Source organism: Phycicoccus sp. CSK15P-2 (assembly GCF_016888005.1).
Classification (GTDB): Bacteria; Actinomycetota; Actinomycetes; order Actinomycetales; family Dermatophilaceae; genus Phycicoccus.
Window position 1 is genome coordinate 1 of sequence record NZ_JAFDVE010000013.1, and the last position, 112,752, is coordinate 112,752.

The 112,752-nt window shown below is 73.4% G+C and carries 110 protein-coding genes, 4 tRNA genes and 1 other RNA gene (1 of these 115 only partly in view); 46 read left to right on the forward strand and 69 right to left on the reverse strand.

Translation table 11 applies throughout. The features are described 5' to 3' along the window. Positions 1–69: 69 nt before the first annotated feature. The 4 genes from JQN72_RS08525 to JQN72_RS08540 form a co-directional block, all read right to left on the reverse strand. Positions 70–143, reverse strand: a tRNA-Arg gene (locus JQN72_RS08525). Beyond that, entirely contained in the window at positions 121–1,353 is a 1,233-nt protein-coding gene (locus JQN72_RS08530) for an NAD(P)/FAD-dependent oxidoreductase (RefSeq protein ID WP_204134757.1), read from the reverse strand. The genes JQN72_RS08525 and JQN72_RS08530 overlap by 23 nt, the downstream gene beginning before the upstream one ends. A 21-nt stretch (positions 1,354–1,374) precedes the next feature. After that, positions 1,375–2,586, reverse strand: a complete 1,212-nt coding sequence (locus tag JQN72_RS08535; RefSeq protein WP_204134758.1) for a M20 family metallopeptidase — start codon at positions 2,584–2,586, stop codon at positions 1,375–1,377. 1 nt (position 2,587) lies between these two features. Then, complete coding sequence (locus tag JQN72_RS08540) at positions 2,588–3,745, reverse strand: PrsW family intramembrane metalloprotease (protein WP_204134759.1); 1,158 nt, start codon at positions 3,743–3,745, stop codon at positions 2,588–2,590. Between the two features lie 71 nt (positions 3,746–3,816). Here JQN72_RS08540 and orn point away from each other — a divergent pair, with 71 nt between their 5' ends. Then, a complete protein-coding gene (gene orn / locus JQN72_RS08545; protein ID WP_374190882.1) occupies positions 3,817–4,464 on the forward strand; it encodes an oligoribonuclease in 648 nt (215 codons plus the stop codon). A 102-nt stretch (positions 4,465–4,566) separates the two neighbouring features. Then, positions 4,567–4,642, forward strand: a tRNA-His gene (locus tag JQN72_RS08550). Positions 4,643–4,703: 61 nt separating this feature from the next. Here JQN72_RS08550 and JQN72_RS08555 read toward each other — a convergent pair. Next, positions 4,704–5,411 (reverse strand): SDR family NAD(P)-dependent oxidoreductase, encoded by a 708-nt coding sequence (locus tag JQN72_RS08555; protein ID WP_204134761.1) that lies wholly within the window; start codon positions 5,409–5,411, stop codon positions 4,704–4,706. Between the two features lie 137 nt (positions 5,412–5,548). Between JQN72_RS08555 and JQN72_RS08560 the strand changes: the two genes are divergently transcribed. The 3 genes from JQN72_RS08560 (at position 5,549) to JQN72_RS08570 (ending at position 7,412) form a co-directional block, all read left to right on the forward strand. Beyond that, positions 5,549–6,205, forward strand: a complete 657-nt coding sequence (locus JQN72_RS08560; RefSeq protein ID WP_204134762.1) for a copper resistance CopC family protein — start codon at positions 5,549–5,551, stop codon at positions 6,203–6,205. Positions 6,206–6,250: 45 nt separating this feature from the next. Beyond that, positions 6,251–6,326 (forward strand) — tRNA-Lys (locus JQN72_RS08565). A 69-nt stretch (positions 6,327–6,395) separates the two neighbouring features. Further along, positions 6,396–7,412, forward strand: coding sequence for a glycosyltransferase family 2 protein (locus JQN72_RS08570; RefSeq protein WP_204134763.1), 1,017 nt, complete (start codon positions 6,396–6,398; stop codon positions 7,410–7,412). Here the strand turns inward: JQN72_RS08570 and JQN72_RS08575 are convergent. The 4 genes from JQN72_RS08575 to JQN72_RS08590 all read right to left on the reverse strand — a co-directional run bounded on the left by JQN72_RS08575 (position 7,403) and on the right by JQN72_RS08590 (position 8,634). After that, complete coding sequence (locus JQN72_RS08575; protein ID WP_204134858.1) at positions 7,403–7,696, reverse strand: co-chaperone GroES; 294 nt, start codon at positions 7,694–7,696, stop codon at positions 7,403–7,405. The two genes, JQN72_RS08570 and JQN72_RS08575, sit on opposite strands and share 10 nt — an antisense overlap. A gap of 37 nt (positions 7,697–7,733) precedes the next feature. After that, positions 7,734–7,997: a DUF3618 domain-containing protein gene (locus JQN72_RS08580; protein ID WP_204134764.1), complete on the reverse strand. Its 264-nt coding sequence runs from the start codon at positions 7,995–7,997 to the stop codon at positions 7,734–7,736. An 11-nt stretch (positions 7,998–8,008) separates the two neighbouring features. Continuing rightward, positions 8,009–8,479: a thioredoxin-dependent thiol peroxidase gene (bcp, locus tag JQN72_RS08585; RefSeq protein ID WP_204134765.1), complete on the reverse strand. Its 471-nt coding sequence runs from the start codon at positions 8,477–8,479 to the stop codon at positions 8,009–8,011. A 73-nt stretch (positions 8,480–8,552) separates the two neighbouring features. Then, a tRNA-Leu gene (locus JQN72_RS08590) sits at positions 8,553–8,634 on the reverse strand. Between the two features lie 23 nt (positions 8,635–8,657). Between JQN72_RS08590 and JQN72_RS08595 the strand changes: the two genes are divergently transcribed. Beyond that, positions 8,658–9,536: an alpha-1,2-fucosyltransferase gene (locus JQN72_RS08595; protein ID WP_204134766.1), complete on the forward strand. Its 879-nt coding sequence runs from the start codon at positions 8,658–8,660 to the stop codon at positions 9,534–9,536. Here JQN72_RS08595 and rdgB read toward each other — a convergent pair. The 4 genes from rdgB to murI are packed head-to-tail and all read right to left on the reverse strand — an operon-like array spanning position 9,533 to position 13,034. Further along, positions 9,533–10,168, reverse strand: a complete 636-nt coding sequence (gene rdgB / locus JQN72_RS08600; RefSeq protein WP_307812539.1) for an RdgB/HAM1 family non-canonical purine NTP pyrophosphatase — start codon at positions 10,166–10,168, stop codon at positions 9,533–9,535. The two genes, JQN72_RS08595 and rdgB, sit on opposite strands and share 4 nt — an antisense overlap. Continuing rightward, entirely contained in the window at positions 10,165–10,911 is a 747-nt protein-coding gene (gene rph, locus JQN72_RS08605) for a ribonuclease PH (RefSeq protein WP_204134768.1), read from the reverse strand. Before rph ends, rdgB begins: the two co-directional genes overlap by 4 nt. Before the next feature lie 36 nt (positions 10,912–10,947). Next, a complete protein-coding gene (locus JQN72_RS18880) occupies positions 10,948–12,210 on the reverse strand; it encodes an MBL fold metallo-hydrolase (RefSeq protein ID WP_204134769.1) in 1,263 nt (420 codons plus the stop codon). Next, a complete protein-coding gene (gene murI / locus JQN72_RS08615) occupies positions 12,207–13,034 on the reverse strand; it encodes a glutamate racemase (protein ID WP_204134770.1) in 828 nt (275 codons plus the stop codon). The genes JQN72_RS18880 and murI overlap by 4 nt, the downstream gene beginning before the upstream one ends. A gap of 100 nt (positions 13,035–13,134) precedes the next feature. On the opposite strand from murI, the gene JQN72_RS08620 reads away from it, so the two are divergent. Together JQN72_RS08620 and JQN72_RS08625 are read left to right on the forward strand one after the other, a co-directional pair. Then, a complete protein-coding gene (locus tag JQN72_RS08620) occupies positions 13,135–13,965 on the forward strand; it encodes an alpha-1,2-fucosyltransferase (protein WP_204134771.1) in 831 nt (276 codons plus the stop codon). Beyond that, the gene (locus tag JQN72_RS08625) at positions 13,962–14,915 is read left to right on the forward strand and encodes a glycosyltransferase family 2 protein (RefSeq protein ID WP_204134772.1); all 954 of its coding nucleotides are present in this window, start codon (positions 13,962–13,964) and stop codon (positions 14,913–14,915) included. The genes JQN72_RS08620 and JQN72_RS08625 overlap by 4 nt, the downstream gene beginning before the upstream one ends. Here JQN72_RS08625 and JQN72_RS08630 read toward each other — a convergent pair. From JQN72_RS08630 to JQN72_RS08650, 5 genes are read right to left on the reverse strand one after another with little or no spacing between them, the layout of a single operon-like run. Further along, positions 14,912–15,586 (reverse strand): bifunctional 2-polyprenyl-6-hydroxyphenol methylase/3-demethylubiquinol 3-O-methyltransferase UbiG, encoded by a 675-nt coding sequence (locus JQN72_RS08630; RefSeq protein ID WP_204134773.1) that lies wholly within the window; start codon positions 15,584–15,586, stop codon positions 14,912–14,914. The two genes, JQN72_RS08625 and JQN72_RS08630, sit on opposite strands and share 4 nt — an antisense overlap. A gap of 4 nt (positions 15,587–15,590) precedes the next feature. Beyond that, the gene (locus JQN72_RS08635) at positions 15,591–16,466 is read right to left on the reverse strand and encodes a rhamnan synthesis F family protein (RefSeq protein ID WP_204134774.1); all 876 of its coding nucleotides are present in this window, start codon (positions 16,464–16,466) and stop codon (positions 15,591–15,593) included. Beyond that, a complete protein-coding gene (locus JQN72_RS08640) occupies positions 16,463–18,253 on the reverse strand; it encodes an ABC transporter ATP-binding protein (RefSeq protein ID WP_204134775.1) in 1,791 nt (596 codons plus the stop codon). Before JQN72_RS08640 ends, JQN72_RS08635 begins: the two co-directional genes overlap by 4 nt. After that, a complete protein-coding gene (locus tag JQN72_RS08645; RefSeq protein ID WP_204134776.1) occupies positions 18,250–19,092 on the reverse strand; it encodes a hypothetical protein in 843 nt (280 codons plus the stop codon). Before JQN72_RS08645 ends, JQN72_RS08640 begins: the two co-directional genes overlap by 4 nt. Next, positions 19,089–20,039, reverse strand: coding sequence for a glycosyltransferase family 2 protein (locus tag JQN72_RS08650; RefSeq protein ID WP_239100387.1), 951 nt, complete (start codon positions 20,037–20,039; stop codon positions 19,089–19,091). The genes JQN72_RS08645 and JQN72_RS08650 overlap by 4 nt, the downstream gene beginning before the upstream one ends. Positions 20,040–20,069: 30 nt before the next feature. Between JQN72_RS08650 and JQN72_RS08655 the strand changes: the two genes are divergently transcribed. From JQN72_RS08655 to JQN72_RS08705, 11 genes are all read left to right on the forward strand, one after another. Further along, positions 20,070–20,999, forward strand: a complete 930-nt coding sequence (locus JQN72_RS08655) for a glycosyltransferase family 2 protein (RefSeq protein ID WP_307812541.1) — start codon at positions 20,070–20,072, stop codon at positions 20,997–20,999. Continuing rightward, a complete protein-coding gene (locus JQN72_RS08660) occupies positions 20,996–22,006 on the forward strand; it encodes a glycosyltransferase (RefSeq protein ID WP_204134778.1) in 1,011 nt (336 codons plus the stop codon). Before JQN72_RS08655 ends, JQN72_RS08660 begins: the two co-directional genes overlap by 4 nt. Beyond that, on the forward strand, positions 21,997–23,034 hold the full coding sequence (locus tag JQN72_RS08665) for an RNA-binding protein (RefSeq protein WP_204134779.1): 1,038 nt from the start codon (positions 21,997–21,999) through the stop codon (positions 23,032–23,034). The genes JQN72_RS08660 and JQN72_RS08665 overlap by 10 nt, the downstream gene beginning before the upstream one ends. Beyond that, complete coding sequence (locus tag JQN72_RS08670; RefSeq protein WP_204134780.1) at positions 23,031–23,732, forward strand: cytidylyltransferase domain-containing protein; 702 nt, start codon at positions 23,031–23,033, stop codon at positions 23,730–23,732. Before JQN72_RS08665 ends, JQN72_RS08670 begins: the two co-directional genes overlap by 4 nt. Then, positions 23,729–25,969, forward strand: a complete 2,241-nt coding sequence (locus JQN72_RS08675; RefSeq protein ID WP_204134781.1) for an N-acetylneuraminate synthase family protein — start codon at positions 23,729–23,731, stop codon at positions 25,967–25,969. Before JQN72_RS08670 ends, JQN72_RS08675 begins: the two co-directional genes overlap by 4 nt. Continuing rightward, entirely contained in the window at positions 25,960–27,039 is a 1,080-nt protein-coding gene (locus JQN72_RS08680; protein WP_204134782.1) for a glycosyltransferase family 4 protein, read from the forward strand. The genes JQN72_RS08675 and JQN72_RS08680 overlap by 10 nt, the downstream gene beginning before the upstream one ends. Further along, positions 27,036–28,079 carry a glycosyltransferase family 4 protein gene (locus JQN72_RS08685; RefSeq protein ID WP_204134783.1) on the forward strand — a complete coding sequence of 348 codons (1,044 nt, stop codon included), beginning with the start codon at positions 27,036–27,038 and terminating at the stop codon, positions 28,077–28,079. The genes JQN72_RS08680 and JQN72_RS08685 overlap by 4 nt, the downstream gene beginning before the upstream one ends. Before the next feature lie 64 nt (positions 28,080–28,143). After that, entirely contained in the window at positions 28,144–29,124 is a 981-nt protein-coding gene (locus tag JQN72_RS08690) for a GDP-mannose 4,6-dehydratase (protein ID WP_204134784.1), read from the forward strand. Next, the gene (locus JQN72_RS08695) at positions 29,121–30,074 is read left to right on the forward strand and encodes a GDP-mannose 4,6-dehydratase (protein WP_204134785.1); all 954 of its coding nucleotides are present in this window, start codon (positions 29,121–29,123) and stop codon (positions 30,072–30,074) included. The genes JQN72_RS08690 and JQN72_RS08695 overlap by 4 nt, the downstream gene beginning before the upstream one ends. Next, positions 30,071–31,189 (forward strand): glycosyltransferase, encoded by a 1,119-nt coding sequence (locus JQN72_RS08700; RefSeq protein WP_204134786.1) that lies wholly within the window; start codon positions 30,071–30,073, stop codon positions 31,187–31,189. The genes JQN72_RS08695 and JQN72_RS08700 overlap by 4 nt, the downstream gene beginning before the upstream one ends. 165 nt (positions 31,190–31,354) lie before the next feature. Further along, positions 31,355–32,818 (forward strand): sugar transferase, encoded by a 1,464-nt coding sequence (locus JQN72_RS08705; protein WP_204134787.1) that lies wholly within the window; start codon positions 31,355–31,357, stop codon positions 32,816–32,818. A gap of 81 nt (positions 32,819–32,899) precedes the next feature. Here JQN72_RS08705 and JQN72_RS08710 read toward each other — a convergent pair whose 3' ends face one another. Further along, positions 32,900–34,354, reverse strand: a complete 1,455-nt coding sequence (locus tag JQN72_RS08710) for a polysaccharide biosynthesis tyrosine autokinase (protein WP_204134788.1) — start codon at positions 34,352–34,354, stop codon at positions 32,900–32,902. A 150-nt stretch (positions 34,355–34,504) separates the two neighbouring features. On the opposite strand from JQN72_RS08710, the gene JQN72_RS08715 reads away from it, so the two are divergent. Both JQN72_RS08715 and JQN72_RS08720 read left to right on the forward strand, forming a co-directional pair. Beyond that, positions 34,505–35,371 carry a nucleotidyltransferase family protein gene (locus tag JQN72_RS08715; RefSeq protein WP_204134789.1) on the forward strand — a complete coding sequence of 289 codons (867 nt, stop codon included), beginning with the start codon at positions 34,505–34,507 and terminating at the stop codon, positions 35,369–35,371. Continuing rightward, complete coding sequence (locus JQN72_RS08720) at positions 35,368–35,646, forward strand: PqqD family protein (protein ID WP_204134790.1); 279 nt, start codon at positions 35,368–35,370, stop codon at positions 35,644–35,646. The genes JQN72_RS08715 and JQN72_RS08720 overlap by 4 nt, the downstream gene beginning before the upstream one ends. On the opposite strand, the gene JQN72_RS08725 is transcribed toward JQN72_RS08720, so the two are convergent. The 4 genes from JQN72_RS08725 to JQN72_RS08740 are packed head-to-tail and all read right to left on the reverse strand — an operon-like array spanning position 35,554 to position 38,177. Further along, positions 35,554–36,018, reverse strand: coding sequence for a VanZ family protein (locus JQN72_RS08725; RefSeq protein WP_204134791.1), 465 nt, complete (start codon positions 36,016–36,018; stop codon positions 35,554–35,556). The genes JQN72_RS08720 and JQN72_RS08725 overlap by 93 nt on opposite strands. A 2-nt stretch (positions 36,019–36,020) precedes the next feature. After that, positions 36,021–36,620, reverse strand: a complete 600-nt coding sequence (locus tag JQN72_RS08730; protein WP_204134792.1) for a DUF2017 family protein — start codon at positions 36,618–36,620, stop codon at positions 36,021–36,023. Then, positions 36,620–36,910, reverse strand: coding sequence for an ATP-dependent Clp protease adapter ClpS (gene clpS, locus JQN72_RS08735; protein ID WP_204134793.1), 291 nt, complete (start codon positions 36,908–36,910; stop codon positions 36,620–36,622). Before clpS ends, JQN72_RS08730 begins: the two co-directional genes overlap by 1 nt. Positions 36,911–36,938: 28 nt before the next feature. Then, positions 36,939–38,177 carry a homogentisate 1,2-dioxygenase gene (locus tag JQN72_RS08740; protein ID WP_204134794.1) on the reverse strand — a complete coding sequence of 413 codons (1,239 nt, stop codon included), beginning with the start codon at positions 38,175–38,177 and terminating at the stop codon, positions 36,939–36,941. Positions 38,178–38,421: 244 nt separating this feature from the next. Between JQN72_RS08740 and JQN72_RS08745 the strand changes: the two genes are divergently transcribed. From JQN72_RS08745 to JQN72_RS08755, 3 genes are read left to right on the forward strand one after another with little or no spacing between them, the layout of a single operon-like run. Continuing rightward, positions 38,422–38,781 (forward strand): hypothetical protein, encoded by a 360-nt coding sequence (locus JQN72_RS08745; protein ID WP_204134795.1) that lies wholly within the window; start codon positions 38,422–38,424, stop codon positions 38,779–38,781. Next, the gene (locus JQN72_RS08750) at positions 38,778–38,939 is read left to right on the forward strand and encodes a hypothetical protein (RefSeq protein ID WP_204134796.1); all 162 of its coding nucleotides are present in this window, start codon (positions 38,778–38,780) and stop codon (positions 38,937–38,939) included. The genes JQN72_RS08745 and JQN72_RS08750 overlap by 4 nt, the downstream gene beginning before the upstream one ends. Before the next feature lie 33 nt (positions 38,940–38,972). Further along, positions 38,973–40,058 carry a DNA polymerase IV gene (locus tag JQN72_RS08755; protein ID WP_204134797.1) on the forward strand — a complete coding sequence of 362 codons (1,086 nt, stop codon included), beginning with the start codon at positions 38,973–38,975 and terminating at the stop codon, positions 40,056–40,058. 28 nt (positions 40,059–40,086) lie between these two features. Here the strand turns inward: JQN72_RS08755 and JQN72_RS08760 are convergent, their stop codons facing one another. The 3 genes from JQN72_RS08760 to JQN72_RS08770 all read right to left on the reverse strand — a co-directional run bounded on the left by JQN72_RS08760 (position 40,087) and on the right by JQN72_RS08770 (position 42,795). Next, complete coding sequence (locus JQN72_RS08760; protein ID WP_204134798.1) at positions 40,087–41,445, reverse strand: HNH endonuclease; 1,359 nt, start codon at positions 41,443–41,445, stop codon at positions 40,087–40,089. 140 nt (positions 41,446–41,585) lie between these two features. Next, positions 41,586–42,029: a GNAT family N-acetyltransferase gene (locus JQN72_RS08765; RefSeq protein WP_204134799.1), complete on the reverse strand. Its 444-nt coding sequence runs from the start codon at positions 42,027–42,029 to the stop codon at positions 41,586–41,588. 205 nt (positions 42,030–42,234) lie between these two features. After that, positions 42,235–42,795, reverse strand: coding sequence for an NYN domain-containing protein (locus tag JQN72_RS08770; protein ID WP_204134800.1), 561 nt, complete (start codon positions 42,793–42,795; stop codon positions 42,235–42,237). Positions 42,796–42,881: 86 nt separating this feature from the next. Here JQN72_RS08770 and fahA point away from each other — a divergent pair, with 86 nt between their 5' ends. Continuing rightward, complete coding sequence (fahA, locus tag JQN72_RS08775) at positions 42,882–44,090, forward strand: fumarylacetoacetase (RefSeq protein WP_204134801.1); 1,209 nt, start codon at positions 42,882–42,884, stop codon at positions 44,088–44,090. 7 nt (positions 44,091–44,097) lie between these two features. Here the strand turns inward: fahA and JQN72_RS08780 are convergent, their stop codons facing one another. The 3 genes from JQN72_RS08780 to hppD all read right to left on the reverse strand — a co-directional run bounded on the left by JQN72_RS08780 (position 44,098) and on the right by hppD (position 46,589). Beyond that, on the reverse strand, positions 44,098–44,514 hold the full coding sequence (locus JQN72_RS08780; RefSeq protein WP_204134802.1) for an ankyrin repeat domain-containing protein: 417 nt from the start codon (positions 44,512–44,514) through the stop codon (positions 44,098–44,100). Then, positions 44,511–45,281: an RDD family protein gene (locus JQN72_RS08785; RefSeq protein ID WP_204134860.1), complete on the reverse strand. Its 771-nt coding sequence runs from the start codon at positions 45,279–45,281 to the stop codon at positions 44,511–44,513. Before JQN72_RS08785 ends, JQN72_RS08780 begins: the two co-directional genes overlap by 4 nt. Before the next feature lie 69 nt (positions 45,282–45,350). Beyond that, positions 45,351–46,589: a 4-hydroxyphenylpyruvate dioxygenase gene (gene hppD / locus JQN72_RS08790; protein ID WP_204134803.1), complete on the reverse strand. Its 1,239-nt coding sequence runs from the start codon at positions 46,587–46,589 to the stop codon at positions 45,351–45,353. Between the two features lie 107 nt (positions 46,590–46,696). Here hppD and JQN72_RS08795 point away from each other — a divergent pair, with 107 nt between their 5' ends. Next, positions 46,697–47,188: an Lrp/AsnC family transcriptional regulator gene (locus JQN72_RS08795; protein ID WP_204134804.1), complete on the forward strand. Its 492-nt coding sequence runs from the start codon at positions 46,697–46,699 to the stop codon at positions 47,186–47,188. Between the two features lie 41 nt (positions 47,189–47,229). On the opposite strand, the gene JQN72_RS08800 is transcribed toward JQN72_RS08795, so the two are convergent. The 7 genes from JQN72_RS08800 to JQN72_RS08830 form a co-directional block, all read right to left on the reverse strand. Then, positions 47,230–48,996 (reverse strand): DEAD/DEAH box helicase, encoded by a 1,767-nt coding sequence (locus tag JQN72_RS08800; protein ID WP_204134805.1) that lies wholly within the window; start codon positions 48,994–48,996, stop codon positions 47,230–47,232. 107 nt (positions 48,997–49,103) lie between these two features. Beyond that, entirely contained in the window at positions 49,104–50,069 is a 966-nt protein-coding gene (locus JQN72_RS08805) for a zinc metalloprotease (RefSeq protein WP_204134806.1), read from the reverse strand. A gap of 197 nt (positions 50,070–50,266) precedes the next feature. Beyond that, complete coding sequence (locus JQN72_RS08810) at positions 50,267–50,578, reverse strand: DUF3039 domain-containing protein (protein ID WP_204134807.1); 312 nt, start codon at positions 50,576–50,578, stop codon at positions 50,267–50,269. 22 nt (positions 50,579–50,600) lie between these two features. After that, on the reverse strand, positions 50,601–51,161 hold the full coding sequence (locus JQN72_RS08815; protein WP_204134808.1) for a YqgE/AlgH family protein: 561 nt from the start codon (positions 51,159–51,161) through the stop codon (positions 50,601–50,603). Next, on the reverse strand, positions 51,158–53,134 hold the full coding sequence (locus JQN72_RS08820; protein WP_204134809.1) for a DEAD/DEAH box helicase: 1,977 nt from the start codon (positions 53,132–53,134) through the stop codon (positions 51,158–51,160). The genes JQN72_RS08815 and JQN72_RS08820 overlap by 4 nt, the downstream gene beginning before the upstream one ends. A 225-nt stretch (positions 53,135–53,359) precedes the next feature. After that, positions 53,360–53,740 carry a VanZ family protein gene (locus tag JQN72_RS08825; protein ID WP_204134810.1) on the reverse strand — a complete coding sequence of 127 codons (381 nt, stop codon included), beginning with the start codon at positions 53,738–53,740 and terminating at the stop codon, positions 53,360–53,362. Further along, positions 53,737–55,185, reverse strand: coding sequence for an NAD-dependent malic enzyme (locus JQN72_RS08830; protein ID WP_204134811.1), 1,449 nt, complete (start codon positions 55,183–55,185; stop codon positions 53,737–53,739). Before JQN72_RS08830 ends, JQN72_RS08825 begins: the two co-directional genes overlap by 4 nt. A gap of 83 nt (positions 55,186–55,268) precedes the next feature. On the opposite strand from JQN72_RS08830, the gene JQN72_RS08835 reads away from it, so the two are divergent. The 4 genes from JQN72_RS08835 to JQN72_RS18370 all read left to right on the forward strand — a co-directional run bounded on the left by JQN72_RS08835 (position 55,269) and on the right by JQN72_RS18370 (position 57,215). After that, positions 55,269–55,889, forward strand: coding sequence for an SIMPL domain-containing protein (locus JQN72_RS08835; protein ID WP_204134812.1), 621 nt, complete (start codon positions 55,269–55,271; stop codon positions 55,887–55,889). Then, positions 55,886–56,494, forward strand: a complete 609-nt coding sequence (locus tag JQN72_RS08840) for a hypothetical protein (RefSeq protein ID WP_204134813.1) — start codon at positions 55,886–55,888, stop codon at positions 56,492–56,494. Before JQN72_RS08835 ends, JQN72_RS08840 begins: the two co-directional genes overlap by 4 nt. A gap of 212 nt (positions 56,495–56,706) precedes the next feature. Further along, on the forward strand, positions 56,707–56,970 hold the full coding sequence (locus JQN72_RS08845) for a type II toxin-antitoxin system Phd/YefM family antitoxin (protein ID WP_204134814.1): 264 nt from the start codon (positions 56,707–56,709) through the stop codon (positions 56,968–56,970). Next, the gene (locus JQN72_RS18370) at positions 56,967–57,215 is read left to right on the forward strand and encodes a type II toxin-antitoxin system RelE/ParE family toxin (protein WP_239100377.1); all 249 of its coding nucleotides are present in this window, start codon (positions 56,967–56,969) and stop codon (positions 57,213–57,215) included. The genes JQN72_RS08845 and JQN72_RS18370 overlap by 4 nt, the downstream gene beginning before the upstream one ends. 6 nt (positions 57,216–57,221) lie before the next feature. Here the strand turns inward: JQN72_RS18370 and JQN72_RS08855 are convergent, their stop codons facing one another. The 4 genes from JQN72_RS08855 to JQN72_RS08870 form a co-directional block, all read right to left on the reverse strand. Next, a complete protein-coding gene (locus tag JQN72_RS08855) occupies positions 57,222–57,605 on the reverse strand; it encodes a type II toxin-antitoxin system death-on-curing family toxin (protein WP_204134815.1) in 384 nt (127 codons plus the stop codon). Next, the gene (locus tag JQN72_RS08860) at positions 57,602–57,805 is read right to left on the reverse strand and encodes a DUF6290 family protein (RefSeq protein ID WP_204134816.1); all 204 of its coding nucleotides are present in this window, start codon (positions 57,803–57,805) and stop codon (positions 57,602–57,604) included. The genes JQN72_RS08855 and JQN72_RS08860 overlap by 4 nt, the downstream gene beginning before the upstream one ends. A 273-nt stretch (positions 57,806–58,078) precedes the next feature. Continuing rightward, positions 58,079–58,447: a transfer-messenger RNA gene (gene ssrA, locus JQN72_RS08865) on the reverse strand. Positions 58,448–58,471: 24 nt separating this feature from the next. Further along, positions 58,472–59,470 (reverse strand): hypothetical protein, encoded by a 999-nt coding sequence (locus JQN72_RS08870; protein ID WP_204134817.1) that lies wholly within the window; start codon positions 59,468–59,470, stop codon positions 58,472–58,474. A gap of 181 nt (positions 59,471–59,651) precedes the next feature. Here JQN72_RS08870 and JQN72_RS08875 point away from each other — a divergent pair, with 181 nt between their 5' ends. Then, entirely contained in the window at positions 59,652–63,032 is a 3,381-nt protein-coding gene (locus JQN72_RS08875; protein ID WP_204134818.1) for a pyruvate carboxylase, read from the forward strand. A 107-nt stretch (positions 63,033–63,139) separates the two neighbouring features. Then, positions 63,140–63,313: a CsbD family protein gene (locus JQN72_RS08880; RefSeq protein WP_204134819.1), complete on the forward strand. Its 174-nt coding sequence runs from the start codon at positions 63,140–63,142 to the stop codon at positions 63,311–63,313. A gap of 48 nt (positions 63,314–63,361) precedes the next feature. Here JQN72_RS08880 and JQN72_RS08885 read toward each other — a convergent pair whose 3' ends face one another. From JQN72_RS08885 to ftsE, 5 genes are all read right to left on the reverse strand, one after another. Continuing rightward, positions 63,362–65,338, reverse strand: coding sequence for a DUF2207 domain-containing protein (locus JQN72_RS08885; RefSeq protein WP_204134820.1), 1,977 nt, complete (start codon positions 65,336–65,338; stop codon positions 63,362–63,364). Positions 65,339–65,341: 3 nt separating this feature from the next. After that, complete coding sequence (smpB, locus tag JQN72_RS08890; protein ID WP_204134821.1) at positions 65,342–65,821, reverse strand: SsrA-binding protein SmpB; 480 nt, start codon at positions 65,819–65,821, stop codon at positions 65,342–65,344. A gap of 61 nt (positions 65,822–65,882) precedes the next feature. Further along, positions 65,883–67,289 (reverse strand): M23 family metallopeptidase, encoded by a 1,407-nt coding sequence (locus tag JQN72_RS08895; RefSeq protein ID WP_204134822.1) that lies wholly within the window; start codon positions 67,287–67,289, stop codon positions 65,883–65,885. Positions 67,290–67,404: 115 nt separating this feature from the next. Continuing rightward, on the reverse strand, positions 67,405–68,310 hold the full coding sequence (ftsX, locus tag JQN72_RS08900) for a permease-like cell division protein FtsX (protein ID WP_204134823.1): 906 nt from the start codon (positions 68,308–68,310) through the stop codon (positions 67,405–67,407). Between the two features lie 3 nt (positions 68,311–68,313). Further along, a complete protein-coding gene (ftsE, locus tag JQN72_RS08905) occupies positions 68,314–69,015 on the reverse strand; it encodes a cell division ATP-binding protein FtsE (RefSeq protein WP_204134824.1) in 702 nt (233 codons plus the stop codon). A 286-nt stretch (positions 69,016–69,301) separates the two neighbouring features. Between ftsE and JQN72_RS08910 the strand changes: the two genes are divergently transcribed. Continuing rightward, entirely contained in the window at positions 69,302–71,347 is a 2,046-nt protein-coding gene (locus tag JQN72_RS08910) for a cell wall-binding repeat-containing protein (protein WP_204134825.1), read from the forward strand. 276 nt (positions 71,348–71,623) lie between these two features. On the opposite strand, the gene prfB is transcribed toward JQN72_RS08910, so the two are convergent. Beyond that, positions 71,624–72,736, reverse strand: coding sequence for a peptide chain release factor 2 (prfB, locus tag JQN72_RS08915; protein WP_204134826.1), 1,113 nt, complete (start codon positions 72,734–72,736; stop codon positions 71,624–71,626). A gap of 169 nt (positions 72,737–72,905) precedes the next feature. Here prfB and JQN72_RS08920 point away from each other — a divergent pair, with 169 nt between their 5' ends. From JQN72_RS08920 to JQN72_RS08930, 3 genes are all read left to right on the forward strand, one after another. Beyond that, positions 72,906–74,255, forward strand: a complete 1,350-nt coding sequence (locus JQN72_RS08920; RefSeq protein WP_204134827.1) for a sugar ABC transporter substrate-binding protein — start codon at positions 72,906–72,908, stop codon at positions 74,253–74,255. Positions 74,256–74,301: 46 nt separating this feature from the next. Beyond that, the gene (locus tag JQN72_RS08925; protein WP_204134828.1) at positions 74,302–76,134 is read left to right on the forward strand and encodes a cytosine permease; all 1,833 of its coding nucleotides are present in this window, start codon (positions 74,302–74,304) and stop codon (positions 76,132–76,134) included. A gap of 279 nt (positions 76,135–76,413) precedes the next feature. Next, positions 76,414–76,737: a helix-turn-helix domain-containing protein gene (locus JQN72_RS08930; RefSeq protein ID WP_204134829.1), complete on the forward strand. Its 324-nt coding sequence runs from the start codon at positions 76,414–76,416 to the stop codon at positions 76,735–76,737. 9 nt (positions 76,738–76,746) lie between these two features. Here JQN72_RS08930 and JQN72_RS08935 read toward each other — a convergent pair whose 3' ends face one another. From JQN72_RS08935 to JQN72_RS08985, 11 genes are all read right to left on the reverse strand, one after another. Continuing rightward, on the reverse strand, positions 76,747–77,373 hold the full coding sequence (locus tag JQN72_RS08935; protein ID WP_204134830.1) for a ClpP family protease: 627 nt from the start codon (positions 77,371–77,373) through the stop codon (positions 76,747–76,749). Beyond that, complete coding sequence (locus JQN72_RS08940) at positions 77,370–77,990, reverse strand: ClpP family protease (RefSeq protein WP_204134831.1); 621 nt, start codon at positions 77,988–77,990, stop codon at positions 77,370–77,372. Before JQN72_RS08940 ends, JQN72_RS08935 begins: the two co-directional genes overlap by 4 nt. 231 nt (positions 77,991–78,221) lie before the next feature. Beyond that, on the reverse strand, positions 78,222–78,689 hold the full coding sequence (locus JQN72_RS08945; protein ID WP_307812547.1) for a pilus assembly protein TadG-related protein: 468 nt from the start codon (positions 78,687–78,689) through the stop codon (positions 78,222–78,224). Further along, positions 78,686–79,129, reverse strand: coding sequence for a pilus assembly protein (locus tag JQN72_RS08950; protein ID WP_204134832.1), 444 nt, complete (start codon positions 79,127–79,129; stop codon positions 78,686–78,688). The genes JQN72_RS08945 and JQN72_RS08950 overlap by 4 nt, the downstream gene beginning before the upstream one ends. Next, entirely contained in the window at positions 79,126–79,512 is a 387-nt protein-coding gene (locus JQN72_RS08955; RefSeq protein WP_307812548.1) for a pilus assembly protein, read from the reverse strand. The genes JQN72_RS08950 and JQN72_RS08955 overlap by 4 nt, the downstream gene beginning before the upstream one ends. Positions 79,513–79,520: 8 nt before the next feature. After that, positions 79,521–79,727 (reverse strand): hypothetical protein, encoded by a 207-nt coding sequence (locus tag JQN72_RS08960; protein ID WP_204134866.1) that lies wholly within the window; start codon positions 79,725–79,727, stop codon positions 79,521–79,523. 20 nt (positions 79,728–79,747) lie between these two features. Further along, positions 79,748–80,680, reverse strand: coding sequence for a type II secretion system F family protein (locus tag JQN72_RS08965; RefSeq protein WP_307812550.1), 933 nt, complete (start codon positions 80,678–80,680; stop codon positions 79,748–79,750). After that, a complete protein-coding gene (locus tag JQN72_RS08970) occupies positions 80,677–81,546 on the reverse strand; it encodes a type II secretion system F family protein (protein ID WP_204134833.1) in 870 nt (289 codons plus the stop codon). Before JQN72_RS08970 ends, JQN72_RS08965 begins: the two co-directional genes overlap by 4 nt. Next, positions 81,543–82,772: a CpaF family protein gene (locus tag JQN72_RS08975; RefSeq protein WP_204134834.1), complete on the reverse strand. Its 1,230-nt coding sequence runs from the start codon at positions 82,770–82,772 to the stop codon at positions 81,543–81,545. The genes JQN72_RS08970 and JQN72_RS08975 overlap by 4 nt, the downstream gene beginning before the upstream one ends. 212 nt (positions 82,773–82,984) lie before the next feature. Further along, the gene (locus JQN72_RS08980; protein ID WP_204134835.1) at positions 82,985–83,203 is read right to left on the reverse strand and encodes a hypothetical protein; all 219 of its coding nucleotides are present in this window, start codon (positions 83,201–83,203) and stop codon (positions 82,985–82,987) included. 368 nt (positions 83,204–83,571) lie between these two features. Continuing rightward, the gene (locus tag JQN72_RS08985) at positions 83,572–83,880 is read right to left on the reverse strand and encodes a DUF1778 domain-containing protein (RefSeq protein ID WP_204134836.1); all 309 of its coding nucleotides are present in this window, start codon (positions 83,878–83,880) and stop codon (positions 83,572–83,574) included. Positions 83,881–84,248: 368 nt separating this feature from the next. On the opposite strand from JQN72_RS08985, the gene JQN72_RS08990 reads away from it, so the two are divergent. Next, complete coding sequence (locus tag JQN72_RS08990) at positions 84,249–88,199, forward strand: FtsK/SpoIIIE domain-containing protein (RefSeq protein WP_204134837.1); 3,951 nt, start codon at positions 84,249–84,251, stop codon at positions 88,197–88,199. Between the two features lie 2 nt (positions 88,200–88,201). Here the strand turns inward: JQN72_RS08990 and JQN72_RS08995 are convergent, their stop codons facing one another. Further along, a complete protein-coding gene (locus JQN72_RS08995) occupies positions 88,202–88,600 on the reverse strand; it encodes a hypothetical protein (RefSeq protein ID WP_307812551.1) in 399 nt (132 codons plus the stop codon). Positions 88,601–88,874: 274 nt separating this feature from the next. On the opposite strand from JQN72_RS08995, the gene JQN72_RS09000 reads away from it, so the two are divergent. Then, complete coding sequence (locus JQN72_RS09000; protein ID WP_030527568.1) at positions 88,875–89,123, forward strand: WhiB family transcriptional regulator; 249 nt, start codon at positions 88,875–88,877, stop codon at positions 89,121–89,123. 24 nt (positions 89,124–89,147) lie between these two features. Here the strand turns inward: JQN72_RS09000 and JQN72_RS09005 are convergent, their stop codons facing one another. Then, positions 89,148–90,629 (reverse strand): sensor histidine kinase, encoded by a 1,482-nt coding sequence (locus JQN72_RS09005; protein WP_204134838.1) that lies wholly within the window; start codon positions 90,627–90,629, stop codon positions 89,148–89,150. Between the two features lie 115 nt (positions 90,630–90,744). On the opposite strand from JQN72_RS09005, the gene JQN72_RS09010 reads away from it, so the two are divergent. Further along, a complete protein-coding gene (locus JQN72_RS09010) occupies positions 90,745–91,329 on the forward strand; it encodes a hypothetical protein (RefSeq protein WP_204134839.1) in 585 nt (194 codons plus the stop codon). Positions 91,330–91,342: 13 nt separating this feature from the next. On the opposite strand, the gene JQN72_RS09015 is transcribed toward JQN72_RS09010, so the two are convergent. Continuing rightward, on the reverse strand, positions 91,343–96,271 hold the full coding sequence (locus JQN72_RS09015; RefSeq protein ID WP_204134865.1) for an NAD-glutamate dehydrogenase: 4,929 nt from the start codon (positions 96,269–96,271) through the stop codon (positions 91,343–91,345). A gap of 162 nt (positions 96,272–96,433) precedes the next feature. On the opposite strand from JQN72_RS09015, the gene JQN72_RS09020 reads away from it, so the two are divergent. Both JQN72_RS09020 and JQN72_RS09025 read left to right on the forward strand, forming a co-directional pair. After that, a complete protein-coding gene (locus JQN72_RS09020; protein ID WP_204134840.1) occupies positions 96,434–96,712 on the forward strand; it encodes a hypothetical protein in 279 nt (92 codons plus the stop codon). After that, positions 96,709–97,227, forward strand: coding sequence for a hypothetical protein (locus JQN72_RS09025; protein WP_204134841.1), 519 nt, complete (start codon positions 96,709–96,711; stop codon positions 97,225–97,227). The genes JQN72_RS09020 and JQN72_RS09025 overlap by 4 nt, the downstream gene beginning before the upstream one ends. 12 nt (positions 97,228–97,239) lie before the next feature. Here the strand turns inward: JQN72_RS09025 and JQN72_RS09030 are convergent, their stop codons facing one another. Further along, positions 97,240–99,573, reverse strand: coding sequence for an arylsulfatase (locus JQN72_RS09030; RefSeq protein WP_204134842.1), 2,334 nt, complete (start codon positions 99,571–99,573; stop codon positions 97,240–97,242). 171 nt (positions 99,574–99,744) lie between these two features. Here JQN72_RS09030 and JQN72_RS09035 point away from each other — a divergent pair, with 171 nt between their 5' ends. After that, a complete protein-coding gene (locus JQN72_RS09035; protein ID WP_204134843.1) occupies positions 99,745–100,239 on the forward strand; it encodes a DUF2505 domain-containing protein in 495 nt (164 codons plus the stop codon). 24 nt (positions 100,240–100,263) lie between these two features. Here the strand turns inward: JQN72_RS09035 and pruA are convergent, their stop codons facing one another. The 5 genes from pruA to JQN72_RS09060 form a co-directional block, all read right to left on the reverse strand. After that, complete coding sequence (pruA, locus tag JQN72_RS09040; RefSeq protein ID WP_204134844.1) at positions 100,264–101,892, reverse strand: L-glutamate gamma-semialdehyde dehydrogenase; 1,629 nt, start codon at positions 101,890–101,892, stop codon at positions 100,264–100,266. Between the two features lie 126 nt (positions 101,893–102,018). After that, a complete protein-coding gene (locus JQN72_RS09045) occupies positions 102,019–102,447 on the reverse strand; it encodes a hypothetical protein (protein ID WP_204134845.1) in 429 nt (142 codons plus the stop codon). A gap of 22 nt (positions 102,448–102,469) precedes the next feature. Next, the gene (locus tag JQN72_RS09050) at positions 102,470–103,915 is read right to left on the reverse strand and encodes a wax ester/triacylglycerol synthase family O-acyltransferase (protein WP_204134846.1); all 1,446 of its coding nucleotides are present in this window, start codon (positions 103,913–103,915) and stop codon (positions 102,470–102,472) included. Positions 103,916–103,927: 12 nt separating this feature from the next. After that, the gene (locus JQN72_RS09055) at positions 103,928–105,190 is read right to left on the reverse strand and encodes a P-loop NTPase (protein WP_204134847.1); all 1,263 of its coding nucleotides are present in this window, start codon (positions 105,188–105,190) and stop codon (positions 103,928–103,930) included. Continuing rightward, positions 105,187–105,867 (reverse strand): hypothetical protein, encoded by a 681-nt coding sequence (locus JQN72_RS09060; protein WP_204134848.1) that lies wholly within the window; start codon positions 105,865–105,867, stop codon positions 105,187–105,189. The genes JQN72_RS09055 and JQN72_RS09060 overlap by 4 nt, the downstream gene beginning before the upstream one ends. Before the next feature lie 101 nt (positions 105,868–105,968). Between JQN72_RS09060 and JQN72_RS09065 the strand changes: the two genes are divergently transcribed. Beyond that, positions 105,969–106,202, forward strand: a complete 234-nt coding sequence (locus tag JQN72_RS09065) for a helix-turn-helix domain-containing protein (protein WP_204134849.1) — start codon at positions 105,969–105,971, stop codon at positions 106,200–106,202. Positions 106,203–106,226: 24 nt separating this feature from the next. Here JQN72_RS09065 and JQN72_RS09070 read toward each other — a convergent pair whose 3' ends face one another. Next, positions 106,227–106,769: a hypothetical protein gene (locus tag JQN72_RS09070; RefSeq protein WP_204134850.1), complete on the reverse strand. Its 543-nt coding sequence runs from the start codon at positions 106,767–106,769 to the stop codon at positions 106,227–106,229. 96 nt (positions 106,770–106,865) lie between these two features. Between JQN72_RS09070 and JQN72_RS09075 the strand changes: the two genes are divergently transcribed. Both JQN72_RS09075 and JQN72_RS09080 read left to right on the forward strand, forming a co-directional pair. Further along, positions 106,866–107,585 (forward strand): LysM peptidoglycan-binding domain-containing protein, encoded by a 720-nt coding sequence (locus tag JQN72_RS09075; protein WP_204134851.1) that lies wholly within the window; start codon positions 106,866–106,868, stop codon positions 107,583–107,585. Next, on the forward strand, positions 107,582–108,115 hold the full coding sequence (locus JQN72_RS09080; protein ID WP_204134852.1) for an Rv3235 family protein: 534 nt from the start codon (positions 107,582–107,584) through the stop codon (positions 108,113–108,115). The genes JQN72_RS09075 and JQN72_RS09080 overlap by 4 nt, the downstream gene beginning before the upstream one ends. A gap of 12 nt (positions 108,116–108,127) precedes the next feature. On the opposite strand, the gene secA is transcribed toward JQN72_RS09080, so the two are convergent. Continuing rightward, positions 108,128–111,001 carry a preprotein translocase subunit SecA gene (secA, locus tag JQN72_RS09085; protein ID WP_204134853.1) on the reverse strand — a complete coding sequence of 958 codons (2,874 nt, stop codon included), beginning with the start codon at positions 110,999–111,001 and terminating at the stop codon, positions 108,128–108,130. A gap of 170 nt (positions 111,002–111,171) precedes the next feature. On the opposite strand from secA, the gene JQN72_RS09090 reads away from it, so the two are divergent. Further along, a complete protein-coding gene (locus JQN72_RS09090) occupies positions 111,172–112,311 on the forward strand; it encodes a GNAT family N-acetyltransferase (RefSeq protein ID WP_204134854.1) in 1,140 nt (379 codons plus the stop codon). A gap of 59 nt (positions 112,312–112,370) precedes the next feature. Here JQN72_RS09090 and JQN72_RS09095 read toward each other — a convergent pair whose 3' ends face one another. Then, positions 112,371–112,752, reverse strand: partial view of a winged helix-turn-helix domain-containing protein gene (locus JQN72_RS09095; protein ID WP_204134855.1) — the end only. Its footprint extends 815 nt past the window's final position; 382 of the gene's 1,197 nt are visible here — the last part of the coding sequence; its start codon lies beyond the right edge, outside the window; its stop codon occupies positions 112,371–112,373.

Consider the following 112,752-nt stretch of genomic DNA (forward strand, 5'->3'; position numbering starts at 1 on the left):
CCCTCGGTGGGACACCGGTTTCTGGCGGGGGGGGGGGCACCCGGGGGGCGGGGCGCGCATTCGCGCGAGCGCCCCCGGCAGGACTCGAACCTGCGACCTAGAGATTAGAAGGCTCTTGCTCTATCCAGCTGAGCTACGAGGGCTCGGCGCCGAGGCGCCCCGGCCAGTGTAGGGAGGTGTCCAGCGGCTCCACGGCGAGGTGCGGTCGCCACACAACGTCCCGACGAGCAGGCGCGGCACCCCCGGCAGCCCACAGACGACGGGCGCCGCGAGGTCGCGCACCCCCGCCAGGGGGACCAGGTCGCTCTGGAACACCGGCATCATCAGCCGGGTCCACCACTGGTACCAGCGCAGGTGTCGGCGGCGCGACGCCGCGTAGGTCTCGAGTGCCTCCCCCAGCCGGGCCCGGCCCCGCCCTGCCTCCCCGACGCACAACGCCAACGTCCACGCGTCGGCGAGGGCGAGCGAGGCCCCCGTCCCCAGCTGCGGGCTCATCGCGTGCGCCGCGTCCCCGACCAGCACGACCGCCGCACCGTCGCCGCTCATCCGGGACGGACGCCGGACCACGACGTCGCGGTACACCGCCGGGAGCAACCGGCCGACCCGCTCCAGCAGGGGCTCGAGGCCGCTCGCGAACGGCTCGGCCTCCGCCCGCCAGGCGTCGAGCCCGGCGGCGAGGGTCGCACCCATCCGGTCCTGGTGCACCGACCAGAACACCGACGCCCGCCCGGAACCGGTCGGGAGCACTCCCAGGTACTGCCGCGTCCCCCGAAGGCGCTGGTGCAGCGTCCCACCCGCGAGGCCGTGCGGGTCGTCGACGACCGCCCACAGCGCACCGTAGCCGTAGGGGTGGTCCCGGCGCGTCACCCCCAGCGCCTCCCGCACGACCGACCGGGACCCGTCGGCACCCACGACGAGGTCGAACGGTCCGCGGTGCCCCACCCCGGTGCCGACGACCAGCCCACCCGCCGCCGGAGCCACTCCGGTCACCCTGACGCCGGTCTCCACCGGGATGCCGCGCGCGCCGACGGCCCCCTGGAGCAGCCCGAACAGGTCCCCGCGGTGCACCCCGAGGGCCGGGACGGCACCGGGCAGGTCGTCGTAGCCGACCGCGACGAGCTGCCGGCCGGCGGCGGTCCGGACGTCGACCCGGTCCACCGGGGTCGAGACGGCCCGCAGCGCGTCGAGGAGGCCGAGCCGGTCGAGCACCGTCTGCCCCATCCCCTGGAGCCACAGCCCCGCCCCCACGGGCCCCGGGTCCGGCGCCTGCTCGAGCACCGTGACGTCGTGCCCGAGGTCGTGCAGCAGGGCGGCCACCGCCGCCCCGGCCGTGCCGAGACCCGTCACCGCCACCCGCATCTCGCGCCGCCCGGGTCAGCTGACCGCCGCGCGCGAGCGGCGCAGCGCCATCTCGGCGAGCGCCGCCGCGACGTCCGGCACGACCGAGTCGTCGAAGGCCGCACGCGGGGAGTGGTTGTCCTCGGCCTGCCGGTGGTCGTCCAACGCGCACGCCGAGACGTTGAGGTAGGCGCCCGGGACCTGCTCGAGGACGAACGACATGTCCTCCGACCCGGCCTCCGGGTTCGTCATGTCGGCCCAGCGCCCCTCGCCGAACAGGTCGACGACGACACCACGCGCGAACGCGAACTCCGCCTCGTCGTTCACGGTGACCGGGTACCCGAACCCCATCTCGATCGTGGCGGTCGTCCCGTGCGCCGCGGCCACGCCGTGGACCACCTCGGCGACGACCTCCTGGGCCCGTACCCGCTGCTCACGAGAGAAGGTCCGCAGGGTCGCGGCGAGCACGGCCTCGTCCGGGATGATGTTGTCCTTGGTCCCCGCGGCGACCTTCCCCACGGTGAGCACCACCGGGTCCCAGATGCTGAAGCGCCGGGTCACCGCGGTCTGGAGGGCCAGGACCATCTCGCAGGCCACCGGCACCGGGTCCAGCGCCCGCTCGGGCGCAGCCCCGTGCCCGCCCGCGCCGCGCACGACGACGTGGATCTCGTCGGCCGCCGCCATGAGGGGGCCGGGGCGTCCGAACCACACCCCGCGCGGATGGTCGGCCGAGAAGACGTGCACGGCGTAGGCGGCGTCCACCCGCCTCCCCGCCGCCTCGAGCAATCCCTCCTCGATCATCGGCTCGGCGCCCCCGGGACCCTCCTCCCCCGGCTGGAACATCAGGACGACGTCGCCGACGAGCTCGTCGCGCAGCTCGTGCAGCACCCGGGCGGCGCCGACGAGACCCGCGACGTGCAGGTCATGACCGCAGGCGTGCATCCGCCCCTGCCGTTCCGAGCGGTAGTCGACGTCGACCGCCTCGGTGACCGGCAGTCCGTCCATGTCCCCCCGGAGCAGCACGACCGGGCGCTCCCCCTCGTGCGGGGCGCGTCCACGCAGCACCCCGACGACGGACGACAGCCCCCGTCCGGTCGTCACCTCGAGGTCGAGGCCCTCGAGCTCCTCGAGGACGACGGCCTGGGTCTCCGGCAGGTCGAGGCCGAGCTCGGGGATGCGGTGCAGCCGCCGGCGCAGCGCGACGAGGTCGGGACCGATCGCCGCCGCGACCTCCAGGGACGTCGTCATCTCAGCCCTCCCGGGTGCCGACGAACTCGAGCCGGCGGGTGCTGAGCGCCATCAGCAGCTCCCGTTCCATGGCGAGGGCACGGGCGTCGGCGGCGTCGTGGTGCATCCGGCGGCGCAGCAGCGCCAGCTCGCTCGCGGTGTCCTGGAAGGCCCGCATCGACGACAGCCCGCGGGCCCCGGCGTTCGTGCGCGCCCACATCCGCGCCTCCCGCCGGCGCGGCATCGAGGCGAGCATCGCGACCTCCCCGGCCGAGACCCAGCCTGCGTCGGCGTACGGCCGCAGGAACTGGCCGATCAGCCGGCCCTCGCGACGCCGGGCCCACACCACGAAGGCCACGAAGGCGGCGAAGACCGGGACCTCCACGACGAGGTACACGACGACCAGCCCACTGCCGCCCGTGACCGCCGCGAGGTTCCACAGCGCGTGGAGCAGGACGGCGAGGACATAGCCGATGACCGGCGCGAGGAGCTTCGGGCCCCAGGTCCGGCTCGTCGCCGCGACCCCGACGCCGACCCCGGTGAGCACCGTGAACATCGGGTGCGCGAACGGCGACAGGACGCACCGGGCGACGAACGTCGCCGTCAGTGCCTCGCCCCCGCCCTCGGTGTAGGCCTCGGCGAGGTACTGGATGTTCTCGGTGAAGGCGAACCCGGCCGCGCACACGCCGGCGTAGACCATGCCGTCGGTCATGCCGTCGAACTCGCGCCGCAGCCCCCACCACACGACGAGCACGAGCGCCCCCTTGAGAGCCTCCTCGACCACGGGGGCGACCACCACCGCGGTCACGGCGAGCGCGTCGTCCGGGGTGCTCGCGCTCTCGAGGACCGCCATGGCACTGGTGTTGAACACCGCCGCGAGCAGCGTGGCGACGAGTGCGCCCCAGAGGAAGGCACCGACCAGGTAACGCGTGGGCTCGGCCTCGAAGCGGTCGAGCCACATGAACGTCGGGATGACGATGCCCAGCGGGATGACCGCCACCGCGAGCGCGAGCAGCACCGTCTGGACCCCGAACGTGGCACCGAAGTAGGCCGAGACGACGAGCGCGGCGAGCAGGAAGCCGACGCCGGCGACGCCGGTGATGACCCAGGACCGGAGGGCCGAGCGCGTCGTCGGGTCGGCGCGCACCGGGAGTGGCGTCGTCGTGAGGTCCCCGGTCATGGACGAGAACCCTAGCCCCAGCCCGGCCAACCGAACCGCGGACCGTGCCGTCGCCACCTACGATGGCCGGCATGTCCTCGCCCGGTGACCGTGCCCGAACCGACCGGATCGTCTGGATCGACTGCGAGATGACCGGGCTCTCCCTGGAGGACGACGCGCTGGTCGAGGTCGCCGCCCTCGTCACCGACTTCGAGCTCACGGTCCTCGGTGACGGCGTCGACGTCGTCGTCCGCCCGCCGGACGCGGCGCTCGAGCAGATGAACGACTTCGTCCGCGACATGCACACGACGTCCGGGCTCCTGGACGAGCTCGAGGCGGGCACGACGCTCGAGGAGGCACAGACGCTCGTCCTCGACTACGTCCGCGAATGGGTGCCCGAACCGGGCAAGGCCCCGCTGGGCGGCAACACCGTCGCGACGGACCGCGCCTTCCTCGCCCGTGACATGCCCGACCTCGAGGGACACCTGCACTACCGGATCATCGACGTGTCGTCGATCAAGGAGCTGTCCCGGCGGTGGTACCCGCGGGCCTACTTCTCGGCCCCGACGAAGAGCGGCGGGCACCGGGCGCTGGCCGACATCCGCGAGTCGATCGCCGAGCTCCGGTACTACCGGGAGGCCGTATTCGTCGAGCGACCCGGTCCGTCGAGCGACGCCCTGCGCAACCTCGCGGCCCAGCACGTCGTCGACCACGGAGCGGTCCCCGGGGGCGGCGGCTGAGCTCTCCCGGCCCGTGGTTCGGAGCACCCCCGCGCACCCGGTACGATGGTCCGCGCTGCGGGCGCACGGCCCTCGTCCCGAGGACGCCATGCGCCCGCCGTGGTGGGTGTAGCTCAGCTGGTAGAGCATCGCGTTGTGGTCGCGAGGGTCGCGGGTTCAAGCCCCGTCACTCACCCCACGCACGGAGAGCCCCCGACCCGGCCGGGTCGGGGGCTCTCCGCGTCCGGGGCCGGGTGGGCTCACCAGGGCAACGTCCCGTGCTGCGAGGTGTACGTGCCGGTCGGGCCGTCGGGAGCCAGCTGCGCCATCCGGACGATGGCCACGGCCCCCTCCTCGACGGTCTGGGTGCCGGTGTTGCCGTTCAGGTCGGTCCGGGTGAAGCCCGGCTCGACCGCGTTGATCCGCATGCCCGGGAAGGCGTTGGCGTACCGGACCGTCAGCATGTTGACCGCCGCCTTGGACACCGGGTAGGCAACCCCCGGGTAGCCGTGGGTCGGCAGACCGTGCAGGGTCGCCAGGGTCAGCGAGGCGAGCCCGCTGCTCACGTTGACGACGACGGGCGCGTCCGAGCGCTCCAGCAGCGGCAGGAACGCGTGCAGGACCCGCACCTGGCCGACGACGTTGGTGTCGAGCATGCGGAGCATCTCGGGGCCCGTGAGGTCACGGGCGCCGACGATGCCGTTGTCCGCGGTGCGGCCCTCGATACCCGCGTTGTTGACGAGGACGTCGAGCCCGCCGGCAGCCGCGACAGCCTCCGCCGCAGCGGTGACCGAGGCGTCGTCGGTGACGTCCAGCTCGACGAAGCGGGCGCCCACCTCCTCGGCGGTGGCCCGCCCGCGCTCGGGGTCGCGAGCGGCGGCCCAGACGGTGTGGCCGGCGGCGACGAGCCGCCGAGCGGTCTCGAGGCCGAGGCCCTTGGTGGTTCCGGTGATCAGTGTGGTGGTCATGCCGTCGACGATGCGCCGGTCCGCGGGCTGCGGGGAGTACCCCGGCCGTCCCGGGACCACCGGGACCACCCTCGCCGCGTCGGGCGCCCGGCCGCCCCCTTCGCGCACCACCCCGCGACGGCTGCGAGACTGGGTGGGTGTTCACCCGCCGCATGTCCGTCGCCGTGACCGTCGTCATCGTGGCCCTCGTGACACTGGGCCTGGTCGCCTCCGCGCTGCCCGGCTTCGCGGCCCCGTCCGCTCTCCCCGGCCACGCCCGGCTGCTCGGGACGACCCCGGAGGACGGCGCGAGCGTCGAGTCGGCCGACGAGGTCGTGCTGTCGTTCAGCGAGGAGGTCGACGCCACGTTCCTCCAGGTCCGCGTCGAGGGTCCCGGAGGTGACGAGGCGGACGGGGACCCGGGTGCGGACGGCCGTGACGTCGTCCAGCCGCTCGTCGCGGACCTGCCCGCCGGTGAGCACACGGTGACGTACCGGGTCGTGAGCGTCGACGGCCACCCCGTCTCCGGCTCGATGTCGTTCACCACGACCGCGTCCCCGGCCGAGGCCTCCCCGACGGCCACCCCCTCCGCGAGCGCGTCCCCGACGGCCACCGCCGGCACGGCCTCGACCCCCACGGCGACGACGCCCTCCGTGGCTGCCGCTCCCACCGCGTCGGACGACTCCGGCGGCGTGCCGACGTGGGTGCTCGTCGGGCTCCCGCTGCTCCTCCTGCTCGTCCTGGTCGGCGGTGGCCTCGCGATGGCCCGAGGCCGGAAGGAACCGGGCGACGGCGACCCCGACGGAGCCTCCTAGCCGATTTCGCCGGGGCCCGTCCAGGCTGCTAATGTCTCCCGTCGCGCGCCATTAGCTCAATTGGCAGAGCAGCTGACTCTTAATCAGCGGGTTCGGGGTTCGAGTCCCTGATGGCGCACCACCGCTCACCGAGCACGAGGCTCCCCGTTCCGGGGAGCCTCTCCCGTTTCGAGGCCGTGCGGAGGACGCCGTGACGCAGCCCGAGCTCGCCGCATCGGTCGTCGTCCCCACCCACCGCGGCGCACACCGGCTCCCGGCCCTGCTGGAGGCCCTCGCGGCCCAGGACGCGACCGACCCCTGGGAGGTGGTCGTCGTCGTCGACGGCGCCGACGAGGAGACCGAGGCCGTGCTGGCCGCCGCGCCGGGGGACCTCCCGCTCCGGGTCGTGCGGCACGACGTCGCCCGGGGGGTCTCCGCGGCGCTCAACGCCGGCACCGCCGCCGCACGGGGCCGGGTCGTCGTCCGGTGCGACGACGACCTCTCCCCCGCGCCCGACATGCTCCGGCGCCACCTGGCACACCACGTCGGCGACGAGCCGGTCGGCGTCGTGGGGCCCACCCGCGACGTGCTGCCCGACACCCCGTACGCCCGCGCCTACGGCCGGTCCGCCACGGAGCGCTCGGTGGCGGGCGTCCTCGCCGCGTCCGGGCCCGACCGCTGGCGGCACTGGGCGGCCCACTGCTCGGTGCGCCGCGACGTCCTCGAGGCCATCGGCGGGTACGACGAGGCGATGGCCTACCGGGAGGACTCCGAGCTCGGGCTGCGGCTCGTGCGGCACGGCGTGCGGATCGTCGTCGACCCGGGTCTCGTCCTGCCCCACCGCGGCGCCCCGGCGGACGCCCGCACCCGCGTCGCCCGGGCCTGGGTGAGCGGCGCCTCGGAGGTCGCCCTGACCGCCCGGCATCCTGGGGTGACCGTGCGCGACGCGGCTCCCGCTGCCGGGCCCGCAGCCCGCGCGTGGTCGCTCGCGACCCTCGTCGCTGCCACCGCGATGCCTTCACGGGCGGCCGCGGCGCGGGTGGGCGGGCTGCTCGACCGCATCCTGCACCGCGTCGCGCCGACGTTCGGGGGTCGTCTCGTGGCGCTCGCCGTGGAGGCCGCGGCCAGGTCCGGACGGGACCACGGCACGGCAGACCAGGCCGGGTACGGCGGGCAGAAGGACGACGAGCTGCGCGCCGAGGGCCGCCGCGACCGCGGTCAGAGGTAGAGCCCGGTCGAGCCCTCCTCGACCCGCTGGGCCGCGACGGCGTGGATGTCGCGCTCGCGGAGGAGCACGTAGTCGGTCCCGCCGATCTCGACCTCGCCACGGTCCTGCGGGTCGAACAGGACACGGTCCCCGACCTCGACCTGCCGCACCGTGGGGCCCACGGCCACCGCGCCGCCCCAGGCCAGCCGGGTGCCGACGCTGGCGGTGGCGGGGATGACGATGCCGCCACCGGAGCGGCGCTCGCCGGCCTCCTCGAGGCTCACGAGCACCCGGTCGTGCAGCATCCGGATGGGCAGGCCGTGCCGGCCCTCCTGTGCCACCTCAGCGCCGGCGGTACGCGCGGTAGGCGATCGCACCGCCCACGACGGCGACGACCGCGACGACCATGGCGAGGCGGTCGACCCGCAGCTCGCCCTCGGGGGTCTCGGCGACGTCCGCGAAGCGGGCCTTGGCCTTGTCGACCTCGCGCTTGAGGATGGCCGACGGGGTGGCCTTCTCGGTGAGCTCGTCGACCGTCGCCGCGAGGCGCCGACGGCGTGCGACGACCTCCGCCTCGAGGCTGCTGATGGACTGCTTCTGGCTCATGGTCCTCCCCGTCAGTCCAGGCCGAGGTCGCGGCGCAGCTTGGCGACGTGCCCCGTGGCCTTGACGTTGTACCAGGCGTGGCTCACCGTGCCGTCCTCGGCGACGACGACGGTGCTGCGGATGACGCCCTCGACGACCTTGCCGTAGAGCTTCTTCTCCCCGAACGCACCCCAGGCCGTCATCACGGCCTTGTCCGCGTCGGAGAGGAGCGTGAGCGTCAGGGCCTCCTTGTCGCGGAACCGGGCGAGCTTCTCGGGCTCGTCCGGCGAGATCCCGAGGACGGTGTACCCGTCGGCGGCGAGGGAGTCGAGCGACTCGCTGAAGTCGCACGCCTGCTTCGTGCACCCCGGGGTCATCGCCGCCGGGTAGAAGTAGACGATGACCTTGCGTCCGCGCAGGTCGGAGAGGGTGACCTCGGACCCGGTGTCGTCGGGCAGCGTGAAGTCGGGAGCGGTGTCGCCCGGAGCGAGCCGGTCGCCCACGTGAACCTCCTGGTGGTCGGCGGTGTGGGTGCCAACCTACCGCGCGGGAACGACCGCGCCGCGGACGACCTCGTGCGCAAGGCGGGACTCGAACCCGCACACCCGAAGGAACCAGGACCTAAACCTGGCGCGTCTGCCAGTTCCGCCACTTGCGCCGGGGCACCCCTACTGTAGTGACGTGCCGCTGGTGTCCGACGCGAAGGCCAGACTCCTCGGCCTCGTCCGCCGTGGCCCCCGGACCGTGCTGTGGACGCGCCCGGAGTACGGCCTGGGCAACCTGCTGTACCTCCTCATGCACGCCCATGCCCGGCGTGGCCGGGGTGAGGACGTGCTCGTGCGCTCCACACCGACGCTCGAACGGTGGCTGCCGCTCGTCCCGGCCGCGCAGGACCTCGTCGTCGCCCCCGGGGACGTCCGGCTCACGGACCGGCGTGACGTCCATCCGCCCTTCAGGTGGGGTCGGGACTGGGCGGCGGACGAGCTCGACCGCTTCCAGTCCGACGTGCTCGCCGGGTCTCCGCTGCTCGACCCCGAGGGCACGACCGCGCTGGGTCCCGACGACGTCGTGGTCGTCGTGCGCCGGGGGGACTACTGGTCGGTGCCCGAGCACCGTGCCACGTACGCGTTCGACACGGTCGCGTACGTCCGCGCGGCGATGGCCCTCCAGCGCGAGGTCGGCGGTCCCGTCCCGCGGGTGCACGTCGTGTCGGACGGGCCCCGCTGGTGCCGGGCGCACCTCGGCTGGCTCGAGGAGTCCGCCCGGCTGACGTTCGTCGACCCCGACCAGACGCCCCGGGCCCAGCTCGCGACCCTGGCCGGCGCGTCGCGGCTGGTCGTGACGAACACGACGTTCGGGTACTGGGGCGGCTACCTCGCGGGCCACCGGAGCGGGCGGCCGGAGCTCGTCGTCGCGCCGCGCTTCCACGCCCGGGGGCCGTCGTGGGGCTCGGTCGCGACCCAGCTCGACCCGCGGTGGACCGTGCTCGAGGAGATCCCCGGCGGATGGGACGAACCACCGCCCGACCCGTGGGACGCCGGCGACGACGCCCCGGCCTAGGAGCCCAGCAGGGCGCGCAGCACCGGCTCGAGCGCCCGGAAGGCGTTGCCGCGGTGGCTGACCGCGTTCTTCTCCTCGTCGGTGTACTCGGCGAGCGTGCGGGTGTCCCCGGTGGGGACGAAGACGGGGTCGTACCCGAACCCGTTCGTACCGCGCGGCTGTCGGATGACCACCCCTTCGACGCGCCCCTCGACACCCTCGACCCGGCCGTCCGGCATCGCGACGACGGCTGCGCAGACGAAGGCCGCGGAGCGGTGCTCGTCCGGGACGTCGGCCACCTGCTCGAGGAGCAGGGAGAGGTTGGCGCGGTCGACCTCGGCCCGCGGTGCGCCCGCCCCGGCGTGCGAGCCCGACCAGCGGGCGGAGAACACCCCGGGCGAGCCACCCAGCACGTCCACCGCGAGGCCCGAGTCGTCGGCGACCGACGGCAGCCCCGTGGCCTCGGCGAGCGCGACGGCCTTGAGCCGGGCGTTGCCGAGGAAGGTGACCTCGGTCTCCGGCACGTCCGGGGCGCCCTCGACGTCCGCGGCCCCGACGATCTCCAGCCCGAGGTCGTCGACCAGGCCCGCGAGGATCTGCCGCAGCTCGTGGACCTTGTGCTCGTTGCGGGTCGCGAGGACGAGCCGGCTCACGGCACCCGCTCCCGCGCAGGGGCCGCCAAGGCCTCCTGCTGGCGGCCGGTCAGCTCGGCGCATCCGGCGGTCGCGAGGTCGAGCAGGCGCCCGAGGAGCTCGCGGTCGAACGGCACGCCCTCGGCGGTGCCCTGCACCTCGACGAAGCGGCCGTCGCCGGTCATGACGACGTTCATGTCGGTCTCGGCCGTGGAGTCCTCGGGGTAGTCGAGGTCGCACACGGGCTCGCCCGCGACGACACCGACGCTCACCGCGGCGACCGAACCCGTGAGCGGCTCCTTGCCGGCCTTGACGAGACCCCGTGCCTTGGCGTCGGCGACGGCGTCCGCGAGGGCCACGTAGGCGCCGGTGATCGCCGCCGTCCGGGTGCCGCCGTCGGCCTGGAGGACGTCGCAGTCGAGGACGATCGTGTTCTCCCCCAGCGCCGCGGTGTCGATGACGGCGCGCAGGCTGCGGCCGACGAGCCGGCTGATCTCGTGCGTGCGCCCCCCGACCTTGCCGCGCCGCGACTCGCGGTCGCTGCGGGTGTTCGTCGAGCGCGGGAGCATCTCGTACTCGGCGGTCACCCAGCCGGTGCCGCGGCCCTTGAGCCAGCGCGGGACCCCTTCGGTGAACGAGGCCGCGCACAGCACCCGGGTGCGCCCGAACTCGACGAGCACGCTGCCCTCGGCGTGGTCGAGCCAGTTGCGGGTGATGCGCACCTCGCGCAGCGCGTCCGGGGTCCGTCCGTCGTGTCGTGTCATGCCCCGCAGGCTATCGGCGGGGGGTCGGGCGCGTGCTCAGGTGTCGGCGTGCTCCGGCGGCCACACGACGCGGAACCGCTCGAAGCACACGTCGAGGCCGTCGGAGAACTCGACGCCGATCCGGGCGCAGGAGCGCCGGAAGTAGCGGTGGTGCGCCTCGAGCCAGGACGCCAGGCTCCGGTCACCCTCGCCCTCGTCCCACGCGAACCGCTCGTCGACGCTCGACAGCGGGCCGACCCTCAGCTCGGTCGTCCGCAGCACGAGCCGCGGCGCCCCGGACCCGTCGCACACGACCCAGTGCCCGCCGACCCGGGGCAGCGGCTCACCGGCGGCCACGAGCTCGGCGACCAGCCCGGCAGTGGCGCGCTTGGTCCCCCCGAGGACGTACGCGAGGAGGGCGTCGGCGAGCTCCGGCGAGTCCCCGAACCACTCGACCGGCGGGTCGCCCTCGACCGGGAGCCCCGGCGTCGCGGCCCGGTACGCGGCCCACATCCCGCGGGCCGCCGAGCGGTCCAGGGGGTCCGCGTCCGCCCCGACCTCGTACCGGGCCCCCGCGGCCGCGAGCTCGACCCGGCCCGGCCAGACCTCGTCCGCCTCGGTGCGCGCGGCCTCGAGGTCGTTCCAGGCCGGGACGTGGGTGAGGACGAGGCGGCGCACCCCACCGGCCCGCACCGCGGCCTCGGCGGCACGCCGCGCCGTGAGGTGGATGCCGCGCGTCTCGTCCCGTCCCTCCACGAACGCCGCGTCGAGCAGTGCGAGGTCCGCGCCGCGCAGCAGCGGGTCGAGGGCCGGACAGTCGTCGGTGTCCCCCGTGAACGCCAGGACCGCGCCGTCCGCCTCGACCCGGTAGCCGTAGGCCTCGACCGGGTGGTTCACCGGATGGGGCGTGACGCGGAACGGCCCCACGGTGAACGTCGTCTCGGCCTGGACCGTCACGATGTCGAACTCGCTCTCCATCCCGCCGGGCTCCAGCCCGTGGTACATCAGCGCCAGCCGTTCGGCGGTGCCGGCCGGTCCGTGCACGGGCATCCGCCGCGGCAGGGGCCCGTCGGGACGGTAGCGCCGCGTCACGTAGAGGCCGAGGAGGTCGGCGCAGTGGTCGGGATGGAGGTGGCTGAGCACGACGGCGTCGAGGTCGGCGAGGTCGACGTGGGACTGGAGCGGCCCGAGCGCCCCGCTGCCCAGGTCGAGCAGGAGGTTCCAGGTCCGCCCCTCGTGCTCGGTCTGGACGAGGTAGGACGAGGCGGCGGACCCCGGCCCGGCGAACGAGCCCGAGCAGCCGACGACGGTGAGCCTCATCCGATGCCCGCCTTGACGACGACCGGTGGCGAGGTGAACACCGGCTCGACCGAGGACCCGACCCCGAGGAAGCGGACGGCCAGGCGGCGGAACTCCTCGGTGTCTCCCGTCGTCGTGAACCCGTGCCCCGGTTCCGGCAGGCCGTCGGGGCGCAGCAGGTCGTGGTCGGCCAACACGCGGTAGACGTCCTTGGCCGTCTCCTCCGCCGACGACACGAGCGTGACGTCGTCCCCCATGACGTAGGAGATGACGCCGGTGAGCAGCGGATAGTGCGTGCAGCCGAGGACGACGGTGTCGACGTCCCGCGCCCGCAGCGGGTCGAGGTACTCGTGCGCGACGCCGACGAGCTCGGCCCCACCCGTGACCCCGGCCTCGACGAACTCGACGAAGCGCGGGCACGGCGTGCTCGTCACGTCGAGGTGGGGAGCGGCCGCGAAGGCGTCGAGGTAGGCACCCGACTGGTGCGTCCCGCGGGTGGAGATGACCGCCACCCGGCCGGTGCGGGTGGCCGCGGCCGCACGGCGCACCGCGGGGCGGATGACCTCGACCACCGGCACGTCGTACCGCTCGCGGGCGTCGTGCAGCACGGCGGCGCTGGCGGTGTTGCAGGCGATGACCAACACCTTCACCCCGTGGTCGACGAGGCGGTCGAGGCACTGCAGCGCGAACTCCCGGGTCTGCGCGATGGGCCGGGGCCCGTAGGGCGCCCGGGCCGTGTCACCGAAGTACGCCACCGACTCGTGGGGCAGCTGGTCGAGGATCGCCCGCATGACGGTCAGGCCGCCGTAGCCGGAGTCGAAGACCCCGATGGGTGAGTCGGTCACGTGCCAACGGTAGGACAGGCTGCGGACGCACCCGCTCGGCCACGCGGGGTCGTCTCCGTCACGTCCACGGTCGGGGCCGGTGCCGTGACACGATGAGGTCGTGCTCCGGTCAGCCCTGTACGGCGCGAAGTCGCGCGCGCTGTCCCTGGTGCGCCGGGGAGGCCGGACCGTGCTCTGGGCCCCGGACTGGATGGGCTTCGGCAACTGGGCCTACCTGTGGCTGTGGGCCGACATCGGCCGCCGGGACGGGGAGGACCGGATGGTCCTGCGCCAGCCGGGGATGGACCGCTGGCTCACCGCGTTCCCGACCCTGCGCGAGCTGACGGTCGACCGGAGCGCCGTGCGCTTCACCGACGGCCGGCACACCGAGCTCTTCGGGCACGGCATCCACGGCGAGAGCTTCACCGCCGACCAGCTGGCCCGCTTCGTCGAGGACCGCCTCCTGGACGCGGTGCGCTCCGGCCCGGCCACCGAGCCGGGCCTCGTCGCCGTGAACGTCCGTCGCGGTGACTACTACAGCAACCCCGCCTTCCGGGCCGAGTTCGGCTTCGACCAGGTGTCGTACGTGCTCGAGGCCGTCGACCGGCTCCAGGACCCCGTCGACGGCTTCCTCGTCGTGTCCGACGACCCGCAGTGGTGCACCGAGCACCTGGAGCGGCTCGGCCGCCGGGCGCCGCTGCGCTTCGTCACCGAGCGGGACCCGCTCGCCGACTTCCGTGCGGTGGCCACCGCACGGCGGGCGGTCCTGACGAACTCGACCTTCTCGTACTGGGCCGGGTACACCGCGACGGTCCACTCCGGCGGTGCTGCCCGGATCGTCGCACCGTCGTTCTTCAGCAGGGTGCAGAACGCGGGGCGCGCCTGGCACCTCGACCCCTCCTGGGACGTCGTCGAGGTCGACCCCGGCCCGCCGGACACGGACTCCGGATGACGGCCGTCCGACGGTTCAGGGAGTCCCTCGGGCAGGTGTCGTGGACCGCACGCCGCTACCCACCGAGCCGGATCCGGGTCCAGGCCGAGGTCGTCCGCCGGATGGACCTCCCCCGCCTTCCGTCACGGCGCACGGCCGGGCCGACGTGGGCCGTCGGCGTGGTGCGCGACGAGGCCGACGTCATCGAGGTGACGGTGCGTCACCTGCTCGGCCAGGACGTCGAGCACGTGCTCCTCGCGGACAACGGGTCACGTGACGGCACCCTCGAGCTGCTGCAGGACCTCGCGGCCGGCGACCCCCGGGTCCTCGTCGCCCACGACCGGCACCCGGCGCACCACCAGGCCGAGAAGGTCACCTACCTGGCCCACCTCGCCTGGCGGCACGGCGCGCGCTGGGTCGTGCCCGTCGACGCCGACGAGCTCCACTTCGCGCAGGGGCGCACGGTCGGCGCGTTCCTCGCGACCCAGGACGTCGGCGTCGTCCGTGCCCGGTTCCACCACATGGTCCTCACCGAGCCCGGAGTGCCCCTGACCGCCGGCTCCGAGTTCGTGCTCGACAGCACCCCGAGCGACCCGGGGAAGGTCGTCGCGCGCTCCCATCCCCTGCTCGAGATCGGACCCGGCAACCACACCGCCGCCCGGGTCGGCGGTGTGGCGGACGGGCTGTTCATCGCGCACGCCATCTACCGGTCGCCGGAGCAGCTCGCCCGCAAGGTCCGGCAGGGCTTCGACGCCATCATGGCCGGCACCGGCCGGTGGGCCGGGACGCACTGGGAGAAGGGGGCCCGGCTCGACGACGACCAGGTCGCCGACGCCTGGCGGAACCTGGCCGCCGGCCGCCCCGAGCCCCGGCTCGACTTCGCGGCGGCCGGGCCGATGGTGCGGGTCGCACCCCTCGCCTGGCGGACCTGGGACCCGGAGGGACAGGTGCCCGGGAGCGGCCCGGCCTAGAGCTCGAAGACGGCGCCTTCCGAGCCCCCACGGCCCGGGGAGCCGACGATGACGACCTGCATCCACCTCGACGTGCCGACGACCCGGGAGAGCCACCGTCGCCGCCGCCACGGGTCCCAGGTGAAGCAGCTCTTGACGCCGGCGACGCGGGAGACGTCGAACCCGGCGCGGATGAACATGTCCGTCGCGGTCTTCCACGTGAAGAAGCGCAGATGGGTGCGGTCCAGGACGCCGGTGTCGACGTAGTCGAAGCGTGCGTGTCGGGCGAGGTCCCACAGCACCGGGAGGTACTGGACGTTCGGGATGGACGCCACGACGTGCCCGTCCGGGCCCACGAGGTCACGTGCCGCCGCCAGCGCCGTCCAGGGGTCGACCATGTGCTCGAGCACGTCGTTGAAGACGACGAGGTCGAAGCCGCCCTCGGGGACGTCGTCCGGGAAGAGCCCCTGGACGACCTCCGAGTAGGACCCGCTCGCGCGCGCCAGGGCCACCCCCTCTGGGTGCGGCTCGAGCCCCACCACGTGCACGGCGTCCCCGTACCGGCGTCTCAGCGTGCGGCCGAACCCACCCGCACCGCAGCCGGCGTCGAGCACCCGGGTGACACCGGCGGGCAGGAACGGCTCCACCTCGGCCCGGTCGTCGTCCTCGTACACGAAGTCGTCGTGGGACATGCGGTCACCCTAGGCCCGGTCGGCGCTCGGGCCGGAACCATTCGGGCTCGGTCGTGGAGCGCGCGGGCTGCGGCCCGAGCGAGGACACCGTCATCGACCATGCCCGCCCGGCCAGCTGGGCCCGCAGGCCCAGCACCCGTTCCAGGGCGTGGGCAGGCGTCCCGTCGATGAGCCCCTGCTCCCGTCGGAGCTCCTGGCCCCGCGGACGGGGGACGGCGAGGGCCTCGTCCACGGACAGCCACATCATCGTCCCGGCGAAGAACCCGTGCTCCGCCGGGCGGGCCAGCACCCGCCCGGCCTCCGGGCCGACGGCCCTGCGTACGTACCGCTCGACGAGCGGACGGTTCCCCTCGAGCGCCACCGTCAGCGGGTAGTAGTGCGAGCGGGGCCCGACGACGTCGGCCCGGCCCCCGCGGACGACCTCGACCGCCTCGGCCCGGCGCGGGCCGAGGAGCTCCTCGAGGGTCGTGGCCAGCCAGGACGCCCCGATCGTGCTGTGCTCCGACCGCTTGGTGTGCACCTTGAGCACCGCGCGCACCCCCGCGCGACGCAGGCTGGGGGCCACGTGCAGGAAGGGGACGACGTCGCGCCCGCGGTTGGGCACCTCGACGACGAGCCCGTCGTGCTCGAGGGCGCGCCGCTGGGCGTCGGTGAGCGGCGCACCGTCCGGGACGGTGAGGACGACCGGGCCGCCCTCGACCGCCCCGAGCACGCGGTCCCGCATCTGCAGCCACTCGTCGGCGTACCAGACGTGCGCGACCGCGGCCACGTCTCCCGGGCATCCCCGGAGGCGGTGGTCCAGCCGTCGACGGGACCGGACGTAGCCGGCGTCGAGCCGCAGCCCTGCGAGGGTACGGCGCAGCCGCACGGTCGCGGTCACCGGCCCGGGCCGTCCAGCGAGCCGAGCTCGACCATCCGCGCGAAGGTCTCGCTGGCTGCCACGACCTCGTCGAACGTGCCGCTCGCGGCCACCCGCCCGCCCTCGAGGAAGAGGATCTGGTCGCACCGCCGGACCGTGGAGAGCCGATGGGCCACGACGACGGACGTCACCTCCCCCTCGGCCCGCGCCAGCGCCGACGTGACCGCGTGCTCCGTGACGTTGTCCAGGGCGGACGTCGCCTCGTCCAGGACGAGCACGCTCGGCCGGTGGTAGAGGGCTCGGGCGATGCCGATCCGCTGCTGCTGGCCCCCGGAGAGCCCGACCCCCCGCTCCCCGACCTCGACGTCGAGACCCCGCTCGGCGATGAGGTCGTCCAGCTCCGCGCGGTGCACCGCGTCCAGCAGCCGGTCGTCGTCGCCACGGCCCTCGTCGAAGACGATGTTGGCGCGCAGGCTGCCGTCGAAGGCGTAGACGAGCTGGGGCACGAGCCCGATCCCGAGCTGCCATGCCCGCAGCTCCTCGCCCAGCGGTCGCCCCCCGACCAGGATCCGGCCCGACGTCGGCGTCAGCAGCCCCAGCAGGAGGTTGACGAGGGTCGTCTTGCCGGAGCCGCTCGGGCCGACGATGCCCACCGACGTCCCCCGGGGGATCGTCGCGGACACGTCGCGCAGCACCGGTCGCTCGGCACCGGGGTAGGTGAACCCCACCGACTCCAGGACGATGTCCCCCCCGAACGCCGCCCTCGCGTCGGCACCGGCCTCCTCGGCCTCGTCCGTGGCGTACCGGGGCAGGTCGTCGCGGACGAGGCGGTACCCGAACAGCCCCGACCGCACCAGGGTGACCGCGGAGATCAGGCGGACGACGCTGGGGAGCACCCGGAAGCCGGCACCGACGAAGAGCGTGAGGCTCGTCGCGACGTCCGCGGAGCCGCCGGCGACGAAGGTCGCACCGGCGAGGAGCGCGATGCCCACGACGAACGCGAGCTCGAGGGCGTACTTCGGCGCCTCGGAGAGGAAGGCGATGTGGCGGCTCGCGCCCACCACCTCGTGCTGCGAGCGCGAGTAGCGGCGGACGAAGACCTCGCTGTTGTGGCGTACCGCGATCTCCTTGACCCCGCCGAGGGAGTGCAGCGCGGCGCGGAACCCCACGAGGCCCGACTCGAGCCGCCGTTCGCCCGCACGCAGCGCGCGCCGTCCGGTGAGCCGGGTCAGGACGAACGAGACGAGACCGACGTAGACGATGGCGATCACCGACGGGACGGGCGCGGTGACGAGCAGCACCACGGCCATGCCGAGGATCGTGAGGACCTCGGCCACGATCGCCAGGGACCCCCCGACGACGTTGGAGTACGTCTGGGAGACACCGTCCCCCAGACGGCGGAGGAGCTCGGACGTGGGACGCTCGAGGTGCATCTCGTACGGCGCCCTGAGGTACCCCCGGAGCAGCATCGTGGAGGAGCGGGCAGCCTCGGAGGCGAGGAAGCCCAGCTGCCACCACCGCACCGTGAGCGTCAGCGCACTCTTGACGGCGAAGGCGAGCACGATGCCGACGCCCAGCACCGCGAGCAGACGTTCGTCCGACGCATCCCGACCGACGACGTCGGTGACGTACCCGAGGGCACCGCTGTCCCGGGGGGCGCCGGTGAGGACCTGCATGAACGGCACGAGTGCGGCCACCGCCGCGATGTCGAGCAGCGCCATGGCCACGCTGCCGAGGACCGAGACGACGAGCCGCCGCTTGATCGAAGGCCTGAGGAGGCTCACGGCCTCCCGGACGTCGCCGATCACCGCCGCTCACCCACCCAGCGTGGTTGGCGCTGCCACGGCCTCCAGGTCCTGCCGGTGTTCGTGGCGAGCTCGTGCGACGACTCGACCCCGGCCTCGGCCAGGTACCTCTCCTGGAAGGTGTACTCGTCGGCGTCGTCGTACTCGGCAGCGACGGCCCCGTGGTGCCGGACGGGGGTCGCGTCCACGACGCCGAGCCGGAACCCGTCGCGCCGCACGAGGGTCCACGCGACGTCCAGACCCCACCCCATCCGCGCGTCCGAGGGGAAGGGCAGCACCCGGTGGCGCACGCCGGGCGAGAACGCCACGACGGGACCGACCTCGACGAAGCGGGTCTCCCGCACCGTGCTGAGCGGGACGGCTCGGGTCACCCGGAACGAGTGGATGCTGTCGTGCACGTGCGCCGGCTGGGCGATGTCGAGCGCGCCGGCCGCCGCCAGACGGACGAAGGCCCCCACCTGCCCGCCCACGAAGACCGCGTCGTCGTCCGCGACCACCACCCACTCACCGTCGAGCGGAGGGTCACGGTCGACGAGGGACTGCAGCAGGGGCATCCGCCGGCCCGGGCCGTGCGAGGCCGTCCAGGCGGCGAGCTCCGGTGCCGACTCGTCGAGCGCGTGCAGCACGACGCGGGAGCCCGGCGGGCGGTGCTCGACGAGCCGGCGGACGGTGTCGGCGTTCCGGCGGCGGTACACGCAGTACAGGACCCACGGGACGGGGCCGTCGGCGCAGCGGTGCATCCGGGAGCCGGTCCTCGCGTCGAGCGCGACGAGCGCCGGTCCGACCCTCGGCTCGAGGTGTCGTCGCCAGGCGGCGAGCAGGTGGTCCTTGGACCCGGTCACGGTGCCTCCCCCGGCGCCTCGACCCGCTCGAGCACGCCGTCGGGGTCCCACGTCGTCCAGGTGGTCGGGTCGGCGTCGACCAGGTCGCCCCTGGGGTACCAGTGCATCCCCTCGGACCCGTGCCCGTCGAGCAGCGCCTCCCACTCGGCGACGAGCTCGTCGTCGGAGGCGCGGGCGAGAGAGCGCCAGTGGCCACCCAGGGTCCCCACCGGGCGGACCCCCGAGTAGGCGTCGGCACCCTGCCGGACCTTCCGGGCCACCTGCTCGGGCGAGCGCCACGGCAGATGGGCGACCCGCAACGGAGGGGCCGCGCTCCGCGCCCCCGGACGGTCGACGCCGTGGTTGCCCTGGTGCAGCTGCGCCAGACGGTGCGCCCGGAACGCCACCTTTCCGTGCCAGTGCGGCTCGCGGTCGGCCACCCACCCGCCCCCGCGCCGTGGGAAGACGTTCGTCATGCGCGCCCCGGCGACGTCCGCGTCGAGCGAACGGAGGCGGTCGGCGAGCAGCCCCGAGTCGGCGAACCAGAGCTCGTCGGCGTCGAAGGGCACGACCCAGTCGGCCCCCGCGCGTCCGGCGGCGTGCGCGAGCAACGACATCTTCGCGGCCTGGTGGTAGGCGGGCTCGCGGTCGAGGGCGAGGAGCAGCCGGCCGTCGGCGGCCCGCGCCCGGAGCTCCTCGAGCGTGCCGTCGGTCGAGCCGTTGTCGGAGACGAGCACCCGGTCGACCCCCTGCCGCTCGAGGTGGTCGAGCACCGCAGGCAGGACGTCGAGCTCGTCGCGGACCATCGCGACGGCCCAGACCTCGCCCGGGACACGCCGCCGCCGGGGCAACTCGGGCAGCTCGATGCCGCGGCGGGCCGCGCGGGCGGCGTGCCGGTGTGTCCGGGACAGCGCACGCCGCGCGCCCCGGCCGACGGTCCCCGCCGTCGTCCGCGCCATCAGCAGCATGTCCACGACTGTCCCGATAGCCTTCCTGGAGTGAGCGAGGACCCGATGACCCGAGGGGTCACCGTCGTCGTCCCACACTACGGCGACCCCGCCCCCGCCCTCGGGACCATCGCGGCACTGCGCGCCCAGGAGGGCGCCCCGACGCTGCAGCTCGTCGTGGTCGACGACCTCTCCCCCGTGCCGTTCCCCGACGTCGACGGCGTGGAGGTCGTCCGGAGGATGACCAACGGCGGGTTCGGTGCCGCGGTCGGCTCCGGCGTCGAGCGGGCGGCCCACCCGCTGCTCCTCGTCCTCAACAGCGACGTCGCGCTCGGTCCGACGTTCGTCGCCGACCTCGTCGCGGCGGCCGCCCCGTGGATGCCCGCGCTCGTCGGCCCGCTCGTGCTCGACGCGGACGGTCTGCCCGCCCCCACCGCCCGGCACTTCCCGACGGTCACCCACCAGGCCGTCGAGTGGCTGACGCCGCTGGCCCGGTTCCGCGAGCACCGGCTGCTCCACGAGGCCGTCGGCCACGACACCCGTGCGGTCCCCGGCGCCGTGCTGCCCGTCGACTGGGTCGTCGGCGCCGCGATGCTGCTCCCCACGGAGGTCTTCCGTGAGGTGGGCGGGTTCGACGAGGGCTACGTGATGAACTCCGAGGAGGTCGACCTCCAGCGCCGGCTGCGCGACGTCGGGGTGCCGTCCGTCTTCGTGGGCACCGTGACGATGACCCACACCGGCGGCGGGTCCTCCGACCCCACCCGCCGCCGGGAGTGGCTCGTCGCCTCGCGGGCCCGCTACGCCGAGCGCTGGGGCGGCCCCGGGGCCCGGCTCCGGCTGACCACCGCGCTCACCGCGGCCACGGCCGTCAACGCCGTCGCGAACACCGCGCGCCGGCTGGCGGGCCGGCCCGTCGACCCGGTCGCGACGGCCCGCGAGGAGCTCCGGCTCGCGCGGCTGCGCGGCCCGGACCCGCGATGACCCCGCGCCGTGTCCTGCTCGTCGGGCCGCGCTTCCACGGCTACACGGGATCGGTGGCGTCCGCGCTCGGGACCCGTGGCCACGACGTCACGACCCACCTGTACGACGTCTGGCCGACGCTCGGCGCCAAGCTGCGCGGCAAGGTGCTCGAGGAGCTCCCGCAGCGGCTCGGGGCCGGCTCGTCGTGGCCCGCCGTGCAGACCCGCACGACGGACGAGGCCCTGCGGGTGCTGTGCGAGGTCCGGCCGGAGGTCGTGCTGGCCATCAAGGCCGACGCGCTGACCCGAGGCTTCTGGGAGGCCGCCCGGACCTCGGGCGCGCTCACGCATCTCTGGCTCTACGACGAGCTGCGCCGGACGCGGGTCGACCCCGACGTCCTGCCGTCGGTCGACGTCCTCACGTCGTACTCCGCGCTCGACACCGCGGCGCTGCTGGCGGAGGGCCTGGAGGCCACCCACGTCGCGAACGGCTTCGACGACCACGTCCCGTGGACCACCCGGCAGGTCGCCGCGCTCGTCTTCGTCGGCGCCCGGTACCCGAACCGCGAGCGCCTCCTGGTCGAGGTGCACGCGCGCGGCGTCCCGGTCCTCGCCGTCGGCCGGGACTGGTCCGGGCACCCCCTCGACCGGCTCCGGACCTGGGACCTGCACCGACCCGCCCTCCCTGCTGCCCGCGACGTCGACCGTGCCGCCGCGTACGGGCTGATGGCAGGGGCAGCGGCGAACCTCAACGTGCACCACGACCAGGACGGCTTCACGATGCGCACGTTCGAGATCCCGGGTACGGGAGGTCTCCAGGTGGTGGACCGACCCGACGTCGCCGCGTACTACGACCCGGGCACCGAGGTCGTCGTCGCCGAGGGAGCCGACGAGGTCGCCGACGTCACCCGTCGTGCTCTCGCCGACCCGTCGTGGGCGCGGTCCGTCGGCGCCGCCGGCCGGCGCCGGACCCTCGCCGAGCACACGATGGCCCACCGGGTGGCCGAGCTGGAGGCGCTGTGGGCCTGAACCACCCCACCGACCTCGGGGCGTGGCGCCGCTGGCAGGACGCCCAGCAGCCGTGGAGCCGCAGGGTGCGCGCCGCCCTCGCGGCGCGACGAGGTCGCACGGACGACGCCGTGCTCACCGCCGGCGGCCCCGCGCCGCGGGTGGTCGTGGCCCTGGACGCGACGACGCCCACCGCCCTCGGGGCGCTGCTGCGCCCTGCGGTGTCGCTGGACGCCCCGGACGTCGCCGTCATCTCCCCCGGTCCGCTCGGCGACTCGGCCCCGGCCGGGTGGGACGGCCGCCGCGGCGCCGCGGCCGCCCTGCTCGACGAGGTGGTGGGGCCACGGACGGTCGTCCTCGCGCTCGGGCACTTCCTGCCCGTCGGCGCCCTCGCGCACGCCGCCGCACGCCGGGCGGGCGCCCGCTTCGTCACGGTGCAGCACGGACTGCTCACCCCGCACGCCCCACCCCTGCCCGAGGGCACCCATCTGCTCGCGTGGTCAGCGGCGGACGCCGAGTACTGGCGCAGCGGACGCACGGACGTCACGGCCACGGTCGTCGGGTCGCAGCTGCTCTGGGACGCCGCGGAGGCCGGTGCGACCCCCGCCGACCCCGACGCCCCTCCGGTGTTCCTCGGCCAGCTGCACGGCGCGGAGCTCCCCCGCCAGGTGCTCGCGGCCACCGCCGAGCAGTTCTGCCGTGACACCGGCGCGACGTACCGCCCGCACCCGTCCGAGAAGGACCGGCGCTCCCGCGCCACCCACGCCCGGTGGGAGCGCGCGGGCATCACGGTCGAACGGTCCGGCACCCCCCTGCGCGAGCTCGGCTCGCCGGTGGTGAGCGTGTTCTCCACCGGCGTCCTCGAGGCCGCCGCGGCCGGCCTACCCGCATGGGTGCACCTCGTCGACCCGCCGGGATGGGTCACCGAGTTCTGGGAGCGCTACGGCCTGAGCCGATGGGGCGGACGGCCGACATCCTCCCCCGAACGTCCCGCCCGGGCCCCGTCGATGGCGGTCGCGGCCGCGGTCCGGGGGATGATGGCCGGGTGAGGATCCTCTGCGTCGTCCCGGCCCGTGGTGGGTCCAAGGGCGTTCCACGCAAGAACCTCCGTCCCGTCGCGGGCCGACCGCTCATCGCCTGGACCGTCGAGCAGGCGCTCGCGGCACGTCCCGCCATGGACGTCGTCGTCTCGACCGACGACGACGACATCGCCGCGGCCGCGCGCCAGGCCGGAGCCCTCGTCCCGTTCCTCCGCCCCGCCGAGCTCGCGCGGGACGACACCCCGACCGAGCCGGTGGTCCGGCACGCCGTCGAGGCGGCACGGGCGGCCGACGCCGCCCCCGACGCCGTCATGCTGCTGCAGGCCACCTCCCCGGTACGGCTCCCCGGCACGGTCTCGCGGGCGATCGCCCAGCTCGACGCCACCGGGGCCGACAGCCTCGTCGGTGTCGTCCCCCAGGCCCCGTTCCTCTGGGCCGACGACGGCAGCGGGCCCACGGCCGCCTACGACGTCACCGCCCGCCCACGGCGCCAGGACCTCACGCCGCAGACCCTCCGCTACCGCGAGACCGGCTCGCTCTACCTCACCCGCACCTGGGTGTACGACGAGCTCGACAACCGGATCGGCGGCCGGGTCGGCCTCTTCGTCATGGACGAGGTCGAGGGTGTCGACGTCGACACCGAGCACGACCTCGCGGTGGCCGAGCAGCAGCTCCTGGCCCTGACCCCCCTCGAGGACCCCGCATGATCATCGAGCGCGCCATCGCGCCCTTCGTCGTCTACGGCGAGGACTCCGTCCTCCGGGCCCTCGAGAAGATCACGGCGAACAAGGCGCGGATCGTCTTCTGCGTCACCGAGCACGGCCACCTCATCGGCTCGCTCACCGACGGCGACGTGCGGCGCTGGCTCGCCGGCCGCGCCGACATCGACCTCGGGCGCCCCTGTTCCGAGGCGGCCAACACCGAGGCCGTGCGCGCCTCCGCGGCGGCCGCGCCCGCGGAGATCCGCCCGCTGTTCGCCGGCGCCGTCGACCACGTCCCGCTCCTCGACGAGCGCGGCCACCTGGTCGCCGTCGCGGTCAACCGCAGTGACGCCTTCCGGGTGGGCCGCCACGAGGTCGGCAAGGAACGCCCGACGTTCGTCATCAGCGAGATCGGGATCAACCACAACGGCTCCGTGGAGCTCGCCAAGCACCTCGTCGACCTCTCCGCCGAGGCCGGAGCCGACGCGGTGAAGTTCCAGCTCCGGGACATGGCCGCGCTCTACCGGGGCGGCACGGGCAGCGCCGGGGAGGACCTCGGGCCGCAGTACACCCTCGACCTCCTCTCCCGGTTCAACCTGCCGGCCGAGCGCCTCTTCGAGGTCTTCGACCACGCCCGCGACCGCGGCATCGACGTCATGTGCACCCCGTGGGACGCACCGAGCGTCGACGCCCTCGTCGAGTACGGCGTCCCGGCCCTGAAGATCGCCTCGGCGGACCTGACGAACCACACGCTCCTCACCCACGCGGCGGCGTCCGGCACCCCGCTCGTCGTCTCGACGGGGATGTCCACGGAGGCCGAGATCCGCGAGAGCGTCGCCCTGCTGCGCTCCACCGGGACCCCCTACGCGCTGCTGCACTGCCAGTCGACGTACCCGGCGCCCTTCAAGGACGTCAACCTCAGCTACCTGACCCGGCTCGCCGAGCTCGGTGACTGCCCGGTCGGCTACTCCGGCCACGAGCGCGGCTACCACGTGCCGATCGCCGCCGTGGCGCTCGGCGCGACGATCGTCGAGAAGCACTTCACCGTCGACAAGACGATGGAGGGCAACGACCACAAGGTCTCGCTGCTCCCCCACGAGATGCGCGAGATGGTCGCCCGGATCCGCGAGCTCGAGGAGGCCTTGGGCTCCACCGAGCCCCGCCAGGTGTCGACCGGCGAGATGATGAACCGCGTCAACCTCGCCAAGAGCCTCGTCGCCGCGCGCGACATCGAGGCGGGCGAGGTCATCGCCCGGGAGGCCGTGGACGTCAAGAGCCCCGGCCGCGGGCTCCAGCCCAACGCGCTCGACCGGCTCGTCGGCCGCACCGCCAACCGCTCGATGGCCGCGGGCGAGTTCTTCTACGCCTCCGACCTCGCGGACGCGGTGCCCAAGGGCCGCGCCTACGCCTTCCGCCGGCCCTGGGGGCTGCCGGTCCGGTACCACGACGTCGAGCCGCTGACCGCCGACTGCACACCGGACTTCCTCGAGTTCCACTTCTCGTACAAGGACCTCGAGATCGACCCGCACGAGGCCCTGCGCGAGCCGCTGCCCATGGGCTACGCCTGTCACGCCCCGGACCTCTTCGCGGGCGACTTCATCCTCAACCTCGCGAGCGAGGACGACGCGCACTGGGAGCGGTCGGTCGAGGAGCTCCAGCGGGTCATCGACATCACCCGCTCGATGCGCGACCTCTTCACCCAGGAGGACGACCCGGTCGTCATCAGCAGCGTCGGCGGTTTCACCACCGACCGGCACGTGCCGCTCGACGAGATCCCCGACATGTACGCGCGGGTGGCCGCCGGTCTGGACCGCGTCGACGACTCCGGTGTGCGGCTCGCCTGCCAGACGCTGCCCCCGTTCCCCTGGTACATGGGCGGCCAGCTGTACTGCAACCTCTTCGTGCGCCCGGACGACACCGCCGAGTTCGCGCAGCGCTACGGACGGCGCCTCTGCCTCGACGTCTCGCACTCGAAGCTGGCGGCGACCTTCCTCGGCGTCCCGTTCTCCCGGGCCGTCGACCTCCTCGCGCCGCACACCGAGCACCTCCACCTCGTCGACGCCGTCGGGGTCGACGGCGAGGGCGTCCAGGTGGGCGACGGCGAGGTCGACTGGGCGGTGCTCGCCGAGCAGCTCGACGCGCACGCACCGGGCGTCTCGTTCATCCCCGAGATCTGGCAGGGGCACGTCAACCACGGCGAGGGCTTCTGGGTGGCCCTGGAGCGGCTCGAGCAGTGGTTCTGACGGCGGCGCCGACCGCCCTGTGGGTCGTCCCGGTCGCCGAGCTCGGCGGGGTCGCCCGCCACGTCCTCGACGTCGCCGCCGTGGGCGTCCCCGGGTACCGCGTCGTCGTCGTGTGCCCAACCGGCCCGCTCGCGGACCGGCTGCGCGCGCTCGGTACCGCCGTCACGACCGCCCCGGTCGGGCCGGAGCACGGGGTCCGCGAGTCCGTCGCGGCGGTGCGGCACGCCGTCCGCGCACTGGGCCCGGCCGTCGTGCACTCGCACCTGTCCTGGGCGGACGTCGTCGCCGCGGCGGCGACGGTCGGCACCGGCGCCGCTCTCGTGACCACCGAGCACGGCATCGCCGACGACGACCTCGTCTACCACGGAGCCGCCTGGCGCTCCCGGGCCAAGGCCCTGCTGCACGCGGCCCGGCTGCGGCGGGCGGACGCCGTCATCGCCGTCTCGCACGCGACCGAGCGCAGCATCCGGCGCAAGTGGCACCCGGCGGCCGGCCTCCCGGTCGCCGTGGTCCCGAACGGGGTCGACCGCCCGGACGAGCCGACGCCGCGGTCCCCCGGGCTGCACGTCTGCTCCATCGCCCGGCTCGCCCCCGAGAAGCGTCTCGACGCACTGCTCGACGCGGTCTCGGTCCTCCGCGGGAGCCACCCGGACGTCCGCCTCACGGTCGCGGGGACGGGTCCGGAGGAGGACGCCCTGCGGAGGCGGGCGGGCACGCTCGGCCTCGACGACGTGACGACCTTCGTCGGCCACGTCGAGCCCGCGCCGCTCCTCGCGACGGCCGACGTCCTCGTGCAGCTCTCGGTGTGGGAGAACTGCTCGTACTCGCTGCTCGACGCGCTCGTCCACGGGGTGGGGGTCGTCGCGACGGCGGTGGGCGGCAACCCGGAGGTCCTCCCGTCGGCCGCCCTCGCCCCGCACGACGACCCCGGCGCCGTCGCGCAGGCGGTCGCCCGGCAGGGGCTCGACCCCGCGCTGCGTCCGACCCTCCCGGAGACGTGGCCGACGCGCGTGGACACGGCCGCCCGCATCGCGCAGGTCTACGCCGGCGTGCTCGGGGAGCGAGGATGACGCGGGTCGTCCTCGCCGCGAACAACGCCGAGGTCGGCGGCGGTGAGGTCATGCTCCTCGCCACCGCCTCGCTGCTGCGTGACCTCGGCGAGGACGTCACCGTCGTCGGCCCGGACGCAGCCGACGGCGTCCTCGACCGCGCCGCGGCCGCGGGGTTCGCCGTCGAGCGGCTCGCCCCCGAGCGCCGGCGCTACGCCCACGAGCTCCGGGCCTGGCACGCGAGGCGCGACGACCTCCTCTGGTGCCACGGCCTCGTCCCCGCCCTCGCGACGTCGGGCCGGCCACGGCGGATCGTCCACCTGCACCAGCTGCCGACCCGGGCGCACCGGGCGGCGCTGCTCGCCGCGCGCAGCGGGGCCACCCGGACCCTCGTCCCGTCCCGATGGCTCTCCGCGCGCGTGCCGCGCACGGTCGTGCTGCCCAACTGGACGCCCGAGCCGCAGGGGCGGGGTCCCGAGGCGAGCTCCGAACCGGGCCCCCCGTCCGACCGTCCGCGTCTGGGGTTCCTCGGCCGGCACACCGTCGCCAAGGGCCTCGTCGTGCTCGCCGAGGCCCTGCACCGGATACCCGAGGCCGACCGTCCGGTCCTCGTCCTCGCCGGCGCCCCGAGGTTCACCGACGTCGACGGCGAGCGGGAGGTCGCCGCTGGCCTGGAGCGTCTCGGGGACGGCGTCGAGCGCGTCGGCTGGGTCTCCCCGGGCCGCCTGCTCGGGGACGTCGACGCCCTCGTCGTCCCGTCCGTCGCCCCGGAGTCCTTCGGGCTCGCGGCGCTCGAGGCGATGGCCGCGGGCGTCCCGGTCGTCGTCTCGGACGCCGGGGCGCTCCCCGAGGTCGTCGGACCCCAGCACCCGTTCGTGGCCACCGCCGGCGACGCGGGCGCCCTGGCCGACCGCCTCGAGGCCTGTCTCGCGCAGTCCGCCTCGACGCGCTCCGCCGTCGTGGCCGCGCAACGGCACCGCTGGCGCGAGGAGTACTCGCCGCACACGGCCCGGGACCGGGTCGCCGCCGTGGTCCGCGACGCCTCGCAACGGCCTGCCTGACCACCTCGCGTCTGCGAGGATGACCCCACCCGTCCCGCCCTGCACAGAAGGTCGCCGTCACCCCATGCCCCGCGCACTCATCACCGGCATCACCGGCCAGGACGGCCTCTACCTGTCCGAGCTGCTGCTCTCCAAGGGCTACGAGGTGCACGGCATCGTCCGTGGTCAGAACAACCCGCGACGCGCCGTCGTCCGGCGAGCCGTGCCGGACGTCCACCTGCACACCGGCGACCTCACCGACCTCTCGAGCCTCATCCGGGCGCTCGGCGCGAGCCACCCCGACGAGGTCTACAACCTCGGGGCGGTGTCCTTCGTCGCGTACTCGTGGGACAACGCCCGCGTCACGACGGACGTCACCGGCAACGGCGTCCTCAACATGCTCGAGGCCGTCCGGTTGCACTGCGGCGACGACCCCTCGCGGGTCCGCTTCTACCAGGCGTCGAGCTCGGAGATGTTCGGCAAGGTCCAGGAGGTCCCCCAGCGGGAGACCACGCTGCTGTGGCCGCGCTCGCCCTACGGCGTGGCCAAGGTCTACGGCCACTACATGACGATCAACTACCGCGAGTCCTACGGCATGCACGCGAGCTCGGGCATCCTCTTCAACCACGAGTCCCCCCGCCGGGGACCGGAGTTCGTGACCCGCAAGGTGTCGATGTCCGTGGCCCGCATCGCCGAGGGCCTGCAGGACGAGCTCGTGATGGGCAACCTCGACGCCCAGCGCGACTGGGGGTTCGCCGGCGACTACGTCGAGGGGATGTGGCGGATGCTGCAGCAGCCCCGTGGCGACGACTACGTCCTCGCCACGGGCGAGACCCACTCGATCCGCGACCTCCTCGACGTCGCGTTCGCGCACGTGGGCATCGACGACTGGTCCGGCATCGTGCGCCAGGACCCGCAGTTCATGCGGCCCGCCGAGGTCGACCTCCTGATCGGCGACGCGGCGAAGGCGCGCGAGACCCTCGGCTGGGCACCGACCGTGTCCTTCGACCGCCTCGTGCGGATGATGGTCGACCACGACCTCGCGCTGCTGCGCGCGGCCCGGTGAGCGTCGCCCTCGTCACCGGAGCGGCCGGCCAGGACGGCAGCTACCTCGTGGAGCGGCTCCTGGCGGAGGGCCACGCCGTCCACGGCGTCGTCCGCCGTGAGGACCTGGTCGGCCCGTTCCCCGAAGGCCTCGTCCTCCACGAGCTCGACCTCGGGGCCCCGGCCGGCGACGTCCGCGACCTCGTGACGACGGTCGCTCCGGACGAGGTGTACAACCTGGGCGGCATCACGTCCGTCGCCCAGTCGTGGGAGGACCCGCTGGGGACGGTGGCGACGAGCGGCACCGGGGCCCTGGTCCTCCTCGAAGCCGCCCTGCAGGCCCAGGAGGCCACCGGACGCCGGGTGCGGGTCCTCCAGGCCGCGAGCGCCGAGATCTTCGGCGAACCGGCCTCGAGCCCGCAGGACGAGACCACGCCCATCCGCCCGGTGAGCCCGTACGGCGCCGCGAAGGCCCTGGCCCACCACGGCGTCCACATCGCCCGCCAACGCGGGCTCTTCGCCTGCTCGGTCATCCTGTACAACCACGAGTCCCCACGGCGCCCGCCGCAGTTCGTCACCCGGAAGGTCACCCGCACCGTGGCCGCCATCGCGGCCGGCCGAACCGACCGGCTGGCCCTGGGCAACCTCGACGCCCGACGCGACTGGGGCTGGGCACCCGACTACGTCGACGCGATGGTCCGTGCGCTGCGGCACGACACCGCCGACGACTACGTCGTCGCCACCGGCGAGGCGCACACCGTCCGCGACCTCGTCGAGGCCGCCTTCCGCCACGTCGGCATCACGGACTGGCAGCCGCACGTCGACGTCGACGACGCGCTCCTGCGCCCGGCCGACCCGAGCCTGCTCGTCGGCGACGCGAGCCGGGCCCGGACCCGGCTGGGCTGGGCCCCCACGGTCTCCTTCGACGAGCTCGTCGGGCGGCTCGTCGACGCCGAGGAGCCGGCGCCGTGAGCACCCGGCCCCGGGTCGCCATCGCACACGACTACCTGACCCAGCGGGGCGGGGCCGAGCGGGTCGTGCTGTCGATGGCCCGCGCCTACCCCGAGGCCCGGATCTACACGACGCTCTACGACCCCCGGACGACGTACCCCGAGTTCCGGGACCACGACGTCGTCACCTCGGTCATCGACCGTCTGCCACCGTTCCGGAGGGACCACCGGGCCGCCCTGCCGGTCCTCGGTGCCGCCGCCGGCTCGCTGCGGGTCGACGCCGACGTCGTCCTCGTGTCGTCGAGCGGGTGGGCGCACGGTTTCCAGCACACCGGCAAGTCCCTCGTGTACTGCTACTCCCCCGCCCGCTGGCTGTACCAGACCGAGACCTACCTCGGCGGTCCGGCGACCCGCTCGTGGCGGGGCATGGGGCTGCTCGCGCTGCGGCCCGCCCTGCGACGGTGGGACTCCCGCGCGGCCCACCGCTGCGACCGCTACCTGGCCGTGTCCCGCATCGTGCGGGACCGGATCGCCGAGACCTACGACATCGACGCCACCGTCGTCCCCGCACCGCACGGGATGGACCCGGAGGCGCCCCGCGCGGAGGTGCCCGAGCTCGTCGACTGGGCCGACGACGGCTACCTGCTCGTCGTGTCCCGGCTGCTGCCCTACAAGAACGTCGGGAACGTCGTGGAGGCCGTCCGCGGCACGTCGCACCGGCTCGTCGTCGTCGGCGCCGGCCCCGGGCGGGACGCCCTCCTCGCCCGCCGCCCGGACAACGTCCGCCTCGTCTCCGGCCTCTCCGACGACCAGGTGCGCTGGGTCTACGCACACAGCCGGCTGCTCGTCGCGCCGAGCCACGAGGACTACGGGCTCACACCGCTCGAGGCGGCCGCCTTCGGGGTGCCGAGCCTGACCCTCGGTGCCGGGGGCTACCTCGACACGGTCCGGGTCGGGGTGACCGGTCTCTTCGCGGCGGGCAAGGAGCCGCGCGACCTGCGCGAGGGCATCACCGCCGCGCTGGAGCACCCGTTCGAGGCCGACGCCGTCCGGGCCCACGCCGCGGAGTTCGACGAGCGACGCTTCCACGAGCGGCTGTACGCCGAGGTCGACGCGCTCCTGGAAGGACGCGAGTAGGTCCTCGGCCCTGGTGACCGCGCACCGCGGTCCGACCGGACCGTTCGGGTCGGCCGAACGGACGGAGACCCCACGGTGCGTCAGCGAGCCACCGGCGCGACACCGATGATTTGCAGAGCCAATACCTCTACTTTACGAAGTCATTACCTTCGCACCGGGACCCCGATGACCGTCCATGAGCTGCTCGCCCCTCGGCTGGCCGACCGCACGGCGCGGTGGAACCGCCGGGTCCCGGTCGTCGGCGCCGTGGTGGTGGACGCCGTCGTCATCGTCCTGGTCACCCTCGGCGCCGCCCTCGGCCGGATGCGCCTGCCCTTCTTCGCCGAGACCGGCGACGTCGACAACCTGCTGGCCATCGTGTTCGTCCCGATCGTCCTCGGCTGGGTCGTCTCGATCGCCCTGCACGGGGGCTACGCCTCGCACGTCCTCGGCGCCGGACCGCAGGAGTACAAGCAGGTGCTGCGCGCCACCCTGGTCGCCGCGGGCGCGACGGGCGTCGTCAGCTTCCTCGCCAAGTTCCAGTTCTCGCGCGGCTTCTTCTTCCTCCTCATCATCCTCGGCATCCCGGCCCTGCTGGTCGGCCGACACCTCCTGCGCCGGACCGTCCACGCGATGCGGCGGCGGGGCCACCTGGGCCACCGGGTGCTGCTCGCCGGGTCGGTCGCGCAGGTCGAGGAGATCGCCGCGGTCCTACGCCGTGAGCGGTGGCTCGGCTACGAGGTCGTCGGTGCGCTCGTCCCTCCGGCCTACGTGGGCACGGCCCTGACCGGCGACTTCCCCGTGCTCGGGTCGACCGCCCGGATCACCGCCGTGGTGCGCGACACCGACTGCGACATCGTGCTGTTCGGTGGGGGCGGCGCGGACTCGGCACAGGAGATGCGGCGCGCCGCCTGGGAGCTCGACGGCAGCGACGTGCAGATCATGCTCGTGCCGAGCCTCACCGACGTCGCCACCGACCGGGTCCGGGTCCGTCCGGCCGCCGGCCTGCACCTCATGGAGCTCGAGGGCCCGCGCGCGCACCGCGCGAGCCGGGCGTCCAAGCGGGCCTTCGACATCGTGGGAGCCACGTTCGGGCTCGTCGTCGCGAGCCCCGTGCTGCTCCTCACGGCGCTGGCCGTCTTCTGGCACGACCGGGGCCCGGTGTTCTTCCGCCAGTCCCGCGTCGGCCGGCACGGCGACGTCTTCGAGTGCCTCAAGTTCCGCTCGATGGTCGTCGACGCGGACCGGATGGTCGACGCGGTCGCGACGGAGAACAAGCACGGCGAGGACCACGTCCTCTTCAAGGCGGAGCACGACACCCGGATCACCGGGCCCGGCAGGCTCATCCGCCGCCTCTCGATCGACGAGACCCCCCAGTTCCTCAACGTCCTCCGCGGCGAGATGAGCCTGGTCGGTCCCCGACCGCCGCTGCCCCAGGAGGTGGAGCGGTACAGCGAGGACGTCCGCACCCGGTTGGCGGTGCGCCCCGGCATGACGGGCCTGTGGCAGGTCTCGGGCCGCGCCGACCTCTCGTGGGAGGACTCGGTCCGACTCGACCTGTACTACGTCGACAACTGGTCGATCGTGCAGGACCTCGGCATCCTCTGGCGGACGGTCTCCGCCGTGGTCGGCGGCCGCGGCGCGTACTGACGGTCCCCGTCCCCGCCGGACGACCGGCCTGACCGTCTCCCGCCGTCGCCCGCGGCACCGACCCGACCGTCGCGACGGGCCTCAGGAGGCCCGGCGGATGCGCCGCTGTTTGCCGCCGCCCCCGTGCGCGGGCTCCGTTGTGGCGGACGCGTACCTGCGCTGCGTCGACGTGTCCGACCCGTAGGCCGCGTAACCGTAGGAGTACCCGTACATGACGCCGGCGGCGCGGCCCCGCGGTGCCATGTTGAGGACCACGCCGAGCACGCGCCCCCCGACCTGGGCCATCGTCCGCGCGACGAGCCGGGCCTGCTCGCGGTGGGTGCGCCCCACGGCGAAGACGAGCAGCGTGCCGTCACAGCTGGAGGCGAGGACGCCGGCGTCGGTCACCGGAAGGAGCGGCGGGGCGTCGAGGATGACGGTGTGGTGCACGCTCAGCTCGCGGACGAGCTCCTGCATCCGAGCGGACCCGAGCAGCTCGCTCGGGTTCGGCGGGGTCCGTCCGGAGGTGATCAGCCGGACGTTCTCCTGGTCGGTGGCCTGGAACGCGTCCGCGAGGTCGACCTGGTCCGACAGCACGTGTGAGAGGCCGACCCGGCCCTGCGCGTCGAAGATGTCGCCGAGCGTCGGTCGGCGCAGGTCGGCGTCGATGATGACGACGCTCTGCCCGGCCTCGCCGAGCACCCGGGCGAGGGTCGCGGAGACCGTCGACTTGCCCTCGTGCGCGTTGGCGCTCGTGACGACGATGCTGCGGGGCGGGTCGTCGACACCCACGAACCGCAGGTTGGTGCGGATCTGCCGGAACGCCTCGGAGGCGATGCCCAGGCGGTCGAGCCGACCGCGTCCGCGGGCCACCCGGAGCTCCTTGGTCATCGGCACGACCCCGAGGACGCTCGCGCCGGTCTCGGCCTCGACGTCGTCGGAGCTGCGCACCCGCGTGTCGAGCTGGCGGCGCAGGAAGACGAGCCCGTAGGCGACGGCGAGGCCGACGGCCAGGCCGATCATCAGGTTGCGGCGCGGGTTCGGAGCGATCTGCACACCGGGCAGCGCCGACTCGATCGGGACGATGCTGACGATCGAGGCCGACGCGGCCTCGCCGGAGGTCTCGATCCGGTTGGCCTCCGTCGCCGTGGCCCGGATGAGGGCGTCCGCGAGGACCCGGGACTCCTCCGGGCTGGGGCCGGTGGCCCGGACCTTCATGATGACCGAGCTCTCGGCGACGCTCGCCGACACCCGGGCGGCGACGGCCGCGGGCGTGGCCTGGATCCCGGTCTCCTCGATGACCCGCTGCGCCACCGCGCGGCTCGTGACGAGAGGCAGGTAGGAGTCGGCCTTGGACCCCCCGAGCGAGGTGGCTGCGATGCCGTCGCCGGTGCTGGTGCCGGTGCCCTCGACCCGGACGTAGCCACTGGCGTCGGCCACGTAGACCTCGGGCATCCGCAGCGTGAGGCCGTACGCGACCGCCCCACCCACGAGGGTGAGGAACACCAGGCTCAGCATGTGAGCACGGGTGAGGCGGACGAAGTCGAGCAGGGTCACAGCGCGAGGTCCTCGGCACGGGCCGCCGCCGGATGCGGGCGACGCTGGGTGCCCCCGAGCGTATCCGCGGAGGGGTCGCGGTCCCGGCCGTCCGGCCGCATACCGGCCGTCCGGCCGACCCCGCGACGACGGGCGACCTAGAGTGCTCCCGTGTCCGAGGGCGCCGACATCCCCCTCCAGGCCCGCGTGGCGCTGGCGCACGCCGCGGTGCAGCGCCTCGCCGAGGGCTGCGGCGTCGACCTCCTGCACATCAAGGGCCCGGCCGTGGACCCGTCGCTGCGCGGCCGCCCGCGCACCGGCAGCGACGTCGACGTCATCGTCCGGCCGTCCGGGGTCGGACGACTCATGACCGCCCTCGCCGAGCACGGCTGGCGCACCGAGACGACGTTCGACGCAGGGTCGGCGTTCGACCATGCCGCGAACCTCTACCACCCGGACTGGGGACTGCTCGACGTCCACCGGCACTACCCGGGGATGGACCGGGACCCCACGGCGGTCTTCGCGCTGCTGTGGGACGAGCGGGTCCACGCGGACATCGCCCACGTCCCCTGCCCCGTGCCGGAGCCGATCGCCCAGTCGCTCGTCCTGCTGCTCCACGCGGCCAGGTCCCGAGCCGTGGCCGAGCACCCGGACGTCGCCCCGAACTGGGACGACCGCACCGAGGCCGAGCGGGCGGCCATCCTCGACCTCGCCGACCGCACCGGCGCGCGCATCGCCCTGGCTGCGGCCACGGGAGAGCTCGCCGCGTACGCCGGGCACGCGGACGCCGCCCTGTGGGAGGTCTTCACCACCGGCGGCGACCGGCTCGACGAGTGGAGCGCCCGCTGGCGCGCCGCCCGAGGAACCCGGGCGAAGGCGTCGGTCGCGGTGCGCTCCCTCGCGGTCAACCGCTACTACCTGGGCCAGCGGCTCGGGCACGAGCCGTCCCGCCCCGAGGTGGCGACCGAGTTCTTCCGGCGCCTCGCCGCCGGCTGCCGGGCCGTCGGGGGGCGGCTGCGCCGCCGGGTGCGGCGATGACGACGCTACGGGTGTCGGGGCATGCCGCGTGGGTCGGCGACGACGAGAAGGTCTACGTCGCTCGGGTCCCCGACGGCCCGCCGCTCGTGCTCGAGGGCTCCGCCGCCGTCGTCTGGGGAGCGGCCGTGCCCGGCGGGGCGCTCGACGAGGTCGTGGAGCGGGTCGCGCACACGACCGGGGTGTCAGCGGAGCTCGTCGCCGACGACGTCGTGGGGTTCGTCGACCAGCTCGTCGCTGCCGGCCTGCTCGAGACCCGACCTGCTGCGCCCGACTGACCCGAGCAGAGCCCCGAGCAGTGCCCCGCCGGTGTTGCACAGGACGTCGACGAGGTCCGCGTTCCGCTGGAGCACGGGGACCAGCTGGACGGTCTCGACGACGGCACTGGCACCACCGAGGAGGGCCACGACGAGCAGCGGCCGCCAGCGCAGGAGCCGCACGCCGAGCCAGGCCGGCGGCACGAAGATCAGCACGTTGAGGACGGTGGCGTACCACTCGGGTGTCACGGCCCGGGGGACCCCGCGGTGCAGGAAGAAGAGGTAGAGCTCGAGGTTGGCGCGACGGACGACCTCGCCGTCGGGCCAGAGCAGCAGCAGCGCGAGGGCGACGGAGAGGGCGACACCGACGGCCACCCCGACACGGCGGAACATCCTCACCGCTCCAGGAGGGCGGAGGCGAGGGTCTCCTGGAGCCAGGTCGTGAAGTCGTACAGCGCGACGAGCTGCACGAGCGGCTGGTCGGCGTCCAGGCCGTCGACGAGCGCCTCGAGGGTGTCGAGGTCGGTGTCGTCACGCAGCCCGAGCCGTTCGCCGAGGACGAGCCGGACGTCGGTGAGGGCGGTGAGGAACTGGTGCGCCTGCCCGGGGTCGAGGTCCACGTGGTCCTCGACCTCCAGGACGGCCACGGAGGCGGCGAGCGCCACGGCCTTGCGATGCCGCAGACCGCCCTCGGTGAGCCGGCGGAACTCCGCGGCCGCCGCCTCGTCGTCACGGCTCGCGCTGGGCAGGAGACGGTCCAGGGCCGGGTCGCGCTCCTCCTCGGGCTCGGTGCGGTCCGGGGCGTCGCCACCGAGGGTGAGGCCCGCGACGATCTCGTCGAACCCGTCGTCGCCCGTGCCCACCGCCTCGGGAGGCTCGAGGAGGTCACGGACCTGGTTCATGAGCCCACCGACCACCTGGCGCTCGTCGGCGTCGAGCGTCGCGACGTAGCGGACGTGCTCGCCCCGGCCCCGACGACGGAAGGCGCGGGCCATCAGGCGTCCTTCTGGAAGGTGGCCCAGAGTCCGTACCCGTGCAGGGCCTCGGTGTCGGCCTCCATGGCCTCCCGCGGCCCGTTGGCGACGACCGCCCGGCCCTCGGTGTGGACCTGCATCATGAGCTTCTCGGCCTTCTTCCGCTCGTACCCGAAGTGCTGCTGGAGGACGAACGTCACGTACGACATGAGGTTCACCGGGTCGTTCCACACGATGGTGACCCAGGGGGTGTCGGGAGCCACGTCCCCCTCGGGGGTCACGACCTCCTCGGTCACGGGTGCGAGCGACACGCCCTACAGGATAGGAGGGGGCGACAGGTCAGCCGCGACCCCGGTTCCACGACCCGGCGTAGCGGCCGTCGTCGACCGCCCGGCCCCCCTCGCCGAGCTCGAGCGGGCGGAAGGTGTCGACCATGACGGCGAGCTCGTCGAAGGCCTCGACGCCGATCGAGGCCTCGGTGGCCCCCGGCTGTGGGCCGTGTGCGTGCCCGCCCGGGTGCACCGAGACCGAGCCCTTGCCGATGCCCGAGCCCTTGCGCGCCTCGTAGTCTCCGTCGACGTAGAACATGATCTCGTCGCTGTCGACGTTCGAGTGGTAGTACGGCACCGGGATCGCGAGCGGGTGGTAGTCGACCTTGCGCGGCACGAAGTTGCAGATGACGAAGTTCCATCCCTCGAAGACCTGGTGGACCGGCGGCGGCTGGTGAACGCGCCCGGTGATCGGCTCGTAGTCCCGGACGTTGAACGCGTACGGGTAGAGGCAGCCGTCCCAGCCGACGACGTCGAGCGGGTGGAACGGAAGCTCGTGCACGGTGCCGACGATCCCTCCCGGGCCGTTGCCCCGGTGCTTGATGTGGACCTCGCTCTCGTCGCCGGCCTTCGCACCGACGTCCTCGGCGAGCAGCGGACCCTGGGGCGCACGCAGGTCGCGCTCGCAGTACGGGGCGTGCTCGAGGAGCTGGCCGTACTTGCTGAGGTAACGCTTCGGCGGGGCGATGTGGCTGTTCGCCTCGATGCAGTAGGCACGCAGCGGGTCCTTGACGGAGCGGCGTGGGAGCCACCGGTGCGTCGTGGACCGCGGGATGACGAGGTAGTCGCCCTCCGCGACGTCGAACGCGCCGAAGACGGTCTCGACGCGGGCCTTGCCGCGCTCGACGTAGACGCACTCGTCGCCGATGCCGTTGCGGTACCAGGGGCTCGGCTCGCCGGCGACGACGTAGGAGATGCGTACGTCGCCGTTGCCGAGGACGAGCCGGCGTCCGGTGACGACGTCGGTGTGCCTGACGTCCTTGGGGGCGAAGAGGTCGTGCAGCCGGAGGTGGCGGGGCTGGAGGGGGTGGTTCGGGGTCGTCGTGAGGTCGCCGGGGGTCCACTCCCGGGCGGCGGCGATCGTCGACGGGATGTTGCGGTGGTAGAGGAGGCTGGAGTCGCTGCTGAACCCCTCCTCCCCCATGAGCTCCTCGTAGTAGAGCTCGCCCTGCTTCCCGCGGCCGGCCGGGCGGCGGTGCTGGGTGTGCCGCTTCGGCGGGATGCTGCCCATCGCCTGGTAGTGCGCCACGGTGCTCGTCCACCTCGCTGTGGTCGGGGTCGGCGGCCCGATCGGGCCCTGCGCTCACCCTAGGCCGGTGGGCGGACACTGGCATCCCTGTCCGGTGGCGCCGGGTCAGGGTGGTCAGGAGTGTCCACGCCGGTCCGCGGTCGACCGGACATTCTGCTCACCGGACGTCGGCAGGGACGACCAGCCGACGGACGCCTCTGCCCCCACCGCGCGGGTGTCGGGACGGTCCGCGACGATGGGTGGCATGGACTGGCTCGACGCGCTCTTCTCCTTCGTCGGCGCCCTCGTCGGCGCGAGCGCCGCGTCGTGGGTCGCGCTACGGGGCCAGCGCCAGGACGCCCGCGGTGAGTGGCGGGTGCGTCTCGACCGCGCCATCGACCTCCTGACCTCCGACGACGACGCCGAGCAACAGATCGGGGACGAGCTCCTGGCCGACCTCATCGACTCCGACCTCGGGAGCGCGGACGACCGTGCCCTGGCCCTGCGGATCGCCCGGCTGCGGCTCGGTCAGCAGCTCGTCGGGAACGCCGATGAGCCCGAAGAGGTGGACCTCGCGCTCTCTCCGGGGGACAATGGCGGTGTCGAGCAGGAGGAGGCCACATGACCGCGACAACCCAGCAGGGTGGGATGTTCCGGCTCCCTTCGTCCACCGTCCGGTTGGCACGCGCCCTCGTCAAGGACGCCAAGCGCCGTGGCACCCGTGAGAACGAGCGGGTCGAGGACGCCGCCCGGACGCCGCTCCCCGAGGACACCCAGCGCTGACTGTGCGCACCCACCTGTTCCCGTGACCTAGCCGTGGCCAGGGCCTTCCCGTTCGTCCTCCACGTCGACCTCGACCAGTTCATCGCGGCCGTCGAGGTCCTCCGCCACCCCGAGCTCGCGGGCCGTGAGGTCGTCGTCGGCGGTCGCGGGGACACCACGGAGCGTGCCGTCGTCTCGACGGCGTCGTACGAGGCGCGCGAGCGCGGAGTGCGCTCGGGGATGCCGCTGCGGGTCGCCGCGCGCAAGGCCCCGGACGCGCTCTTCCTGCCCGTCGACGGGCCGCACTACCTCGCGGCGTCCGAGCAGGTCGTCGCCGCCGTCGGGGGGCTCGGCCTCGTCGTCGAGGTCCTCGGGTGGGACGAGATGTTCGTCGGCGGAGAGACCGACGACCCGGAGGACCTCGCGCGGCGCATCCAGGCAACGGTCCTCGAGGCGACCCGGCTGCACTGCTCGGTGGGTGTCGGGGACACCCGGGTGCGCGCGAAGATCGCCACCGACCTCGGCAAGCCGCGCGGGGTCTTCCGGCTCACCGCCGAGAACTGGCGGCAGGTCATGGGGCACCGGCCGACGACGGCCCTGTGGGGCGTCGGGTCGCGGGTGGCCGCGCGCTTGGAGCGATGGGGAGTGCGCACGGTCGACGAGCTGGCCGCGGCCGACCCCGAGGTGCTCGTCGGCGAGTTCGGGCCGCGGATGGGGCCGTGGTACGGGTCGCTCGGTCGCGGGGAGGGCAGCGCGGAGGTCGACGACGCGCCGTGGGTGGCGCGCAGCCACAGCCGCGAGACGACGTACCAGGAGAACCTGACCTCGGCCACCGCGGTCGCGGAGGCCGTGCGCGTGCTCACCGACCAGGTGCTGGCCGATGTCGCGCGCGAGGGTCGGCCGGTCGAGCGGGTCGGGGTGAAGATCCGCTACGCCCCGTTCGTCACGGTGAACCGCAGCCGCAAGCTCCCCGCGTCGACCTGCGAGGCCGCACGGGTGCACGACGCCGTCCAGGCGCTGCTCGCGGACCATCTCGAGGAGGGCAGGGAGGTGCGGCTGCTCGGGGTGCGTGCCGAGATGACGATGCCCGAGGACGGTGGCGACGACGTCGAGCGCGCTCCGGTCCGCGGCCGCGTCTGAGCCACCCGTCCGACGCCGGCCGGTGGGGTCAGGCGGCCGCGAGCAGGTCGGAGAGCCGCTGCTCGAGACGCGAGGGAGGGTCGGTGCCCCACCCGAGGAGTGGTGGCGCGGCGGAGCGGTACCGGTGCCCCGTCGGGGTACGGACCTCGATCTCGCGCGGGGAGCCACGAACCACGTGGACCCGCCAGCGCGGGGCCTCCTTGACCTGGTTGCAGCGCGCGCAGGTGCCCGAGCCGTTCTCGAAGCTGGTCCCGCCGTCGTGTCGGGCGGGGTGGGCGTGGTCGGCGTGCGCGATCGGGGCGTCGCACCACGGTGTCGCGCACACGTCGTCGCGGAGCACGAGCATCCGCCGCAGCAGACCGCCGAAGGTCCGGCGTCGTGAGTCCATCGCCACAAGGTCGCGCCCGTCCGGGCCCGTGTACAGCCGCCGCAGCCACACCGATGCAGGTGCAGCGTCACGGACCCAGGCGCGAGCCACCGGCGCCGGCACCGGGCCGTGCCCGGGGAGGCGCGCCGGCTCCATGACGTCTCGCCCGTCGTCGCCCGTGCCGAGCAGCGACCGGTCGGTCATGACGAGCTGCACCTCGACAGGTTGGACCTGCCCCGGTTCCCTCCCCGACAGCAGCCGAAGCGCGGTGTCGGCGGCGACCGCACCCACACCTCTGCCGTCGGGCGTCTCGTCCGCCACCCGGCCGGCGACGACAGCCTTGGCCTTGGCCTGCATCGCGGCGTGTGCGCCGACGACGTGCCGCAGCGGGCCGAGAACGGTGAGGTACGCCATGCCGTCGGGCGCCGGCCGTACGGTCACCCGCCGTGCGGACACCGCCTGCTCCATCCGCCGAACGACGCCGGCGGCGTCGAGCTCGGCGGCCACCCGCCGCGCCGCCCGCCGTGCGGCGCGCCAGGACAGCCCCGCCAGGTGCGGGCCGACCCGGCGGTCGACCTCGGCCCGGTGCTCGCGGCTCAGCGTGGCGGTCTCGCGGACCAGCTCGACGGCGTGCCGCTCCCCCGCCTCGCCGCGCTCGAGGGCGGCCATCGTCTCGGGCATCTCGTGCACGAGCGCGTCCGACATCCCGACGAAGCGGTCCCCGAGGGTCGGGGACTCCCGACGAGCCAACGCCACCTGCGACCCCACCGACCCGGCCGCGTCCTGGGGCAGCGCCTCCTCGTGCGAGCGGCGCAGCACGACGGTGGTCCGGGCCTGCGCTGCGCTCGCCGCTCCCTTGACCCGCTCGAGCTCGCTGACCAGCCCGACCCGCTCGTGGTCGTCGAGGGCGTCGGCGTCCACGGTCGCGAGCCACTGCCGGAACTCCTGCACCCGCGCCGCGGGACGGCACGGGTCGGCCTCCGACGGCGCCTCCGCGCACGGTGTCACCTGCGTCCCCATGACGATCCCCCTTTCCCTGTGCCCACGACTCTAGGCGCGACCACCGACACACCCCTCGAGGCCCGACTCCCCGCCCGCCGCACCTGGGCCCAGGCCTTGCCCGGCGGGCAGCGCCCTCACTTGCAGCGGCGCACGGACCCTCACCGATCGTTTGGACCATGGGACCCGGCGCCCACCCCGAACGTCACCCAGGTGTCCGGCGGCAGGTCCGGGCGGCTGGGCGATGACCGCAGCTCCCTGCGCCACCCGGCGTCGAACGTCGCGGCCACCGACGGCCAGAACGCGGCTGCGGCCCGGTTCTCCTGCTGGTAGGCGACCGCCCACCACCCCGGAGCGGACTCCAGCACCGTCCGCGCGACGTCGTGGCCGAGGTCGCGTCCACGGACGGGCGCCACGAGGAACAGGGCGCTCAGGACCCGCACCGGCCGGTCGAGGTCCCGGGTGACCGCCAGGCCGACGGGATGCGGCCCCGTGAGCACGAGCCACGCCCGCGTCTCCGGCAGGGATGCGTCGAGGGCCCGTTCGAGCCGTCCGGAGCGGTACGTCCCTTCGGAGGAGGGCAGCTCGCGGGTGAACCTCGACATGTGGCATCGGAACGAGTGCCATAGGCGACGGAGTGCGAGGTGGTCCGACGTGGTGGCGGGCCGCACGAGGATGGGGTCCAGGAGGCCTGGGCGATGCGGAAGGAGGGTCATACGACAGAGCCTCGGTCGCAACCGGTGCGCCGAGGCTCTCCGTCCATTCTCCCACAGCACGACACCTCGGCGGGCGGCAGGAGCAGCCGCCCGCTCAGAGGAACTCGGCGGGGTCGAACTCGTCGATCGGGATGACCCGCACGCGCGGGAGCCGCTCGTTGAACGCACGGACGTCGTACTCGAGGTCGAACGCCTCCAGCCCCCGCTCCACGGACCGCAGGAACGCGCTGTTGCGGAACTCCGTGAACCCGACGATACCGACCCGGCGTCCGTCCAGCAGCGCCTCGACCTCCTCGAGGAAGTCGCCGTCGTTGCTGACGAGCAGCACGTCGGCCTCCCGACCGCCGAGCTCGGTCAGAGTCCGTTGGATGCCGATGTCGACGACCTTCTCGTCCGCGCCCCCGGACAGCGGCACCGGCCGGTAGCCGAGGGCGAGCAGCGCCTGGACGAACGACATCGGCAGCTCGGTGCCCGCCGCGAGGAAGAACAGCCCGACGGCCGGCTGGCCCCACCGGGTCCGGGCGAACTCCAGCAGCCGCTCCCACCGCGGACGCTCCTCGGGCCGCGGCCGGCGCCCGAGGATGGAGGTGCCGAGCGTCGCGTCGATGTTCTCTCCGTCGACGAGCACGTAGGTCGTCCGCGGTGCGTCGCTCATCGCCGCAGACTACGCCGGTCCGACCCGCGATAGGTTGGCGCCATGTCGTCGCAGACCCCGGAGACGCTCCGCGCGCTGGACCGGCCATGACCTGGCTCGACCTGCCCGACGACCATCCCTTCGGCCTGCACAACCTCCCCTACGGCGTCTTCTCCGTCGGGCCCGACGGAGAGCATCGGGTCGGCGTCCGCGTCGGCGACCACGTCCTCGACCTCGCCGCCTGCGCCGAGCGTGCCGGGATGGAGTCCGCCGCGGTCTGGCGCGACGGCAGCCTGGACGCCTTCCTCGCCGAGGGCCGCCCGGCCTGGACCGCCGCTCGGGACTGGCTGCAGGAGCACCTGGCGAACGAGGCGCAGCGGGACTGCGTCGAGCCCGACCTCGTGCCGGTGCGGGACGTGACGATGCACCTGCCGTTCGCCGTCGCCGACTACGTCGACTTCTACGCCAGCGAGCACCACGCGTCCAACGTCGGCCGGATGTTCCGCCCCGACTCCGAGCCACTCACCCCGAACTGGAGGCACCTCCCGATCGGCTACCACGGCCGCGCCGGCACGGTGGTGGTCTCCGGTACCGACGTCGTCCGGCCGACCGGCCAGCGCAAGCCCCCGTCCGAGCCCACACCCACGTTCGGGCCGAGCACCCGGCTCGACATCGAGGCCGAGCTCGGGTTCGTCGTCGGCGGGGCGACCGCGCTCGGCGACCGGGTGGCCGTCGCGGACGCGGACGACCACCTCTTCGGCGTCGTCCTGCTCAACGACTGGTCAGCGCGGGACCTCCAGGCGTGGGAGTACGTGCCGCTGGGCCCGTTCCTCGGCAAGTCGTTCGCGACGAGCGTCGGCCCGTGGGTCGTCACCACCGACGCGCTGCGCGCGGCCCGCGTCCCGCTCCCCGGTCAGGACCCCGAGCCGCTCCCCTACCTGCAGGGGGACGGCGCGTACGGCCTCGACATCCACGTCGAGGTCGAGTGGAACGGCACCGTCGTCTCACGCCCCGAGTTCCGCGACATGTACTGGTCCCCCGCCCAGATGCTCGCGCACCTGACCGTCAACGGTGCCACGGTGAGGCCGGGTGACCTCTTCGGCTCCGGGACGATCTCGGGCCCCGAGCCCAGGCAGCGCGGCTGCTTCCTCGAGCTCACGTGGAGCGGCCGGGACGCCGTGACCCTCGACGACGGCAGCGAGCGCACGTTCCTCGAGGACGGCGACACGGTCGTGCTGCGCGCCACCGCGCCAGGTCCGGACGCCCGGCCGGTCGGCTTCGGCGAGTGCGTCGGGACGGTCCGCCCCGCGCGCTGAGCCGGCGTCAAGCGCCGCGGTCCGGCGCGGACGGCGGCAACAGGTCGAGGAGCTCGGGCGCGAACATCGTCGCCGCCTCCCGGGCGGTCGGCGTCCCGGCGTCCGGGTCGGCGCCGGCCTCGACGAGCGCGTGGACGACCTCGTGTTCGCCCTTGAACACCGCACCCGCGAGGGGCACCTGGCCACGCAGGTTGGCACGGTCCGCATCCGCCCCACGCTCGACGAGACCGCGCACCAGGAGCGGATGACCGTGGTACGCCGCGAGCATGACGAGCGTGTCCCCCGACCCGTTGGTCAGGTCGACCGGTGCCCCGGCGTCCACGTAGGAGAGCAGCTCGGGGGCCCCGGCGCGGGCGAGGTCGAAGAGGCGGCCGGCGAGGTCGGCGACCTCGGCCGACATCCCGTCCGGCAGCGGCTCGCTCATCGGCGCACCACGACCGTCTCGGCCACCTTGTCGTGCAGCGTCTGCCGTTTCGGGTCGTACAGCAGCCAGGCCGGGTCGACGACCCACAGCACCCTGCCGAGCAGGTTGAGGACCGGGTTCAGCGCACTGAGCCCGGTGAGCACGCGGATGGCCTGCCGGCGCATCGCCACGCCCCACGAGATCCGGCCCGGTGCGTCGGCCGGTCGCACGACCGTCCCGAGGAGCATCTTCCCGGGTGTGGCCGCACGCCACACGAGGAACGCGGTCTCGTAGAGGAGCGACACGGCGAGGCCGATGAGCGTCACCGGCAGCACCGCACCCTCGAGGGCGTTCTGCAGCGGAGTGACGTCGGGGCTCTCACCGCGCAGGACGGCCTGGAGGTAGCCCTCGAAGGCCTCGAGGTAGTCCGTGAGGAAGGGCAGCGAGAGGAGCCCGGCGACGATGTTCGTGAGGAAGAGGTCGACCAGCCGGCCGAGCAGGCGACGCCACCACTCGGCGAGCGGGGCCCCGTCGTCCGTCGTCGCGCCGGCGGGGGCCTGCTGCCACGGGTACCCGGCGGGACCGGCGCCGGGCTGCGCGGTGCCACCGTGCGCCCGGGCCGAGACGGCCGGGTCGGGGACCTCGGGAGCGCGTCCGATGGTCGAGGCCCCGGCCGTGGGCGAGCGCAGCGGGGTGCGGTGGGCGGTCCACACGATCCCGTCGAAGTACCGCAGCTGGTCGGCGTCCTCGGGGTCGGGGTACCAGCCCGGGGTGGTCGGCTCGCTCATGGGGCAAGCATCACACGCCCGACGGCGCCCGGGTCGGAGGGTCCGACCCGGGTGGCGCCGCGGGCTCGGTCAGAGGTTGCCGCGCTTCTCCTGCTCGCGCTCGATCGACTCGAACAGGGCCTTGAAGTTGCCCTTCCCGAAGCCGAGCGAGCCGTGCCGCTCGATGATCTCGAAGAACACGGTGGGGCGGTCGCCGAGGGGGCGGGTGAAGATCTGCAGGAGATAGCCGTCCTCGTCCCGGTCCACGAGGATGCCGCGCCGCTGCAGCTCCTCGATCGGCACTCGCACCTCGCCGATCCGGGCCCGCAGCTCGGGGTCCTCGTAGTACGCGTCGGGGGTCGCGAGGAACTCCACGCCCTCCTTCCGCAGCTCGTCGACGGTGCGGAGGATGTCGTTCGTCGCGAGGGCGAGGTGCTGGGCACCGGGCCCGCCGTAGAACTCCAGGTACTCGTCGATCTGGCTCTTCTTCTGCGCGACCGCCGGCTCGTTGAGCGGGAACTTCACCCGGTGGTTGCCGTTGGCGACGACCTTGGACATCAGCGCCGAGTAGTCCGTGGCGATGTCGTCACCGACGAACTCGGCCATGTTCACGAACCCCATGACGCGGTTGTAGAACGCCACCCACTCGTCCATCTTCCCGAGCTCGACGTTGCCGACGACGTGGTCGAGCGCCTGGAAGAGCCGCTTCGGGGCGCCCTCGCGCTTGACGAAGGTCGACTCCGCGGGCTGGTGGCCGGGCAGGTAGGGGCCGGCGTAGGTCGTCCCGTCGACGACGCGCTGCACGAGGCTGTGGCGGGTCTCGCCGTACGTGGCGATCGAGGCGACGCGGACGGTGCCGTGCTCGTCGGAGAGCGTCTCGGGCTCCTGGAGGACGGTGGCGCCGGCGCGACGGGCCTGCTCGACGCAGACGTTGACGTCCGGGACCTCGAGGGCGATGTCGACGACGCCGTCGCCGTGGGCGGCGTGGTGGGCGACGAGCGGGCTGTCGGGGGTGACCGCGCCCCGGACGACGAACCGGATCGAGCCCGAACGCAGGACGAACGACTTGTGGTCCCGGGTGCCGGTCTCGGGGCCGGCGTACGCGACGAGCTCCATCCCCCACGCGCTCTGGTAGTAGTGCGCGGTCTGGGTGGCGTTGCCGACGACGAAGACGATGGCGTCCCAGCCGGTGACGGGGAACGGGTCGGTGCTCTCGTCGTACTCGACGAGGCCGACGAGCTGCTTGAGCTGCGCGAGGTCGAGCTCGGCGTGGCGCTCCTGCTCGGTGAGGTCGGCATGGCCGGCGGACGTCGTCGTCGTGTCAGTCATGGCGCCACTGTCCGACGCAGGGTGTCGGTGTGCAACCACGCCATGACCCGGTGGTCACGATGCGCACGGTGTTGCCAGGAGGTGGGTTCCCACTGGACGATGTGACCATGGCACGACACGTCGGCGTAGACGCCTTGGACGCCCGGATCATCGCCCTGTTCACCGAGGACCCGCACGTGGGGGTGCTGGGAGCCTCGCGGCGCCTCGGTGTGGCCCGGGGCACCGTGCAGGCGCGGCTCGACCGGCTGCAGGAACGGGGCGTCATCGCCTCCTTCGCCCCCCAGGTCGACCCGGATGCGCTCGGCTACCCGGTCACCGCGTTCTGCACCCTCGAGATCCGCCAGCGCCAGGGCCACGCTCCGGTCGTCGCACATCTGTCGGCCATCCCGGAGGTGCTCGAGATCCACTCGATCACCGGGGTGGGCGACCTCGTCGTGCGGGTCGCCGCCCGTGACAACGCCGACCTCGGCCGGGTCATCGACGAGATCATCGACGACGTGCACGTCCTCCGCGCCAACACCGCGATCTGCCTCGTGACCCACCTGGCCCACCGCACGGGCCCGCTCGTCGAGACAGCGGCAGCGGGGGACGAGACGTAGCCGGCGGCAGACCGGCCGGCGTCGGTCGGTCCCGGCCCGGCTCAGCGCCGGCCGACGAACCAGCGGCGGATCGTCGCGACCCGCTCCTGCACCTGCTCCCCGGTGGCACTCGCGAGCTCGGGGCCACCACACGACCGCCGGAGGTCCAGGTGGATGGTCGCGTGCGGGGTTCCCGTCTTCGAGGAGTACGCCGCGACGAGCTTGTTGAGCTCCTTGCGCTGGGCGGCAAGGGCACGATGGGCCGCGACGGGCGTCGGGGCGCCCGGCTGCGGACGGGCCCGGCCGCTGCTCGCCTGCTTCGTCTGCCGCTCGTGCAGCAGCAGCGCGACCTGGTCGGGCTCGAGCAGCCCCGGTAGGCCGAGATAGTCCTGCTCCTCCTCGGAGCCGGCCTCGGCGTGCAGCCCGTACTGCTTGGCGTCGAAGAGGACGTGGTCGAAGTGCGCGTCGGACTCCAGCGCCTCGAAGCGGCTCTCGTCCTCGAGGCCGGTGGTGCGCTCGGTGCGGTTGGCGGCGGCGAGCATCCCCTCCTCCTCGGCCCAGATCGAGCCCTCGTGGTCGGCTGCGGACGGTCGGTCGAGGGCGTGGTCGCGCTCCTCCTCCATCGTCGCGGCGAGCTGCAGGATCACGGGCACGGAGGGGAGGAACACCGAGGCCGTCTCGCCCCGCTTGCGGGCCCGCACGAAGCGTCCGACCGCCTGGGCGAAGAACAGTGGGGTCGAGGTCGACGTGGCGTAGACCCCGACGGCGAGCCGCGGGACGTCGACGCCCTCGGACACCATCCGGACCGCGACCATCCACCGGGACTCGTCGTTCGCGAACTGCTCGATGCGCGCGCTCGCCCCGGCGTCGTCGGAGAGGACGACGGCCGCGGCCTCACCGGTCACCGCCTCGAGGATCCGGGCGTAGGCACGGGCCGAGGTCTGGTTCGAGGCGATGACCAGGCCACCGGCGTCCGGGACGTGCCGCCGCACCTCGGAGAGCCGCTTGTCGGCGGCAGCGAGCACGGCCGGGACCCACTCGCCCTTGGGGTCGAGCGCCGTGCGCCAGGCGTGCGCGGTCTGGTCCTTGGTCAGGGGCTCCCCGAGACGGGCGGCGACCTCGTCCCCGGCCTTGGTGCGCCAGCGCATGGCCCCGCCGTAGGCGAGGAACAGCACGGGGCGGACGACGCCGTCGCGCAGTGCGGCCGCGTAGCCGTAGGTGAAGTCGGACGCCGAGCGGAGGACGCCGTCGTGGTCCATCTCGTAGCGCACGAACGGGATCGGGTTGGTGTCCGAGCGGAACGGGGTGCCGGTGAGGGCCAGGCGCCGCGTCGCCGGGGTGAAGGCCTCACGGATGCCGTCGCCCCACGAGCGCGCGTCACCGCCGTGGTGGATCTCGTCGAGGATGACGAGCGTCGGCTCGGTCTCGGTGCGGCGGCGGTGCAGGGCGGGGTTGGCCGCCACCTGGGCGTAGGTGACTGCCACGCCGTCGTACTCGCTCGACTGCACCCCCGCGGAGTTCGAGAACGCCGGGTTGAGCTGGATGCCCACGCGCCCGGCCGCATCGGCCCACTGGGTCTTCAGGTGCTCCGTGGGGGCCACGACCGTGACCGCCCGGACGACACCGCGGTCGAGGAGCTCGGTGGCGATCCGCAGCGCGTAGGTGGTCTTGCCCGCACCCGGCGTGGCGACCGCGAGGAAGTCGCGCGCCTCACCGCGCAGGTAGGCCGCGAGAGCCTCCTCCTGCCACGCCCGCAGCTTCGCCGCGGTACCCCACGCGGCCCGCTCCGGGTAGGCGGGTGGCAGGTGTCCGGCGGCAGAGGTACTCATGGGCGCTGGCCACGATAGGCGGCGCCGCGACGACATGCCGAAGGCCCCCGCGAAACTCGCGGGGGCCTTCGGCATGTGCTAGCGGGAACGAGGCTCCGCCGGTGTGCTCAGGACGCTCGGTACGTCGTCCACGCCGACTGCATCCGGGTGGTCTGCCCAGCCGTGAACTCGTACATGCAGGCGTCGTACGTGTAGTCCATGAAGTTGTGGATCGGGTCGACCCCGCTCTGCCGCCGGCACGAGTCGCGCCCGGTCGGGCAGCCGTACGCCGGGGACGCCTCGGCAGGGGTGTCGCTCACGTAGTCACCCTGACCGTTACAGCCGCCCTGGAACGTGTGGTACAGCCCGAGCCAGTGGCCGACCTCGTGGGTCCCCGTGTCGCCCCGGTTGTAGTTCGTCGCGCTACCACCGGGAAGGCTCTCGTCGAGCAGGACGACACCGTCCATCGGGTCGACGCTCGACTTCGGGAAGGTCGCCCAGCCGAGGAGGTCGTCCCCGAGGTCCGCGGTGTAGATGTTCAGGGCGTCCTTGCCGCCCTCGTGCAGGGCGTTCTTCATCTGACGCTCGGCGCTCGAGCCGTTCGTGATGCCGTTGTACCAGCTCGGGTTGTTCGTCGAGTCGGTGGAGACGAGCGAGAACGAGAACCCGGTACCGGAGTACGCCGAGTTGAGGACACTGATCTGGCTGTTGATCTCGGCCGAGGACAGCTGGCCCCTGGAGCCGTCGGTGATCGTGTGCCAGTACACCGGCACGGTGGCACTCGCGAACGCCGCGGCGCTTCCCGCCTTGCCCTCGGTCATCACCTTCCCGTTCGAGGCGACCGACACGCCCTGGGCGCTCATCGCCCGCTTGAGGGCCTGGTCCATGGCGGCGGCCTGGGCGTCGCTCAGCTCGTGGGGGTCGCGCCGCTGCCCGTCGGCGCGGCCGCCGACGGCGTCGGAGTGGGTCGTGCACTCGGCGTCGACGCTCGCCGAACCGGCGGCGGTGCGGGCCTGTGCGGGGGCGAGGGGCAGCACGGACCCGGCGACACCGAGGGTGAGCGCGGCCAGGGCCGTCAGGGATCGAGTACGCATGAGCGTCCTTCCGGTGGGTCTCACCCGGCCGGTTCGGCCAGGCTCCGCAAGGACGGTAGGCGCCGAGTGGGGTCGGTGGGGTCTGCCGGCCGTCAGGGTTGGGTAAGACCTGCCGGCTCGTACTCCCCCGACGTCAAGGACGGGTCAGGGCCGCGTCAGGCTTCGTCAAGGATGGAGGGCGGAGACCGTGACCTGCGTCACTCGCCGCCGTCCTGAGGTGCGCGCAGCCCCTCGTAGATCTCCTTGCACATGGGGCACACCGGGAAGCGGTCGGGGTTGCGGCCGGGCACCCACACCTTGCCGCAGAGCGCGGTGACGGGCTCGCCGGTCACCGCGCTCTCGACGATCTTCTCCTTGCGCACGTAATGGGCGAAGCGCTCGTGGTCGCCCGGCTCGGCGACCTCTGGAACGGTCTCGGTGCGCTCGAGGACTGCCGTCTGGGTCTGCGGGCCGTCCGGGCCCTCGGGGCCGCCCGGGGCCCCCGGCTCCTGCGGGGTGGTCTCGCTCATGCCCCGAGCGTACGCCGGGTGCTCAGTTGTGCTCGGGTTCGGGCGGGAACCACGCGTACCACCGCAGCGGTTCCCGCTGCCGACGCAGGACCCTCTGCCACAGGCCCTCGGGCTCTGCGCTGAAGGCATCGCCGCTCTCGGCGTCGACGACGAACCACGAGCCGGTCGCGACCTCCTCCTCGAGCTGGCCCGGTGACCAGCCCGCGTACCCGGCGAAGATCCGCAGCCCGGACACCTCCGCCGCGACGAGGATCGGCGGGGTGTCGAGGTCGACGAGCGCGACCGCACCGAAGAGCCGGCGCACCCCCGCCGGCTCCGGGGAGTCTCCCGGGACGGCGACCAGCCCGAGGGCGGAGTCGAGCTGGACCGGGCCACCCTGGAACATCGTCGCCGGATGGCTCGCGTGAGCCTGCCAGCCGGGCAGCACGCTGTTGATCTCGGCCTCGACGGGCCGGTTGAGGACGATCCCCTGAGCACCGTCGTCCGCGTGGTGGAGGACGAGCACGACCGAGCGACGGAAGACCCCGGCCTCGATCTGCGGGGTCGCGACGAGGAGCCTCCCCGTCACGAACTCGGCACTCACCCGCCCATTCTGCCCCCGCGCCCGCTGCCGCGTCCGGCACTCGACGAACGACCACGGCCACCGTCCCGACGGCCGGACCGGGGTGCGCCTCGGCGCTGTCCCCGCCCGCCAGCGCGGCCCCGGCGCGGGTCGCCCTCGACGACAGGCTTCCACACCTCGTCCGGGACCGGGACCCCGCTCGGGGCCCGGCCACCCAGGGCCCGGACCGCGGCGTCGCCGGGAACGACGGACGTGGTCTGCGCCTCGGCGCCGGCACCCTCGATGATCCGGGTCGTCATCCGACGCTGGTGCGGGAGTGCGAGCATGACGACGACGCCCTGCTCGCCGGCCCGCGCGGTGCGCCCGGCCCGATGGAGGTAGTCCTTGTGGTCCTTCGGAGGGTCGACCTGGACGACGAGGCCGATGTCGTCGACGTGGATGCCGCGCGCCGCGACGTCCGTCGCGACGAGCACCGGCACCCGGCCGTCCCGGAACGCCCCGAGGACGCGGTTACGCACGTTCTGCGACAGTCCGCCGTGCAGCGCCGCCGCGAGGACGCCGCGCTCGCGCAACTCCCGGGCGATCCGGTCGGTGCCGAGCTGGGTGCGGGCGAAGACCACGGTGCGTCCCTCGCGGCCGGCGAGCTCGGCGGTGAGCGCCTTCTTGTCGTGCGGCGCGACGAGGAGCACGTGGTGGCTCATCGTCGACACCGTGGCCTGGGCCTCGTCGGTGGAGTGCGTCACCGGGTCGACGAGGTAGCGCTCGACGAGGGTGTCGACGCCACGGTCGAGCGTCGCCGAGAAGAGCAGCCGCTGGCCGCCCTCGGGGACCGCGTCGAGGATCCGGGTCACCTCGGGGACGAAGCCCATGTCGGCCATGTGGTCCGCCTCGTCGAGGACGGCGACCTCCACGTCCCCCAGCTCGACGGCGCCGCGCTCCATGAGGTCGACGAGGCGCCCCGGCGTGGCGACGAGCAGGTGGACGCCGCGCTCGAGCGCCTTGATCTGGCCCTCGTAGGACAGCCCACCGGCGACCAGCCGGTGCCGCAGCCCGGTGACGTGCACGAACGGCTCCAGGGCGTCGCTCACCTGCATCGCGAGCTCACGCGTCGGGACGAGGACGAGCGCGCGGGGACGGCGGGGGGCCGGACGAGCGCCGTCGGCGAGCCGGGCGACGGTCGGCAGGCCGAACGCCAGCGTCTTGCCCGAGCCGGTCCGGGCCCGGCCGAGCACGTCCCGCCCCGCGAGTGCGTCGGCGACGGTGGCCCGCTGGATGGGGAACGGGTCGGTGATGCCGTCGCGGGCCAGCCGCTCGACGAGGCGCTCGGGCAGCCCGAGTGCGGCGAACCCGTTGTCGGCGGTGACCTCTCGCGGCCCACCCGCCGCGGTGGAGCGGTAGGTGGTCCAGGTGTCGGCCTCGGCACGCTCGGCCTCGGCCTCCTCGAAGCTCATCGGCCGCTCGTCGTCCCACCCGCGGTCGGCGTGGCGCCCCTCGTGCCGGTCGCGGCGTGCGGGGTCGGCGACGCGAGGGCCGCGGTCGCGGACCGGCCGCTCGCCGCGCTCTCGACGCGGGCGTCCGTCGTGCGGCCGCTGCGTGTGCCGGGGACGCTCGCCGTCGCGCCGGCGGTCCTCGCGACGGTCGGAGCGCTCGCGGCGCTCCGGACGCTCAACTCGCGGGCGGTCGTCCCCACGCCGCCCGTCCCAGGTGCGGTCGTCGCGGCGGCGGTCGTCCGGGCGCCGGTCTCCCCAGGTGCGGTCGTCCGACCGGCGCTCGTCGCGCCGCCGGTCCTCCCGGCCCGGCGCGCCGCCGCGGCGGGGGTCCTCGCGGTCCCAGCGGGCGGAGCGCTCGGCGCGGGGGCGCTTGGGTCGCTCGGTGTCGGTCGGGCGGCTGCTCGTCGGGCCCTGGCCGCGGTGCGGCTTCTTCGCGGCCTTGCGGGCCTCCGCCTTGCGGGCAGCGGTCCAGCGGGCCTTCGGCCCGGGTGCCTTCTTCGGCATGGGTGGTCTCACCTGTGTTCCGTCGTCGGGTGTCGTGTGGACAGACACGTCGTCGGCCGGTGGCGAAACAGCGAGTACAACGGGTCTCCGGACCGTCTGTGGTCCTGGGCGGCCGGTTCGACCGAGGCGATGTCACCGACGAGCACCGGGTGGATGGCAGTGGAACCACGCTCTGTGGTCGAGGGGACGCGGCCAGGCGTCCGCACCTCGGTGCGACCGCCCATCCTACCAGCGCGTGGAGCCGCTCCCGACCACTCGGCGGCGCTCGACGGCGCGGGCGAGCAGCACCCCGATGCCGACCCCCACGAGGTCGGCGACGGCGTCCCAGAGGTCGCCGGAGCGGTCCGGAAGCAGCGTCCCCTGCACGACCTCGCTGACCACCGCGTGCGCGGCGAGCGCCGGAACCACGCCGCGGACCGGCAGCCGCGCGAGCAGCGCGAGCACGGTCGGCACGAGGAACACCGTGAGGTGCACGACCTTGTCGGCACCGGCGAACGGCGCCTGTCCCGGGCCTTCCGGTGCGTAGAGGACGACGACCTGCACGACGAGCGCGAGGACGAGGCCGGCCAGCAGCACGGTCCGGACGCGCGCGCCGGGTCCGGTCACGGCGTCTGCAGGGCGTTCGTCGCCGCCTGCGCCGCGGCCTGCGGGGGCTCGCCCTGGACGGTCCGCCGCACCGCATCGGCGACGACCGTCGTGACGTCCGGGTGGAAGACGCTCGGGATGATGTACGTCGCGTTGCGCTCCTCGTCCGTGACGACGTCGGCGAGCGCGCCGGCCGCGGCGAGCAGGACGTCCGTCGTCACGAGTCGGCTCGCGGCGTCGATGAGCCCGCGGAACACCCCGGGGAAGACGAGGACGTTGTTGATCTGGTTGGCGAAGTCCGAACGGCCGGTCGCGACGACCGCTGCGTGCCGGGCGGCGACCTCGGGGTCGATCTCGGGGACCGGGTTCGCCATCGCGAAGACGACGGCACCCGGTGCCATCGAGGCGACGTCGTCCTCGGTGAGGACGTTCGGCGCGGAGACGCCGAGGAAGACGTCCGCGCCGCGCACGGCCTCGCTCAGCGAGCCCCGGACGTCGTCGGGGTTGGTGTGCTCGGCGATCCACGCGTGGTTCGGGTGGTCGCCGGACAGGACGTCGGCCCGCTGCCGGTGGACGACGCCGTGGACGTCTGCGACGACCACGTGCCGGGCGCCGGCCTGCAGGAGCAGCTTGAGGATGGCCGTGCCCGCGGCGCCGGCCCCGCTCATGACGAGCCGGACGTCCGCGAGCTCCTTGCCGACGACCCGCAGCGCGTTGCGCAGCGCCGCGAGCGCGACGATGGCCGTCCCGTGCTGGTCGTCGTGGAAGACCGGGATGTCGAGCTCGGCGCGCAGCCGGGCCTCGACCTCGAAGCAGCGCGGTGCCGAGATGTCCTCGAGGTTGATGCCCGCGAACCCCGGCGCGATGGCCTTGACGGTGCGGATGATCTCCTCGGTGTCGGTCGTGTCGAGGCAGATCGGGAAGGCGTCGATGTCGGCGAAGCGCTTGAAGAGCGCGGCCTTGCCCTCCATGACCGGCATGGCGGCGAGCGGGCCGATGTCGCCGAGGCCGAGGACGGCGGTGCCGTCGGTGACGACGGCGACGGTGTTGCGCTTGATGGTCAGGCGCCGGGCGTCCTCGGGGTTGCGGGCGATGGCCTGGCACACCCGCGCGACCCCGGGGGTGTAGACGAGCGAGAGGTCGTCGCGGGTACGGATGGGGACCTTGGACTCGACGGTCAGCTTGCCCCCGAGGTGCATGAGGAACGTGCGGTCCGACACCTTGCCGATCTCGAGCCCCTCGACCGCGCGCATCGCCGCGACGATCTCGTCGGCGTGATCGGGGTCCCGGGTGAGCATGGTGACGTCGACGCCGAGCCGGGCGTGCCCGGAGCCCGTGACGTCGAGACCGGTGACCACTCCCCCGGTGCGCTCGATGAGTCCGGTCATCTCGCTGACGGCCGTCGGGCTGGCCGGGAGGACGAGGCGGACGGTCACGCTGTTGGCGATGGACGGTGCGGCGGGCATGGGGTCGATCTAACCGCGTACCGGCAGGTAGCCCGAACGCGGGCGTCGGGAGGGGAGGCCTCCGGAGGCCTACAGTGACGTCCATGACCGATCACATCGAGGTCGTCGGGACCGGGACCGCCGTCGCCACGCCGGACGTCGTCGTCCTCGACGTCCGGGTCAGCACGGAGGCCGACGATGTCGCCGGAGCGCTCGGTGCGCTGACCGACCGGCTCGACGGCGCGATGCAGGCGGCCGCCGACCACGGCGTCGCGGCCGCGGACCGGCGGACGACCGGGATGGGCCTCGTCCCGCGCTGGCACCCCGAGCGGCAGCGCACGGACGGATTCACGGCGTCGCAGTCGGTCCGGCTGCGGGTCCGGGACCGCGACCGGCTGGGCGACCTCGTCGCCGCGCTCGCCGGTGCGGCCGGGGACGCGCTCGGCATCGACGGCGTCACGGCCGAGGTCGCCGACCCCGGCCCGCTGCGCGAGCGGGCCCGGGCAGCGGCCTTCGCGGACGCGTGGGCACGCGCCGGGCAGTACGCCGGCCTCGCCGGCCGACACCTCGGTCCCGTCCTGCGGGTCACCGAGGAGACGGGCGAGCCGGGCGGCCACGCCCCGCAGGTACGGCTCGCCGCTGCCGAGACGGCGCCGGGGGTCGAGACGGGCTCCACCGAGATCGCCGTCGTCGCGCGCGTCCGCTTCGCCCTGGGACCGGCGTGACCTGGGTCGACGCCCTGGGGTGGTTCGGCTCGGCCCTGCTCGTGTTCAGCCTGCTCCAGGCCCGCATCCTGCGGCTGCGGGTGCTCAACACCGTGGCCTGCGCCATCCTCGTCGTCTTCAACGCGGCGCTCGCGGTGTGGCCGATGGTGGCGATGAACGTCGTGCTGGCGGTCATCAACGGCGTGTTCATCGTGCGGCTCCTGCGCGAGCGCCGCTCGGACGACGGGTACGCGGTCCTCGAGGTGGCCGAGGACGACGCCTACCTGGCCCACTTCCTGCGCGTCCACCGGCACGACATCGCGAGGTTCTTCCCGGAGTTCGCCGCGGGGGCGGGACGGGCGGCGTACCTCGTCCAGCGCGGGGACGAGACGGCCGGCGCCATCCTCGTGCGGGACGTGGGTGGCGGCACCGCCCAGGTGGAGCTCGACTACGTCACGCCCCGCTTCCGCGACCTCGCACCCGGCGAGTTCGTGTACCGCCGCTCGGGGCTGTTCCGCACCCGCGGCTTCGAGCGCGTCCTCACCCCGCCGGGGATGGTCGAGCCCTACTACGGCCGCCTCGGGTTCGCCCGGGACGGCGACCACTACCGGCTCGACGTAGCGTGACAGGCATCTCCCCAGGCGACTGTTCGCCCAGCTGCTCGTGGCGGCCACGGGTTACGCGGGAACCGACCCGTTCAGGTCCCGGAGAAGGCGGTCGCACAGCGGCGAAATGGGCCATGGTGTAGCCGAACAGGTCGCACGGCGACGGGTGACGTCGCACGGCGCACATTTTCGCTGAAATGTACAGTTCAGCTGCCATGGCGCACCGTGGGGTCATGAGTGAGATCACCGTGAGCGACGCCCGGGCTCGGCTGGCCGATGTCGTCGACTCCGCCCGCGTCGGGCACGATCCCGTCTACCTGACCCGGCGCGGCCAGCGGGTGGCTGCCGTGATCGACGCCGACGACCTGGACCGGCTGATCGCCGCCGCGGAAGACTTGGCCGACATCGAGGCCGCCGCAGCAGCCCGCGCCGAGATCCAGGACGGCGAGGCGGCGATCCCGTGGGAGCAGGTCAAGGCCGACCTCGGCCTGGCATGACGTACCGGATCGAGGTCGCCCCCGCCGCGTTGCGTCAGCTCCGGAAGGTGGGCCCTGCCGCGCGGCGCCGCGTCCAGGCGGCCATCGAGCTGCTTGCCGACCAGCCGCGCCCGAGTGGTGCCAAGAAGCTGGTCGGTGGGGACGGGGGGTGGCGCTGCTTGTGCGATGGCCGCGACGACGACGAGTTCCTCGACAGTAGATGCGGAGACGGCGATGAGGCCGTGGGCTACTCCAAAGTGGCCTGAGCGGGATCATCTGATCCGAGGCTCGGTACCTGCCCTGATGCGGGCAGCGATGTCCGGGACGTCATCGAGCTCTCCCGACGCGACCTCGATGACGAGCGTGTAGGCCTCGTCGTTGGTGAGGGTGAGCCGGTACCCGTTCAGCCCCAAGAACGCGATGGTGCCCGCGAGGGCCAACCGCTTGTTGCCGTCGACCAACGCATGGTTGCGCGCCAGCGAGTGCAGCAGCGCGCCCGCCTTGTCCGCGAGCCCTTCGTAGGCGTCCGCGCCGAAGGCGGTCGCCTGCGGTCGCGCCAGCGCTGACTCCAGCAGCCCGTGGTCGCGCACCGGCACCTCGGGTCCGAGCGTCCGCTCGGCGACGTGCAGGAGTTCGGGCAGGGTCAGGTAGATCACTGACCGAGCCGCTCCAGGGCCTCGGCGTACCGGGGCAGCTCCTCGTCGAGGACCTGGTCGAGCAGCTCGGCCCTACTGTGGCTCTCCACGTACTCGCGAACGGCCTGTCGGGCCACGTCCTGCATCGAACGGGACTCGAGCTGCGCGCGGCGACGCAACGCCTCGGACTCCTCGTCGGTCAGTCGGAGGGTCATCGCCATGACGAAATGGTATCACCTGTGACACCAGATGTCGGCGTGGTGTCACGACGCCCGGACGTGCTCGGCAGGCGGCGGTGTGGGGTCAGCGTGCCAACCAGACCTTCAGCAGTCTCACTGCCCTCACAGCCTGCCTGTGTCGCCCGTGTCAGTTTCCTGGCGTGATCGGATCGGTCTCGACGTGGCACCCTGTGTCCGTAGGGCGAAGACGCCTGACCTGGCTTATTTGTGCAGGTAAAGCATCTCTTGTGCCTGAACAGCGTGGGAGTGCGCCGATGGTGGAGGTGGCGGGAATCGAACCCGCGTCCACTGACACGTGACCAGGGCTTCTCCGGGTGCAGTGCGCTGAGGATTTTCTCGGCCCCGGGGCTCGCGCGCACACGTTCCCCGACAGGCCCAGCCGAGGTGGGAGTCCCGCGTCGCCCCTCGGCGCGACGACGCAGCAAGATCTCTAGATGACGCTGGTGACTAGGCCGAGATCATGCCCAGGCCAACGGACTTCGGGCTCGCTCAGGCGGCGAGGGCGAAGTCGGTGCGCTTGGAATCGGCACCTGTTGGTTTGCACGGATCGTTGTACGAGATGACCGTGCGTCCTCGACCCGCTTCCCACTGACCAGCACGTCAATGTCGAAACCGATCACCCCCGTGAGGGGCTCACTCCCACGCTGTTCACTTGTTGCGGCGGGCGCCACGATGACATGTGCGGTCGGTGGCGTCAACCGACCTGTGGAACGCCGCACATGCCTTCCCTGTTCCCCGGCTCTTGGCGCGGGCGTGCGCCGCCGTGCGGGACGAGCCCTTCCGGTTCGTCGCCGAGGCCTTGCGCGAGGCGCCCCTCGCCTTGGCCGCCGACTTCCGGGAGCCGGCCTTCGCCTTGGCCGCCGACTTGCGCGAACCGGCCTTCGCCTTGGCCGCCGACTTCCGGGAGCCGGCTTTCGCCTTGGCCGCCGACTTGCGCGAGCCGGCCTTCGCCTTGGCCGCCGACTTCCGGGAGCTGCTCCTCGCCGTGGACGACTCGGCCACCGACGGTCTGGTCACGTTCCTCGCGCGCACCGGGTCGTTCAGGGCGGCGGTCCTGCCCGTCGAGTCCGTGGCCGCCGCCGGCTCGGAGGTCGGCTTGGTCCGCCCGTTCCCGGGACGCGTGGGCTCGGCGGTCGGCTTTCCGGGCTTGCTCGGCTGGGCCGTCGGGCGTGGCGGCTGGGCGGTGCGGCCCGGCGGGACGGCACCACCGCGCGACGGGATGCCTGACGACCGCGGCGCGGGGTCGTCCGCCGTGTCGTCGGTGCCCTGCTGCGCGTCGTCGGAGCGGTCGTCACGCTGCTGCGCCGGGGTGGTCGAGCCCGAGTCCCCCGGTGAGGTCGGTGTCCGGGAGGGAGGCGCCGTGCTCGGGGCCTCGGTCGGGCTCGGCTCGGGCGGGGTCTCCGTCGAGGGGATGTCGCCCGGGCCGAGGACGATCGGCGAGCCGGGCTCGCTCAGCAGGTCCGGGATCCCGCTCTCCTCGTAGATGTACGCCGGGACCTTCGTGATGATCCCGAGGGCCGTCAGGGCGTCCGGCTGCAGCGCGACGGCGCTGCCGAGGGCCGCGACACCGGCACAGGCGACACCGGCCGCCTGGAGCGCGCTGATGCGCGTCGGAGCGGCCGGGCGTCTCTTCCCCGGCTGGGCCACGCGCGCACACTACCGGTGGAAGGCCCCCGTAGGGAGGGGTGTGGGCACCCGTCCGACCGTTCGTCCGAGGCAGGACCGGCCGTCTCGGTGGACGGTCAGGTGGAGGGCGCGGAGCCGCCCGTGCGGGCGGTCTCACTAGGGTGGTCTCCCGTCCTCGCGTCGCCGACTCGGAGGTCCGTCCGTGTTCCAGAAGATCCTCGTCGCCAACCGCGGGGAGATCGCCGTCCGCGCCTTCCGCGCGGCGACCGAGCTCGGGGCCAAAACCGTCGCGGTCTTCCCCCACGAGGACCGAACGAGCGAGCATCGGCTGAAGGCCGACGAGTCGTACGAGATCGGCGAGGAGGGGCACCCCGTCCGGGCCTACCTGGACCACGAGAACATCGTCCGGGTCGCGGCCCTGTGCGGCGCGGACGCGGTGTACCCCGGCTACGGCTTCCTCTCCGAGAACCCCGACCTCGCCGAGGCCTGCGAGGCCCACGGCATCACCTTCATCGGCCCTCCGGCCTCGGCGCTGCACCTCGCGGGCAACAAGGCGCGGGCCATCGCGGCCGCGCGGGAGGCCGGGCTGCCGACGCTGCGCGGTGCCGAGCCGACGACAGACCTCGACGCCCTCACGACCGCGGCCGAGGAGATCGGCTTCCCGGTGTTCGTCAAGGCGGTCTCCGGGGGCGGCGGGCGCGGGATGCGCCGGGTCGACGGACCCGAGACGCTGCGCGATGCCCTCGAGTCGGCCCAGCGCGAGGCGGACGCCGCCTTCGGCGACCCGACCCTCTACCTCGAGGAGGCCGTCGTCCGGCCGCGGCACATCGAGGTCCAGGTCCTCGCGGACGCCGAGGGGCAGGTGCTGCACCTCTACGAGCGCGACTGCTCGGTGCAGCGGCGGCACCAGAAGGTCGTCGAGATCGCGCCGGCCCCGAACCTCGACCCCGACCTGCGCGCGAGCATCTGCGCCGACGCCGTCCGCTTCGCCCAGGCCATCGGGTACCGCAACGCGGGGACCGTCGAGTTCCTCCTCGGCGAGGACGGCCGCTACGTCTTCATCGAGATGAACCCGCGCATCCAGGTCGAGCACACGGTGACCGAGGAGGTCACCGACGTCGACCTCGTCGCGAGCCAGATGCGGATCGCCGCCGGAGCCACCCATGCCGACCTCGGGCTGCGCCAGGACGAGATCCGAACCCGGGGGGCGGCGCTGCAGTGCCGGATCACGACCGAGGACCCGGCCAACGGCTTCCGCCCGGACGCGGGGACCATCACCGTGTACCGGTCCGCGGGCGGCGGTGGCGTTCGGCTCGACGGCGGGACGGTGTTCGTCGGCGCGCAGGTCAGCCCGCACTTCGACTCGATGCTCGTCAAGCTCACCTGCCGCGGGCGCGACTTCGAGGCCGCGGTCCGCCGGGCCCGCCGGGCGCTGGCCGAGTTCCGCATCCGTGGCGTCTCGACGAACATCCCGTTCCTCGCCGGTGTGCTCGACGACCCGGCGTTCCGCCGCGGCGAGGCGACGACGTCGTTCATCGACGAGCGTCCGGAGCTGCTCGAGGCCCGTACCCCCGCCGACCGCGGCACCAAGCTCCTCCAGTACCTCGCGGACGTCACCGTCAACCAGCCGCACGGGCCGGCGCGCACCCACCTCGAGCCGCGGACCAAGCTGGCCGAGCTCGACACCGACGCACCCCTGCCCCCGGGCAGCCGCGACCTGCTGCAGCGGCTCGGGCCGGCCGGGTTCGCGGCGCAGCTGCGGGAGCGCACCGACGTCCCGGTCACCGACACGACGTTCCGGGACGCCCACCAGAGCCTCCTCGCGACCCGGATGCGCACCCGCGACCTCCTGCAGGTGGCCAGGCACGTCTCGCGGACGACGCCGCAGCTGCTGTCGGTCGAGGCGTGGGGCGGGGCCACGTACGACGTCGCGCTGCGCTTCCTCCACGAGGACCCGTGGGAGCGGCTGGCCCTGCTGCGCGAGGCGATGCCGAACGTCCCGCTGCAGATGCTGCTCCGCGGTCGGAACACCGTGGGCTACACGCCGTACCCCACCCGGGTGACCGACGCGTTTGTCCACGAGGCTGCGCGCACCGGGCTCGACATCTTCCGCATCTTCGACTCGCTCAACGACGTCGACCAGATGCGCCCCGCGGTCGACGCCGTGCTCGAGACCGGCACGGCCGTCGCCGAGGTGGCGCTCTGCTACACCGGCAACCTGATGGACCCGGGCGAGGACCTCTACACCCTCGACTACTACCTGCGGCTCGCCGAGGCGATCGTCGGCACCGGCGCGCACGTCCTGGCGATCAAGGACATGGCCGGGTTGCTGCGGGCCCCCGCGGCGCGCCGGCTCGTCACCGCACTGCGCGAGCGCTTCGACCTGCCGGTGCACCTGCACACCCACGACACCGCGGGCGGGCAGGTCGGGACGTTGCTCGCGGCGATCGACGCGGGTGTCGACGCCGTGGACGCCGCGACCGCCACGATGGCCGGGACGACGAGCCAGCCGAGCCTGTCGGCCCTCGTCGCCGCCACGGACGACACCGACCGGGAGACCGGCCTGGACATCGACGCCGTGTTCGCCCTCGAGCCGTACTGGGAGGCCGTACGCCAGGTCTACGCACCGTTCGAGTCGGGCCTGGCCTCCCCCACCGGGCGGGTGTACTTCCACGAGATCCCGGGCGGCCAGCTGTCCAACCTGCGCCAGCAGGCCATCGCGCTCGGCCTGGGCGACCGCTTCGAGGACATCGAGGACATGTACGCGGCGGCCAACCGCATCCTCGGCAACCTCGTCAAGGTCACCCCGTCCAGCAAGGTCGTCGGTGACCTCGCGCTCGCCCTCGTCGGCGCCGGGGCCGACCCGGCCGACTTCGAGGAGAACCCGACCTCCTACGACATCCCCGACTCGGTCATCGGCTTCCTCGAGGGTGAGCTCGGCGACCCGCCCGGCGGATGGCCGGAGCCGTTCCGGTCCAAGGCTCTCGAGGGGCGCAAGGCCAAGCCCCGGGTCACCGAGCTCACCGACGAGCAGGAGAAGGCGCTCGTCACGGACACCCGACGCACCCTGAACACCCTGCTCTTCCCGGGACCGACCGAGGAGTTCGAAGAGACCCGCGAGCTCTACGGCGACCTGTCCGTCCTCGGGACCACCGAGTTCCTCCACGGCCTGGAGTACGGCGAGGAGTACGAGGCGGAGATCGAGGCCGGCAAGCGCCTGCTCCTCGGCATCAGCTCCGTGGGCGAGGCCGACCGACAGGGGATGCGCACCGTGATGTGCACCCTGAACGGACAGTTCCGCCCGGTGCAGGTGCGTGACCGCTCGGTCGAGGTCGAGACCAAGGCCGCCGAGAAGGCCGACCCCTCGAACCCCGGTCACGTCGCCGCGCCGTTCGCCGGGGTCGTCACCCCCGCCGTGGCCGAGGGCGACACCGTCGAGCCCGGCGGCGTGGTCGCGACCATCGAGGCGATGAAGATGGAGGCCAACATCACCTCCCCCACCGGAGGCACCGTCGAGCGCCTCGCGATCGACGGCCACCAGCAGGTCGAAGGCGGCGACCTCGTCCTCGTCGTCTCGGGCTGAGCCGCACGATCGGCCCCGTTCGGTGCCGCCGCGGCCTACGGTGGAGGGACCGCACCCGGTCAAGAAGCGGCCCTGTGCGCCCGTCACCGCAGACGAAGGAGAACGCGATGGGTTTCGACGACAAGATCGAGAACGCCAAGATCGACGCCGAGGGCAAGACCAAGGAGGCCGCCGGGAAGGCGACCGACGACGAGCGGCTCGAGACCGAGGGCAAGTCCAAGCAGGCCGAGTCGGACATCCGCCAGGCCGGCGAGAAGGTCAAGGACGCCTTCAAGCACTGACCCGTCCGGCTGAGGCCGGCCCGGGGCCGGCCTCAGCCGGGAGCATGACTACCAGCTGCCGCCGGACGAGCCACCGCCACCGCCGCCGGAGAAGCCTCCGCCGGCGCTGAAGCCCGAGGTCCCGGAGGAGCCCGGTGTGGAGACCATCGTCCCGGCGGCCACGGTGGAGAAGGAGTCCATGCTCGCGGCGACGTCGCCGAACCCGCCGTCGTTCCACGAGCCCCCGTACCAGACCGGGACGCCGATCGTGTGCCCGGCCGCTGCGGCGGCGGCCGCGACGTCCTCGAACACCGCGGCCCACCGGTCCGCCACGCCGAAGACGATGGCGTACGGGAGGAACCGGCTGAAGACGTCCTGGGCCTCCTCCCAGCGGATCTGGTTGGCCTCGGCGGTGACGAGGTACTGCTGGAAGCCGCGGGACTGGGCGAGCACGGCCGATCCCTCGGCGGTTCTCGCCGCCATCCGCCGGCCGAGCGAGCGGATGACGAGACCGGTGGCGACGAGCCCGCCCGTCAGCACCCAGGTGGGCATCCCGGGGAACCCGACCACGCCGCTGAAGACGGACCCGAGGAAGACGGCCACCACCACGGAGACGACGACGCTGCCGAAGGCCAGCAGGGTGCCGAAGACCATCCAGCGGGCGCGCTGCTGCTCCGGGCTCGCGCGGAACCAGCCGCGCTCGGCCACCTCCTCGTACATGAGGCGCTGCACCGCCGCGAGCGTCGGCGCGAACCGGTTCTTCAGGCTGGACAGCCGGATGACCGAGCCCTCGGCGAACACGCCGTCGAGGAGCGCCTGCTCGTAGCCGCGCAACGGCACAGCCGTCGCCGGAGGAGCCGTGCGGGTCAGCGTCCAGTCGTCGGCCCGGAACCGGCCGGTGTCGTCCCGCCCGATCGTCAGGTACCCGCGGACCGCGAGGTCGACGATGGTCGCGCTGACGTCGACGACACCGGCGTCCTCGTCGATGATCGTGCCGACGAGCCCCGGCTGGACCCCTGCCGGTGGGGTGAACTGCACGGCTACGGTGGGGCGTGGCCCACCGACCACGACCGGCGTGCTCTCGCCGTACCCCGGGGAGAGGCCCGGGGTCAGGCCGGCGTACTGCTCGTCCCGGCCCCGGGTCCACACGAGCATCCCCATGCCCGCGGCGGCCAGCAGGGGCAGCAGCACGCCGGCGCCGATGAAGGCCCAGGAGACGAGCCGCTCGACGGCCGGGCTGAGCGGGCTGGCGGAGCTCGCCGTCGCGCTGCCCTCGCGAAGGTCCGGGGCGAGGTCGCCGAAGGCCTCGCGCGGGAAGGAGACCACCACCGTGGCTCCCTCCCGGGGCGCCAGGGGTGGGATGTCGAACCGGGCGACCGCCTCGGCCGTCCCGCTGCACTCGTCGTCGGCCCCGAACTCGCCGTAGAAGCAGGCGACGCGCAGGACGGGCGCCGGGCCGCCGACCTCGGCCTCGACGTCCTCGTGGGGGACGTCGTTCGAGGTGTCGAGGACGTCGAAGCTGACCTCGGCGGTGCCGTCCCCGATGTCGTTGACGAGGTGGGCCAACCGGTAGCTGACGATGTAGTGCGCGGTGCCGGTGACGGTCTGCGTCGGGCTGCCGATACGGATCTTGCGGGACGCGCCGAAGTCCTCGACGAGGATGTCGGTCGGGGCCCCGGACGGGGAGGTGACCTCGACACCGGAGAGCTCGTAGTAGCGGTACCGCGCCTCGCTGTCGCGGTAGCCGGCACGCACCCGCACCGAGCGGTAGATGCCGTGCCGCTCCTCGCCCGCGGGGAAGCGCCAGACGATGTCCTCGGTGACGAGCACCGAGCCGTCCGCCTGGGCCTCGATCGTCGTGTGCAGCTGCTCGGCCGCCTCCTCCTGCGGCTCGGCGGCCGCCCCCCACGAGGTGAGCCCGGGCGGGTCGGCTGCCGCGGGTGCCGCCGAGACCGGGACGGCGGTGCCGAGGAGCGAGAGGAGCGCCCCGACGAGGGGGACCAGGACGAGGGCCACCGGCCGGCGCACGCCGGCCCCGACGACCATGTGTCAGTCCTCGCCGCGGCGGCGGGCCGCGATGGCTCGGTCGGCGTCGCGGCGGTCCTGCCGCTCGCGCAGGGCGTGCCGCTTGTCGTACGCCTTCTTGCCGGTGACGACGGCGAGCTCGACCTTGGCCCGGCCGTCCGAGAAGTACAACGACAGCGGCACGACGGTGCGGCCGGTCTCGCGCGTCGCGGCGGCGATCTTGTCGAGCTCGCGGCGGTGCAGCAGGAGCTTGCGGCGGCGCCGCGGGGTGTGGTTGGTCCAGGTCCCGCTCACGTACTCGGGGATGTGCACGCCCTCGAGCCAGAGCTCGCCGTCGCGGTCGAACCCGGCCCAGCCGTCGACGAGCGAGGCGCGCCCCATCCGCAGCGCCTTGACCTCGGTGCCCATGAGGACGAGCCCCGCCTCGTAGGTGTCCTCGACGTGGTAGTCGTGACGGGCCTTGCGGTTGCTCGCGACGAGCTTCTTCCCGGAGTCCTTGGCCACGGGCAGGAGGGTACCTGCCCGGCCGGTCCTGCCGTGGACCGGCCGCCCGCGGCGGGCCTGTTCAGCCGAGCGTGCTCAGCCAGCGCCGGGGGTCCGAGAACCCGCCGTTGACGAGGGTCTCGAAGTGGAGGTGGCAGCCCGTGGACGTCCCGGTGGTGCCGACGTAGCCGATGCGCGTGCCCTTCGACACCCAGCCGCCACCGACCGAGATGCTGGACAGGTGGTTGTAGGTCGACGCGAGACCCGAACCGCCTTTGAGGCCGTGGTCGATGACGACGCGGTTGCCGTACCCGCCTCCGTAGCCGGCCATGATGACGGTGCCGGACGCCGCGGCGTACACGGGGGTGCCGCAGTTGGCGGCGTAGTCACGGCCGGAGTGCAGCTTCCAGTACTTGTACAGCGGGTGGTACCGCATGCCGTACTCGGAGCTGACCCAGCCCGAGTTGACGGGCCGGGCGAGGACTCCCCCGGACGACGAGCCGCCGCCCCCGCCACTACTTCCCCCGCCACTGCTTCCCCCGCCGCTGCTCGAACCGCTGCTCCCGGAGGAGGACTGCCCCGCCTTCTTGCGGCGCGCGGCGTCAGCGGCGGCCTTCCTCTTCGCGGCAGCGGCCGCGCGGCGGCGCGCCTCGGCGGCGCGCTGCTCGAGGATCTTCTGGAGGCGCTGCTGCTCGGACTTCATCGACTCGAGCTGCTTCTTGTCGGCCGCGAGCTGGTCCTCGTAGGACTGGGCCTGCTGCCTCTGGCTGGCGGCGAGGGCCTCGAGGTCGGCCTTGGCCTTGTCGGCCTGCTTCCGGGCGTCCTCGGCCTTGGCGTAGGCGGCCTCGGCGGCCTTCTTCTTGCGGACCGAGTCGGCGCGCAGGGCCGAGAGGTGGTCCTCGATGGCGGTGAGGTTCGCCTGCTCGGTCGTCAGCCGGTCCATCGTGCGGTTCTGGACGTCGAGCACGGTGTCGACCATCGCGATGCGGTCGGCGAACTGCTGCGGCTCGGTGCTCGAGAGCGCGACGTCGAGCTGGCCGAAGCCCTGCTCCTGGTAGATCTGCGCGGCGAACTGGGCGATCCGGACGCGTCCGGCCGCGACCTCGTCGGTCGCCTGCTCCAGCTCGTCCTCGGCCTTGGCCTCGTTGGCCTGGGCGACCTCGAGCTCCTGGACGGCGGCGGCGCGGGCCTGCTCGGCGGCCTGGGCAGCCTGCTGGGCCTTCTCGAGGACCTCCTGGGCAGCCGGCAGCTTGGCCTTCGTGGCCTTGAGGTTCTCGTAGGCCTGCGACAGGGCGGCGCTCGTGTCGTCGAGGTGGTCCTCGAGCTTGTCGATCTTGCGGTCGACCGTGCGCTTCTGGCTGCCGGGGTCGGGGGCGCCCTGGGCGGGAAGCGAGGACCCGGCGACGAGACCGGCGGTGCAGAGGACGGCGGCAACGGCCCCGCCCAGACGTCGCGGGGCACGGGTGAGCGCAAGGTCACGACGTCCCATAGTTCACATTGGTAACACGAACCACAGGCGATGTCCCGGCAAACGGCCGAAGATGGCCCGAACGGAGGACCCCTGCGGTACAGCCCGTCCTCAGGGGACGAGACGCACCGCCGGGTCAGACGCGCAGGTACCGACGCAGAGTGACCAGGCTCGTCGCGACGGCGATGAGCACGACGCCACCGACGATCCACGGCGCGAGGAGCCAGACGTCGGACACCCCGATGAAGGCCTGGGACAGCGCGATCTTACTGGCGCCCTCGGTGAAGACGTACTTGGTCAGGCCGGCAAGTAGCCCAACGGCCAGTCCTGCACCGACCACAGAGACGATGAGCATCTCGACGATGAAGGGCATCCGGATCGTCCAGTTCGACGCGCCGACGAGCCGCATGATCCCGATCTCACGGCGCCGGATGAAGGCCGCCTGGCGGATGGTCGTCGCCATGAGCAGCGCGGCGCAGGCGGCCATCAGCGCCGCGAGCGCGACGGCGAAGACCGTGATCGCCGTGATGATCGAGAAGAACTTCGAGAGCACCTTCTCCTGGTCCTGGACGACCGCGACGCCGGGGGCGTTCTCGAACTGGGTCGTGACGTTCTTGAACTTGGTCGGGTCGTCGAGCTGCACGCGCAGGCTCTGCGGGATGTCGCCCACCTGGACGTTGCCCGCGACCGGGCTGTTGCGGAACTGCTCCTTGAAGCGGTCGTAGGCCTCCTGCTCGGACTCGTAGAAGACCTGCTTGACCTCCGGCAGCTCCTCGAGCTGGGCGCGCAGGGCGTCCCGCTGGGCCTCGGTGACCGCCTGGCTCTCGCAGTTCGGCTGCAGGGAGTCGACGGTGCACAGGTAGATGGAGACCTGGATCCGGTCGTACCAGTAGCCCTTCATCGTGTCGGCCTGGCGCTGGGCGAGCAGACCGAGCCCGAGGAGGAACATCGACACCATCGTCACGAGGACGACCGAGACGGCCATCGAGACGTTGCGGCGCAGGCCGGACCCGACCTCGGAGGAGAGGAATCGCAGCTGCACGGCTCAGGCCTCCTCGGCCGACGCGGGGTGGTAGGAGGCCTCCTGCTCGTCGCGGACCAGGCGTCCGTCCTCGAGCTGGATCACCCTCCGGCGGAGGTCGTTGACGATGTCGTGGTCGTGGGTGGCCATGACGACGGTGGTCCCGGTGCGGTTGATCCGCTCGAGGAGCCGGACGATCTCGAGGCTGATCCTCTGGTCGAGGTTCCCCGTGGGCTCGTCGCACAGGAGGATCTGCGGCCGGTTGACCACGGCGCGGGCGATGGCCACGCGCTGCTGCTCACCACCGGACAGCTGGTGCGGGAAGCGTTTCTCCTTGCCGGCGAGGCCCACCATCTCGAGGGTCTCGGGGACGAGCTGGCGGATGGCGTGCCGCGGCTTGCCGATGACCTGGAGGGCGTAGGCGACGTTCTCGTGGATCGTCTTGTTCGGCAGCAGCCGGAAGTCCTGGAAGACCGCACCCATCTCGCGGCGCAGCCGCGGCACCTGGCGCATCGGCATCGTGCGCAGGTCGTGCCCGGCGACGAGGACGAGCCCGTTCGTCGCGGCCTCCTCGCGGAGCGCGAGCCGGAGCATCGTCGACTTCCCGGAGCCGGAGGGTCCGACGACGAAGACGAACTCGCCTCGGTCGATGTCGACCGAGACGTCGTCGACGGCCGCGCGGGTGGACCGGGGGTAGACCTTCGTGACGTTCTCGAAGCGGATCATGCGGAGGGGAGCGCCTCTTCGGCTCGGGTGCAGGGACCGCGGGCGAGCGCGGCTCTACGAGGATAGGCCGGTGACCGGGAGAACCCGGCGAGCCCCAGGCCATCGGCGGGTTGTCCCGCGCGGGAGGGCTGAACGTTGCGAGTTGTCGCAATGACCCGCGCGCCCGGCGGATCTTCCGGTTACGCTTCTCGCGCCCTGGACCCCCGCACCCGGGACCGAGGGCTCCCGCCACGCGACGCCCCTGTCCGTCGTGGCGCGTCGGAGTCGTGGTCAAGAAAGGACCCTCGTGCAACGTTTCCGTCCCCTCCTCGCCCTGCTTGCGGGCATCGCCGGTGCGGCCCTCGTGCCAGCCACCGGCGCCGCAGCTGCTCCCCACACGTTGCCCCCGTCGCCGGACAGTGGCTCGGCCAAGAGCGCCCCGTCGGCGCGCGCTCTGCTCGAGGCCGGGCTCGAGCGCAGCGGGCATGCCGCGTCCAACGAGGCCGAGGCCCAGCCCGCCTCATCCTTGTACGTCTCCGACGGCCTCGCGTCGTGGAACGTACCCGTGAACAGCAGCGGCGTCCCCAGCGGCTCGCCGGTGAAGTCCACGGCGCGCACCGACGTCGTCGTCGGCCCCGCCGGTGACGCCATGGCGTACCGGATCCCCGGGTCGTCCACGGTCAAGGTGTCCGCCATCGGTGCCAGCTCCACGGTGACGTACGACGAGTCCGAGGTTCCGGTCGGCTGGGCGCCCTTCGGCGACGGCTTCACGACCCGCAAGGCCGGGGCGCTCACGGCCCAGGCCACGAACCCGTGGATGTCCGCCGAGCTCGTGGCCCCCGATGGTGCCACGGACGCCGCGGTCTCCCCGTACGGCGGCTCCGCGGTCGTACGCGCTCCGGGCGGCTCGGGCACCCAGCTGTCCGTCGTTCCGACCCCGTTCTTCTCCACGACCGGGACCTCCGGGGGGACCATCGGGCTGTCCGAGTACACCCCTGGCCTGCCGACCCTCGCGCAGGAGCCGGGAGCCGGGGCGTTCCCGGGCGACGACGGCGCCACCTTCCTCGCGTTCGAGGGCACCGACCCGAAGAACGCCACGGAACACCACCTCTACGTCGACCACCAGGACGGTGGCGGCGCCGGTGGCACGACGTACACGAACCCGGTCGTGGTCGCGGAGGCCGGCGCCCGATGTGACGCCGCTGCGCCGGCGTTCGACCCCACGCGTAAGCTCCTCGCCTATGTCAAGGCCGTCGGCACCACACCGTCGAGCTGCTCGAAGTTCGAGGTCCGGGTCAAGCGCGCCGGCAGCGACAACCGGTTCGCCTCGAGCGACTCCGAGGTCCTCGTGTGGTCCGGGGCGTCGGGTGCTCCGGCCCCCACCGTCCTGTCGTGGGGTGCCAAAAACCCCACCGCCACCGAGATCCGCGTCGGCGGTGCGAACCGCTACGAGGTCGCCTACTTCACCTCCCTCTTCTACGAAGAGAACGAGTCCGACGCGGTGGTCCTCGCCGGGGGCAAGGCCTACGCCGACGCCCTGGCCGGAGGCCCTCTGGCCGTGGCCTCGAAGGGCCCGAGCCTGCTGACGCCGTCCTCCTCCCTGCACCCCGCGGCACGCGCCGCGATCGAGGAGACGCTCAAGCCGGGAGGCACGGTCTACATCCTCGGTGGAACGGTGTCGGTGTCCAACACCGTCAAGGACGACCTCGTGCGCGCCGGGTACAAGGTCACCCGCCTCGCGGGTGACGACCGGTACGAGGTCGCGGTCAACGTGGCCAAGGAGCTGGACAGGCTGCGCGGCAGGAAGCCCACCACCGCGTTCGTCTCCTCCGGCACGGCCTTCGCCGACGCGCTCGTCGCCGGCCCGCCGGCGGCCCAGCTCGACGCCCCGGTGCTGCTCTCCAACCGCTCGAAGCTCCCCGGAGTCACGAAGGCGTACCTCGACTCGCTCAGTGCGGACGCGGACATCTTCGCCATCGGCGGCAGTGGTGCCCAGTCGGTCATCGAGGACGACCGCACCACGGTCATCGGCGGTGACAACCGGTACGAGGTCGCGAGCAACGTGCTCGACTCGTTCTTCCCCGCCAGCTGGGTCGGGGCCATCGCCGACGGCCGCAACTGGCCGGACGCCGTCTCGGGTGGCGCGTTCATGGGACTGCTTGGTGAGCCGATCCTGCTCACCAACGGCTACAGCACCCTCCCGGACCCCACCCAGTCCCGGCTGCTGCGCTCACGTGCCTCGCTCGACTACATGTTCGCCTTCGGCGGGCCGAAGTCGGTCGCGGACGGCGCCTTGGAGAACGCGGTTAAGGCCGCGGGCGACCAGACGACGTACTTCGGGGCGGACGGCTAGTCACAGCCACCGCTCACGCACGACCGCTGGTCCCGGGGCCCTCTCGCCCCGGGACCAGTGGGTTTCGCAGGTGGCGAGTGCGCGGACGGAGAGCAGGCTCCTGCGCGTCTCCTCGGCGGGCCTGCGCGCGGGTCGGCCGAAGCGGTGGCGACGAGGACGGCTCCGTCATCCGGCGCCCGGACCCCTTCGGCGATCGCGCCGTCCCGGCGGGGGCGCGGCCCGGGCGTCCCCAGGCGCGGCGTCGGGGCGCGAGGGCCCCGGGAGGCCGCTGCCTGCTCAGGCCTCGGCCTTCTCCTGGGCCTTGCGCCACCGGATGCCGGCCTCGATGAAGTCGTCGATGTCGCCGTCGAAGACCTTGTCGGGGTTGCCGACCTCGTGCTCGGTGCGCAGGTCCTTGACCATCTGGTACGGCTGGAGGACGTAGGAGCGCATCTGGTCGCCCCAGCTGGCCTTGATGTCGCCGGCGAGCTCCTTGCGCTCGGCGGCCTCCTCGGCCTTCTTGAGCAGGAGCAGCCGGGACTGCATGACGCGCAGCGCCGCGGCCCGGTTCTGGATCTGGCTCTTCTCGTTCTGCATCGAGACGACGAGCCCGGTGGGCAGGTGGGTCATCCGGACGGCGGAGTCGGTGGTGTTGACCGACTGTCCGCCCGGGCCGCTGGAGCGGAAGACGTCGACCTTGAGGTCGTTCTCGGGGATGTCGATGGAGTCGGTGCCCTCGATGAGCGGGACGACCTCGACGGCGGCGAAGCTGGTCTGGCGGCGGCCCTGGTTGTCGAACGGGCTGATCCGGACGAGACGGTGGGTGCCGCCCTCGACGGACAGGTTGCCGTAGGCGTACGGCACGTTGACCTCGAAGGTCGCGGACTTCAGCCCGGCCTCCTCGGCGTACGAGGTGTCCATGACCTTCGTCGGGTGGCCGTGCCGCTCGGCCCAGCGCAGGTACATCCGCATGAGCATCTCGGCGAAGTCCGCGGCGTCCACTCCCCCGGCGCCGGCACGGATGGTGACGACCGCCTCCCGGGCGTCGTACTCGCCGGAGAGGAGGGTGCGGACCTCGAGGTTGGCGACGGCCTTCCGCAGGGACGTGAGCTCGCGCTCGGCCTCGGCCATCGTCTCGGCGTCGTCCTCCTCCTGGGCCATCTCGACGAGGACCTCGAGGTCGTCGACGCGCTGGTCCATGCCGGTGACGCGCTCGTGCTCGGCCTTGGCGCGGGACAGCCCGGAGGTCACCTGCTGGGCACGCTCCTGGTCGTCCCAGAGCGAGGGGTCGGCGGCCTGCTGCTCGAGGTCGTGGATCTGCTGCTCGAGGGCCGCGAGGTCGGTGACCTCCCGGACCGTCGACATCGTGGTGCGCAGGTCCTTGATCTCCTGGGTGAAGTCGGTGGCCACGAGGGGCAAGCCTACGCGAGCACCGGGACCGGCCCGGCCGCCGCCGGGAGGGCGTCCCCACTCCGGTTGCGACCCCACGTGACCGGGGTCACAGTGGGGGGTACTGGTCCCCTTCCCGGGGGTCGACAACGACGTCGACAGGGCCTCGGCCCGAGGGTGGGTGAGTCGGATGGCCACACGACAACGGGCCGTGGCGGCGGCCGGACTGGCAGGCGTGCTGCTCGCGACGGCGTCCTGCGCCTCCCAGGACGAGCCCGGGGAGGACGAGGGCTCCGGGACGACCCTGCGGATCGCCACCGTCGAGAACCGCGACCTCGTCCGCCTGCGGGAGCTGTCGCAGGCGTACACGTCCGAGCACCCGGGCGTCACCCTCGAGTGGGACACGCTCGAGGAGGGCCGGCTGCGCCAGCAGGTGATGACCGACATCGCCACCCAGGGCGGGCGCTACGACATCGTGACGATCGGGACGTACGAGGCGCCGATCTGGGCCGAGCGGGAGTGGCTGCGCCCGCTCGACGCCCTGCCGGCCGACTACGCCGAGGACGACCTCCTGCCGACCGTGCGCGAAGCGCTCTCGCACGACGGAACCCTCTACGCCGCACCGTTCTACGGCGAGTCCGCCATCACGATGTACCGCACGGACCTGTTCGAGCAGGCGGGGCTCACGATGCCGGACTCCCCCACGTGGGACGACATCGCCGGGGCGGCGGAGCGGCTCGACCAGGGCGACGTCAACGGCATCTGCCTGCGCGGACGCCCCGGCTGGGGCGAGAACGTCGCACTCCTCACCGCGATGGCCAACGCGGAGGGCGGCCGCTGGTTCACCGAGGACTGGACGCCCGACCTGCGCACCGGCGCGTGGACGACGGCGCTGCAGCGGTACGCGGACCTCCTCACCGAGCACGGGCCGGACGACGCCACGAGCCTCGGCTACACCGACGTGCTCTCGCTCTTCCAGGAGGGCAGGTGCGCGATCTGGGTGGACGCCTCGGTCGCGGGCTCGGCGCTCGTCGACCCGCAGTCCTCGCAGGTGGCCGACTCGGTCGGCTTCGCGCTGGCGCCCGACGCCGGGCAGTCGGTGCGCAGCAGCTGGCTGTGGTCGTGGGCGCTGGCCGTCCCGGAGAGCTCCGACGATGCCGGGCCGGCCCAGGAGTTCGTCACCTGGGCGACGTCGACGGAGTACACCGACCTCGTCGCGCGGTCCGACGGCTGGGCCAACGTGCCGCCGGGGACCCGTACCTCGCTCTACGAGAACGAGGAGTACCGCGAGGCGGCACCGTTCGCGGACGCGACGTTCGCCTCGATCGAGGAGTCCGACCCCGAGCAGCCGACGACCCAGCCGGTCCCCTACACCGGCATCCAGTACGTGTCGATCCCCTCGTTCCCGAGCATCGGCACCGCCGTCGGCAACCGCGTCGCCGCGGTCCTCGACGGGTCCGTCACCGTCGAGCAGGCCCTCGAGGACGCCCAGTGGGTGACCGAGAAGGTCATCGCCCAGTCCGAGCGCACCGAGGACTGAACCACCGCATCCGCCCGCCGACCTCGCGTCCCCCGAGGAGGACACCATGGCCACAGCCGGCTTCGCCCCCGACACCCCGCTCGAGGAGATCGACGACGAGCAGCTGCCCGTCGCGCCGCACAAACGGCACGGGCTCGGGCACTTCCTCGGGCTGTACGCGGCGGAGCACGTGGCCGCGACCGAGTTCGTCATCGGTGCGACGTTCGTCGGGCTCGGCGCCGACATCACCGACATCCTCGTCGGCCTGCTCATCGGCAACGCGCTCGCGGTGCTCAGCTTCACGCTCGTCACCTCGCCGATCGCCACGCGCACCCGGATGAGCCTGTTCGGCTACCTCGAGCGGTTCGGCGGGGACACCGTCGCGAAGTTCTACAACGGCGCGAACGTCGTCATCTTCAGCGCGATCTCGGCGGCGATGATCACGGTGTCGGCGACGGCGGTGCGCGCGCTCTTCGACATCCCACCGCAGGAGAAGGCGTACCCGACGAGCTTCCTGTTCGTCGTCGTCGCGGTGGCTGTGGGCGTGATCGTCGTCCTCGTCGCGGCGTTCGGCTTCAACGCGCTCACCGAGTTCGCCGGCATCTGCGCGCCGTGGCTCATGGTGATGTTCACCGTGGGCGGGATGGTGCTCATCCCGTCGCTCGCGCAGACCGTCACGGGCTACACCGAGCTGCGCAGCTTCCAGGACTTCGTCGACATCGCGGGGTCGAGCGTGTTCACCGGGACGAACGCCGAGGGCGAGCCGGGCATCGGCATCTGGGAGGTCATCGGGTTCGCCTGGGCGGCCAACACGTTCGCGCACTTCGGGCTCATCGACATGGCGCTGCTGCGGTACGCGAAGAAGCCGTCGTACGGCCTCGCGACGAGCACGGGGATGATGTTCGGCCACTACGTGGCGTGGATCTCGGCGGGCCTCATGGGTGCGGCGACGGCAGCGACGATGGAGATCAGCATCATGGTGGCCGAGCCGGGTGACGTGGCGTTCTACGCGCTGGGGCTCTCGGGGTTCGTCATCGTCATCGTCGCGGGGTGGACGACGGCGAACTCCAACCTGTACCGGGCCGGGCTGGCGGCACAGGCGCTGCTGCCGAGGATGCCGCGGTGGCGGGTGACGATGCTCGTCGGGCTCGGGGTGGTGTTCGCGAGCCTGTTCCCGTTCGTCTACCGGAGCATGCTGCCGCTGCTCACGTACGCGGGGCTCATCCTCGTGCCGGTGGGCGGGATGGCGCTGGCCGAGCACTGGGTGCTGCCGCGGTTCGGGATGACGCAGTACTGGGCGCAGTACAAGGGGCTGCGGACCAACGTGCCGGCGATCGTCACGTGGGGCGTGTGCCTGGCGTTCGGGTTCGGGCTGGACGTCCTCGATGTCATGCCGTTCTACTACCTGTTCCTGCCGACGTGGGCGCTGTCGGTCGTGCTGTACACGGTGCTGGCGCGGCGGTTCGGGGCCGGGGACGACTTCAGCGAGCAGGTGTCGAAGGAGGTGGCGTTCCAGCGGCGGGTGACCGAGTTCCAGGCCGAGCAGGCCAAGCGGGAGCCGCACGACCACGCCCCGGACCGCCGGCCGCTCACGTTGGCGATCCGCGCGGTGTGGCTCGTCGTCGGGCTGGTCGTGCCGTTCGTGCTCGGGTGGCGGGTGATGTTCGCCAGCCCGGACCTGTTCGAGTACTTCCTCAACCGCGAGATGTTCTACGCGGTGACGATCTGGTGCACGGTCGTGTACTTCGCGTTCGCGTGGTGGGACCTGCAGCGCGGCAAGCAGTGGCGGCGCTCGCAGGCGCCGTCGGACGGCGGGCCGGACACCGACGAGGTGACCCCGGAGGACGAGACCCCAGCGCCTGCCGAGGCGCGTTCACGCTCCCGCCAGACCGTCGGCTGACGTGGCGTCCGCACCATCCATCACCAAGGACATCGCCAGATCCCTCTTCGTGTGGTTCCCCCCGAATCGTGGAGGGCTTCTCTATGCGGCTTCCCGGTCGGGGGAACCACAATCAGCAGTCGCGTGAACATGCCGTCCACAGGTATTGACTATTGCTCTCGAGGATGCCGCGCTGGCGGGTGACGGCGCTCGTCGCAGGGCCGCCGGCCCAGGCCGCTCTGCACTCTGCTGTCGGCAGAACGCTGCACCCGTCGCCGGAGATGGGTCTACCGTCGGGCCATGAGCACCGTCGTCCCGCTGCATCGTCCGGTCTCATCCACCTCGCCTGCCCGGGCAGAGCCGCTGTGGCGCGAGGCGGTGGGGACAGAGCTGCGCCGCGAGCGCGCCGAACGGGCCGAACGTCTCGTCGACGTCGCGGACCGCGCCGGCGTGTCGGTGCAGTACCTCTCCGAGATCGAGCGTGGCCGCAAGGAGGCGTCCTCCGAGGTGTTGGCCGCCGTCGCCGGCGCCCTCGACCTCACGGTCGCCGAGCTGGCCGGCCGCACCTCGACACGTCTAGGGCGCCCAAGCGCGCCGAACGGCACCGTACGGCTGGCTGCCTGAGACACGGCATCATCCTGCTGCCGTCCGCGGCGGGACGACGGAGTCCACCATGCCGTACTCCACGGCCGCCTCCGGCGTCAGGACGAGGTCGCGTTCGGTGTCCTCACGCACCTGTTGCCGGCTTCGCCCGGTGTGCCGGGCGAGCAGCTCCTCCTGCATCGTCCTGACCCGCTCCACCTCGTCGGCCTCGAGGATGAGGTCCGGGATCGTGCCGCGGCCCTCCGCCGCGGGAGCGTGGACGACGATCCTGGCGTGGGGGAGGATCTGCCGGTAGCCGGGTGCGCCACCCGCCAGGAGCACCGCGGCACTCGCCACCGCCTGACCGACGCACGTGGTCTCGACCCGCGCCCGTACGTACTGCATCGCGTCGTAGATCGCGAGCGTCGCGGGGATCTGGCCGCCGGGCGAGTTGACGTACAGGCTGATGGGCTCGTCCGGCCGGTCCGTCTCCAAGTGGAGCAGCTGGGCGATCGTGGCGTTCGCTACACCGTCGTCGATGGGCGTCCCGACGTAGACGATGCGGTCTGCGAGCAGCCGACTGTAGACGTCGACAGTGCGCTCGCCCTGCGGGGTCCGGGTCGTGACGTACGGGATGGTGTAGCTGCTCGTGACCGGCAGTCTCGAGTGCTCGCTCATCGAACGCCCCCCAGGCCGACCACGCGCCGGCCGTCCGGCAGCACGTCCTCGATCCCGCCCACCACGGCGTCGACGAAGCCGTACTCGAGCGCCTCGTGCGCGCTGAACCAGCGGTCGCGGCGAGAGTCCCGCTCCACCGTCGCCCGGTCCTGGCCGGTGTCCTCGGCGATGAGCCCGATGACGGTGTCCCGGGTCTCGCGCAGGTCCTCGGCCTGGATGGCGATGTCCATCGCCGTCCCGCCGATGCCTGCCGAGCCCTGGTGCAGCAACACCTTGGAGTGGGCCATGGCGAATCTCTTGCCCTTCGTGCCCGAGGACAGGAGGAACTGCCCGGCGCTGTAGGCCATCCCGAGGTTGACGGTGCGCACGTCATTGGGGACGGCCCGCATGCAGTCACGGATGGCGAGCATCCCGGGGACGGAGCCGCCGGGAGAGTTGACGAGCAAGTGGATGTCCGCTCTCGGGTCATCCAGCGAGAGGAGCAGCAGCCCGTTGCAGATGCGGTTGCTGTTCCAGTCCTCCAGCGGCTCGCCGAGCAGCAGCACCCTGCGGTCGAAGAGTCGTCGGCTCAGCTCGGTGTCGAGAGAGCGGTCACGGTGAGGTCGGTCGTCGTCCATGCCGACCACGATGCGCGCACAAGAGGGCCGGGCGGAAGCAGATCCTGCTGTGGGCGGATCTGCCCACAGCGGAGCGTCACAGGGTGGCGTCCGTCAACGCCTCGGGTTCCACCCGAACAGCGTCCCTGCGGTATCGGAGCGTCTCTCGGGTGGCGTCGGGGACGCAGTGGCGGGCGGGGCGTCATCCGACCGCGCAGCGGCAGGTGGTCGTGTCGGAGACAAGACGACAGGTCAGGGTTGGACGACGTCGGAGCGGGCGCGGGACTCCACCCGGATGGTGATGCTCACCCCGAGGTCACGCAACAGGCCACCGACCATCGGCAGCTGGGCCTGGCCGGTCAGGGCGACCACTGCGGTCCGACCGTCCGGTGTCCCGGTCCCCGGGGCGAGCCCCCACGCCACGACCGAGCGTGGCCGCTGCTCCCGGGCGAGGTACTCCGCCGCCCGGGCCCGCACCGAGGCATCGCTGAGCGGCACCGACTCCCCCACCCCACCCCGGTAGGCGCCCTCGTCCAGCGCGTTCGCCGCCGACAGCGCGGCGCCGTCGGCGGCGTCGAGCAGGCGCATCCGGGACAGGTGCGCCGACGTGACCGCCACACCACCCGCGACGAGCATCATCGCGATGAGCGTCAGCCCGAGGATGTAGATGCTGATCGTCCCCCGCTCGTCCCGACGGGATCCCGCTGCCGGGGAGGTCACGGCAGGCTCCGGAACCGGTCGACCGTCGACACGTGCGAGGCGGACACCGGGATGGTCAGAGGCACCGCGTCGGCGAAGAACGCCGGCACCAGCGGCAGCGGCACCCGCACCGTCGCCGTGGTGCGCACCTGCCCGCCCGGGCGCAGGCACGGGCTGCCGTCGCACGCGATCTCGACCCGCCCGATGTCGCCGAACCGCTGGTCCTCGAACGAGATCCGCGCCGCCGAGTGCGCGCGGGCCGCGGCGTCCTCACCGGCGTCGGCGGTGACGAACGCCCGCCCCGACTCGCGGGCCGCCTGGCTCACCGCGAACGCCCCCGCCTGCACCCGGCCCAAACACATCACGAGATAGACGAGCGGCACGAGCATCAGCACCCCGAGGGACACGAACTCCACGACGGCGCTGCCCCGCTCGTCCCGGCGCACCAGTGGGCGGGTCACTGGTCCTCCGCGAAGGCCCGGCCCACGACGTCGAGCCGACCCTCCGGGCCGAACAGCCCGAGCACCGGCACCGGGGCGACGACCCGCACCTCGACGACCCGAACTCCCCCGACGACCGTCTCGCGCGAGCTGACAGACCGCGAGTAGCGCGGCGAGAGCGAGGCGCTGACGAGCTCCTGGGTGCGCGCGACCGCGGCACCGGGCACCGCATCAGCGCGCGCCCCGTACCGCGCCCCTTCGGAGGCGCACGACACGAGCGTGTTGCGGGCGTGCAGCGCCAGACCGAGCTGCAGCACGGCGAGGAAGAGCGCGATGAGGAGCACGGACACCATCGAGAAGTCGACGACGGCCGCGCCCGCCTCGTCGCGGCGGGCGTCCGACACGAGCGTCGTCAGCCGACGGTGCTCATGGCCCGCTGGAACATCCGGACCAGCTCGTCCTGCGCCACGGTGAGAAGCGCCGCGACGAGCAGCGCGGTCATCAGGGTGATGAGCACCCAGCCGGGGACGTCGCCCCGTTCCGGGCGGCGTGGCGCTCCGAGGGCGAGACGCAGAGCGGCCTGGTGGCACCGACGGGCGAGAGTACGCGTCGAGGTCATCGTGGGTTCCTTTCGATCGGTCACAGCGTGAAGCGGAAGAGGCTGAAGCCCGGGTAGACGGCGAAGAGGACGGTGACCGGCAGGATGAGGAAGACGACCGGCACCATCATCGCGATCTCCTTGCGACCGCCCGCCTCCATGAGGCTGCGCCGGCCCTCCTCCCGGACGTCCTGGGCCTGAGCGCGGAGCACGTCGGCGAGCGGAGTGCCGCGCTGCACCGCGACGACGACGCCGTCGACGAAGCGGCGCAGGCTGGGCAGGCCGGTGCGGTCGGCCAGCCCCTGGAGCGCGGACGGCAGGTTGGCGCCGGCGCGGGCATCGGCCAGGCAGCGGCGCAGCTCGGCCGCGAGCTCACCCTGCGACAGGCGGCAGACCCGCTCCAGCGCGCCGACCGCACCCTCACCGGCGCCGACGGCGAGCGCGAGCAGCTCGGCGACCGTGGGGAACTCGGCGAGCATCCTGCGCTCCCGCCGGTTGGCGCGGGCGGACAGCAGGTAGTCGGCCCCGGTCAGGCCGAGCGCGAAGCCGATGCCGGTCATGAGCAGGACGACGACGACCGAGGTGCCACGCGACACCGCCCCGAGCGTGCCGAGCGAGGCGGCGCCGACGGCCCCGAGCACGCCCCACAGGACCTGCTCGGCCCGGAAGCGGTCGACGTCCGGTGCGTCCCCGGCGCGCAGCTGGCGGCTGCGCACCGACGCAGCCCCGCCGAGCACTCGCTCCACACCGACGGCGAGCTCCCGCACGAGGGGCACGGCGACGATACGGACGAGACCCGAGTGCTCCGGGCCGTCACCGAGCAACCGGGACGGCCGAGGGGTGTCGCGCAGGTAGGGCAGGACCCGGTCGGCGAGGCCGTGCCGCCGGTTGCGGGGCAGGCCGCGCCACACCATGAGCAGGCCGAGCCCCGCGACGAAACCGAGCAGGGCGCCTTCACGGACGAGCCCGCTCACCGCAGCACCCGCCGCTCCTCGGGCAGCCGCCCGATCCGCATCATGACCCAGTAGGCCAGCCCGGTGACGGCGGCGCCTGCCGCGAGGACCGCCGCACCGAGGGCCGTCGAGTACGCCGCGACCGACCGCGGGTTGGACGACAGCAGCGCGAGGATGAGCCACGGCGCCGCGACGGCGAGCCGGGCCGCGTTGACCGTCCAGGACTGGCGCGTCTCGAGCTCCGCGCGGGTGCGGGCGTCCTCCCGCAGGAAGGTGGAGAGCGTGCGCAGCAGGCGCCCGAGGTCGCTGCCCCCGACCTCGCGGGCGATCCGCAGGCTCTCGACCAGCCGGTCGCCGACGGGGTCGCTGAGCCGCTCCTTGAGCCGGTCGAGGCAGTCCGCGAACCGCCCGGTGAGCCGGTAGTCGTCGGCGAACTGGCGGAACGGATCGCGCAGCTCCTCCGGCCCACGCTCCCCCAGCTGGGCCAGGGCCTCGGGCAGAGCGAGCCCGGCCCGGACCGCCGAGGTGATGTTGTCGACGGCCTCGGGCCACAGGTCACGCAGCACGGCACGGCGGGCTCGAGCACGACGCCGGACGACGCCGATCGGCACGCCGCCGGCGATCGTTGCGAAGCACACGGCGATGGGCAGGACGCCGATGGTCAGCTGGACGATCGCCAGGACGAGGAGGAACGCGAGCACGCACGCGACGAGGAGCGTCCGGACCGACAGGCCGGCGAACCCGGCCTGGACGACCTCGTCGGAGAGCCTGCTGATCGGCCCGCCCCGGCGGCCCGGGCGCGGCTCGTCGGGCGTCGGGACCCACATGCTCCACCAGACGAGGAACAGGCCCACCCCCACCCCGAGGCCTACGAGCAGCCCGCTCACGACGGCCCCTGCGCCAGCAGGGCGGCGACGTCGTACCCCGCCCGCTCGAACCGGTCGACGTGCGGCGGGAAGCCGTCGGCCCGCACGAGGTGGTCACCCCGGCGGACGAACAGCTCGGCGATCTCGACGACGTCCTCCTCGGCACGACCCGGGACCGCCGCGATCTCGCGCACCACCCGGCGCCCGTCCCGCTCCAGCGCCGCGTGGACGACGAGGTCGATCGAGGACGCGACCGTCGGCACGACGAAGCGCGCCGACACGTTCTCGCCCGCCAGCAGCGGCAGCGTGCACATCTTCGTCACGGCCTCGCGGGCACTGTTGGCGTGGATCGTGCACATCCCGGGCAGGCCCGAGTTGAGGGCGATGAGGAGGTCGAGGCTCTCGGCCTGCCGGACCTCGCCGACGATGATCCGCGATGGCCGCATCCGCAGCGCCTCCTTGACGAGCCGGCGCAGCGGGATCTCACCGGTCCCCTCCAGCGAGGGCTGGCGGCACTGCATCGCCGCGACGTCGCGGTGCGGGATGCGCAGCTCGAAGACCTCCTCGCACGTCACGACTCGCTCCCGCGCCGGGATGGCCGACGCCAGACAGTTGAGCATCGTCGTCTTGCCCGCCTGGGTCCCGCCCGCGACGAGGATGTTCAGGCCCGCCGCCACCGCGGCCTCGAGGAACCGCGCCGCCTGCGCGCTCATCGTGCCCAGCCGCACGAGGTCCTCCATCGAGTCGGCCTTGACGACGAACTTGCGGATGTTGACGTACCAGTGGTCCCGCGTGATGTCCGGGATCGCCACGTGCAACCGGCTGCCATCGGCCAACACGGCGTCGACGAACGGAGTCGACAGGTCGACCCGACGCCCGGACGCCTTGAGCATCCGCTCCACGAGGTCACGCACCTGGTCGTGGGTGAGCAGCGTCGTCGTCAGCTCCGATACGCCGTCCCGCGCGACGAACACCCGCGACGGCTCGTTGACCCAGATCTCCTCGACCCGCGGGTCGTCGAAGTACTGCTGCAACGGCCCGTAGCCGACAACGCTGTCCCACACCGCCTTCGACGCCGTCTCGACGTCCTCGAGCACCGGCATCCCACCGGACATCGACCGCTCGTCGTAGTCGGACACCGCGTCCTTGACCAGGCGGCGCACCGCGCCCTCGTCCCGGACCGGGTCGAGCCCCGAGCGCCGGATGAGCTCACGGACCTCGCCCTCCAGTGTGCGCACGGCATCCACGCGCGTCCCTCTCGTTCTCGGCCGCCCTCCCTCTGAGCCGCCCCTGCACGTCCAACCCAACACCACGAGGCGCTCGAACGCACTCATGTGTCCACCACCCTGTGGACAACCCACCCTGTGACCATTCCCACAGCCGGGGGCAGCGATGTCGTCGAGCACGGAGCTCCGCCATCAGCCCAGGCTCGACGGAGTCGAAGTAGCGGCACGTCGAGCTACGGCGAGCGCGCCTCCTCGAGGGCCTTCGCGATACTCGAGGTCTTGGCGACCAGACGCCGGTGACGCTCGTACAGCCCGGTCTCGGGGTCCACACCCTCATCCAGGGGTCCGGCCGGTGTGAACCCGTGGTCGGCGTACATCCGGGCCACCGCGTACCGCTCCGCGTCGATCACGAGGAACCTGCTGGGGATGTCACCGGTGGCCGCGGCGACCATCTGCCTCAGAGCGTGAGACAGCAGCCACCCTCCTTCACGCCCTCCGCGCAAGTGAGAGCCCAGGGTCAGCCGTGCCAGGAGATAGGCGGGTGTAGGAGCTCGGGCGCCACCTCGTAGACCTCTGGAGGCGAAGTCATCCGCCTCGATCATGGTGAGCGCCAGGGCGAAGTACCCCAGGACCGGCGTCCGGTCCCGGGCCGCGGCATCGTCGGAGTCGACCAACAGGAAGGTGGACGCAGTACGTCGACGGCAGGCATCCACCGCCACGTTCGACAGCCACGAGTCGTAGGACTCGTCACCACACGAGAAAGCCCCCAGGTCGTACCCGGGAGCCTTCTCCGGCGTGAGCCTGACGAGGTGTCGAGAGGTCACCTCACGTCGAGGTCCGGCGCGCCTCGCATCGCCTCGACCAGGGCCGGCATCGGATCCGGGGTGTCGATGGTCGCCATCATGTGGTCGAAGAGCTCGGCATCCATGAGCGTCCTGTCCGCGCGCGCCACGACCCGGGCTGCGGCATCGTGCAGGACCTCTCTGGCCCAGGCACTCTTGCTGACGCCCAGGATCTCGGCAGCCACCTCGATGTCGTCGGCCGTCGTCATGTCCAGCCGGAGGGTGAGGCTGCGGTGCTTGGCCGAACGCAGGGCACGTGCGTCCCGGTCCTGCTGGGTCGTAGCCATCGACGTCCTCCCCTCTCACAGTCCGACTCTTACGGGCTGACCGATGTCCTGCACCCAGCGTATGACATTCGTCTTACGCCTTCAAGGCGATAGGGCCAGCCCCTCCTCTGACGTCGTACCGGACCCACAGATGACCTGCGAACCACTCGCCAGAGGGACGGGTCAGCGGGTCCAGTACCCGCTGACGTCGACGACGAGATGCGTCGCGGAATACGTGTACAACGTGACGGTGCCCTCGGACGAGACCTTCGCGACGACCGAGTTCGCCACCGTGCTGCCCGTCGTGTAGTTGAGGCGGCCGTCCTGACACCGGGCTGCCTGTGGAAAACTCCGCGGCCGCTGGGCGCCGACTGCCTAGCGTCGCCGCCATGGAGCTCCGGCTGACCGTGCACGTCCCGCAGCGCCGCACCCGTCCCGTCGACGTTGTCATCGACGCACGCGAGGGCGCGGCCGCCGGGCGGCTGCGGGGCGCGCTGGCCGACCATCTCGGGCTGCCGGTGCCGGTGCTCTCCGTCGAGGGCCGGCCGGTCGCCGACGACGCGGTGGTCGGGATGCCGCCGCTCCTCGACGGCGCGTCCGTGACGGTCGAGGGCACCGAGGCGCTGCGCGGCGGCGGCGCGGACGGTGGAGGGAACCGTCCGCGCGCCGTCCTCGAGGTCGCGGTCGTCGGGGGGCCCGACGCCGGACGCAGCCGCCCACTCGGACCGGGCGGCACGGATGTCGGCCGCTCCCCCGACACCGGGCTCCGGCTCGAGGACCCCGCGCTCAGCCGGCGGCACGCGCGGTTCACCGTCGACGCGGACGGCGTGGCCGTCGAGGACACCGGCTCGACGAACGGAGTGGTCGTCGACGGCCGTCCGGTGGACGGTGCCCAGCGGGTCGACACCGCCTCGACCATCGTCATCGGCGCCAGCACCCTCCGGCTGCGCAGGGTGGCACCACCCGGACTGCCGGTCGTCCACCCCGGCGACGGCACGGTGCTCCTCGCGCCGGGGCGCCGTCCGGTGGCGTCACCGCCGGCGGTCGAGGTCGAGGCGCCCCGCGCGCCCACGGAACCGACGCGCGCACGTGTGCCGTGGGTCGCGGCGCTCGTCCCCGTCCCGGTGTTCGCCGCCATGGCGTTCTTCCTCGGGCCGCACCTGCTGGCCTTCGCGTTGCTCGGGCCGGTCGTCGTCCTCGCCACGGCACTCACCGACCGGGTCGGGGCACGCCGACGCCATCGCGCCGCCCTCGCCGACCACGCCCGAGCGACCGCCGAGGCGCGCAGCCGGTTCGAGAGCGCGCTCGCGGAGGAACGACGGATGCGCGAGCGCGTCCACCCCGACCTCCACGAGGTGCTCCGCCGCGCCGAGCACCGGCTCGCCGGGCTGTGGTCGGCCCCGGACGACCTGCGCGTGCGCGTCGGCATCGGCACCGTCCCGGCCACGACGACCTGGAGGGACGGCTCGGAGGTGGAGCGAGGGGAAGCCGTCGCCGTGCCCGTGGTCGTCGACCTCGCGGAGGGCCACGTGCTCGGCGTCGTGGGACCCCAGGGCGAGACACGCGCCCTGCTCACCGGGGTCGTCGGTCAGCTCGTCGTCCGCTGCCCGCCGTCGGCCCTCGGTGTCGAGGTCCTCGGGCCACCGGACGACGCGTGGCGCTGGCTCGGGCTCCTCCCACACCCTCCTCGTGCCGCGCGCCGCCTCGTCGTGGTCCCGGACGCCGCCGGGGCTGGCTCGTCGGTGACGGAGACCGGCGACGACACCCTGCTGCTCGTCGCGGCCGAACGCCGCGAGGAGCTCCCGGACGGCTGCGGGGCGGTCCTGGAGTGCCTGGGAGGTGGGCGGCACGTCCTGCACCACACGGGCGGGCCGACCCCGCTCGTCGCCGACGGAGCAGGCCCCGCGTGGGCCGAGCGCGTCGCGCGCGCCCTCGCGCCGGTCCGCCTCGGCGGTTCCGGGGGCGCCGCCGCGCTGCCGCGCGCCGTCGGTCTCACGAGCCTGCTCGACCACCCCCTCGACGTCGCCGGGGTGCAGCGCGGGTGGGCCGCGAGCGACGGCCCGGTCGCGGCCGTCGGGGTCCGCGACGGCGGGACCTTCCGCCTCGACCTGCGCGCCGACGGCCCCCATGTGCTCGTCGGCGGGACCACCGGCTCGGGCAAGTCCGAGTTCCTCCGGACGCTCGTCACGGGCCTGGCCCTCGGGTCGCCCCCCGAGCAGCTGACGATGCTGCTCGTCGACTTCAAGGGCGGTGCCGCGTTCGGCCCGTGCGCGACGCTGCCGCACGTCGTGGGGCTCGTCACCGACCTCGACGACCACCTCGCCGGGCGCGTGCTGCGCTCGCTCGGGGCCGAGCTGCGCCGCCGCGAGCGGGTCCTCGGCGACTCGGGGGCGAGCGACCTCGACGACCACCACGCACGCCCGGGCGCCGAGCCGCTCCCCCGCCTCGTCGTCGTGGTCGACGAGGTGCGGGCCCTCGTCGACGAGCTGCCCGACCTCGTGAGCGGCCTGGTCCGGCTCGCCGCGCAGGGCCGCTCGCTCGGCATCCACCTCGTGCTCGCCACCCAGCGCCCGTCCGGAACCCTGACCCCCGAGATCCAGGCGAACGTCAACCTCCGCGTGGCCTTCCGGGTGCGCGACCGGGCCGACTCCGTCGGTGTCGTCGAGGACGCCGCGGCCGCCGACCTGCCCGCCGACACCCCCGGTCGAGGTCTCGCTCGGGGCGGGGACGGCCGGCTCGTCGCCTTCCAGGTGGCCCTCGTCGCCCCCGAGAGCGCGGGGCCGCCGGTGACCGTCCGCCCGCAGGGCACGGACCGGGCGACGAGCGACCGGGACCGCGCCGCGGAGACGGCCGCGGTCGTCGACGTCGTACGGAGCGCCCACGACGATCGTGGCGGCACGGCTCCGCGACGCCCGTGGCTCCCGCCGCTGCCCGAGGCCCTGGAGCCGGCCTCCCTCGGCCCGAGCGGCCTGGCCGTCGTCGACGAGCCCGAGCGACAGCGGCGGGTCACCCTCTCCTGGAGCCGCGACGTCGCTCTCTGGCGGGTCGTGGGCCGGCCACGCAGCGGACGCACGACGGCGCTCTCCGCGGTCGTCCGGGCCGCCACCTCCGAGATGCCGCCCGGTGACCTGCACGTCCATGCGGTCGCCCCGGACACCCCGGCGTGGGCGGGCCTCCCGCACGTCGGCACCGTCGCCGCGCCGCACGACACCGCCGCGGTTCGCGCCCTGCTCTCCCATCTCGAGTCGGTCGTCGGGGACGCCTCGGCCGAGGCGTCCCGGGGCCGCACGGTGCTGCTCGTCGTCGACGGGTGGGAGCAGCTGGCGGAGCACGACGACCCCCGTGACGCCACCCCGTCGTCCGAGCGCCTGCTCCGCCTGCTGCGCGACGGCGCCGGCCGCGGCTTGGTCGCCGCCGTCTGCGGCGGTCGGGACCTCCTGCGCTCCGCGTGGTCCGCACTCGGCGGGCGGACCCTCGTGCTCGGCACCCCGGACCCCCTGGACGCCGCCCTGCTCGGCCTGCCCGCCGGGGTCCTCTCGCCCGACGCCCCACCGGGACGAGGCCTGCTCGCGGCGGACGGCCGCGAGCTGCAGGTGGCCCGGCCCTCGGAGAGGGACTGGGCGCGACGTGGTCGTCGTCCGGTCACACCGGACGCCGCACCGTGGCGCTACCGGGCGCTCCCCACCCGGGTGACCCGACTCGACATCGCGCCGGAGCACCGGCCGCGCGACGGCCTGCTGCTCGGCCTGGCCGGCCCGACGGCGGGCGCGTGGGCCTGGCAGCCCGCGGTGCACGGACGCCGGCTGCTCGTCGCGGGACCACCCCGGTCGGGCCGGACGACCGCCCTGGCGACCCTCGCCGCATCCGCCACGGCCGCGGACCGGCCGGTCGCGGTGGTGTCGCCGACCACCGGGCCCGGCCGGTGGCCCTGCCCCGTCCTCGGCCCGGACGACGCCGACACCCTGGTCACCCTGCGCCGGGAACATCCCGAGATGGTGCTGCTCGTCGACGACGCCGACCGGCTGTCGGACTCCGCCGTCCTCCCCGTCGTGGCCGAGATCGCGGCGCTCGTCGACCGGGACCACGGCGCCGTGGCCGTCGCGACGACGACCTCAGGACTGCTCGGCCGGTTCCGGGGCCTCGACGTGGACGTCGCCCGGCACGGCACCGGGGTGCTGCTCCGCCCCGCCCGCCACGACGGCGACCTGCTCGGGGTCGCGCGGGTCGACGTCCCGGCGGTCCAGGGGCTGCCGGGACGGGGCGTCGTGGTCGTCGACGGCGTGGCATCGGCGCTCCAGGTGCTCGCCGACCAGCCCGAGCCGGCCCCGGCCGGCCGGTGACGTCAGGCGTCGCCGAGACCGTCCGGGTCCGGTACCCGTGCGGCCACGGCCGCCCCGCCGGTGAGCAGCGCGACGAAGAGCACGCCCGCCCCGAGGGCCGTCCGGCCGGCCTGCACCAGGCTCCAGCCGACGGGCACGAGCAGCGCGTTCCATACGACGGTCGGCGTCCGCGGCCAACGCTCACGGCCCCACCACCCGCGGGCCAGCACGGCCAGACCTGCCGCACCCAGGAGGATGAGCAGCCCGGACATCACGACGCGAACGGGGTCGCTGCCCTCGCCGACGGCCAGCTCGTAGCCGTAGAAGCCCACGACCCCGACGAGCACCAGCGACTGGAGGGCACACAGGGCCGCGGCGACGGTCCGGGGAGCGCGCCGGGCTTCGGCGTCGGGGTCGGGCACCTTGGCAGCGTAGGGCCCGTCACCCGGCGGGAACATCCGGGGCCCTCCCGTCCGTTGTCCCGCCGTGACCTCTGAAACACCGTTCTCCGACACCACCGGACACGCGCCCAGGCTCTAGCCGGATTGGGTCGGTCACGGTAGAGTAACGCTAAGGACGTCTGTGCGTAACTCGTCCGAAACGGGGCTGCAAGGGTGCACCCCGCGGCCCCGAGCACCCACCTCTCCTGCCGGTGTCCGCATTCTGCTCAACCCCCGCTGACAAGGAGCACCACCCATGGACTGGCGCGACCGCGCTGCCTGCCTCGACGAGGACCCCGAGCTGTTCTTCCCCATCGGGAACACCGGCCCGGCGATCGCTCAGATCGAGGAGGCCAAGGCCGTGTGCCGCCGGTGCGAGGTGCTCGACACGTGCCTGAAGTGGGCGATCGAGTCCGGCCAGGACGCCGGCGTGTGGGGTGGCATGTCCGAGGACGAGCGCCGCGCGCTCAAGCGTCGCAACGCCCGCGCCCGCCGCGCCGGCTGACCCCAACGCGCGGCCGGCCACCGGTCACCGCGTCGACACGGGCCGCAGCTTCCCGACGAAGGTGACGCGCGTCCCCGTCGGATGGGCGTTCTCCCAGCGGATCCTCCCCCGCAGGTCCTGGACGAACGACGTCACGATCCGCGTACCGAGCCCGGCGAGCACCGGCCGGAAGCCCGCGGGCAGCCCGGCACCGTCGTCGGTCACGGTCACCGTGAGGTCGTCCCCGCCCTCGACGGGCTGCCGGTCGACCCCCACGACGACGGTCCCGTCGCGGTCGGCGAGGCCGTGCTCGACGGCGTTCTGGACCAGCTCGCTGATGATCATCGCGAGCGCCGTCGCATCCTCGGCCCGGACCCGTCCGAACGACCCCTCGAACCGCGAGTCGACGTGGTGCTCGCGCGTCGCGACCTCGACGACCGCACGCAGCCCGCGCAGCGCGATCTCGTCGAAGGCCACGGTCTCGTCGAAGCCGCTGCTCAGCGTCTCGTGGACGAGCGCGATCGTCGCCACCCGTCGCACGGCCTCGTGGAGCGCGGCCCGGGCGTCCTCCTCCGGCACCCGCCTCGCCTGCAGCCGGAGCAGGGCCGCCACGGTCTGCAGGTTGTTCTTCACCCGGTGGTGGATCTCCCGGATCGTCGCGTCCTTGGTGAGCAGCTCCTGCTCTCGGCGGCGGAGCTCGGAGACGTCGCGCAGGAGCAGCATCGCGCCCCGGCGCACCCCACCCTCGGTGAGCGGGATCGCGCGCATCGTCACCGTCGCCGAGTCCGTCTCGACCTCGGTGCGCCACGACGCCCGGCCCATCACGACGACGGCCAGCGACTCGTCGACCGAGCGGTCCCCCTCCGCCGCGAGGTCGGCGACGATCTTGGCCAGGCTCTCCCCGGTGACGTCCCCGACGTGTCCCAGCCGGTGCACCGCCGACACCGCGTTGGGGCTGGCGTAGCGGACCATGCCCTCGGCGTCGAGGTGGATGACACCGTCGCCCACCCGCGGGGCGCCGCGTCGCAGCCCGGTGGGTGCCGACGGCGACGGGAACTCGCCCGTCGCGACCATCCGCAGGATCGCGTCCGCGAGGTCGCGGTACGTGAGCTCCAGCCGGCTCGGCGTCCGCCCACCGGTGAGGTTCGTGTGCCGCGTGACCACCGCGACGACCCGACCGCCGCAGGTGACCGGCACGGCGTCCTCGCGGATCGACATGTCGTCGCGCCGGGCCGGTACCGGTGACGTGACGAGGCGGCGCTGCCGGGCGGCCTCGTCGAGCATGGCCGCCCGGGTACGGGTCGAGGCCCGGCCGACGATGTCGTCGTAGAAGACCATCGGCCCGGTGTTCGGCCGGACGTGCGCGACGGCACGCCAGCCGTCCAGCCCTCCGCGGACCCACAGCACGAGGTCGGCGAAGGAGAGGTCGGCGACGAGCTGCCAGTCCCCCACGAGCAGGTGCAGCCACTCGGACTCGGCGGGCTCGAGGTCCGTCGTCTGCCTCAACATCCCGGCCAGCGTGCTCACGGAACCCGAGCATAGGGAACTGCCCCGGACGGCCCGGCAGACGCCGCCATCTGGCAGGGTGCACGCTGGGGGCGACGAGAAGCGATGCGACGCGCGAGCCACCGAGGAGAGCCGCATGAGACACCCGGCCACCCCCCGCCCCGTCACCGCCCGGGCGGCCGCCGCCCTCGCCGCTGCCGCCCTGCTGGGGGGTTGCACCGACAACGGCGGTGCCGACACCACCTCCCCGAGCGCGACCCCCACCGCCGGCACGTCCTCACCACCCCCGAGCGCGACGCCCACCGAGACCGGGCCGACACCCGAAAGCCCCTCGCCGCGCCCGTCGTCGGACGCCGGCGAGACCGAGGACGACGACCGCCCGACCATCCCACGCCAGTTCCGCGGGGTCTGGACCGCGGTGCAGAACGGGGACGAGGAGGTCACGGCTGCGGACTGCGAGCGCGGCGGCTCCACCGCCGGGCGCATCGTCGAGGTGACAGCGCGCGAGATCGTCTACTTCGAGCCACCCGCGGGAGTGCTGAACGAGGTGCTCGCCAGCTCCCCGGACCGTTTCCGCGGCGACTTCTCCTTCGAGGACGTCGTCAACGACGGCCCGGACACGCTCGAGCCCCTGGACCTCGTTCTGTGGCAGGGCCGCTCGGTCCTGGTCACCAAGGGAGAGTCACCCCAGACCCAGGTCTACAAGCGCTGCCCGGGCTGAGTCGGACCGAGGCTCACGTCGAGGCGCCCACCCGCACCACCGACCGGAGGGTGCGCAGCGCGACCGAGAGTGCGGCGATGTTCGGCGCGTCGAGCCGGGCGATGCCCGAGAGCGCCGACCGCGCCCGCTCGATGTTGCTCTCGTTCGTCGCCGCCCACGTCTCGTACTGGGCGGCGACGTCGCCGTCCCGCTGCCCCGCCGCGTCCGCGGCCTCGAGCACGGACCGGGTCAGCGACTCGAGCACGGCGTAGAGGTCGTCGCGCAGGGCTCCCCGCGCCAGGGCGTCCCACCGGTCCTCGCGCGGCAGCCGGGTCACCTTCCCGAGGAGCGAGTCGATGCCGAAGCGCTCGGAGACGAGGTAGTACTGGGCGGCGACCTCGGCCGGCGGCCGGCCGGTGTCGGTCGCGATGTCGGTGATGTCGAGGAGCGAGAACTGGTCCAGCAGCGAGGCCGACCACACCGCGAGGTCCTCCGGCACCCCCGCCGTCCGGAGCTCGGAGACCCGATGCCCGTGCCGCTGCTCCTCGTCGCCGCGGAGCATGTCCTCGATGACCGGCGCGAGCTCGCGCACGACCCCGGAGAAGCGCTCGACCTCGGCACCGATGTCGAGCGTCGAGGGTCGCGCCGAGAGGAACCACCGCACCGAACGGTCCAGGAGCCTGCGGAACTCGAGGTACAGCGCGGTCTGCGCGGCGGTCGTCACCCGGTTGTCGAGCGCCTCGACCTGCCGGACGTACTCGGCGAGGCCGAAGACCTCGCGGGCGACGACGAACGCGCGCGTCACCTGCTCCGGCGACGCCCCGGCCTCCTCCTGTGCCCGGTAGGCGAAGGTGATGCCGCCGCGGTTGACCATCGAGTTGGCGACCGAGTTCGTGATGATCTCGCGGCGGAGCGGGTGCCCGGCGAGCTCGTCGGCGTACGCCTCGCGGATCGGCGTGGGGAAGTACTCGGTGAGCGTCGACTCGAAGTACGGGTCGTCGGGGATGTCGCTGGCGAGGATGTCGTCCTTGAGCGCGAGCTTGGCGTAGGCCACGAGGACCGAGAACTCGGGGCTCTTCAGGCCCAGGCCGTTGGCCTGACGCTTCTCGATCTCGGGGTCGGTGGGCAGGAACTCGAGGGCGCGGTCGAGGTCGCCGCGGTCCTCGAGCCAGTGCATGAACCGCTCGTGGACGCCCACCATGACGTGCTCCTGCGCGCGGGCGTTGCCGAGCAGGACGTTCTGCTCGTAGTTGTCGCGCAGCACGTGCTCGGCGACGTCGTCGGTCATCGACGCGAGCAGCTCGTTGCGGTCCTCGACGGTCAGCCCACCGGCCCGGACGACCTCCCCGAGCAGGATCTTGATGTTGACCTCGTGGTCGGAGGTGTCGACACCCGCCGAGTTGTCGATGGCGTCGGTGTTGACCCGCACGCCGTGGAACGCCGCCTCGATCCGGCCGAGCTGGGACAACCCGAGGTTGCCGCCCTCGCCGACCACCTTGACCCGCAGCTCGCGGCCGTCGACCCGGATGGCGTCGTTGGCCCGGTCGCCGATGTCGAGGTGGTCCTCCGTGGACGCCTTGACGTAGGTGCCGATCCCGCCGTTCCACAGCAGGTCGGCCGGCGAGAGCAGGATGGCGTGGATGAGCTCGGCCGGGGTCATCCGCCGGGCGTCGTCGGGGAGGCCGAGCGCCTCGCGCATCTGTGGGGTCACGGTGACCGACTTCAACGTGCGCGGGAAGACCCCGCCGCCCTCGGAGAGCAGCGAGCGGTCGTAGTCGTCCCAGGAGGACCGCGGGAGGTCGAACAGGCGGCGGCGCTCCGCGGAGGACGTGGCGGCGTCCGGGTCGGGGTCGACGAAGACGTGCCGGTGGTCGAAGGCGGCGACCAGCCGGATGTGCTCCGAGAGGAGCATCCCGTTGCCGAAGACGTCGCCGCTCATGTCGCCGACCCCGACGACGGTGAACTCCTCGGTCTGGGTGTCCACGCCCATCTCGCGGAAGTGCCGCTTCACCGACTCCCAGGCCCCACGCGCGGTGATGCCCATGGCCTTGTGGTCGTAGCCGGCCGAGCCCCCGGACGCGAAGGCGTCGTCGAGCCAGAACCCGTAGGACGCCGCCACGCCGTTGGCGAGGTCCGAGAACGTCGCCGTGCCCTTGTCGGCCGCCACGACGAGGTAGGGGTCGTCGCCGTCGTGCCGGACCACCCGCTCGGGCGGGACGACCTCCCCGCCGACCCGGTCGTCGGTGACGTCGAGCAGGCCCGAGACGAACATCCGGTAGGCGGCCTTGCCCTCCTCGAGCCAGGCCTCGCGGTCGACGGCCGGGTCCGGGAGCTGCTTGGCGTAGAACCCGCCCTTGGAGCCGGTGGGCACGATGACGGCGTTCTTGACCATTTGCGCCTTGACCAGCCCGAGGACCTCGGTGCGGAAGTCCTCGCGGCGGTCCGACCACCGCAGCCCGCCGCGGGCGACCGGCCCGAAGCGCAGGTGGACGCCCTCGACGCGCGGGCTGTACACGAAGATCTCGAACTGCGGCCGGGGTGCCGGGAGGTCCGGGACCGCACGCGGGTCGAGCTTGAGCGAGACGTACGGGTGGTGCTCGGCCCCGTCCCGCCCGGCCTGGTAGTAGCTCGTCCGCAGACCGGCCCGGACCACCCCGAGGAAGGCCCGGACGATCCGGTCGTGGTCCAGGCTCGCGACGTCGTCGAGCGCGTCGAGCACCCGCTGGGCGGCCTCCTCCTCGGCGTCGGCGCGCGCCGTACGGCCGGCCTCGTCGTCGGCGAAGCGCCCGGGGTCGAAGCGGGCCTGCCAGACCTCGACGAGGTCGCGGGCGACCTCGGGATGGGTGACGAGGGCGTCCTCGAGGTAGTCCTGGGAGAAGGTCGCGCGGGTCTGCCGCAGGTACTTCGCGACCGTGCGCAGCACGACGACCTGCCGCCAGGTGAGCTGCGCCCCCAGGACGAGCTTGTTGAAGCCGTCGGACTCGGCCCGGCCGTCCCACACCGCGGAGACGGCGCCCTCGAACAGCTCGCGGAGCCGTTCGTGCGGGCAGGACTCCCAGATCGCGCAGTCCGGCACCCGCAGTCCGAAGTCGTACACGTACAGCTCGGCGCCGTCGCTGCGCTCGACCTCGAACGGCTGCTCGTCGACCACCTCGACACCCATGTGCGTGAAGATCGGCAGGACGTCGGTGAGCGAGAGCGGGTCGACGCGGAACAGCTTGAAGCGGCGGATGTCCTCCGGGGCGTCGAGCGGGCGGTAGAGCGCGACGCTCGTGCCCCGCTCGGGACCGAGGCCGTCCAGGTGGGCGATGTCGGCGAGTCCCTGGCTGACCGTGAAGGTCTCCTCGTACGCCGTCGGGAAAGCGCGCCCGAAGCGGTCCATGAGCCGGTCGCCGGCCTCCTCGCCGTGCTCGCCGTCGAGCGCGTCGCCGAGCCGGTCCGCCCAGGTGCGGCTGGTCTCGACGAGGCGCTGCTCGAGCGCCTCCCGCTCGGCACGGTCCAGGGTGCGGATGCGCCGGCCCTTGGCCACCCGGACGACGAACTGCAGCCGGGCGAGCGCGGACTCGCTGACCCGCGCGGCGAACTCGACCTCCGCCCCGCCGAAGGTGTCCTTGAGGATGTCGGACATCCGGACCCGCACGGCCGTGTTGTAGCGGTCGCGCGGGATGAAGACGAGGCACGAGGCGAAGCGTCCGAAGTCGTCCTCGCGGATGAAGAGCTTGGTCCGGCGGCGCTCCTGCAGCTGGGTGACCGACAGCGCGGTCTCGTACAGCTGGTCGACACTCGCCTGGAACAGCTCGTCCCGCGGGTAGGACTCGAGGACCTCCAGGAGGTCCTTGCCCGTGTGGCTGTCCGGTGCGAGCCCGGAGCGGTCGAGGACGGCCTGGACCTTCTCGGCGACGAGCGGCACCCGGCGCACCGACTCGGTGTAGGCCGTGGACGCGTAGAGCCCGAGGAAGCGCTGCTCCCCCGTGACGGCGCCCTGCTCGTCGAACGTCTTGACCCCGACGTAGTCGAGGTGGGAGACCCGGTGCACGGTCGACTTCGAGTTGGCCTTCGTGAGGACGAGCAGAGTGGGGGCGTGCGCGATCTCCGAGGCCTCCTCGCTCAGCAGGTCCGGCGGCCTGCTCCGGGGCGCGTCGGCGCGCAGCAGGCCGAGACCGGAGCCGTCGACGGGCACGATCGCCTCGCCCCCGTCGCGCTGCTCGAGGGTGTACTCGCGGTACCCGAGGAACGTGAAGTGGTTGTCGGCCATCCAGCGCAGGAAACGGGTGGTCAGGGCGACGTCCTCGGGCTCCGTCCCGGCCGGCGGCGCGCCCTCGAGCTCGGCCGCGAGCACGAGGCAGCGGCTGCGCATCTTGGGCCAGTCCTCGACCGCCTGGCGGACGTCCTCCAGGACGGCGCGGACCGTCGTCTCGAGCTCGGAGCGACGCTCCTCGTCGCCCTCGCGGTCGATCGAGAGCAGCATCCACGACTCGGCGAGCTCACCGACGGCCGCACCTCTGAAGTTCTTCGTGATGTCCTGGTCCTGCACCGTCTGGAGCACCCCGGCGGCGTCGCGGACGACGACGAGCTGCGGATGGACGATGAGATGGATGTCGATGCCCGAGTCGACGAGCGCCCCGGCGACGGAGTCGACGAGGAAGGGCATGTCGTCGGTGACGACCTGGATGATCGTGCGGGGGTTGGACCAGCCGTCGGTCTCGGTGGAGGGGTTGTACACCCTGACGTTCGAGGTGCCGACCGGGCGGGTCGCGGCGACCTCGAGGTGGCTGTGGGCCACGCCCGCGAAGACGTCCGGCGTCCGCGACGTGAGCTCGTCGAGCGGGGTGTGCCGGAAGTACCGCTCGACGAACTCACGCCCCCAGCCGTCGGGTGCGAGGTCCTCGTAGGCCGCGGCGATCGGGCCGAGGATCTCCTCCCGGGTCGTCGGGGCGCTCGACGTGGCCGGGGCGGTCGACATTGTGCGGTCGCACTCCTTGGTCGCGGGTTCGCGGTGGCAGGTGGGCCACGTCGTCGTGGTCACCACCGAGCCTATCCATCCGGGCAAGGGCGTCCTCCAGCGGCCGGCCGGGCCTGTGGGCAACTCCGCGGCCGGGTCCCCTGCTCCGGCTACCGTGGCCGGGTGCCCCTCGGTCCCGACCCGGCCCGTGCCCGTGACGCCCGGTCCCGCCTCGACGCCCTCCGCGAGGTCGTCGAGGCGGCCGAGGACGACGTCCTCGCCTGCCTCGTCGTCACCGGCGAGCCACGGGCCCAACGGGTCCTCGACGACTGGCTCGACCAGGTCGCCGACACCGCACGCGCGCTCGGCGAGACCGCCACCGAGCTCTCGCTGCTGCTCGGCCGGGTGGCCGACACCGACGCTTCGCGTCCGGCGCCGCGCGACGCGGAGCGGGCACGATGAGCCTCGTCCCGGGCGACCCCGCGTCGCTGTCGTCCTGCGCCGCGAGCACCGCCGCGACGGCCGAGCGCGTCGCCGCCACGGCCGCGGCCCTCGAGGCGTCCTGGTCGGCCCTCGCGCAGGACTGGCCCGGCCGGGCCTCGGTCGAGCCGCGGCGCAGGGGCGATGCCGTGGTCGCCGCCTCGTCCTCCACCGCAGACGAGCTCGGCTCGGTCGCCCGTGCCCTCCAGGACCAGGCCACCGACCTCGCCGGGCTCGTCGCCCGGGCACGGACGGTCGAGGAGCGCGCCGCAGCGGCGGGCCTCGAGGTGCGCGACGACCGCGTCGTCCCGGCCTACGGGAGGGTGACCACCGCCGACGCCGCCGCCGAGAGCGCCCGTGCCGCCACCGCGGCCACGCTGCAGGCCGAGCTCGACCTCGTCCTCAGCCAGCACCGCCGCCGGCGCGACTTCCTCCTGGGGATGCTCCGCGCGTCCACCGGCCGGCTCGCCGAGGTCTCCGCCGGGCTGCGGGCCTGAGCGCCCTGCAGGTCAGTCGCTGAGCTTCGCGCGCAGCATCGCGACGTCGTCCGCGTCCAGCGGGGTGCCCGGCTCGAGGTCGACGACGACCCGCTCGATGTGTCCGGTGAACGCGTTGTCGAGCGGCGGGTAGTCGTCCACGACAGGGCTGCCGCGGTCGACCCCCACGTTGAAGGTCTCGTCGAACGCGAAGTAGTACGCCGTCGTGGCCTCGAGGCGCCCCTCTCCCACGACGACGCCGTCGACGAGCAGCCGCACCGTGCCACCGCTGCCCACCGGGCCACCGTCGTACGTGAACTCCATCGCGAGCTCGTGCCGCCCGGGGCGGACGAGCGTGCGGGCCCGCACCACGGTGAGGTCGCGGCCGTACCGGTTGTAGGCGTAGCAGGGGCGCCCGTCGAGCAGGTAGAACGACCATCCACCGAAGCGGCCGCCCTGCGCGACGAGCACGCCGCCGGTCGCCTGCGGGGGCAGGTGGGCGTGCGGCAGGTCGACGTCCACGGCGACCCGGTGCGACCGGTTCTTGACGTTCGGCGCAGCCTCCTCGGACAGCCGGCGCGTCGTCGGCCCGAAGACCATCCGGACCCGGCCGTGGTGCAGGTCGTAGCGGCCGGCCAGCTCGGGGTTCTCCCGCTCGGTCACGCGGTCGTCGAGGGGGAAGACGTGGTGCTTGGCCGCCTCGGTGACGAACACCTCGCGCAGCGCCGCGAGGCGCTCCGGGTCGGTGCCGGCGAGGTCGCGGGCCTGGGACCAGTCGGTGCGGGTGTCGTACAGCTCCCAGACGTCGTTCTCGAACGGGCGGGGCTCCTCGGTCATCTTCCACGGCTTGCCGTGCCGGGTCACCGCCGTCCAGCCCTCGTGGTAGATCCCGCGGTTGCCGACCATCTCGAAGTACTGCGTGCTCCGGCCCTCCGGCGCGGTCGCGGAGTCGAAGCTGTACCGCATCGAGACCCCCTCCACCGGCTGCTGCGCGACGCCGTTCACGGTCTCGGGCAGCGGTACCCCCGCGACGTCGCAGATCGTCGGCAGGAGGTCGATGACGTGGTGGAACTGGTGGCGGATCTCGCCGCGGGCCGCGACGCCGGCCGGCCAGTGCACGACGAGGCCGTCCCGGGTGCCCCCGAAGTGCGACGCCACCTGCTTGGTCCACTGGTACGGGGTGTTCATCGCGAGCGCCCAGCCGACCGGGTACATCCCGTACGTCGACGGCGAGCCGAACTCGTCCCGCCTCGCGTCCATGTCGGCGACGTCGTCCGCGAGCCCGTGGCCCACGAGGTGCTCGCGGATCGTGCCCTCGATGCCTCCCTCCCCGGAGGCTCCGTTGTCGCCGAGCAGGTAGACGACGACCGTGTCCTCGAGCGCCCCGACCTGCTCGAGGGCGTCGACGAGCCGTCCCACCTGGCGGTCGGCGTGCTCGGCGAACCCCGCGTAGGTCTCCATGTGCCGCACTGCGACCCGCTTCGCGGCGTCGTCGAGCTCGTCCCAGTGCGGCACGCCGTCGGCCCAGGGCGCGAGCTCGGTGTCCTCGGGAACGATGCCGAGCTCCTTCTGGCGGGCGAGGATCTCCTCGCGCATCGCGTCCCAGCCCGCGTCGAAGCGGCCCTCGTACCTCTCGATCCACTCGGGCGCCACGTGGAAGGGCGCATGGGTCGCCCCGAGCGCGAGGTAGCAGAAGAACGGCCGGTCGGGCGTGAGCGTGCGCTGGGTGCGGACCCACGTCACGGTCTGGTCGACGAGGTCCTCGGTGAGGTGGTAGCCCTCCTCCGGGGTGCGGTCCGGCTCGTACGGCGAGGTGCCGGCGTACAGCTGCGGGTACCAGTGGTTCATCTCGGCGCCCATGAACCCGTAGAACGTGCCGAAGCCCTCTCCGGTGGGCCACCGGTTGAACGGGCCGGACGGGGTGACCTCGACCGGCGGGGTCTGGTGCCACTTGCCGAAAGCGGCCGTCGAGTAGCCGTTGCCGCCGAGGATCTGCGCCAGCGTGCCGGCGCTCGGCGGGCGGAAGCCGTGGTACCCGGGCTCGCTCGTCGACATCTCCGACGTCACGCCCATCCCGACCGAGTGGTGGTTGCGGCCGGTGAGCAGGGCCTGACGGGTGGGCGAGCACAGCGAGGTGACGTGGAAGCGGCTGTAGCGCAGGCCGTTCGACGCGAGCCGCTCGGCGGTAGGCATCCGGACCGGCCCCCCGTAGGCCGACGAGGCCCCGAAGCCCATGTCGTCGACGAGGACGACGAGGACGTTCGGGGCCCCGTCCGGCGGACGGACCGGGACGACGGGCAGGCCCGCGACGTCGAGCGGGAGGTGGCGCCGGTCCGGCTCCGCCGGCGGGGCCAGGCTCGTCGTCATCGGGTCGACGATCGGGGACGGGGGCTGCGCTGAGGGGTGCGAGGGGTCGGGTGCACCGGGATGAGTTGCCGTCACGGCCGGATCGTGCACCCTCGGCCGGACCGGGCTCAAGTCCGGACCGTCCCGCGGCCCGCCCTAGGATCGGCGTACCACCGACGGAAGGACGACCGAGTGCGACTCACGAGGCGAGAGCGGCTGGAGGCGAGACCCGCGGACGTCTACGCCGTCCTCACCGACCAGGCTTTCCAGGAGAGCAAGTGCGAGGCCACCACGGACGGTGGTGCGCACGAGGTGGAGGTGACCGAGAGCGGGGCCGGCCACCGCGTCCGCACCTCGCGTCGGATGTCCGCCGCCGGGCTGCCGGACGTCGCGCGGTCGTTCGTCGGGGAGACCCTCACCATCGTCGAGGTCTACGACTGGGGTGCACCCGGCCCCGACGGCGGACGGCAGGCCCTGGTCGACCTCCACATCCAGGGGGCGCCGCTCACGCTCAAGGGCACGCTGCGTCTCGAGCCGGACGGCGACGGGTCCATCGAGCTCCTCGACGCCGACCTCAAGGCCAACGTGCCGTTCGTCGGTGGGAAGGTCGAGAAGGCCGCCGCAGGGCCGATCGGCGCCGCGATCGACACCGAGCTCCGGCTGCTCCGGGAGCGCGTGGGCTCCTGATCCCGGCGTGGTGCGCCCGGGTCATCAGCCCATGTGCGGGTAACGGTGGTCGGTCGGCGGGACGAAGGTCTCCTTGACCGAGCGCGTCGAGGTCCAGCGCATGAGGTTCGCCGCCGAGCCGGCCTTGTCGTTCGTGCCGGACGCCCGGCCGCCGCCGAACGGCTGCTGCCCGACGACCGCACCGGTCGGCTTGTCGTTGACGTAGAAGTTGCCCGCCGCGAACCGGAGCCGGTGCATCGCGTCGGCGACCGCCGCCCGGTCCTGGGCGATGACCGCCCCCGTCAGCGCATAGGGCGCGACCGACTCCATCTGGTCGAGGACCTTGTCGTACTGGCGGTCCGGGAAGACGTGCACCGCGAGGATCGGCCCGAAGTACTCGGTCGCGAACATCTCGTCGGTCGGGTCGCTGCTCTCGACGACGGTGGGGCGCACGAACCAGCCCACGGAGTCGTCGTAGGTGCCCCCGGCGACGACGTCGAGGTGGGGCGTGGCGTGCGCGCGGTCGATGGCCGCCTTGTGCTTGGCGAAGGCGCGCTCGTCGATGACCGCGCCCATGAAGTTCGACAGGTCGGTGACGTCGCCCTGGGTCAGGCCCTCGGTGACGGACACGAGGTCGGCCTTGATCGTCCGCCACAGCGACCGCGGCACGTACGCCCTGGATGCGGCCGAGCACTTCTGGCCCTGGTACTCGAAGGCGCCCCTGACCATCGCAGTCCGCAGCACGTCGGGGTCGGCGCTCGGGTGGGCCAGGATGAAGTCCTTGCCGCCGGTCTCGCCGACGATGCGCGGGTAGTGGCGGTACGCCGTGAGGTTCTCGCCGATGGTCCGCCAGAGGTGCTGGAACGTGGCGGTCGACCCGGTGAAGTGCAGCCCGGCGAAGTCGGCGTGGCCCAGCACGACGTCCGAGACGGCGACGCCATCGCCGGTGACGAGGTTGACGACGCCCGGGGGCATGCCGGCCTCCTCGAGGAGCTCCATGGTCAGCTGGGCCGCCAGCTGCTGGCTGGGCGACGGCTTCCACACGACGGTGTTGCCCATGAGGGCGGGCGCCGTCGGCAGGTTGCCCGCGATGGCGGTGAAGTTGAACGGGGTCACCGCGTAGACGAAGCCCTCGAGGGACCGGTGGTCGCTGCGGTTCCAGACACCCTTGCTGTTCGCAGGCGGCTGCTCCTCGACGATCTGGCGCGCGAAGTGGACGTTGAACCGCCAGAAGTCCATGAGCTCGCACGACGCGTCGATCTCCGCCTGGTACGCGGTCTTGCTCTGGCCGAGCATGGTGGCGGCGTTGAGCCTGGCGCGCCACGGTCCGGAGAGCAGGTCGGCCGCCTTGAGGAGCACCGACGCGCGGTCGTCGAACGAGAGGTCGCGCCACCCGGGGGCCGCGGCCCGAGCGGCCTCGACCGCGGCCGTGGCGTCCGCCTTCGTCGCCCCCTTCGAGACGCCGAGCACCGAGCGGCGCGCGTGCGGCTGCCGCACCTCGAACCGCTTGCCCCCGCCCATGACGCGCTTCCCGCCGATCGTGTGCGGTAGCTCGTGCTGCTGGGCACCGAGCTCGGCGAGCGCCACCTCGAGCGACGCGCGCTCGGGGCTCCCCGGCGCGTAGTCCAGAACGGGCTCGTTGACGGGGGTCGGGACGTGGGTGACGGCGTCCATGGGGTGCGGCTCCTCGCTCGGGTCACGGCGGCTTGGGGGCACCCACACTCTCCCCTTCCGGCTCCGAGCCCCGCAACTTCCGGCCGCCGCGCTCCGCCGGTCGTGGACGCGGCAGGGCGTGATGCCTCAGTCGGCGGCGAGGAGCTCGAGGACGTCGCCCAGCTCGGTGACGTCGAACCACAGGAGGTCGGCCGTGCCGGTGTCGCCCGGCGACTCGTCGACGTGGAACGAGACGACCCGTGACCGCGGGACGCCGGCCAGCAGCTCGACCCGTGACGGGACGTCACCGCCGGCGGGCACGGCGACGGTGCCGTCGTCGACGTCGGCGGACAGCACGACCCGGCGGGTGCTGCCGTCGCGCAACGCGTCGGCCTCCTCCGTGGCCGCAACCCAGGCCAGGTGCTCGAGGGCCTCCTCGTCACCCGTCCGCCCGGGCCTGCCGAGCGCGGGTGTCACGCCGTGCGCCGCGATCGGGGTGGGTCCGAGCGGTGCGTCGCCCATGAGCCCCTCGAGGTCGTCTGCGGTGACGGGCAGGTACACGCGGGTCAACGGCACGAGGACGTCCTTCCGGCGGTGGTCACGACCGACGTCCTCGCGGGCGCGGGGCGTCGAGCAGCTCCTGGAGCGCGTCCACGACGCCGCGGCCGAGGACGTCGGCGTCCGGCATCGCGTCGCGGTCGGCGTAGAGGCCGTAGTAGACCCCACCGTCGTACGAGGTGAGGCCGATCGAGAGCGCCTGGCCCGCACCGAGCGGGGTCACCGGGTAGGTCGCGGCCATCTGCGCACCCCCCGTGTAGCGCGGGGTCTGAGGTCCGGGCACGTTCGTGATGACGACGTTGTGCATCCGCCGCGACACCATCCCACCCAGACGGGCGCCGAGGGCGTGCATGGTCGGCGGAGCGAACCCACCCACCCCCGTGAGGGCCTCGGCCGAGACCGCCCGACGGCCTCCGCTCTCGGTCTGCTGGCGCATCGAGAACGCGATCTGGTGCAACCGCATCGAGGGCTTCGGCTCGCCCACGGGGAGGTCGACGAAGCACGCGACGACCTGGGCCCCGGGCGGGACACCCGGCTCGGCGTCCGCGGACTCCACGGACACCGGGACCAGCGCCCGGACGGTCGTCCCCGGGTACACCGGCTCGCCCCGCGTGAGCAGCCAGGAGCGGAAGGCACCGGTGACCGTGGCGAGCACGACGTCGTTGATCGTGACCTCCTCGGCGAACGAGCCGCGCCCGAGCCGGGACCGGACGGTGCGATAGTCCTCGAGGTCGGTCCCGACCATGACGTAGCGGCGCGCCCGGCCGACCGGGGCGTTGAGCGGGGACGTCGGGGCGGGGCTGGTCGAGACCCGGGCGAGGGTGGACAGCACGTCCCCCGCGACCGTCGCCACCTTGCCGACGGTCCGGGTGACGTCGATGATCCCGCCGCGCACGCCGTCGACGACGTTGCTCGGGGTCCGCACCACGTCCGCGAGCGCTCCGGCGAGCAGCTCGGCGGCCGTGGGCTCGGGGCGCGGGTGCCAGGTGGCGAGCACCCCTTCGCCACCTAGGGGGGTGCCGTCGACGAGGACGTTGGCGATGTCGACGCCGTGCACGCCGTCGACGAGGCTGTGGTGGCTCTTGGTGATGATCGCGAAGCGGTCGTCGGCGAGACCCTCGACGAGGTAGACCTCCCAGAGGGGCCGGGAACGGTCCAGCGGGCGCGGCAGGACACGCGCGACGAGCTCCTCGAGCTGCTCGTCCGAGCCCGGCCGCGGCAGGGCGCTGCGGCGGACGTGGTAGCTGAGGTCGAAGTGCTGGTCGTCGACCCACACCGGATTGGCGATGCCGGCCGGGACGGTCCGCACCCGCTGCCGGTACCGCGGGACGTGGGCGATCCGCTCACTGATCAGCCCGACCAGGGTGTCATGGTCGAAGCCGCCCTCGGGAACGTCGAAGACCATCACGGAGCCGACGTGCATCGGCGTCGCCGCGTCCTCGAGCTGGAGGAACGAGGCGTCGAGCGAGCTGAGCCGGTCTGCCACGGGCCTATGGTCTCAGACGCGGACGCGGCGCCGTCCGCTCCCGGCGGCGGCCCGCAGCCCCGACGCCCGGGGTTCGAGCTCGGCGGCGAGCAACCCCAGGGCGACGGTCAGCGGGCATCTCGGTCGCACCTCGGTGAGGGCCCGTCCGGCGAGCACCGCCTCGTCGCACTCGTCGGGTGCCCAGGGCAGCATCCGGACGTCCTCGAGCCCGGCGAACCGGCCGAGGACGTCGCGGATCGCGCGCTCCGGCTTGGGCCCGGCCACCCCCGCACGCACCTTGTTGACGACGACGAGCGCCGGGGGCGAGGGCAGCACCGAGACCTCCTGGACACCGCGGACGAGGCGCTGGAGCGAGACCGCGTCGGCGGCGCCGACGACGACGAGGCGGTCGGCGGCCTCGAGCGCCGCGAGGGTCGCGGCGTTGCGTCGGGGCGCGGCGGTGTCGTAGCTGAGCTCCTCGTCGTCCTCGAGCGCGAACCCGACGTCGACGACGACGTGGTCGGCCACCGAGCGCGCGAGCCGCAGGACGTCCTCGACCGCTCCCGCTCGCAGCTCCGGCCAGCGGTCGGCGCGCGGCAGCCCGGTGAGGACGCGCAGCCCGGGCATGGCCTCGGGCGCGAGCCGGGCCAGCGCCGGGACGTCGAGGGTGCCCTGCTCCGAGGCACGAGCCGCGGCGGCGACCCCGGGTGCCTCGTCGACCATCCCCAGCAGCTGGCCCACCGAGGCCCCCCACGTGTCGAGGTCGACGAGCAGGGTGCGGACGCCGGCCCCTGCGAGCTGCGCGGCGAGGGTCACGGCGACGGTGCTGCGCCCCGGCGCCCCGGTGGGGCCCCACACGACCGTGACCGGCGTCGGGAGCTCGGGCTCGGGTTCCGGGAGGTCGGGCACCACGTCGGCCGGGGCGGCCGGGGCACCGGAGGTCGTGGCCGTGGCGAGACCGGCGAGCGCGGCACCGACGGTTCGAGGCTCGTCGTCCGGCCGGAGGATCGTCGCGACCCCGAGCTGGCGGAGCCGCCGCTCGCCGTCCTCGTCCTCCGGGGCGACGACGCCGGCGACCCGGACCCCGTGCCCGGCGAGGTGGCGCAGTGCGTCGCGGTCGAGCCCCCGCAGGTCGGGTGAGACGACGGCGACGCGTGCGACGCCCGCCGCCCCGGCGGACAGGAGCTCGGCGAGGTCCGCGCAGCGCCGGACGAGGGTCAGCCCGTCCGCCCGGCCCACCGCGCCGACGACGGCGGTCTCGTGCAGGTGGGTGACCGCGGTGAGGACGGTCGTCACGGGGCCGGCTCCGCGGCGGCCACTGCGCCGGGCACCGGCACGAGGGTGATCCGCGAGCCGAGGTCGACGTCCGCCACGAGGTCGCGGACCTTCTCCCTCGGCACCATGACCTGGACGGCACGGGTCTGGTCCGCACCGCCGAGCACGGCGTCCTCCGCCGCGACCCGGACGACCGACACCCGTTCCAGGACCCGTTCGGGTCCGGCCAGGCGGCGTTGGCCCACACCGGGGTCGTCCTCGGCCGGGCGGTTGACGTAGACGTCGACGAGCGTTCCCGCCGACAACGCGCCCGCCGACGTGGCGTCGACGAGCAGGGAGAGCTGCTGGACGCCGACGGTCTCCGCCGGGCCGACCCCCGAGACGGGGATCAGCTCACCCGCACGCAGCTCTCGCAGCGCGAACGTGCCCTCCGCGATCGGGACGTCCGCGCCCAGGTAGGTCGCCGCGCCCTCCCCGAGCTGGACGTGCACGACGGTCACCGCCGCATCGGTCAGCTGCTGCCCCGGGCTCACCGGCCCCCGGGCGGCGTACACCGGCACGCGGTCGTCCGCGCGGGCGACGACGACGGCGCCCAGCACCGTGGACACGAGGACGAGAAGGACCCCCACGAGGAGGCGTGAGTCGCGCCAGGACGGCGCTCTCAGCCGGGAGGCCGACGGGGTCGGCAGTTCGCTCATGCCGGACATCCTCGCCGACCGGGCGGACCCGCGCGGTCAGGTCTACACCACCTGTGGACAACTCTCGCGGAGCGGGTCGCGTGGGGTGGCACACTGACCGCATGGCCCGCCGCTTCATCCCCCTGACCGAGGTCTCGGAGATCCTCGACATCTCGGCGGCCCAGGCCTACGCCCTCGTGCGCAGCGGGGACCTCCCGGCCATCAAGGTCGGCGGCCGGGGGCAGTGGCGGGTGGAGACGGCCGAGCTCGAGAACTACATCCAGCGCATGTACGCCGAGACTCGTGAGCTGGTCTCGCCCCGGGGCGAGGGTTCCGAGGACACGCAGCCGCGCTGACCCGGCCGGCGAGGGAGCAGGGCCTCACCGCCGCGACTCGACCGCCCGCAGCGCCGCCGTCGGCACGGTGAGCATCCGGCGGACGTTCTCGGGTCGTCGTGGCTCGCCCTCCGGGTGCTCGGCGAGGACGAGGTGGTCCGCCCCGACGACGTCGATCGTGCCGACGACCGGGGGCCCGCCACTCAGCTCGACCCACACCGTCGCCCGGTCGCGGGCGAGGGCGCGCAGCGCGTAGCCGAGTCCGAAGCGACGGGCTGTGCGCGCCTTCTCGGACGACGGGGGGAGCCCGGTGACCGCGGCGACGGCGGCGAGGGGCACGAGCACCTCCCGGTGGCCGGCGCCGAGCAGGAGCCAGCCGTCCCCCACGTCGCGGAGCTCACCCTCGATGCCGCGCCCACCGGCCAGCACGACGCCCGTCCGGCGACCGAGGCCGGCGGCGAAGCGAGCCGGCAGCTCGACGAGGGCCCGCTCCCGGCGGGTCCGTTCGGCGACCTCGCTGTCGAGGTCACGCCGCTCCTCGGCCGCCATCTGCCCCTCGAGGTCGGCGAACAGCCCCTCCCACCGCATGTCCACACCCTAAGGGCGAGGTCTTGCCCTCACGATGCGTTAGCGCCTACTGTCATCCGCATGCAAATGTCAGCAAACAGCATCAAACGATACTCAGTGCGGCCAGTCGGCGCGGCAGCAGCCATGGTCGTCCCCGCCGTGATCGTCCTGGTGCTGTGGAGGACACTGCGTGAGGTGACGCAGACGGCCCTGACCGGTGCGCCGCTGCAGCCGGCCGACGCGCTACTCGGCCTCGCCGCCGGGCTCGGTCTCCTGCTCCTCGGGTGGCTCGTCCTGGGCACGCTCCTCGAGGGCCTGGCCAGAGTGCCGGGACGGGTCGGTCTGGTCGCCCGCCGCGTCTCGGCCGCGGTGAGCCCGCGGATCGTCCGTCAGGTCGCAGCCGCCGTCATCGGGCTCGGCGTCGGTGCAGGCGCCGGCGGAGCGCACGCCGCCCCCGCACCGGTCACGGCCGTCGCCCCGCAGGCACCGTCCCCCGCAGGAACCTCGACATCCACCAGCACCCCGCTCCCCGACCCCGGGTGGGCGGACACCCCCGACCCCGGATGGACACCCGCGCCCCCCACCGTCCGGCCGCAGGCCGACCTCACGGTGCTGGGCTCCCGGGCCCACGGCGCCACGACCGACGAGGTCGTCGTCCGGCGCGGCGACTCGTTGTGGGCCATCGCGGCCCGGCACCTGGGCGAGGGCGCCACCGACGCCGAGGTCGCCGAGGCGTGGCCCCGCTGGCACGCAGCCAACCGGGCCGTCGTCGGCCCCGACCCCGACCTCCTGCGGCCCGGTCAGGTGCTCCGCGTCCCCGAGGCGGCCACCCGATGACCGCGGCCGGCCTGCACGTCGGCGCCCACAGCCGCCCGCTCCCCCCGCCGATCCCGCTCGACGAGGCCATCCGCCGGGCCCGCGCCGTGGGTGACGCCCGCCCCGGCTACGTCCAGGACGCCCTCGCGGTCGACTTCGCCTGCGCATCCGACGAGCAGGTGTTCGGGCCGCAGCGCACCACACGTGCCGACCTGCCCGACCCAGAGGCCTGGGCGGCACGGATGGCGCACGCGCTGCTCGAGGTGATGAGCGGCGTACGCCCGGCACCACAGGTCCTGCGCTGGACGACGCCCGACGTCTACGCCGTCGTGGCCCGGCGAGGCTCGCGCGTCGCCCGGCGCCACACCCAGGGCCGCGGGCCCCGGGCCCGGCACCGGGTGGCCGTCCGGCGGGTCCGGGTCTGCGAACCCGCCGAGGGGGTGGCCGAGGCCACGGTGGTCCTCCAGCACGGGCCCCGGGTCCGGGCCATGGCCCTGCGCCTCCAGGGCCAGGACGGCAAGTGGCGGGTCAGCGCCCTCCAGGTGGGCTGACGAGCCGGGCCTTCAGCGGCGCCCGTGGCACATCTTGAACTTCTTGCCCGACCCGCACGGACAGGGCGCGTTGCGCGGCGTCGACGTCAGCTGCTCCTCGCTGAGGCCTGCAGCACCGTCCACCCCCTGTTCGTCACGCTCCTGGACCTCGCCGGTCTCGGTCGGCGCGGAGTAGTGCAGCGCGCTCCGGCGCGGCCGGCCGACACCGACTCCGGACACCTCGACACGAGGCGCGTCCTCGGCTGCGGGCTCGTCGTCCGCGGTGCGGGTCGCGACCGCCCCGCCACCGTCGTCCTCGCCGCCCGCCGCGGAGGACATCGACCCGAGCAGCTGCGAGACGTGCACCGGCTCGACCTCCGGCGTCTCCTGCGGCTCGTCGACCTTCACCTCGACGTGGAAGAGCAGACCCACCGACTCCTCCTTGACGGCCTCGTTCATGGCCTGCCACAGCTGGAAGCCCTCACGCTGGTACTCGACGAGCGGGTCTCGCTGCGCCATCGCCCGCAGGCCGATGCCCTCCTGGAGGTAGTCCATCTCGTAGAGGTGCTCGCGCCACTTGCGGTCCAGGACCGAGAGCATGACCCGCCGCTCGACCTCGCGCATGACCTCCGAGCCGAGCGCCTGCTCACGCTCGTCGTAGGCGTGGTGGGCGTCGGAGAGGAGCTCCTCCTTGAGGGTCTCGGCCGTCAGCGCGTTCCGGCCGCCGGCAGCGTCCTCGACCTGCTCGGGCGTCAGGGACACCGGGTAGAGCGCACGCAGCGCGCCCCAGAGCCGCTCGAGGTTCCAGTCCTCGGGGAACCCCTCGGCGGTCTCGGAGTCGATGTATCCCTCGACGACGTCGTTGACGAAGAACCGCAGCTGCTCGTGCAGGTCCTCCCCCTCGAGCACGCGACGGCGCTCGGCGTAGATGACGGTGCGCTGCCGGTTGAGGACGTCGTCGTACTTGAGGACGTTCTTGCGGATCTCGAAGTTCTGCGCCTCGACCTGGGTCTGCGCCGACTGGATCGAGCGCGTCACCATCTTGGACTCGAGCGGCTGGTCCTCCTCCATCTTCGCCGTGGTCATGACCCGGTCGACCAGCCCGGCGTTGAAGAGCCGCATCAGGTGGTCCTGCAGCGAGAGGTAGAAGCGCGACTCCCCCGGGTCGCCCTGACGCCCGGACCGGCCGCGCAGCTGGTTGTCGATGCGCCGCGACTCGTGCCGCTCGGTACCGAGGACGTAGAGACCACCCAGCCCGGTGACCTCCTCGTGCTCGGCCTCGACCTGCGTCTCGGCCGCCGCGAGCGCCTCGTCCCACGCGGCCTCGTACTCCTCGGGAGTCTCGTGCGGGTCGAGCCCGCGCTCCTTGAGCGCCGCGACGGCCCGGAACTCGGGGTTGCCGCCGAGCATGATGTCCGTCCCGCGACCGGCCATGTTCGTCGCGACCGTCACCGCACCCTTGCGGCCGGCGTCGGCGACGATCGCGGCCTCCCGCTCGTGGTGCTTGGCGTTGAGCACCTCGTGGCGGACCCCGCGGCGACGCAGCTGCTCGGACAGGTACTCGGACTTCTCGACCGAGACCGTGCCGACGAGGACCGGCTGGCCCTTCTCGTGCCGCTCCGCGATGTCGTCGACGACGGCGGCGTACTTGCCCTCCTCGGTGCGGTAGACGAGGTCGGAGACGTCCTCGCGGACCATCGGGCGGTTCGTCGGGATCGACACGACGCCCAGCTTGTAGATGGAGTTGAGCTCGGCGGCCTCGGTCTGGGCCGTACCCGTCATCCCGGAGAGCTTGTCGTACATCCGGAAGTAGTTCTGGAGGGTGATCGTCGCGAGCGTCTGGTTCTCGTTCTTGATGTCCACCCCCTCTTTGGCCTCGATGGCCTGGTGCATCCCCTCGTTGTAACGACGCCCGGCGAGCATCCGGCCGGTGTGCTCGTCGACGATGAGGACCTCGCCGTTCATCACGACGTAGTCCTTGTCGCGGGTGAAGAGCTCCTTGGCCTTGATGGCGTTGTTGAGGTAGCCGATGAGCGGGGTGTTCGCCGACTCGTAGAGGTTCTCGATGCCGAGGTGGTCCTCGACCTTGTCGATGCCACGCTCGAGGACACCGACGGTCTTCTTCTTCTCGTCGACCTCGTAGTCGCCGCGGCCGGACTCGAGCTCACCGCGCTCGAGCCGCCGGGCGATCTTCGCGAACTCCGAGTACCACTTCGTCGGGGCGTCGGCCGGTCCCGAGATGATGAGCGGCGTGCGGGCCTCGTCGATGAGGATGGAGTCGACCTCGTCGACGATGCAGAAGTTGTGGCCGCGCTGCACGAGCTCGTCGGTGGACCACGCCATGTTGTCGCGCAGGTAGTCGAACCCGAACTCGTTGTTCGTGCCGTAGGTGATGTCCTTGCCGTATTCGACGCGTCGCTGCTCCGGCGTCATCGAGGACAGGATGCAGCCGGTCTCGAGTCCGAGGAAGCGGTGCACGCGGCCCATGAGCTCGGACTGGTACTCGGCGAGGTAGTCGTTGACGGTGATGACGTGCACGCCCTTGCCGGTGAGCGCGTTGAGGTAGCTGGGCAGCGTGGCGACGAGGGTCTTGCCCTCACCGGTCTTCATCTCGGCGACGTTCCCGAGGTGCAGCGCCGCGCCCCCCATGAGCTGGACGTCGAAGTGCCGCTTGCCGATGGTGCGGGTGCTCGCCTCCCGGACGGCCGCGAAGGCCTCGGGCAGGAGGTCGTCCAGGGACTCGCCGTCGGCCAGTCGCGCCTTGAACTTGTCGGTCTCCTCGCGCAGCTCGGCGTCCGAGAGCGACGAGAAGTCCTCCTCGATGGCGTTCACCTGCGCGGCGATGCCGTCGAGCCTCTTGAGGACGCGCCCTTCACCGGCACGCAGCAGCTTCTCGACGATCTTCACGAGTGGGTCTCCTTGGCAGACGTACGAGCTGACGGGCGCTCCCGGCCCGGACCTGCCCAGGGTAGTCGAGCCCCCTCGGCACGGCCGCCGGGCACCGCGCGCCGAGGGTGCAACGGACCGTGGCGGCCCCTGAGTTCCCCTTCCCCGCGCGCCGGTGGTTGGCTGGGCCCATGTCCGAGGCGACCTTCCCCGGCTGCGTGCCGGTGCTCACCGACGACCACGTCGTCCTCCGGGCCCACCGAGCCGAGGACCTCGCCCGTATCGTCGAGCAGTGCCGGGACCCGGAGTCCCAGCGCTGGACCACCGTGCCGCGGCCGTACGGGGTGGAGGACGGCCGCAGCTTCCTCGCCTTCGTCGAGGGCGCGTGGAACGACCCCGACGGGCCGCGGTACTGGGCCGTCACGGACGCCGCCGACCCCGAGCAGCGCTACCTCGGCACCGTCGACCTCCGCCCGGGACCCGGAGGGGACGCTGCCGAGACGGGGTACGGGCTGCACCCGGAGGGCCGGGGCAACGGCTTGATGGCCGCCTCCCTCCGGCTCACCGCCCGCTGGTGGTTCGAGCGGAGCGGCAGCCGGGTGCACTGGCGCGCGATGCGCGGCAACTTCGACTCCTGGCGGGTCGCCTGGGCCTGCGGCTTCCGTCACCACGGCACCCAGCCGGGGGTGCTGGAGGACGCCGACGGCGGCCCGGCGAAGGACGCCTGGTTGGCGAGCCTCGGCCCGCACGACGCGATGGAGCCGCAGGCCCCGTGGTGCGAGGCGCCGGTGCTCGAGGTCCCCGGCGAACCACGCCTGAGGCTTCGGCCCTGGCGGGACGAGGACGTCGACGCCCTCGAGCCACGGGACCAGCCGGACCATCACATGCCGGCCCGAGGCGTCCTGGACGCGGACACGTTCCCCGACTGGCTGATGACCCGGCGCGAGAAGATGTCGCTCGGCACCGCCCTCAGCTGGTGCATCGCCGACGCCGACACGGACCGCACGCTCGGTGAGGTGCTCCTCTTCGTCCAGGAGGGAACGCTCGACGACGACACCGCCGAGCTCGGCTACCAGGTGCTCCCCAGTGCCCGACGCCGCGGGGTCGCGACCGCAGCGGCCCGGGCCGCCGTCGAGCACGCCTTCGGTCCGCGCGCCGACGGGGGGCTGGGCCTGCGTCGCCTCGTCGCCCAGACCGCCGAGGACAACCGGCCCAGCAACCGGGTGCTCGACGCCCTCCGCTTCGACATCTGGGGCCGCGAGAGCGCGGCCGACGTCCTCCCCGACGGTCGCACCGTCGAGTCCCTGCACTGGGAGCTCCTCCGGCACTGACACGTCCACCGACGGGTCGGAGCCGGGGCGACATGCTCGTGCAGGGCCGAGCCGCGCCCTCAGGCGCGCACGCCGCGCAGGCCCAGCCATCCCCCGAGCAGCGCGAGCTCGGCGTCGAGCGCGGCCCGGTCCTCGGCATCTCCTCGGCCGTTCTCCCAGGTACACCGCCGGACCCTGAGGACACCGGCGTCGCGGTCGCTCTTGAGGTCGACCCGGGCGACGAGCTCGTCGCCGAGGAGGAACGGGAGGACGTAGTACCCGTGCACGCGCAGGTGCTCGGGGACGTAGATCTCGAGCCGGAAGTCGAACCCGAAGATCGCCCGGACGCGGTCGCGCTGCCACACGAGCGAGTCGAAGGGCGACAGCAGCGCCCGGGCGTCGACGCGGCGAGGACGGCGCGCGTCGCGGTGCAGGTAGACCGGGCGGTGCCACCCCTCGACG

Coding starts and splice junctions, on each gene's coding strand:
- JQN72_RS08770 (WP_204134800.1), bottom strand. CDS start 42,795: ATGAGCGACGCACCGCGGACGACCTACGTGCTCGTCGACGGAGAGAAC.
- JQN72_RS08650 (WP_239100387.1), bottom strand. CDS start 20,039: ATGCTGCTGATGGCGCGGACGACGGCGGGGACCGTCGGCCGGGGCGCG.
- JQN72_RS08675 (WP_204134781.1), top strand. CDS start 23,729: ATGATCATCGAGCGCGCCATCGCGCCCTTCGTCGTCTACGGCGAGGAC.
- JQN72_RS08705 (WP_204134787.1), top strand. CDS start 31,355: ATGACCGTCCATGAGCTGCTCGCCCCTCGGCTGGCCGACCGCACGGCG.
- JQN72_RS08940 (WP_204134831.1), bottom strand. CDS start 77,990: ATGGACGACGACCGACCTCACCGTGACCGCTCTCTCGACACCGAGCTG.
- JQN72_RS08880 (WP_204134819.1), top strand. CDS start 63,140: ATGGGTTTCGACGACAAGATCGAGAACGCCAAGATCGACGCCGAGGGC.
- JQN72_RS09090 (WP_204134854.1), top strand. CDS start 111,172: ATGTCCGAGGCGACCTTCCCCGGCTGCGTGCCGGTGCTCACCGACGAC.
- JQN72_RS08830 (WP_204134811.1), bottom strand. CDS start 55,185: ATGCCCGCCGCACCGTCCATCGCCAACAGCGTGACCGTCCGCCTCGTC.
- hppD (WP_204134803.1), bottom strand. CDS start 46,589: ATGACTGACACGACGACGACGTCCGCCGGCCATGCCGACCTCACCGAG.
- JQN72_RS08860 (WP_204134816.1), bottom strand. CDS start 57,805: ATGGCGATGACCCTCCGACTGACCGACGAGGAGTCCGAGGCGTTGCGT.
- JQN72_RS08750 (WP_204134796.1), top strand. CDS start 38,778: ATGACCGCGACAACCCAGCAGGGTGGGATGTTCCGGCTCCCTTCGTCC.
- JQN72_RS08660 (WP_204134778.1), top strand. CDS start 20,996: ATGACCCCGCGCCGTGTCCTGCTCGTCGGGCCGCGCTTCCACGGCTAC.
- JQN72_RS09000 (WP_030527568.1), top strand. CDS start 88,875: ATGGACTGGCGCGACCGCGCTGCCTGCCTCGACGAGGACCCCGAGCTG.
- JQN72_RS09060 (WP_204134848.1), bottom strand. CDS start 105,867: ATGAGCGAACTGCCGACCCCGTCGGCCTCCCGGCTGAGAGCGCCGTCC.
- JQN72_RS09065 (WP_204134849.1), top strand. CDS start 105,969: ATGGCCCGCCGCTTCATCCCCCTGACCGAGGTCTCGGAGATCCTCGAC.
- JQN72_RS08765 (WP_204134799.1), bottom strand. CDS start 42,029: ATGTCGAGGTTCACCCGCGAGCTGCCCTCCTCCGAAGGGACGTACCGC.
- JQN72_RS08835 (WP_204134812.1), top strand. CDS start 55,269: ATGACCGATCACATCGAGGTCGTCGGGACCGGGACCGCCGTCGCCACG.
- ftsE (WP_204134824.1), bottom strand. CDS start 69,015: ATGATCCGCTTCGAGAACGTCACGAAGGTCTACCCCCGGTCCACCCGC.
- JQN72_RS08920 (WP_204134827.1), top strand. CDS start 72,906: ATGGCCACACGACAACGGGCCGTGGCGGCGGCCGGACTGGCAGGCGTG.
- fahA (WP_204134801.1), top strand. CDS start 42,882: ATGACCTGGCTCGACCTGCCCGACGACCATCCCTTCGGCCTGCACAAC.
- JQN72_RS18370 (WP_239100377.1), top strand. CDS start 56,967: ATGACGTACCGGATCGAGGTCGCCCCCGCCGCGTTGCGTCAGCTCCGG.
- JQN72_RS09070 (WP_204134850.1), bottom strand. CDS start 106,769: ATGCGGTGGGAGGGGCTGTTCGCCGACCTCGAGGGGCAGATGGCGGCC.
- JQN72_RS08540 (WP_204134759.1), bottom strand. CDS start 3,745: ATGACCGGGGACCTCACGACGACGCCACTCCCGGTGCGCGCCGACCCG.
- JQN72_RS08785 (WP_204134860.1), bottom strand. CDS start 45,281: ATGAGCGAGCCGACCACCCCGGGCTGGTACCCCGACCCCGAGGACGCC.
- rph (WP_204134768.1), bottom strand. CDS start 10,911: ATGACACGACACGACGGACGGACCCCGGACGCGCTGCGCGAGGTGCGC.
- JQN72_RS08730 (WP_204134792.1), bottom strand. CDS start 36,620: ATGGCCCGCGCCTTCCGTCGTCGGGGCCGGGGCGAGCACGTCCGCTAC.
- JQN72_RS08820 (WP_204134809.1), bottom strand. CDS start 53,134: ATGCCGAAGAAGGCACCCGGGCCGAAGGCCCGCTGGACCGCTGCCCGC.
- JQN72_RS08925 (WP_204134828.1), top strand. CDS start 74,302: ATGGCCACAGCCGGCTTCGCCCCCGACACCCCGCTCGAGGAGATCGAC.
- JQN72_RS08930 (WP_204134829.1), top strand. CDS start 76,414: ATGAGCACCGTCGTCCCGCTGCATCGTCCGGTCTCATCCACCTCGCCT.
- JQN72_RS08895 (WP_204134822.1), bottom strand. CDS start 67,289: ATGGGACGTCGTGACCTTGCGCTCACCCGTGCCCCGCGACGTCTGGGC.
- JQN72_RS08575 (WP_204134858.1), bottom strand. CDS start 7,696: ATGCTGCACGACCGGGTGCTCGTGAGCCTCGAGGAGGCCGGCGAGCGC.
- JQN72_RS09080 (WP_204134852.1), top strand. CDS start 107,582: ATGACCGCGGCCGGCCTGCACGTCGGCGCCCACAGCCGCCCGCTCCCC.
- JQN72_RS08535 (WP_204134758.1), bottom strand. CDS start 2,586: ATGACGACGTCCCTGGAGGTCGCGGCGGCGATCGGTCCCGACCTCGTC.
- JQN72_RS08985 (WP_204134836.1), bottom strand. CDS start 83,880: ATGGCTACGACCCAGCAGGACCGGGACGCACGTGCCCTGCGTTCGGCC.
- JQN72_RS08805 (WP_204134806.1), bottom strand. CDS start 50,069: ATGCGTACTCGATCCCTGACGGCCCTGGCCGCGCTCACCCTCGGTGTC.
- pruA (WP_204134844.1), bottom strand. CDS start 101,892: ATGGACGCCGTCACCCACGTCCCGACCCCCGTCAACGAGCCCGTTCTG.
- JQN72_RS08935 (WP_204134830.1), bottom strand. CDS start 77,373: ATGAGCGAGCACTCGAGACTGCCGGTCACGAGCAGCTACACCATCCCG.
- JQN72_RS09010 (WP_204134839.1), top strand. CDS start 90,745: ATGAGACACCCGGCCACCCCCCGCCCCGTCACCGCCCGGGCGGCCGCC.
- JQN72_RS08690 (WP_204134784.1), top strand. CDS start 28,144: ATGCCCCGCGCACTCATCACCGGCATCACCGGCCAGGACGGCCTCTAC.
- JQN72_RS09025 (WP_204134841.1), top strand. CDS start 96,709: ATGAGCCTCGTCCCGGGCGACCCCGCGTCGCTGTCGTCCTGCGCCGCG.
- JQN72_RS08845 (WP_204134814.1), top strand. CDS start 56,707: ATGAGTGAGATCACCGTGAGCGACGCCCGGGCTCGGCTGGCCGATGTC.
- JQN72_RS08795 (WP_204134804.1), top strand. CDS start 46,697: ATGGCACGACACGTCGGCGTAGACGCCTTGGACGCCCGGATCATCGCC.
- JQN72_RS08725 (WP_204134791.1), bottom strand. CDS start 36,018: ATGTTCCGCCGTGTCGGGGTGGCCGTCGGTGTCGCCCTCTCCGTCGCC.
- JQN72_RS08990 (WP_204134837.1), top strand. CDS start 84,249: ATGGAGCTCCGGCTGACCGTGCACGTCCCGCAGCGCCGCACCCGTCCC.
- JQN72_RS08800 (WP_204134805.1), bottom strand. CDS start 48,996: ATGAGTACCTCTGCCGCCGGACACCTGCCACCCGCCTACCCGGAGCGG.
- JQN72_RS08760 (WP_204134798.1), bottom strand. CDS start 41,445: ATGGGGACGCAGGTGACACCGTGCGCGGAGGCGCCGTCGGAGGCCGAC.
- JQN72_RS09015 (WP_204134865.1), bottom strand. CDS start 96,271: ATGTCGACCGCCCCGGCCACGTCGAGCGCCCCGACGACCCGGGAGGAG.
- JQN72_RS08885 (WP_204134820.1), bottom strand. CDS start 65,338: ATGGTCGTCGGGGCCGGCGTGCGCCGGCCGGTGGCCCTCGTCCTGGTC.
- JQN72_RS08555 (WP_204134761.1), bottom strand. CDS start 5,411: ATGACCACCACACTGATCACCGGAACCACCAAGGGCCTCGGCCTCGAG.
- JQN72_RS18880 (WP_204134769.1), bottom strand. CDS start 12,210: ATGAGGCTCACCGTCGTCGGCTGCTCGGGCTCGTTCGCCGGGCCGGGG.
- JQN72_RS08625 (WP_204134772.1), top strand. CDS start 13,962: ATGACGGCCGTCCGACGGTTCAGGGAGTCCCTCGGGCAGGTGTCGTGG.
- JQN72_RS08720 (WP_204134790.1), top strand. CDS start 35,368: ATGACGACGCTACGGGTGTCGGGGCATGCCGCGTGGGTCGGCGACGAC.
- JQN72_RS08960 (WP_204134866.1), bottom strand. CDS start 79,727: ATGACCTCGACGCGTACTCTCGCCCGTCGGTGCCACCAGGCCGCTCTG.
- JQN72_RS08745 (WP_204134795.1), top strand. CDS start 38,422: ATGGACTGGCTCGACGCGCTCTTCTCCTTCGTCGGCGCCCTCGTCGGC.
- JQN72_RS09030 (WP_204134842.1), bottom strand. CDS start 99,573: ATGACGACGAGCCTGGCCCCGCCGGCGGAGCCGGACCGGCGCCACCTC.
- JQN72_RS08810 (WP_204134807.1), bottom strand. CDS start 50,578: ATGAGCGAGACCACCCCGCAGGAGCCGGGGGCCCCGGGCGGCCCCGAG.
- JQN72_RS08580 (WP_204134764.1), bottom strand. CDS start 7,997: ATGAGCCAGAAGCAGTCCATCAGCAGCCTCGAGGCGGAGGTCGTCGCA.
- JQN72_RS08630 (WP_204134773.1), bottom strand. CDS start 15,586: ATGTCCCACGACGACTTCGTGTACGAGGACGACGACCGGGCCGAGGTG.
- JQN72_RS08780 (WP_204134802.1), bottom strand. CDS start 44,514: ATGAGCGAGCCGCTGCCGGACGGGATGTCGGCCGAGGTCGCCGACCTC.
- JQN72_RS08980 (WP_204134835.1), bottom strand. CDS start 83,203: ATGGTCGCCGCGGCCACCGGTGACATCCCCAGCAGGTTCCTCGTGATC.
- orn (WP_374190882.1), top strand. CDS start 3,817: ATGTCCTCGCCCGGTGACCGTGCCCGAACCGACCGGATCGTCTGGATC.
- JQN72_RS08685 (WP_204134783.1), top strand. CDS start 27,036: ATGACGCGGGTCGTCCTCGCCGCGAACAACGCCGAGGTCGGCGGCGGT.